This is a genomic window from Clostridium saccharobutylicum DSM 13864 (genome assembly GCF_000473995.1).
Classification (GTDB): Bacteria; Bacillota; Clostridia; order Clostridiales; family Clostridiaceae; genus Clostridium; species Clostridium saccharobutylicum.
In genome coordinates this window covers 2,092,501-2,207,843 of the sequence record NC_022571.1, presented here as the reverse complement: position 1 = coordinate 2,207,843, position 115,343 = coordinate 2,092,501, and the positions used below count along the sequence as shown (strand labels likewise).

Below are 115,343 nucleotides of genomic sequence, written 5' to 3'. Positions count from 1 at the left end.
TTGTACTGTAACTTAGCACTACATTGTAATGCAACTTAGTAGCTATATTGTATTGCAAGTATGTTGCTTTGTCAAGTACCGAAAAATACAAATACTTTTTTATTGTGTACAAATCCTTATTTACAGAATTTATTATCAAATTTCTTCTTAATACAAAATAAGAAGGAGAATCTTCACCATCTGGACTTGGTTCTCCTCCATTACTTAGGTACATTATTAAGTTATAATTTTCTTTATATCAAAAAAACAGTGAACCCAATACATCTCTAAACTCATTGCATTTACTCATCTGTAGATACTGAGACTTGTTATTTTCTTCAATATGCCTAATATCTAAAAAATAAGTTATAATAAATATTAAGAATACATTTTGCCTTAAATATTTGTAATTTAAAATGGAGGTTGTCTATGAATAAAAATGATAAAATTAAATTAACCAAGGAACAACGTGAAGATATGATTTCTGAAATTAAAGAATATTTTTATAATGAAAGAGATGAAGAATTAGGTGATTTAGCTTCAAGCAAAATTTTAGACTTCATTATAGATAAGCTATCACTAGAATTTTACAACCAAGGAGTTTATGATTCTTATCAATATATGACTAGAAGTATTGATGATTTATTATCAATTCAAAAGTTCTAACTTTATTATTTAACAATTAAATAATAAAGTATCATCATCATAAATTTTTTTCTCAGTAAAAGTTGTTTTATTTTTGCTTGTCCTCAGTTTTACCTGATGAGCATACAGAAATGGAACAACTTTTATTGGATAAAAATCCGTAGAACAATTATAAATAAACAAACTATGAACTAGATTCAAACTTTGAAATATATCCTACACTAGAAAGAAGCTGTATTCTTTTTCAGAGTGTTGCATTGATAATTTGAATGTAGGTATTTCTTCAGTAGAAGTTGTCCCATTCTTGCTTGTACTCAACTTGTTTGAGGAGCATGCAAGAATTGGTACAACTTGTGCTGTTAGAAATCCACATTCCAATTATCTAGCAACCGAGAAAAAGAATACAGCTTCTTTCGGTAAATTATATCATAACTCTAAATTCTAAGTTGTTTATCTATAAAAATAATTTTATAATGTGACACCTTTTTTTAAAATTGCAAGTTCTTTAAATTTATTAATTTCATTATTAACAAACTTTCCACCTGCAACATCAATTATAAAATTCATTAAATCTTCTGTTACATCTTCTAAAACTCTGTCTTCAACTAAACACCCTGCATTAAAGTCCATCCAATGTGGTTTTAACTTATAAAGTGCTGAGTTAGTTGAAATCTTAATTGTAGGAACAAAGGTTCCAAATGGAGTTCCTCTGCCTGTTGTAAATAGTACAATATGACATCCCGCTGCTGCAAGTGCTGATGCTGCAACTAAATCATTACCAGGTCCACTCAATAAGTTAAGTCCATTAGTTTTTAGCGTTTCCCCATATTTAAGTACATCAGCTACAGTTGATTTCCCTGATTTTTGTGTACATCCTAATGACTTATCTTCAAGAGTAGTTATTCCACCTGCTTTATTACCTGGAGATGGATTTTCATATATTGGTTGATTATATGACATGAAATATTCCTTGAAATCATTAATTAAATGTACAGTCTTATCGAAAGTCTCCACATCTTTTGCTCTATTCATAAGAGTAGTTTCTGCTCCAAACATCTCTGGAACTTCAGTAAGTATTGTTGTTCCGCCTTGAGATACTAAGAAATCTGAAAAATCACCTACTAATGGATTTGCAGTTATTCCTGATAAACCATCAGACCCACCGCATTTTAATCCAACCTTCAACTTAGATATTGAAATAGATACTCTCTTATCCTTCTTCATATTCTCATAAAGATCTTTTAAAATTTTAACGCCTTCTTCAATTTCATCAGAAACTTCTTGAGATACTAAAAATTTAATTCTCTTTTCATTATAATTTCCAAGTGACTTTATAAACTCTGACATTGTATTATTTTCGCATCCAAGGCCAAGTACTAAAACTCCACCTGCATTAGGATGTTTTGCTAAGTTTCCAAGCATAGTTCTTGTAGCAGCATGATCTTCACCAAGTTGAGAACATCCATAATTATGCTTAAATGCTTCTATTCCATCAATGCCTTCTGGTTTTACTTCTTCTTTAAATCTTTCAATTATTCTATCTGCAATTCCATTAACACAACCAACAGTTGGCACTATCCATAGTTCATTTCTTATACCAACATTACCATCTTCTCTCTCATATCCTTCAAAAGTAAGATTTCTTTTTTCCATTGAAATTTCAGATAATTGTTGATTAAACGTATATTCTTTTACTCCATCTAAGTTTGTTTTAATATTATGAGTATGCACCCATTCACCAATTCCAATATTTTTTATAGCATGCCCAATAGGATATCCATATTTAACTACATTTTCTGAATTCAGAATTTTTTTAATAGCAATTTTATGTCCTCTTTTAACATCTTCCTTAAGTTCAATTTTATCACTATCTATTTCAATAATTTCACCCTTAAATAAATCTTTAAGTGCTACTACTACATTATCTTGTTCGTTTATCTTAAAATAACTTTTCATCCAATCTCATTCCTTCCTTTAAGGTATGCAATTAAAGAACTTCTTTAATTGATTTCTTCATTCCTTTGATTTCAATTAAACTTAGATATCTTGTTACTTCAGAAGTTAAATTTGGAATTTTATTTAAGTTTCTACCCCAATTTTTTTCGTATCCTAGAACTGTTTTAACAATGTTTTCAAGTCCTGCTTGTGTTCCATCATAATTTTCCCATAATCCTTTATATAGCTCTAAGATATCTGCATCATCTGCAAGTTTAATATCTTCATTTCCTCTTTTACCTTTGTAAAATTCAATTAATGATGCTAATGAAAATACTAATTTCTTAGGAAGTTCTCCTTTTCTATTTATAAATTCAGTTAAACTTGGTAAATCTCTTGTTTTGTATTTAGACATTGAATTCAATGCAATACTCATTAAATAATGTTTAACATATGGATTTTGGAATCTTTCTATAATGTTATCTGCAAATTCAACTAATTCTTCATGAGGTAAATCTAATGTTGGTATAATTTCGTCATAAATTAATTCATGAACATATTTACCTATAACTTCGTGGTCTACAGATTCTCCTACTGTTTCCAATCCATAAAGGTAAGCTACTGGAACCATTGCTGTGTGAGGTCCATTTAAAATTCTAACTTTTCTTGTTCTATATGGAGTCATATCATTAACTACTTTTACATTTAACCCTGCTTTTTGAAATGGCAATTCATTTTTAACAAATTGTGGCCCTTCAATAACCCATAAGTGAAATATTTCTCCAACATCAACTAAATTATCATCATATCCAAGTTCTGCTCTTACTTCATTAATTGTATCTCTTGGATATCCTGGAACTATTCTATCTACCAAGCTACAGCAAAATGTATTATCTTTATTAATCCAATTTACGAAGTCTTGTCCTAAATTCCACATATCGGCATATCTTAGCACAATTTCTTTAAGCTTTTCACCATTTCTATCAATAAGTTCACAAGGTATAATTATAAATCCTTTATCCTCTGCTCCACCAAAAATTTTAAATCTTTCATATAAAAGAGCAGTTAATTTTCCTGGATAACTCTTTTGACATACTTCATCTAACTTATCATTTTCATCAAAAGCTATTCCAGCCTCAGTAGTATTTGAAATTATAAATCTCATTTCAGGATTTTGTGCTAATTTTAAATATTCTTCATAATCTCTGTATGGGTTAATCCCTCTGCTTACACTATTTATAATTTTATGTTTTTTTTCTGCCTTTCCATTTTGAACACCTTGAAGATAAAGTGTATATAATCCATCTTGATCATTTAACATATCTATAAGTCCATTTTCTAATGGTTGGACAATAACAACACTTCCATTAAAGTCTGCTATTTCATTCATTTTATCTATTTGCCAATCAACAAATGCTCTTAGGAAATTTCCTTCTCCAAATTGTATTACTCTTTCTGTATAAGTCTTAAATTTTTTATATGATCCCTTATTTAACTTCATTTTTTTATTCCTCCAAATCAGTATTTAATTTTATCTAATCACATGAAAATAAGTAATAATTTCAATATACAATTCACAATGCGTATACTAACAAAGTTATATATTATGCACCGTCAAGTATTCACCAATACAATGCACACGTTAACAAAATTGAAGATAGTTAAGAATCTGTCTATAAACAAATTAATATTTAAATTTATTGGAGATAGAATATACTTAAATTTTGTTTCAAGACCTCTTGTGTCCTATCTTCATATTTATTTTATAATTAACATGCGCTAACAATTAATTTATATATTTCGTTACAATCCAATATATTTATATTTCAATTCAATTTATCTTTCTATTCCTTGTTTCTTTCCTATAAACTCCATTAATTGATCATAATGTGGATATCCTTCCATGTCTCCTTGAACTAATGTTGCCATGGCTCCAACACCATTTGCATACTCTCCAATTTCTTTTAGTGATAAATTTTCTAAATATCCAGATAAAAATCCTGCTGCAAAGCCATCGCCTGCTCCTGCAGTATCTTGAATAATATCAGATACATTATATCCAGGTATCACTATTCCTTCTTCTCTAGTCTTTATATAACATCCGTCTGCACCTAATTTAATAGCTACAATTTTAGCTTCCTTTGATAAGAAATAATCTGCAACTTCATCTTTATCTTTTAATCCTAATAAAAGTTCCGCTTCATCAAGACCTGGCATTACAATATCCGCTCTATTTGCTATATCTATTAAAACTTCTTTTGCTTCTTCAAGTGTCCATAATTTTAATCTTATATTAGGATCAAAAGATACCAACACTCCATTTTTCTTAGCAATATCAATTGCTTTGTAAACTGCTTCTCTGCAACTTTGCGATAATGCAGGTGTTATTCCTGTTAAATGAAGAATCTTTGCATTTTTTATATATTCTTCATCTATATCTTCTGGCGAAAGGCTGCTAGCTGCAGAATTTTTTCTATAATAATACACATTAGGATTGCTTCTTTGATAATGTTCTTTAAAAAGTAATCCAGTAGTTCTTTCTTTATCAACTAAAACTTTTGATGTATCTACACCTTCTGCTCTTATTGAATTAACAACAAATTTACCGAATTCATCATCTGATACTTTTGAAAACCAACCAACAGTATGATTTAATTTAGCAATTGCAGTAGCAACATTTGATTCTGCTCCACCAAGAGATTTAGCAAAGTTATGAATATATCTTAATGGTCCAGTTACATCGCCATTAAATACAACCATTGATTCTCCAAATGTTACAACGTCCATACTATTTGATCCCCTTTGCTTCTCTGTATGCATCCATAAATCTTCTAGCTTCTTTTTCTACTGCATCATAGTCTCCAGTTTTAGCTCCTTTAGTTAAGCTTCCACCAGTACCTACAACTACAGCTCCAGCATTTATCCATTCATGTAAGTTTTCAACTGTTACTCCACCAGTTGGCATAAAATCTCCTTGTGGAAGAGGTCCCTTAAATGATGAAATTACGGATGGTCCATATAAATTAGCTGGGAATATTTTAACTACATCAACTCCATATTCAAAAGCAGTAATTGCATCTTTAACTGTCATTACCCCTGGCATAACTAGAACTTTGTATTTATTGCAAAGTTTTAAAGTTTCAACATCTAAACTTGGACTTACTATGAATTGTGCACCTGCTAAAATACAAGCTCTTGCTGTTTCAGTATCTAAAACTGTTCCAGCTCCAACAATTACGTCTGTCCCATTATACTTTTCTGCAACTTCTTTTATTAGTTCTACTGGATTTGGAACTGTCATTGTAAGTTCCATAATTTTAATTCCCCCCTTTGAAACTGCATCGACAATTTTTAAGCCTTGTTCTTTTGAATCGCCTCTAACTACAGCCACAACACCTGCATCTATAATACTTTTTAATACTTCTTCTCTTCTCATTTTGCACCTCATAATCATTTTAATTTTTCTATTTATCAAGTAAAACTTGATTCAGGTTTAGCTTGATCCTCATCTGAATCTTAGTAGTGATAATACATTGCTTGTCTACTATGTACTATCACAATATAAATTAATTACATATTAAAGTAATTCTTAGCATTGTTATAACTAATATCAGATACTATTTGTCCTAAACCTTCAATATCATTTGGTAACTCACCATTTTCAACCCATTCTCCAATTACATTGCAAAGAATTCTTCTGAAATATTCATGTCTTGTATAAGATAAGAAACTTCTTGAATCTGTAAGCATTCCTACAAATGTACTTAACATTCCTAAATTGGCTAATGATTTAATTTGTGCTTCCATTCCTAATTTGTGATCATTAAACCACCAGGCTGAACCAAATTGAATTTTTCCTTTAATTCCATCTCCTTGGAAACATCCAAGCAAAGTTCCAATTGTTGCATTATCATTTGCATTTAAGCTGTAAATTATAGTTTTAGGAAGAGCATCTTCACAGTTTAATGAATCTAATAATCTTGAAAGTGGAATTGCAACTTCTGTATCGTTAAGAGAATCAAATCCAGTATCAGGACCTAGTTTTTCAAACATCTTAGTATTATTATCTCTTACACAATTCATATGTAGTTGCATTACCCAGCCTAAATCATGATATAATTTTCCAAAATATTTTAAGACAAATGCTCTAAATTTATTTTCATCTTCAAATGATACTTGTTCACCTTTTAATACCTTATCAAATATTTTGCTTACTTCTTCCTTTGAAGCATTTCCAACTGGAACAAAATCTAAAGCATTATCCGAAACCCTGCACCCAACTTCATGGAAAAATTCAACCCTATTTTTTAATGCTGCTAAATAATCATCAAAGTTTTTTATTTTGCAATTATCAGCTTGTTCCAATTTTCTAAACCATTCTTTAAAAGTATCTTTGTTTATTCCTAACGCTTTATCAGGTCTAAATGCTGGTAATACTTTTACATCGAACTCCTTGTCCTCTTTAAGTGCTAAATGATATTCAAGAGAATCTACTGGATCATCCGTTGTACAAATAACTTTAACATTAGATTTTTTTATTAACTCTCTTACAGTAAATTCATCAGAATTAAGCTTTGCATTTACTTTATCCCAAATAGCTGAAGCTGTTTTTTCATTTAAAACTTCATCAATTTCAAAAAATCTTTTAAGTTCTAAGTGTGTCCAATGATAAAGTGGATTTCCTATAGCAGCTGATATTGTTTTTGCCCATGCTAGAAACTTTTCATAATCAGTTCCATCTCCAGTTATATATTTTTCATCTATTCCATAAGTTCTCATGGCTCTCCACTTATAGTGATCACCATAAAGCCATACTTGAGTTATATTTTCAAACTTCCTATTATCTAAAATCTCTTTTGGATTAATGTGACAATGATAATCTATAATTGGCATTTGCTTTGAATACTCATGATATAATTTTTCTGCTGCCTCATTGCTTAATAAAAAACTTTCATCCATAAATTTTTTCATATTAAATCCTTCTTTCTAGTTTTGTTCACGTTAACAATTTATTGTTGTTAACGTGAACAATCTTATATTATTACTACTTTCTGTCATTTATTATAATATTATATTAAAAACAATGCAATACCTTTTGTTAGCGTTAACAATCGTTGAGCATTTAACAATTTAAATCCAAAATATCACAACATTTCATTTACTATAACTTCCTAATATTTTTTTATTCTAAAAATCCATTTTCCCATTTTCCATCTTCTAAATCTTTTGCTATTCTTCTATATTTATCATCTGGTAAATTATATAATAAGCTAACTATTATAGCTGCCATTCCTAATGCTAATGCTGGATATAATGTCATTGCGCCTTTTATTCCTAATAAAGTTTTTTCACTTTGCTCAGCATTTGCTACATATCCTGTTAAACCTAATACTCCTGCACTAACAAGTGCTGCTACTGATTGAGCAATTTTTCTTGAAAAGTTAAATGCAGCATAAGTAATACCTTCTTTTCTTATTCCAGTATGCCATTCACCATAATCTATAGCATCTGAAACGAATGCCCATGTAACTCCATTTGGAATAGCTAAAGCTACATATCCAATAGTAACAAGTATTATAAATGAATAAATATTTGTTGGTAATATAAAGTTCAATCCATTAGCTATAACCCCAACTATGAAACCTATCATTGCAGTTTTCTTTTTACCAAACTTTTTAACCATCTTTGGTATTAAAGATATACCTACAACAGAACAGCCAATCATTATGAAATTTATAATAGGTTGAAATCCAACACTTCCTAAATTATATTGACAAAAGAAAATCATCATTTGATTATTAGTATTCATTGCTGATATTGTAAATACAGTCATAAGAATTAAACATAATAATGGTCTATTAGTAAAGACAACCTTTGCATAATCCTTAGCAGTTGCTTTTTCAGATTTACCTGATCTATTAACTTTTACATGTTCCTTAGTATTTCTAAAACATATATAAAATGAAATTACTCCTATAAGAGCCATAATTCCAGCTGCTATTGGATATCCTATTCTAGGATTTTTAAAACTCATAAGAAGAGGTACGAAAGCTACTCCTGTTATTAATTGTGCACCTAAAGATCCTGCTTGTCTAAATGTTGCTAATTCACTTCTCTCCTCAACGTCTCTTGTCATAACAGATGCTAATGATCCATAAGGAACATTTGTGAACGAATACATAACGCCCCAAATCATATATGTTGCATATGCATATATAATTTTTGTTGTCATTGATACATTAGGCATAGTAAATGTAACAACTGTAAGTATTGCAAGAATTATACTTGAAATCATCATTACTGGTCTAAACTTACCACTGCTACCGATATTCTTTCTACCATCTATTGTTGATCCAGCAAGTGGGTCCATAAATGCATCAAATATTTTTGTAATTGAAAAAATACCAGCAACTGCACCTGCTCCTATTCCACATGCATCAATAAAGAATTTTGTAAGGTATGCTTGTCCCAAATCAAACATAAATCCATTACCAAAATCTCCAAAACCATATGATATTTTTTCTTTCAAACTTAGTTTAACGTCTTCATTTTGTGTAACATTATTGTTTTCAACATTATTATCCTTAATAGTATTAGTTGAATTGCCCATTATAACTTTTCCTCCTTATTTAATTATAATTAATAAATGTTTTTTTTATTTTATAAATTAAATTTTATCCTATTTATTACCTCACTATATCCTTCTTCATTTAGTAATGTTTTTGGCTGTGGCATCATATCAAAAGTTTTTCCCCAAGATGGACCTCCATTATATTTAGGTACTATATGAAAATGTAGATGTTGCATTGTATCTGCAAATGCTCCATAATTTATTTTATCTGGATTAAAGATTTTTTGAATAGCTTTTGCTACTTTTCTAACATCCTTTATGAATGCAGCTGCTTCTTCCTCTGTTAAATCTGTAATTTCACTTTTATGTTCTTTAAAAACTACATTACATCTTCCTTTATAAGTCTGCTCCTTAAATAAGTATACTGTTGATACTTCTAAATCACAAATCTTAATCATTATAGAATTTAGATCTTGATTCTTTGAACAATAAAAACAATTTTCATCAAAGTTCATATTTTTTTCCTCCTCAAATAATTAATTAATTTCATTTAAGATATTATAAAGTATATCTTAAATTGTCATTGTTCACGTTAACATTAAGAATTAATATATATTATTGTCTATTTGTTATAAATATTCTTAACCTCAAAAAATTTTATCAATAAAATTTTTTAATTTTAAACCTTCTTATTTATATTAAGAATTAAAAACATATTATCGTTAACGTGAACAAAAAAGAATTCAACTTTCTTTTGCTTACAATAAAAGTATAATATCGTTTTCAAAATAATGCAATACTTTTTTGTTCACGTTAACAATATCTTTTGTAATAATTAGCAATATCTTCTTACTAATTACTATTTCTATTATTCTTTTAAATGAGCTACAGATTCTCTTACTATAAGTCTTGATTCAATATATACTTTTTCCTTATCAACTTCTTTATTTTTTATTAAATTAAGCAAGCTTATTCCACCATATTCACTCATAGTTAATGAATCTTTTTTCACACTTGTTAAAGTCGGAGTTACATAACTACAAAAATTGCTATCATCAAAACCTATAATTGAAATATCCTTCGGAACATTTAAATTTTGCTCAGCTACAGCCTTCATAGCCCCTACTGCTATATCATCATTAGAACAAAATACAGCTGTTGGTCTATCTTCTAACTTTAATAGCTTTAACATATTAGCATATCCACTTTCTAAATTATATCTACCGCTTACAATATAATTATCATTTATAGAAATATTATTATCTTCTAAAGCCTGTATATAACCTTTTTTTCTATATAAACTAGATTCAAATTCTTTATTACCTTCTATTAATGCTATTTTCTTATGATTGTTCTTAATAAAATAATTAACAGCATCATAAGATCCTTTTGTATCATTTGACATTATATTTATAATATTATCATTTTCTATAGATCTATTAATAACAACAGTAGGTATATTTTTTTCAATTATAGTATTTATAAATTCATCATCATTCTTACTTTGACTCACTACTATTATTCCATCAAAATTCTTGTTATCTATTGGATGAGAACTTTCATAAGTATCAATTCCTCTAATGACAAGATTATATTCTTTATCAATAACTTTACTGATTCCCTTTATTATTTCATGAAAGAATGTATCAGATGTTCCTTCACTAATTGATGAAAAGAAAACTCCTATAACATAAGATTTTAGTAAAACTAAACTTTTGGCATTATAATTTGGAACATAATTAAGTTCTTTTGCTAATGCCTTAATTCTTATCTTTGTTTCCTCATTTATATATGGACTATTATTTAATGCTCTAGATACCGTTGTATGAGAAACATTTGCAAGTTTTGCAATATCTTTTATAGTAACACTCACCTTTTTTACACTCCCTAATCCTTTTTCTTAATTTCTGCCAATTATTAATAATCTGCTTTATCTACTTTAATAGTAATTATACAATAATTTTACGGCTTTTGTATATCTGAAGCCACACATTTTTTATTCATCTGTATCTCTATATATAAACTTAATATTTATGATATAACTTACCAAAAGAAAAATATTTAAACCATATATTTCAGCATTAATAAGTGCCAGAAAAGAAATTGTAATATTAGGGTATATAACTGTTGAAACTCAAACAATACTGGATAAAGATATTGTTGACTCAGAAATTTATACTAAAAAAGCAAATTCAAGCTTCGAATAAATGATTGGATGTTTTAAAAGTTTAAACTCCTACTTAAGAGAAAATCTTTAAAACCTCTTCAATAAAACTACTTAATTTATTAGATAACAACTTCAAATATATTTTTATCTTCTATAAAATATCGGCTATTGTTATATTGTTTGTTTTCATTAAAATTAAATATCAATAGATGTCCATCATTTAAGCCTTCTATTTCAAGATAATTTTTTAATTGGCTTAATCCTTTCTTATGTGCTTTATCTCCATGCCAAATTTTTGTCTCTATAACATATTTACATTTATTATATTGAATAACTATATCTAATCGCCTTTCCTCAGAAATTTGAACTTCCTTATAATCAAAGCCTACTCCATTAATTATTGGTTTAATAAATGCTAAAAACAAAAGCACCCCTTGTCTTTCTAAAAATTCCATATCACGAGAACTATAATTTTCTTTCATAAACTGCTGAAATCTTAATAATACATGTTCCATATCAAGACTATTGTCTTCCTTGATAAAATTATCCTTAAAATTATATTTAGACATTGACATAGTATCTGTTTTAGATATCATGTAATTATAAATAACTTCCTTAAAAATTTGATTTGAAACAGCTATATTATTATTTTCATCTTTCTTTAAATATCCAAACATATGCCCTAAATCTATAATAGGATTATTTATATTGTATGATATTGGCAAGCCACAAATTAATATGTTATACAAACACTCATAAAGTTTTGAATTATTTTCAAGATTTTTGATTAAATCATCAAATAGAGTATTTTTATCTTCTAACAATAATTTTACAGCTTTTTGTATATCTGAAACTGTCCATTCTCTTTTGCCTTCACATAATAAATCCCCATCAACAATTTGACATATCCTTGATATTAAAAATGGATATCCTGAAGTAAATTTATATATCTCTTTGCTAATTGCATCTATATCTAATAATAAATTGTTTTCCTTATTATAATCACTTAGCATAGTGCTTATTTCTTTTTTGCTAAAACTCATATCCACATTAAAATTAACTGCTATATTCCATGGTGAATTATATCTTATCTCAGAATAATATTTAACTTTTATCTTCAAGTTTTTAATATCATATACTCCAGCTAATATAACTGATTTGAAAGTTGTTGAAAGTTCCTGTTCTCTACTTAAATATAAAGATCTAAGCATGCCAAGAAAGCTTAAAAATAATCTATTATTAGAATTCTTATCAACTTCATCTATAATAAGTATAATCTCATTATCTTTTGTCAAATCCATTATTGTATAAGAAAGTTCTGTGAGCGTTGAAACTTTTTTTACATCCATATTTATAAATCTACACATAAAATTTATAAAAGTGTTGCAAAATCTTTCCTCAGATTCAAAGTCTTCTCCAATAAGTTCAAAATCCATTCTTATTACTTTATATTTACAACTTAATCTTTTATATAATTCATTTAATGTTGTTGTCTTTCCAAACTGCCTAGGTCTATTTATAACAAAGTAAAATTCCTCATCTACAAACTTTTCTATCTCATCTATTTTTTTTGATATATCCACCATATAATGTTTTCTTGGTATACATACCCCTGTTGTATTGAATCTTTTTTGCATCATCTCACTCTCCCTTTTCAATCATGTATGCTAATCATACTGTATATTTTTTATGCAACTGTACATCTGTATTTTATAATACTATTGTTTCATCATCTAAAACAAATAATTATGTACTCTATAATTATAATATTTCCTCAATTATAACATAAATTTAAGTACTCCTATGTTTTTAGCAAATTAGCTTCGCTCATGATTCCTGTTTCCTTAAATGAAAAGTGCTATTGTATACTTATTAATCTTGTTACAAAGTTATGAAGTTGCTCCTTTTCCTAATGCTCAATTAAATGATATACTATAATATGAATTTAACTAAGGCACAATCAAATAAATAACAAGTCCATTTGCCATGGATATTTTGGACTTGTTATTTATTTTCATGTGCCTAATAAACATAAGAGGTAATTTAAATGAAAACAATAGTACCACATTACTATAAAGATTTTAAATGCGCTGCTTCAAAATGTACTGATACTTGTTGTGCTGGATGGGAAATTATAATTGATGATGAAACCTATAAGCATTATGACAATGTATGTGGTGAATTTGGTGAAAGATTAAAATCTAACTTAACATTATATGAAGATGGAGAGCCTGGTTTCTTATTACAAAATGATAATTGTCCATTTTTAAATAAGAATAATCTTTGTGACATCTATACTGAACTTGGAGAAAATTATCTTTGCTATACATGTAAGACATACCCAAGGTTAATAGAGGAATACTGTAATTTACGTGAAATAGGAATATCTTTATCTTGTCCTGAAGCTGCAAGATTAATTCTTCTAGATTCTAAGCGCGTTACTTTTGAAGTTTCAGACGATTATGAAATGAAAAGTACATATGATGATATAAATTTTGATATTTCGGTGCATATAATATGCGCTAAGAAAATGGCCTTAGATATATTACAAAATCGTTCTATGAGCTTAAATCATAGAATTGCACTATTGATTAATTTTGCTCACGATATTCAGGAAGAAATAAATGAAAATAATTTGTCTAAGATTACTGATATAATAAATAAATATTCACAGGAGCATTATCAAAAAGAACTTATTAATTCATTTGATAAGTATAGAATGAAACAATCTGATAAGTATGACAACATGCTTAAATGTATGAACATATATAAAAACCTTAATCCTATTAATGATAAATGGCCCAAAATAATAGAGCATGCTATTAACTGTTTTCATAAAACATATGATATTGATTTTTATCAAAAACAGTATGATGATTTTAATGAATATTATAAAAATAAAACCTATCAATATGAACATTTAATGGTATATTTTATATTCCATTATTTTATGAAATCTGTTTTTGATGACGAATTATACTCTAAAGTTACATTAGCTGTAATGAGTTATCTTATTATTAAAGAATTAAATGTTGCACGCTGGATTGATAATAAATATAACTTCGATATAAATGATCAGATAGATATAATGCATATGTATTCTAAAGAAATAGAAAATTCAGAAAAAACCCTTTATGATCTTGAGGAAATGTTTAACATGAACGAAATATTTAATTTAAAACAACTACTTATTTTAATAATGAATTAGAAATAGGCAGTCTACAAGATTGGATACCCTAAAATTGAAATATATTCTATTAACTTTGTTTAAAAGGCAGTAAATTCATTTTTTATAAATTTACTGCCTTTTATGCATAAGTTTTGTTACTTTTAAAAGTTACATTACGATTTACATTAGTTATTTATCTGTAATATATAACGTCTTCCGCTTTGCCTTCATTTTTTATTAAAACATATTATGCTACTTTTTATAATGCTATTAAAATGATACCTTGAAGCTCTCCTTCCACCTTTCACTATCCTCTTTAATTCCTTACCGAAGCAAATTGACTATTATAAAGTTGCTCATAGAATCCTTTTTCTTTCATTAATTCTTCATGGTTTCCTTGTTCTATAATATTTCCTTCATTTATTACTAATATTAAATCTGCACTACGAATTGTTGAAAGTCTGTGTGCAATTACAAAACTAGTTCTACCCTTCATTACATTCTTCATAGCATTTTGAAGCATCAATTCTAATCTTGTATCTACTGAACTTGTTGCTTCATCTAATATAAGAATTGCAGGATCTTTTATTATAGCTCTAGCTATTGTTAATAATTGCTTTTCTCCTTGTGAAATATTAGACGCTTCTTCATTTAAAAACATATTGTATCCATCTGGAAGAGTTTTTATAAAATGATGTACATTAGCTATTTTAGCTGCCTCTATAATTTCTTCTTTAGACGCTCCAAATCTTCCGTATTCTATGTTGTCGTAAATAGTTCCATTATGTAGCCATGTATCTTGAAGTACCATTCCAAATAATGAACGTAAATCCTCTCTTTTCATATCTCTTGTATCTATTCCATCTATTTTTATTGACCCACCTTGGATTTCATAAAATCTCATTAAAAGATTTATCAATGTAGTCTTACCTGCTCCTGTGGGACCAACTATAGCTACCATTTGTCCACTTTTCACTTCTACACTAAAATCCTCTATTAAAGCTTTTTCCTTAGAATATCCAAATTTAACATTTTCAAAAGTAACTTTTCCCTTTGGATTTTCTAGTTTAATCGAATTATCGTTATCTTGAACTTGTTCCTCTTCATTTAATATTTCAAATACACGTTCAATTGCTGCAAAAGCTGCTTGTATTGTAGATGATAGTTGAGTTACTTGAGAAAGCGGCTGATTTATTTGCCATATATAACGTATAAATGCTTGAAGATTACCTATTGTAATTACTCCACTTATTACATAAATTGCACCTATAATCGCAGTAACTGCAATTCCTAAATATGTTATTAGAGATACAAGTGGTGACATTATACTTGATATAAATTGGGCTTTAAATCCAGTTACGCAGAGTTCTTCGTTTATATTTTTAAAATCTTTTATTGCATCATCTTGTTTTCCATATAATTTTATTTCATTAAATCCAGTATACATTTCTTGGACTTTACCATTCAATTTTCCAAGTGCTTTTTGCTGGCCATAAAATAATCCTTGTGATTTTGAAACTATAAATTTAGATACCAAATAACTTAATGGTATTATGAATATGGCAATTAAAGTCATATTTATATTAATAGTAAACATCATGGCAATTGCTAGTATTAACAATAAAACTCCATTAACTACCTGACTAAAACTTTGTTGAAGTGCATTAGATATACTGTCAATATCATTTGTAATCCTACTTAATATATCTCCGTAACTATTTTGGTCAAAATAACTCACTGGTAGTTTTCTAATTTTATTTTGAACTGCATTTCTTAAATCTCTCATAGTATTTTGAATAGCATTAGTTAATAAAAAACTTGCAGTATATGTTGATCCTGCACTAAGTATATAAATAATAGCCAAAACTATAAGAACTCTTATAATATAGTTAAAATTAACTGCAGCCCCTGGAATTTTGTTCATTATATTAATTGAATCAGTTTTAAGCTGTGTTAATATCAATCCTTCGATTACTGGTGAAATTGACGTAAATACGGCTGCAACTATTACCAATAAAACTCCACCAATAAATGGTGCTTTATATGGTTTTACAAAAGGAGCAATTTTCCTTATATTTTCTGTAAACTTCTTCATTATGCTAATTCCTCCTCTGTAAGTTGAGATGCTGCGATTTCATAGTATATATTACATGATTTTAATAATTCTCTATGAGTTCCTTGTCCTACTATCTCGCCTTCATTTAATACTATAATCTTATCTGCCTCCATAATAGAGCTTATTCTTTGTGCTACTATCAAAACTACAGATTCTTTAGTTTCATTTTTCAATTTACTTCTTAAGCTTGCATCTGTCTTAAAATCTAAAGCTGAAAAACTATCATCAAAAATATAAATCTCAGGTTTTCTGACCACTGCTCGTGCAATTGATAGCCTCTGCTTTTGTCCACCAGATACATTAGTTCCACCTTCACTTATTATTTCATCAAATTTCTTAGGCTTATGTGAAATAAAATTATATGCTTCTGATATTTTAGCTGAATGTTCAACTTCAGTATTATTAGCATTCTTTTTACCAAATCTAATATTACTGCCAATAGTCCCTGTAAATAATAACGTCTTTTGAGGTATGAACCCGATTTTTTTACGTAATGATTTCAAATCATAATCCCGTGCTTCTACTTCATCTATTTTAATGCTGCCTCTTGTAACATCATAAAACCTTGGGATTAAATTAATTAAAGTTGACTTTCCACTACCAGTACTTCCTATAAAAGCAACTGTTTCTCCTTTTTTAGCTTCAAATGAAATATTCTTAAGTACAGGTTCTTCCCCATCTGGATATGTAAAAGTAACATTGTCAAATTCTATTCTTCCCTTGATTTTTGTATCCTTAACACCTTGTTTAGGATTCTTTATAATTGGCTCTTCATCTAACAATTCTTGAATTCTATTAGCTGAAACCTGTGCTTTAGGATACATTATAAATACCATAGAAAATAACATAATAGAAAACATTGCATGAAACAAATAATCTATAAATGCAGCTAACTGGCCAACCTTAAGAGTTCCTACATTTATCATTTCACTTGAAATCCAAAATATTGCTATTATTGCTATGTTTAATAAGAAAAAGAATAATGGCTGAGAAACTGCCATTAGCTTATACAATTTTTTAGATATATTAGTATAACTATTATTTGTTTCTTTAAATCTCTTTCTTTCATGATTATCATTTCCAAATGCCCTAATTACTCGTATTCCAGTTAAATTCTCTCTCGAAATAAGATTTAATTTATCCAAACCTTTTTGCTGAATTTCTGACATTGGTTCAGATAATTTAGCTATTAATATAACACCTCCTATTATAAATGGTATTGTTATAGCTAGTACTAAAGTTAATGATAAGCTTGTTTTAAAAATCATAACTAAACTGATAATAAACATAATTGGTGCAAGCACTGCAGTTCTAAGCAATGTATTCACGAACTGAAGCAATTGGAAAGCATCATTAGTTGTCCTTGTAATCATTGATGACACTCCAAACTTATCATATTCACTATGTGAAAATTTCTGAGTCTTTATAAAAATATCATTTCTTATATCCCTAGTCATGCTTGTAGAAATCTTTGCTGAGCAATATCCTAGCAATATAGTTCCCATGACACCAATTATTGAAATCACTATCATTATAAGTCCCATTTTTCTTATGTATGATATGTCATTATAAGCTATACCATTATCAATAACCTTAGCCATTATTGTTGGAATTCCAAGTTCAACTAAGGCAAATCCAAAAACTGATATTACATTTAAAGTAATAAGCAATTTGTATTTTTTTAGATATTTTAACATTAATCTCATTTTGTCTTTATCTCCTTCTTTAGCTTTTTGCAAGTATATTATAAGTTCAGCCATACTAAAAATAGATGTTTAATATTTATTAAACATGAATATTTTTTATATTGATTTATTATATCTATACTGCTATTATACTATCATAAGGTATACTGTAACCGTATAGTCAAGAGGAGAATTAATTTATATGAATGAAGATTTTAAAAAGTATTTTAATACTGGAGAATTTGCTAAGTTATGTAATGTAAAAAAACAAACTCTTTTTCATTATGATGATATTGGACTTTTTTCACCTGAAATAAAAGATGAAAATGGATATAGATATTATTCTGTGCAGCAATTTGAAGTATTTAACGTAATTCTTATTCTTAAGGAAATTGGAATGCCTTTAAAAGAAATTAAACATTATTTAGATAATAAAACGCCAGAAGCATTAATCGAATTATTTGAGAATAAAATAACCCAAGTAAATAAAGAAATTGAAAATCTTAAAAGAATACGTAAATTCATGAAAAACAAAATTGAGATAACTAAAAAAGCTTGTATCATTGACTATTCTAAAATCACCTTAGAAGTTTTAAAAGAAGAGAAACTAGTATTAAGTAAGTCAATAGAAAATCTTAGTTATAAAGATTTTTTGAAAGTTGTATCAGAACATATGGATTATTGTAATGAACATAAATTAACTTCAGGTTATTCTATAAGTTTAATGATAAACAGGAACAATATTTTTAAAGGTGTTTCTGACAATTATTCTTACATCTATACAAAACTAGAAACTAATAGTAAAATTAAATCTACTTTCACTAGACCAAAAGGCTTGTATGCTGTAGCATATCATCAAGGTAGCTATACTACAATTGATGAAACCTATAAGAAACTTATAGAATATTTAAATGCAAGTAACTTGAAAATTGGCAAATATGCTTATGAAGAATATATTTTAGATGAAACAACAATGAGAGGTTTTGAGAACTATATCACTCAAATTTTAGTGGAAATTGAAGAGGACTTTAGCTGTGACACTCCTACCTCCATTTCTTGTAAAACATGCCATTAAAATATATTTTATCTTTTAAAATTGTTATATTAGCTCCATACTCATTAGTTATTTTTTTAGATTTGCCTCCGTTAACTGGAATTTTATAAAGATTTTCATTGTCTGAATAATTTACATAATAAACATAATCATGATTTGGATTTATAAATGTAGCTTTGTTATTAGATAATTTTGCTTTTCCAGTCCCATCTCCATTTATTTTATATAGTTTGTCATCATCTGACTTATTACTATAGAATACAGTATCTTCGCATACAGTCATAAATAAAGTTTCATCATCACAAATTTTTGTATTCTCACTGCCATCCAATTTCATTCTGTAGATTTTATATCCATCAGATATATTGGTATAATAAATCCATTCATTACTTACAGTCATATCTTCTGTACCTGTAGAATTAAGCTTTATCCTGCAAGTACCATCTAAGGATATCTTGTATATATTATTTAAATCAATTGAATGTGAATTAGTTCTTTTAACATAATATATCCAATTTCCTTTTACAAACATATTACCTGTTGCCTCATTTGCTATACATGTGTTTTCTGTTCCATCTTTTTTAACTTTATTTATACTATGATGAAAAGGATCCTTCCAATTGCTATAATAAATCCAGTCATCTACAAGATTAAGATTGCATACTCTATTTGGAATTACTTGTGTATTATAACTTAAGTCACAAAAATCCTTCCTAGGCGGATCATTTTTCTTTATTTTATATAAATAATCAGGAGCTGCTCCATAAACATCTCCAACTCTGTTTATATAATATATATAATCATCATCTTCTACTGCCATCCCATCGTTTACAATATTACCTGATGAATTTGAAACCTTTGAATCATCATTTTTAGGAGCATTTGAACTGTTATAGGCTATAAAATTAAAATTATATATTTTGTCATAAGCACCATATGAATTTTTCTCTATTCCACTAGATGAAAATTTCTTTACAAAAATCATAACTTTGTAATTACCCTCAGTTAGTGGCTGACTATCTTCTATAATAAACTCATTGTATACAGGCATGGCTTTTGAATATCCATTAGTTAATTCTGTATATCCTTTATCATTATCCTTAGCTATAAACACTCTATACTGCACTGAATCGTAGTTACCATAGTCCGAATAATCCCCGTCATACTTGGAGGTCATATTAATTTTAACAGTGTCACCACTTATAACTGGATAGTGATCAACTCCTGCATATTCAACATATGGATTCTGATTTTCAACTGATAATCCTGAAATAGTACCTAAATCTGTATGTGCAAAATCTGTTCCAGATGTATCAGCTTTTGCACTCGTGTTATATGATATAAGAATTAATGCTGCAATAGTAGTAAGTGAAAAAAAACTATTAATAAACTTTGTTGACCTCATATATATATCCCCTCATTTAATTTATTTAAAGCACATTTTAAAAAATAATATACCAGTATGCGTGCCTATTTTGCATAACATCTTTGGTATGTTATTTTCTTTCATGTGCCTAAAATATTTATTTACAGCTCTAAGTGATGCATCTGCAACTTTTTGACTGTTAATTCTATGCATCATCATCTTTGTATCACCATCATCAGTTTCAACAGTAGTTTCCATAAGCACTGCCGGACACCATGCTGAAGATAAAACTACAAGATTTGGTCTATCCTGAAGTGGATATGTATTAGTTTTTATAGTTCTAGAAACTTCCCTCATAAGTATAGTAGCAAATTCTCTTCCTGGTTTTGGTGCAGTTGAATTATATAGTACCGTAGTCCCTCTAAACATATGAACACATTGCATATTAACATCTAGTGGAAGTGAATTATTATGCACACTAAAAAATAAATCTGCATTTAAAAGATTTGCCGGATCTGTTCTATCCAATAATCCTACATTACTATCATCATCTCTTGTTATATATACACGATATCCAGCTTTTTCAAGATTTTCTTTTACTCTTTTAGATATATCCAAATTTAACTGCTTTTCATAAGTAAAATTAGCTGTTGTTCCAAGCTCTGAACCTCCATGACCAGGATCAACAATTATTATTTTAGAATTATCTTTAACTTTTTCTTTAAACGTAACATCTATAAAAGTTGTAAATTCATATCTATTATCTCCTAAGGACAAATATCTTCTCTTTACTGGATTAATTTTAATATCTATTTTTCCAGAAGTCTCAATATCAACTTTAGCTGTGTTATCATCAAGTTTATCTAGCTTTATGTCTTTTATATACTTATTGTCTTTCAAAATTGAATTAAAATTATCAGCTGAACCAGTAACATTGACTTGTGAAATAGTTATTTCAACCTTATTACCATTAATATATTCAGAATACTTAGGCTCTACTGTATATTTTCTAATATCCCCTGCCTCAGACTCTGCACATGAATATGAAATTGGAATTCCTAAAGCTCCTTTATGCTTAACTTGATAATATTTAAAAGCATTCTGCTGTAAATCATACACTTTACTATTAATATCTTCACTTATAGCAGTAGTTTGTGCATTACAATAAAAAGCAGGTAATATAAAAATACAGCCTAGTAACATTCCAAAGACCATACATATAAATTTTTTCATAAATATTTACCCTCACTACATTTTTCTCTATACTGTAGATAGATTTTAATTCTATTTTTCCATAGATTGCTTTACACTATTCATTTACTATAGCAGCTAATTAAAATTAACAAAATAAAAGACCACGAATATTTCTTACTAATTAATATTCGTGATCTTCCAATATAGTCAAACCATAGATAATTCTATAATATTTAATTTTAAGATAAATTATTATAATAAACTCATATGGAATGAATAGATTTAATTACCACTCTCTGCCTGGATCACTTGCCATTGAATTAACTGTTCCTTTTGGATATAATACAGAATAGTGATCTAATTTAGGATCATCATTACTATCTTTTGGCACTTTAAATACAAATAAAATTTTAAATTCCTGTCCTGCTACATATCCTATTATTTCTTCACCATTAGCTGTAACATCATGAGCAGGAGTTCCGAAATATTTTTTAACCATTGAAAGGGAGATCTTATTTAAACGGCTGTCAAAAGATCTAACTTCAAAAATTCTCCCTCCCTTATTAGATCCAAAAACCACATTGTATTTTGAATAAGTAGAATAATTTCCTTTAGCATCAGTTACCCATTCTGATTTATCTGCTTTTCCTAATTTTCCTTCCGCATCTGATATATTTGAGGACTTGTCTGCAAATTCTGAATTAATGATTTTTCCTTCTTGAGCTAAAGTTTTAATGTCATTTAATAGAGGATCTTCATTATTTTTAGTTTCATTATCATTTACAGTTTTATTATCACTTACAGTTTTATTTTCTTCAGATTGCGATTGAATAGTTGAACTTGATGTTTCACTATTAACCTGTGAACTATTTGTTGGATCATCTGAGGACTTACTCGAATTTGAGCATCCCGCCATAAATGTTAAAGATAAAGTTATTGCGATAATTAATGTTAGCTTTTTATTCATTTAAACCATTCCTTTCATTAATATACAAATTAATAGACTTCTATCCATAATTTTGTATATATAATTATACCGTATTTAATTCCATATTAAAACTTTATTTTATCATTACTCTCTTTTTTCGATTAAGTTCTACATAGCTGCCATTAGCCAAGTTTTTAAGATTTTTTATTTGATTATATGTCGCATTAAAACTTTTATGTGAGTAATACAAAAGTTCCAAAAATTCATAAGCCAAATAGAGAAGATTAAGCTACGTTTTATAATCGTTTATCACTTTCATAGTCATTTCAGTCATAATAATTGCCATATCTTTATATGGTATTTTCAAACCGTCATTTAACCATTGATGTATAACACCAACAGTACCTGATATAATAAAAGTTCTAAAAAAGTAAATTTGAATTTCTGGAATCGATTCATTAAAAGGATTATCTGCTGCCATAATAGTTCTTTTAAATTTCTCCATAAATGAATGAGCACAATTCCTGCTAATCAATATTTTAGATATATCTGAATTATTTTGTATATACTCAAACATAAATGTATAAAAAGAAAGTATACTTCCATATGTATATTTGCCTATTTCTAAGTTAAGTTTGTGGAAAGCTTTAATAAAATCATGAAAAACTTCATTTTCCATCTGTTCTATCATATCAAATATGTCTTTATAATAATTGTAAAAGGTTGATCTATTCACATCAGCCAGTTTAGTAAGTTCGCTTACTGTAATATTGCTAAATTCTTTTTCAGACATAAGTTTTATTAAACAGCTAGTTAAAGCATCTTTTGTTTTACGGACACGTCTGTCAACTTTTTTCATTGTAAATTTCCTCCCATAAATGACTCTCTGTTTAATAATCAACATATATTGATTAATTGTTGATTAATCAATAGTTCAAAGCATATTGACCATTGAATACATATAACATATATATTATAATACATATTTGTAGAAGAAAATACAAATCTTTACTTAATATTACTAAAAAGTAAATAAATATAGCAAATAATATATAAATATACACATATACATGTGCGTATTTATATTTATTTAATTATTTTTAAACTACTTAAAAATAATTAAATAATTTAGAATATTTTATAAGAGTGCATTGCATATTGGATGTCTGCATTTACACAAATTTATATATACAATAAAAAATAAAGAAAGAGGGATTGATTAATGGGATTACTAAAAAATTTAAAGGTGAAAACTAAGTTGCTGGGAGCATTTTTAATTGTTGCATTATTAATTGGAATTGTTGGTACCATAGGAGTAATATCACTCAGAAATATAGGAGAAAATGCGAAGGTAATATATAATCAAAATCTTCGAGTTGTTTATATATTAACAGATATGAAAGAAAATTTATCTGAAATAAAATCTGATATATTACAGATGGTATATGTAAGAGATTCTTCTAGAAAGTCTGAATTCAAAAAAAATATTGAAGAAAATAAAGCTGAAAATAATGATTACATAAGGGAATTTGAAAGTTTTCCTCTTAGCGGTGATGAAAAGAATGTATTTGAAACATTTAATAATAATTTAAATCAATATAAAACTTTAAGAGAAAATATTATTAAATTAGTTGATGATGAGAATTTTGATGAAGCTGAAAAGCAATATGTACAAGCATCTAAAGTTAGAATTGCAATGTTTGATAATTTAAATAAACTGATAGAAATAAATTTAAACGATGCAAAACTTGCAGATAATAATATTAATTCAATATATATAAAAGCAAAATCAATTATGTTATTACTAAGCATTGCTGGACTTATACTCGCAATTATAATAGGTTTAATATTATCCAACGATATAAATAAGCCACTTCAAATAATTAAATTATTTGGAGAAAAACTTGCAAACTATGATTTATCATACGAATTTAAAGTTACAAGAGGCGATGAATTTGGGCAAACAGGAGAATATTTATTCAAAGCACAGAATAATATAAAGAAACTTGTTAAAACGATTATTGAAAATTCTCAAAATATGAGTGCTTCTTCAGAAGAACTTTCCGCAACAGTGGAAGAATTATCATCAAAAGCACTAAGTATAGATGAAGCTGTAAAGAATATTACAAGCAATATGCAAGAATCCAGTGCTGGAACAGAAGAAATAAGCGCATCAATTCAAGAAGTTGATTCAAGTATGAATATACTTTCACAAAAAGCTATGGATGGAAGTAATAGTTCAAATGTATCTAAAGAAAAAGCTACTGAAGTTAAAAATATTAGCCAAAAAGCTATAGAAGAATCAAAAAATATATTTACTGAAAAACAAGAAAAAATGATAAAAGTTATTGAAGATGGTAAAATAGTAGATACTATTAAAGTTATGGCAGATACAATAGCCAGTATAGCAGGACAGACTAATTTACTTGCACTTAATGCCGCTATAGAAGCAGCAAGAGCCGGAGAACAAGGAAAAGGATTTGCTGTTGTAGCTGAAGAGGTTAGAACACTTGCTGAACAATCCGCAGATGCAGTGCAAAGTATTCAAGAAACTATAAGTAAAGTACAAGGAGCATTTAAAAATAGCATTGATACTGGAAATGACATACTAGAGTTTATTAATAAAAATGTACAAGAACAATTTTCAAGTTACCAAAAAACAGGTAACCAATATTATAACGATGCTGATTTCATAAGTAAAGTCACAGAAGACATTGCTGCTATGTCAGAGGAAGTTACAGCTACAGTAGATCAAGTAAGTGATGCTGTACAAGATATGGCACAAACAGCTCAACAATCTAGTGAGGAAGCAGAAATGATAAAGGAAAGTATAAATGAAACAACTCAAGCAATAGAACAAGTTGCATTAACTGCTCAAAGTCAAGCTGAACTTGCTCAGACACTTAATGAAATAATTCAAAAATTTAAGATTTAATCAATGGCTTAGATTTTCATAACATATATTTATAATCACATTTTTTAAAACTTAGAATTTACCTCTTAGTAAATGGTCAAGCTTAGAGGTAAATTCCCACAAGAATAACTGAATGGAAAGTCTAATTACTCATCTAAAAGTATTTTTGTTTCTTTTCCAATTGAATCAGAAAACAGTTCAAAATACTTTTTATTTTCCTTTTTTAAGGATATAATCTTCCCATCTTTATTAATAAAGCAGTGTTTACTTTCTCCAATAGCCTTAACTTGTTCTGTAGCTGCATCTACTATTGTGTAAACTATACTGAATTTTGCATTTGAAAAATGCTCAAGCTTCGTAATTATATAAACATACTCTCCAAACTTTGTTACTGTTTTATAATTACAATTTATAGAGACAACAGGACTAATGTATCCTTCCTGCTCCATTATTGAATAATCTGCACCAATTTGTTCCATGTAATCAACTCTTGCTTCCTCAAACCATCTTATATAATTTGAATGATGCACAATCCCCATTTGATCTGTTTCATAATATTGTACCTTATGCAAATAAGCTTTTAATTCCATATTTAAAAATTCCTTTCATATCCCCTAAGGCACAATCAAGAAAATAATAGACCAGTATGCTTACCTATTTCGCGCCATACTGTGTCATCAAAATCAACTGATAGCTCCACTATGAGCTAATTTCACTTCCTTGTCTCACACGAAATATGCATCACATCTTTGGTCTATTATTTTTTTGATTGAGCTTAAATCTTCTTTATTGTAAATAATATCAGCTCATGTTATTTATTCTAAAATATCTTTATACTCATCTTTATTAGTCATGACTTTATCCACATATGAACATGCTGGAACAATTTTTTTATTTTCCGCTCTTGCATATTCTATTACTTTTTCTACTAATTTCATAGCTATTCCTTGACCTCTTAGTGAATCAGAAACATAAGTATGATTAACAATAAGCTTATTATCATCAGTTGAAATAAATGTTATTTCTGCAATTGGATTTGCACTATTTTCTCCAATATAAAATTTATCTTTATCTTTTTTTATTTCATTCATAGTAACATCTCCTTTTATATCATATATATTTACTATTACCAATAATGTTTTATATTATTTAATTTAGATTTCTCCCACTCTTACCGTCAAACTACTTTTTACCTTTAGGCACATGAAAGAAAATAACAAATCCAAAATGTCATGATTATTTTTCATCAGGCAAGGAAGTAGATTTATCTCATAGTGGGCTATTAGAGGAATCTGCTGATGAGCAGAGAACTCAAATCTATGATTTGGTGTGAATCGCTTACTCAGTGAGCGTATGCGAGTCGAGCTTCCTCTGATGAAAAATAGGCTTGGCAGATGGACTTGTTATTTTTTTGAATTTACCTTATGCCAATTGTAAAAATCTTTTAAATCTGCTTTACGTTCCTGTGGTAACGCTGTTTTCTTACACCTTCCAGTGCTAACAATCTATAAATACACGCAGAAGCATCAATTTCTTGTATTTTCAGCCACGCCTGTTCTGCACCAATATCTTTTAATTCATCATAAGTAAATATACCTACTTTATTCAACTGCCTTTCAATTTCTTTTCCGATATTAGGTAGTTTTGATAATTCTCCCATAATGAAACTTCCTTTCAAATTACTATTTTTCTGCATATTATATAAATAGTCTTCACTTTGCAGTTAAATGCTAGCATGTATTATTTATTAACATATTATATCACAAGTTCATTCATTCACAAGCAAATGCATATAAACACAATAAAACAGACAATCCAATTTTTTGAACTGCCTGCTAATACATAAATTATATGAATGTTCTCTAATATTTTTAACACTTCTTCCTTGTTAAATTTTGAATAGATAGCTTATGTTTTACTTCAATTTATTTACGTTGAAATGGCTAAAAATTCAAACTTTGTAAAGAGATATATTTCTTTTAACAAAATATAACATTATTCTTAATTTTTTCTTGATTGAAAATTATATTATTGATATAATAAGGCACAATCAAAAAATAGCAATTCCATTTGCCATGGATATTTTGACTCATTATTTGTTTTTATGCGCCTAAAGCTAATTCCTTTAAAATAAAACAACTTTACAATAACTCAATATATATGTAAAAAGTCATATTATGAATATATATGAGAAAGATACTTAAAAATAAAACTTTTTGTATATTGAAATATTTTTAACATTATGGAGGTAATAAATGATATATATAACTATTCTTTTGGTTATATTAAAATCTCATCCTGTACTTAGTATTTTAGGATGTATTCTTTTTGGTATTATTAGTCAAATTATTTTCCCAAAAAAAATTAAATTACATTTATTAAAATTTTCTATAGCTTTCTTTGTAATTATTATTGCTAATATTTTTGTAGGACATTTTTTAACAAATATGCTTATTGACAATTTGGGAGAAAAAGGAGAAGCCATCATTGTAGATAATTCACCAACGTCAAACCAATACAATAATCGAACGGTTTATCGATATAATGTTATGATTAAACCTACTAATTATAGCAATGTTATTTCAACTTACTTTTTATCATCGGATTTTAATATTATTCATAATGATTCATTAAATCAATATTATTATCCTTCAACTGGAATTAAGTTTAATGTAAAATATATAAAAACTTATCCAAAAGCTTTTGTTATTATCGCCAATGATGATAGTGATTATGCCAAACAACTTAAGATTAATAAGTATTCAACAGAAAAATCTACAATAGAAAACCAATTGAAAATGGACCCTGAAAACTCCGTTCTTAAGGAAAAGCTTGAGGAATTGGACAATCAAATTCATGCTATTAGTGGTAATAATAGCGCTAATAGTGAGTATACAACACAACTTCAACTTAATGAATATTCAGTTAAAGCATCTAATATAGAAGATCAATTAAAATTAGATCCTGAAAACTCTACTCTTAAAAAAAAGCTTGAAGAATTAAAAATAAAAATTCTTTCTATTAATAACAATAATTTTGCTGGAGAATTAGTAGCAATATTCGGTGGAAAAGGTACGGATTCTGGGAAATTAAATGATGCAAGATATATTACTATAGATTCTGATAATAATGTTTGGATAGGTGATTATATTGATGGACGAATTCAGGAATTTAATAATTCTGGCGAATTCATTAAGGCGATTCAAATAAATGCAGATAAAAATGATTCTAAACTAATTAAGGGACTAGCAGCAGATATGAATGGAAATTTATACGTCTCTTCTGGTAAAACAATTCAAAAATATAAAACAACTGATGGTAGTTTATCAGCAACTTTTAGTGGAGAAGATTATTATGGTCCCTTAGCAGTTGATAAGGATAATAATATATATTTACTAACTTCTTCTGCATTAGAAAATACTTTATTTAAGCTAAGCTCTGACGGAACTATACTTGCTCGTTTTAATAATATTATAAAAAAAGCTAATAATGATGATCCAGGTATGAATACTAATTTATCATTAGATAGTTCTGGTGATATCTACATTTTTAGTGAATACAACAAAAAGATATATGTATATAATTCTAATGGAGAATTCATTAAATATTTAGATTTAAAGTTCAATAATAAAGATATCGACATTGAAACAATTTCTATAGATAATAACGATAATTTATATATAAAAAGTTTTACTGGAAATTATAAATTTGATCTTAATGGTAATTTACTTAATGTTTTACCTACTAAAAATTATTATAGTACTGCTATAGATTCAAGTGGTAATATTTATATGTCGCAAAATGACGATGTATTTGAATATAATCTAAATAATCATACACAGGAATAGAGCATTAGCTGGTAAGAGAGAAATAGCATTATTTATATTTTGCTTTTGTTCATTTAGAATTTTTGCTAGATTTTTATATTCTTTTATCGTAGTAGTTAGTGCTCCTATGTTTAATTTAAAATCGATAATTGTATTCTTCCTACTTCACGATTTATATTTTTTTGAATGTACCTTATTTGATATATATGTTTAAATATGATTTATTCATTGATTTAGTCATACAGTGCCTAGTTTTAATGTATATTTCATATGCTATATATAAACAATTTTACCTTAGTATATATTTAATCATCACTATGATGGTGATGATTATATTTATGGTAATATTAAACATTGTGCTTCAAGCATTCATAGCTTTTATTTCATCTAATAACTTAGAAAACTATTTTAGATCTATAATTTTTCCACTCTCAACTATGTTTTCTTCAATTTCTTTAATGCTAATCTGATGACTAAATGAATTTAGCCTTTCTTTAAAATAATTAGCAAGTGATTTATCTTCACACCATACATAACAACCCTTAAGCCCTCTTGTCATAAGTATTCTATAAGTGTTTTTAATAAGCTCATCACTTATTTTTAAAGCTTTTTCTTTATCTTCTTTATATAATTTTTTAACTCCATTTAAACTCTTATCAGTTCTAGCTCTTTTAAAGAAATCTGTTGTTATTTTTCCATTTTCAAATCTTAAATCCTGTCCAATTATTACTCCAATATAATCAAATTCAAGTCCTTGACATGTATGAATACAGCCACACTCATTAACTGATTCTGCATCAATTGCCCAAGTAGAACTATTACTTAAATTCCATTTCATTTTAAAATCATAATCTGGAAACTCTATATCATACTTATTGTAGTTTTCTTTCTTTTTAGTTATCCATTCATAACAATATCCTGCAACTAATCTTGATTTATTATTTATCTTATTTTTCTCTTCAATAGCTTGTCTCATTTCATTTGGATCATCAAATACTTTGAAATCAAAATCAAATTCAAGCCATCAAAATTACCACTTTCATTTATTTCTAAGATATCATCAAGCCAAGCTACATATCCATCAGAACCATTACATCTAAATTGAGAAGTAAGCTTTAACTTTCTAGTTTTAACATCTAATACTTTTGCATGATTTTCAATTTCTTCAATGCTTCCGATATCATCCATAGTCACTCTTTGATTATTATCAACGAAGAATATAGACACTTTGGCAGTATTTATAATTTCTTTAATTTGATTTTCCCCTATATTCTTAAACATACCTGATTTAGCATTAAGTCTATGAGCTTCATCTACAACTAAAACATCAATTTCATTTTGTGTAGTATCAGTATACACACCTGATCCCTTGAATAAGTTATTAATATATTTTTGAGTATAGTTTCCCTTAAGCTTTTGACAATATACATTTCTAGGAGCAGCATTTTTAGTTACATATTGGCAATTAAGATTCATATTGCAAATCTTAACAAGAAGATTAACAGCAAGAACAGACTTACCTGTCCCTGGCACTCCCTCAATAATTATTGTCTTCTTCTTTTCATTTTTAATACAATCACGGACAGTTCTCATAATACTTTCAAATGCAACCTTTTGATCATCAATCATAACGAACTCTTCATTACCATCAATCATAACCTTAAGAGCATCTTGAAGAGACTTTGAAGGTGTTATTTTACCACCTTCAATATAATAAATACCTTTCCCCTGATCAGGCTTTTTAACATATTTGCAAATAAATTCTCTAAGTTTAATAACGTCACCTTTAGCATATGCAGGAGATTTATGTATCCAATTTTTATAAACTTCACTCTCAAGAGGATCATTTTTCTCTTTCCTAATGTAATTATGTAAATAAGCACAAGGATGTAACTTAATACTTTTCTTTTCAACAGAATCATTATAATCCTCAATTAAACTAGCATATGACCAAGCCTGATAAGATGGATGTGCTGTTTTTATCTTACTCCTGTTTAAAACAGTCTTTACAATACCATCCTCATCTTCTACTTCCTCTAATTCATTCCACTGCTTAAGTTCAACAATTATAACATTTTCCTTATCATCTTCATCAAGTCCAGTCAAAATAAAATCAACCCTCTTAGAAGTTGCAGGAATCCTATACTCAATAGCAACTCCACATTCATCTGGTATTTCATCTGTACTTAAAGCTTTAAACATATAAAGCATAGAATTATCCCATGCTCTAAATTCATTCTCTCTAGATTTTCCTATTTTATTTTTATATTCCCTATCAATTAAAATACTGATTTCATCATTTGTTACATGCTTCATAAAATCTTTTTTACTAGCTTGATATACAATCACTTTTTAAGTTCTTCTCTTTCTAATATTTTCCAGCTTTTATGTTTATTATAGCATAAATTAATATAATATGATTAAAGCTGAGATTTTCAAAATATAGAAAATCTCAGCTTAATTATTAACTAATTAGATACTTTTGGTCTATTGACAATTCTAAATTTCTTAACTTCATCTACTGTTAATATTAATTTTAATTATATAGTTTCATAGTACAAAGTGTTCAACAATTTTTTTGCTATCTCAATCCTATCTTGTTTTATTAATTCTTCTTCATTTTTTAATTTCTTTTTCAGTTTCTTTCATAGCTTTTTGCTTAATTTCTTCTATCATAAATGCATTGTTAGCTATCATATTTTCCACGCCTTCTTTATCAGCTTCTAATATAATAATTTATCTTTTTTATAATTATTATAACTCTTTGTAGTAAATTGCAACTTTCTAAAACTCTCTATTGTTAATAGCCCGAATAAGAACTTCATTTTATGTAAATATAAATATTTATATTTTAAAATCTTTTAATATATTATTTATCTTTTCATCTGGAATCTTATGTGTTTTTAATACTTTTTCTAATTTTGTAATTACATCTTCCTTTAATTCTATTTCAGAAATTAAATCATCTATTTTATTAATAATTGATAATTTATTCATAGACGTAGTAATATTTTTGTTTAATTTATCAGTTTGGCTATTTTTTTGAATATCATTTCTTTTTTTAGAAGCTAATCTTATCTCATTACTTATTTTCTCACCTATCAAGCTTAATTTTTTTATCAAAAATAAGTAATCATCATTTTTTTCAAAATCATCTCTTCTAGCATTTGGAATTATACCTTTATCTAATATTATTATTTCACCTATTACCCAACCGTTAAATCTATCCTCTTTAAAAAGTCTATTTGCAGAAAATCTATCGCCTATTAATAATCCTGATTTTCTAAATCTTAATCCTTTTAAATTCTCTTCTGTTATTGTTCCAAGCAAATTGCTTTTACCATACCATACAAGTGCAACTAATTTATCATCTTTAATGTCATTTTTAATCACTTCAACATATACATCTTCAATTTTATCTAATATCTTTTTTTTCAAATCAACTACAAGCCTTGACCTATATGGCTTATAAACTTTTGTAGATACATCCTCACTACATAAAAATATATTATATTCATCTATCTTTATACTTAAATCATTTAATTTTTGATTTATATCTTTTCCAAATTCAAAACTTTCAATATTATATGGAACTGGAGCAATTTCTTGAAGATATTCAAGTACTTTTTCAAAATCTAATAATCTTAATTTTTGATTAACATTTATTAATCTAACTTTAAAATAATGCATTTCCTTTTTTTCTTCTGCAAAATTTATATTACTAGATTGAACTATTACATCTTCTAATTCTAAGTTTTCATATTTTCCCGGTGATAATCGTTCTTGTAATTTAACGCCATCAAACACAATTGATGATTTAATATTTTCTCCAGTAGTTGATGTTTCAAAAATTATTTTATCACAATAACCTAGTCCACTTAGTCTTCCAATTCCTCTAAATCCTTTATTGTAATCAGATTTCTTTTCTGAATTTCCTATATCCATTAATACATGGTATACTTTATCTTTACTTATCCCTACACCATTATCTATGATTTCAATTTCACACTTGTCTTTTAGTATGTTAACTGTTATTTTACTATCTTCTTTGTTGATAATTTTAGTCTTAATGGCTTTATCTATAGAATCAGCGGCATTTTGTATATACTCACGATATAATACATATGGATCTACATACATACCTGTAGTTAATGACTCTAACGTATATTTCCCTATTGTAATTTTTCCCATTTTATCCTCCATATTATATTGAGAAACCTAATTGAAGCGCAGTATCTTCTTTTATTTCATCAATAACTTTTGTCGCTTCATCCTTACTATAATATTTCTTAAGATAATCAAAAATTCGATTTAACAATGATTCAAATAATTCTATATTATCAAATTTTCCAGAGCATAGATTATTTACTATAATATCACATTCCTCTTTTTCTATTATATTTGTTGAATTCCCCCATCGTAATATGTACATAAATTGTCTTGGTGTAGCATATACCTGTGAGAAATAACTCATAAAATCTATATTTGAGTTACATTGCTGTTCTAACCATGTATATAATAAATCTTTTCCCCCTTCTTCTTTAAAAATATATTTAAACATTTGAAGTTTAGGTATCATTTTGTTATTATTAACCATATATCTTAATAAATCTATATATTTATAATTGAAATCTTCTTTAATATATTTAACTATAATATCTAAATCTGAAACTCTATTATCAAGATATAATTTTTCTAATATATTAATCAAACCTGGGTCTGTTAAATAATGAATAAATAATTTTTTTTCATTATTTCCTGTCAATTGTTGAAACGCAAAATAATCAAATTTGTTTTTTCCAATAACCTCAATAAATTTATCTTTTCTTTTTTCATCTATAGAATTATATAATGCTTCCCACGCTGTCCTCTTCTTGTTAAATTCATTATAAGTATTAATCTTTAATTCCAGCTCATTCCCACTAATATTTTTAATCTTACTTGGGTCACCTCTTGAAACTATGTACGATTCTGGCATTAAAATTGTTTGCATGAATTCCTCTACTGTTTCACCAAATGCTGCTTCAAAAAACGATTTTCCACTTACACCTTTACCTTGAGTAGGAATTAATATACTTTGCACCGCTCTAAGAAATTTTTTATTCCATTTGGAGCCAACATAACCTCTATGTTCATCATCTAATGGTATATATCTCATTGGGAAAGAAAAAATAGACACTTTTTCACCATTAATTTTCTTATTTAGACCTTCTTGTAAATCTACATTTAGCCTTAGCCTATTATATAAATCTTCTGGTGCATCTGCCTTATATTGTTTTCCCTTTCCAGAAAAACTTTCAGCATTATATAACAAATAATTTGATAAATATCTTACACCATTTGTTGCAGCCATTGTAATCGCCTTTGCATAAACATCTTTATCTTCTATATGATCAAATGCGATTCTTGCTGGTTTTATCGCAATCATTCCTAACAACTTAGCTTTTTGCTCTGTAATTAAAAACGCATCTAATCCTTGATTAAAATCAACAAATCTTTTTTTCACTTTTCCTGTCTTTGGATTTATATATGTAGCATCTTTTGAGAATCCTAATTCTATTATTTCACATATTATTTTATCAATATCTTTCGATTTCAAAACATTATTATCCATTAACAATAGGTCTTTCTTTTGTCCATAGAGTTCATTAACTTTGTTAATTTGATCTTTTATAGATATGAATGATTTATACTCTGGTTCTAATGTTTTTACTGCGCAAAAACCGCAGTTCATACCGCAGCCTCTTGTTGTATAGGCGTAATAAGCATCCTCATTTTCATAAGAATATTCTGTATTATCTAAAATGCTATAATCAGGAGTCAAAATATCTATATTAACCTTATCATCATATCCAATTGCTATTGTATCAGTTAATTGTCCTGTATTTACTGTTACACCTGTATCTTTTCTTAATTGTTCTGACATTAGTGTCGCAAGAATCCCCCCAGTATATACATTTTCTTTTCCTACCAAACTTTTAGCATAATCTATTGCTTTAATTGTTTCTTCATATTCAAATGTAAATAAAGTTGAAACATAAACTCTATCCCATTTATTATTTTTTATAATATCATTAATATTATCTATATAATTATAAAGATTTTCCTTAAATTTTTTTTTATAATATTTACTATTTTCAAGTTGTTTAATCACTTCTTTAGATAAAAATTTTGGAAGTTCACCTTTTGAAAACCAAACTGTATCATTTCTAATCTCTTTATGATAATATGCAAATTTCATTAAGCCTAGAGGAGGATATTTACATTTGTAATTTGGTTCTATCAATAATATATTTGCCATATATATTTCCCTTCTAATTTTATTAATTATATTATAACAAAATTATTCTTTTTTGTCGATCAAAAGAGGTTACATTAAAATTCACCTCTTTTTAATAATAATAAAAGATATATATTTTTATATGCTATTGTCTCTATTTGCTACTATATCTTTTAATATATAACTCAATCAATAATCTATTTGCCTTCCACCCATTTTGTAACGTAACTGGTTGTACACATAGCAAACTATCTGAATGTATCCAACCATTTAACAAATCTATAAAATTTTCTTTATTTATGCTTGTAAGAAGTGCCTTATGTTGCTTATCTTCTAATATTTTTTATTTCTTAGCATATTCACACATTTGCCGAAATATGTAGCTAATTGATTTCCATTAAACTCTTCCGAAAATTCACCCATCCATAACTTAGCAGTATATTCCATAATCGACCTACACAATCCTGCTGCTGCTTGTGGATAACAATTATAATTTAGACTCTCTAATTCCGCTAAAATCTGTTTTCCTTTTTCACCTAGACACAAATATTCTTGCTCCGTATACTCTCTGCTCAATCTTAATGCAACGTTAGCATTTTTTGAGTGAGGTGTTATTTTTTTTGGTGCACTAGGTTCTTCTGCACTACCCCCATCTAAATCTTTTTCATTTTTAACATCATCCTTATCTTCTATATTAGCTTTGGAAGATTGTGAGCTATCATTTTCAGGTTTATCTCCCGTACTATATACACAATCGTCCTTTAAGTTTGAATCATCGCTATCATTTGACTCCTCGGATTCATTACTATCTTGTTTAGCAATGCCATCTTTGTTAACTTGTGATTTGTATTCATCAGGCAATTTTTCAATATATTCATTAAAATCTTCTTTAAGCCTAAAGTTATTTGTTGCAACATTATCAATAATATCAGAAATCAGCTTAGATAACATTTTAAAAGTTTGTTCACAATCATCCAAATATTGTATATCATTATTTTCATTAAACGTAATATTATATATTGTTTTGAACTTTGCAAATCCGATTACTCTCTCTAATTTAGAAGACCATCTATTACTATTCATTTTATTTAACAGCTCTTCACTAATGAGCGAATTATTCTTTACAAATTCTATTATAGAAAATGTCCTATCTTTATTTCCTTCTCTTGCATTTGCTCGCCTTTTAACTTGTGCATCCCATCTAATTCTTCCTATTCCATCATTTGAATCTTGATGAATTTTAGATAAAACTTTTTTTGCTTCTTCAAGATTTTCATACACTATGCATTCTATTTTTTGAGACATATCTATATTAGGTTTTATATTGTATATTTTTCCAACATCGGGTACATTTGTACTGATTTTTTCATTATTTTTATATTGTAGCATTAATTTAATGCATGTAATCCTTCTATTTCCATCAATTACAATATATTTTTGTATTTCTTCATCATACCAAACAATTGGAAATTCAAAAGGATTTAATCCATCCCTAGATATATCATAAGCGAGATTCATCATTTCCTTCATTTGTTTATCATATTTCTTATTAGGTATTTTGTTGAACATTGCTATAATAGCTTCTATTTCATTATCTAAAGACTCTATATATCTATAATTATCTGGATTTATATACAGTTCATCAATTGCAAGTTTTTGTCTTGTTGTCTTATTCATATTGTTACCATCCCTTTGTAATACTATTATATATAATTAACTAAACCATACGTATTATATTGCAAATTTACTTATAAAATGGATATATTCCACAATATATAATATTTTTTATTGTCAAAAAGCAAACTTTGAATTACCTTTTATTTTTATGGACAAAATCATATATCTTTTCTTCTATCGTATCATATTTTTCAGCTTCAATCTCTTTTTCTAATATTTTAAGTATTCCTCTTACAGTTTTTTGTATATCCCTACTAATTCCTTTTAGTGGATTTTGATTATTTCCTTTAAAATCATCATCTTGTAATTTCTTAGTTAAATCCTTAACTTTACCTTGAGTTTCACTAGTTTTTTTTTCAATTTCTAAATTATTGACTATAGTTTTTCTACCTAATTCATTTAGCCTTTGTGAAGCATTCTCTTTTATTTTTTTATTTTCCTCAAGTTTATTGTTTATATCCTCCACTTCTTTTTCTAATACTTCCTTTTCTTCTTGAGTTAAACGTTTCTTTTCTAATTTTATCTTAATTTCATCTAATTTTTTTTCTGCTTTTTCTATTTTATCATCAGCATTATTTCTATCTGACATTTTTCTTGCAACCAAGATTAATTCCTTAGTTATTTTAGTCATTTCTTCTTTAACAATGCTATAATAATAACTATCTTCAAAATCATCTCTTCTAGCATTTGGAATAATATTTTTTTCTAAAATATATATTTCACCAATATAATATTTATTAAATCTTTTTTGACTTTCAGAATCTCCAAATAATTTTGATACAGTATCAGCATTTCCTATCATTATATTGTTTTTTCTGAATCTTATTCCTGCAATATCATCATCATTAATTCTACCTTTTCCTATTCTTCTTTCACCATACCATAAAAAAGCTAGCTTATTATCATTTTCATCTTTAATAATCATTTTTCTAACAGCTACAATATGGTCATTATCTTTTCCTTTAATAACAGTAGAATATAGTTTTGTTATTCTTCGTCTATTTATTTGAATTGGATATTCCTCAATTGGTATTTCATTTTCATTCATATACTTTTTAATTCCATCTTTTAAATCTGAATAATAGTAGAACTTTCTTGAATCAATTTCTATTGGTGCAACTTGTGCCAAATACATTTTCACCCTATATTCGTCTAATAAATTATTTTTATCATCTATACCTTCTAGCTTAACTTCAAAATAATGCTTTTCAATATCTTCACTTACTTCCTCTACACTTACACAAGCATCTATTACTTGTACCAAATCTAGTTCATTATTTAAATTTGGCTTCAATAATTCTTTTAATTTTTCACAATCCCAAGTTACTATACTACATTTATCTTCATTTCTGGTTGATGTTATAAAGCTTAATTTTTTACAATATGCTGTTCCTGCTAATCTTCCAATCCCCCTAAAACCACGATTAACTGAATAATCCTTTGATGAATTTCCAATATCTTTCAATGTAGAACTTACATTTTGATTAGATATACCAACTCCATTATCTCTTATTTTAATAATTTTATTATCCTTATCAATTGTAATATCAATTTGTGATTCTTCTAGAGAAGCAATCCAACCTAATTCTACTGCCCTATCTATTGCATCCGTTGAATTTTGAATATACTCTCTATATACCACCATTTCATTTTCATACATTCCAATAGTTAATGAATCTAAAGCAAATTTGCCTACAACTGCATTAGAATTATTCATCTTCTTCACACTCTCTTTCAATTATGTCAGCATTTTGCTTATATGATGGATAAGGAAATGAAATTTTTAATGGAGTTCCAAAAATAGAATGTTGTAAAATTAATTCGCCTTTTCCTAACCTAGTCATCATATTTGAATATACTTTTGGTATATACCTATAATCAGATTTACATACCTCTATTGCATTAGTTCTACCATATACATGGGTAGAACAATTTCATTTTATTCTATCATGAATATCACTTTTAAATTGCTCAGCTGAAAATAATATAATTCCCTCTGATCTACCTCTCTCAGTTATCTCCAAAAGATATCTCAATATTGGCGAATTTTTGGGAGTACTTGATCCAGCATATTTATTTAATTCATCAACAAATATTATTATTTGTTTAGGAATACTTTCCTCTTCTCTATCTGTCTCTCCTAACTTTAATTCATAAACACTTTTAAGAACATCACCAAATACTAAATATTGCAATTGTTCTTCTAACTTTGCAATATCAACTACTAATACTTCATTGGAATTAATTTGTTTAATTTCATCACTAAGATAGCACTGATTTTTATCTTGATTAGTTGATTTTGCTTCTTGAAAAATTTGATTATTTACTGATTTATTAAGTAATCTTTTAAATTTGCGCCAGGATTGTACTGTAATATCATTTCCCTTACGATTTTTTTCTCCTGCTTTACAATAATCTCCCAGCTTTTCTTTAAAATCACTCCATGTTAAATTAGAAAATTCACTACTTTCTACGATAAAATTCATTATTGACTCCATTGTATATGTTGGGTCATCTACATTACTAAATAATAAATCTAAATCTGATTTATGTTTTGTATATGTATATATAAAATTTTTAATGATCTTTTCGTCTCTTTGCCTTTCCAATGATTCTTTTTCCAAGGATGTGTTAGCATAATAAGATTCTAGATTACTCCTATACGGATAATAATATTTCACATTATCAAATGGCTTACATTCTAATCCAGACTTTTCCCAAGAATCAATTTGTTGTTGTGTTAATTTTATATTATCTTGATCTAATCGTAGTAAATCTGCACCTTTAACATTAAGCACTATTATTGCTGTATCATCTGTTTTTTGCTGTATGGCTTGCATTAAAAACATAGCATAAGATGTCTTTGTTGCTAACCCTGAAATCCCAGAAATATTTAAATGTGCTCCTTCCGGTCCTATTAAAAATTCTTTATTTAATGCAATAGGTACCGATATATCATTTGTTCCTTCAATAAATCCAGCTGGAATAGGATTTTTTATTTCACTCAAGCCTAATGCTTCTTTAACCTCATCTTTTTCTGCAAAATATATTGGAGTATTATCCTTTAGAGGCATATATACATCTTTAGTATTACTGATTACAGAAGCAGTTGCATAAGTAACACCTATACGTTTTGTCATAGGTTCGCACTCTAGATCTCCAAAATCTGAAGAAATATAGTTACTTAAATGTCCTGCACTATCTGTTAAATGGTATATATCTTTTACTATAGCATAAGAAATTGACTTCTTTTTTCCAATATTATTTTCAGCTTTTATTATATCAAACGGCTTAACTTCTGCTTGGTCATCTAACCAGAATATGAATTCGTCATTACTTGTTGGATTTTTCTCTGTTGCAGATACTCTTCCTATCTTATTTAACATAATAAGTCTCCCCCTATATAATATTTAAAAATATCTTTTCATTTAAAAAACTTTCTTTTAACATCTTTTCAGTTAAGTATATTGGATATAAATGATTGCACCATCTTGAATCTCTTCCATGACATGTAGAATTTCTTTCACACAGTAACGCTTGTGAAATTGTATTTATCATATCTGTATCAAACCCTAATTCTCTTTCTTCCTCATTAACTGCAATTTTTTCAACCTTTATAATTCCATCTAATGGATTTCTAACCAAACGCTCAGGCCTTATCCTCAAATACCATGTGCCTATAACTCTATTGCACCCCTTAATTTCATGTTTCAACACAGGTGTTCTTTGCCCATATTTTAATTGTGTTAATGCAGAAGCAATATGAATCTCTTTAGCGTTAAACATCCCTCTTTGATTAGGATTAAAAGATTTAGATATTCCTATTACAAATGTAAATAATTCATCATTTATATTATCCTCTAAGAATTGCAATGAACCATCCAATATTAACATTCTATCACTTCCAAGTTTTCTGTTAGTGACCATTTCTTCTAATGCCGCAATTTCCATATCATGCATTTGACTTAATATTTTAGCTATTGCTGCGTTTTCTGGTCTTTCTTTACTCTTAGCAGTTGAAATATTATACTTTATTGGATAAAATCCGACATTATTTATACTACAACTTTCTATAATTTTCTTTATATCTATGTAGTCTTCTTCATTAATATGACTATATAAAGCTATTAGATTTTTTCTTTTCAAAAGTTCTTTTTTCATTTTTCCTGTTTCTGCATTTCTTGAGCAAATAGCAGTACCAATTTGCCCTGCTATAATAGGCATATATTCGCCATCTGCTGTTTGCATGTCAGCAATTTTATACGTATATCTCGATCCATCTAAAAAGTATTTAAAAAGACTATAATATCCTCTTTGCGGTATATTAATAAAAAATTCTTTATTTTTATTATTACTCTCATGCGGTCTAATTATATTATAAATACCAGTATCATCTTGATAGGGCTCCATTAATTCATTGTCAAGATTAAATCTATCTGTTTTATAGCATTTAATATTTAATGATTGCAATTTATTTATAATTCCTAAACTTTTCCCCATATAATCACCTATTTTATATTATTACTACTATTTAATAAACTTTCATAGTTTATTATAGCATCTTATGAAATTAATTCCATATAGATATTTTAATCACCCTACTTATTAAACCCAAAATTCCTCTCCTCATAATACCTCTCACTCTTATACCCAATAGCATCCCTCATATGCCAAGCAAACTCCTCATCCTCAATAATCCCCTTCATCTCATCACACAAACTCATCACAACATTCTCGTCATTGTCAAAAAATTCTCCATGAGTCTTAATCAAAAACTTAACTGGATTATCCTTAGCCAACTTCACCCACTTCTTCTTATCCCACTCTTCAAAATCCGCTGTTCCCTTATCTCTAAGCATATCCACCTTATTACTTCCCTTATTATAAAATTCATAAAAGCTCCTATAAACATCTTCTTCATTAATTTCCATTTTCATATTTCCCCAATTATAAAATGCAAGGAAAATAGGAATCTTATAACTTTTACTCATCTTTGTTGTTTCAATCATTTTAATAAATTGATGTCCAATACTATTAAATAAAGCTTCTTCACTTCCATATAATTCTTCATTTTCTTTTAAGTAGCCTAAGTAATTATTGAAAGGATTTAAAGAACTTTTTGTTTTCTTTATTGCTGAATAAACTTCATCATCAATGTTATTGAAAAATTCAACTCTGCTTGGTCTATGACCTAGAATCCCTTTTACTCTTAGGAATTCTTCTGTTATACGTTCTTTAATATTCATTTCTTTTTCTGCTAATTTCTTAAATACATCTATAATTCTAAAATCAAAATCTACTCTACACTCTTCTGGATATTCTTCTTCATTAAAAATACCTTTTTTTGCTTCAATTCTAGAATAAGTTTTTCCACTCAATAAGAATGGTAAAAAATCAGCTTTTTTATAATTTCCTATGAAATCTAGAACATTTAGATACTTTTTATCTTTATATTTTCTAAGTCCTCTTCCTAACTGCTGCAAAAATACCGTTGGTGACTGCGTTGGTCTTAGAAACATTACCATATCTATTGAAGGTATGTCTAAGCCTTCATTAAACATATCTACTGAAAATATTACTTTTACTTCTCCCTTGGTTAATTTATTTAATGCTTCTGTTCTATTTTCAGAGTATTTTCCATTTTCTCCACTATATACAGCTACAGCATTTACTCCATTTTCACAAAAATATTTTGCCATATATTCAGCATGCTTCTTTGAGGTACAGAAACCTAAAGCTCTGTTAGAATTATACTTTTTATAATGATTTAAAATTAGTTCTCCTCTTTTATTAAACATTAAAGCATCTTCTAATTCTTTATCATTATATTTACCATTTTTAAATTCAACATTGTCATAATCTACAGTTTCATCATAAACTCCATAATATCTAAATGGAACAAGATAACCTTTATTTATAGCATCGCTAAGCCTTATTTCATAAACTGTATTGTACTCACAAAGAGAAAATACATCCTTTGAGTCAAGTCTTTCAGGTGTTGCAGTTAATCCAAGCATAAACTTTGGTGTAAAATAATCTATAATTTTTCTATAATTACTTGATACTGCATGATGAAATTCATCTATTACTATGTAGTCAAAGTAATCCCTTTTAAAATATTCTTCATTTAAATACTCATCCTTGCCTAAGGTTTGTACCAATGCAAAAATCATTGATTTATCATTATCCTTATTACTGTTATAAAAGAATCCAATATCGTCAGACTTTCTGACATTTTTAAAACTTATAGCAGCCTGCTTAATTATTTCTTCTCTATGGGCAACAAATAAAACTCTTTCTGCCTTCATAGAATCAAAAGCTGCCAAATATGTTTTTCCTACTCCTGTTGCAGCAACTACTAACCCTTTGTCAAATCCTTCTTCTCTTGAATTCTCTAATTCATATAAAGCTTCTATTTGTGCTCCCTTTGGTTCAAATAGATCTATGACCTTATTTTCTTCAATCTCTTTTGGTAAAATTTCATCTTCATCTATGTCATTTTCTTTAGCTTTTTCAATATCCTTATAAACTTGTGGTCTTTTCCAGTTCTTTGAATACTCTTTCATTGCAGCATCATCTATAATTTCAGAATAATTATTAAATAAATTTTCAAATTCACCATAAAAAGCATTAAAATCTTCAGTATTTTGTGAACGTAAAAATCTATAATTCCACTCAATGGAATTTGTCAAAGCTCCTTTTGAAAGATTTGATGAACCTATATAAATTTCACTATCATTTTCATTATGGAAAATATAAGACTTTGGATGGAATGACTTGTTATGAACATTATAAAATCTTAAATCTATTTTATCTTTAAGTTCCCTCTTAAGCATATAAAGGGCTGTTGGAGATGTGATATTTAGATAACTTCCTGTTAAAATTCTTATACTTACATTTCTATCTATGGCTTCTTTAAGGTCATTTAAAATCATCTTAACTCCAGAATCCATAAGAAAAGAAACTATTATATCGATAGCCTTTGCATTCTTAATGCTTTCCTTAAGTTTAGCATATAAAGGATTTCCCCCTCCAGTGCTTACATTTCTGAATTCATTTAGATTTATATATTCATGAGTAAAAACTGCTTCTTTTTCACTTACATTTAATTTTTCATCTTCAAGTTTTTTAAGGTTACTCATAAATTTCTCCTTATTTATCAAATAATATTAATATATCTGATATTTTACCATAATATCTATATTTTTTCTAATAATTCATATTATTTATTGTCTATTCTTAAATCTAAACATAATAAATAACCCAGCACCGTTTATCACTCATTTTGCAATAAACAGCACTAGGTATAAATAGAAATATTTCCTTTTCTTATTTAACAGATTCAAGTACAATTCCGTTCTTAAATCCACCTCGTTCTTCATTTTTCTTATCTCTAGCCTTTAAAAGTTCCTCTTCACTATAACTTAGAGAATCTGCAAGTCCAAACAACACTTCCATAACATCGGCTAATTCTTCTAAGTTTTTGTCCTGTAGAAATTCACTAACCTCTTCCTGTAATTTTAATTCTAAAAACTCATACTTTTCCTCTTTAGATACAATTTTAATATCACATTCTTTTCCAGATCTTTTTATTATCTCTGGAATTTTATCTCTTACTAATTTGTTATATATTTTCATTAACATACATCCTTTTTATATAAACTCTGAATATTATTATCTAAAAATATCTCTTTAAATTCTCAATAGATTTCATATCAAAAATCTCTGTAGATATTAAATTCTATATTTTCCTCTGCTAAAAATTCAAATTTATCTTTGATAAGTATACTATAATACTTTTAATCATATTATACTAATTAATTAACTTAATTTCCACATTAATATATGTTTTGTGAATACATGCAAATCTAAAATGCCTAATCTTTCACTTGTTAAAAGATTAAGCTCTAATATTTTCAACGTCTATAAAAATATCGTGGTTAAAAAATCCATCCATTAGCCTTTGCTAACCCTCTCAAATATGCAATATCATTACTATCTAGTGGGCTATTAGTAAATTTTTTAGCCTGTACAATTCTTCCATTCAGTATTTCTAAAGTAATATGACTTTTATCTAAGTTATCTCTACACCTTATAAAAACTATCAGCATCTCATTATTAGCCATTCCTTCAGCATAACTTAAAACACAATGTCTCTGATTTTCAGCTTCCTTTTCAAAGTCAGAAACAGATTTTGGAATAATCGCAATATACTCTTCTCCATATTGATTGATACCGATATTATCATGTATATCCAATAATTTTCTATTGACTATTTCATCTCTCACCAACTTATATTTAACCATAAGTTTATCATGTCTTTGCTTTAGATTTTTGGAGTATAGTCTAAATTTAATATTTTGAGACATACTCATCCTTATACTATCAGCTAAATAAGTTAGTAGATCTTCTCGATTTAACTTTTCTGTTTTTATTATATTTGCAGCATATCTGTTTAACTTAGTGGCGTTATAACCATGCTTTAAAAGATAAGATATTTTCTCTAAATCATCTAGTGTAAATATACTATCTTCATTTGATATAAGTGCTTTAAAATCATTGTAAGAATTTTCTCTTAAAAAGTTCTGCAATTTACGTATATTAGGGCTGTCTAATTTATTATCCCTTATATAACTAATTACCCTTTTAGGAACACCTAATATTTCTGCACATGTAGTTGCCTTTTTATTTATATTACAATGTTTTTCCAATATAGATGAATTTACTAGAAAATCATATTCAAATAAATATGATAATCCTTCTTTAATGAAATTTTCTATATAATATTCTGACATTGCCTTTTTTAGCACATCCCCAAAATTTGGAGAATTATAATCAGATATCAGCTTTTCTACTATTTGACCATAGTTAGGGTGTATATTATTTTTATCACAGAATTCCTTAAGATTCTCTGAAAGCTCAGTCATCTCTTTTACAGTTATATTCTTAAAGAAAACTCTTCCATTATCATTTATAGTTCTTCCATTCTTATCAATATAAAAGAAAGATTTACTTTCAAAATCTATAAATAAATAATTATTAGATTCTCTTAATTTATTATTTAAAATTCTCGTTTTTGTCAAATTTAACTTTGAGTAAACTTTTTGCTTAACTATGATAAAATACTCTTCTGTCATATAATGATATCCCTCATAAACTAGAAGTTCTTTTATCTCATCATCTATTTGCGTTAGCCAAACTCTCTTTCCACATTTACACTCAAAAGAAGTTCCAAATTCGCCTACGCATAATTCTTGAAGATTAAGCTCATTACCACATTCACATTTACAATTCCCTGAATATATATTGGTAACTAATTCCCCATCCCCTATATTTTCTTTAATAATTGATAACTCCATTTCCTCCTCCTTAGTATGTCCATTTTCTATATCATAAATTAAATAACAACTCTTAAAATCAATATCTCCAGTCCATAATTTTACAAAAAACTTTATTTTATAAAATTAAATTCTTTAATATATAGATATTATCATATTGTTTGCAATAAATTTGTTGAAATTTGAAGAATGCAATATATCTACTTGACTTAAATTAACTTGCTTAAGGAGCATGCATGAATGAGACAAGATCTCATTTAGAAACTTTCAACTAATTTTCATGTACAAGATAAAAAAAATAAGAGCTTACTTTGCATAAACTCTTAAACTCTGAATATTCTTATCTTTATCAAAAACCTATCTCTTAACTTCTATTCCCTTGCTTTTTAAGTGAATTTCTGTATCACTTACATCTAAATATTTAATATATTTTAAATATTTTCACCGCAGTCTTTACTATTTTATATGTAGGCGTTTCTAACTCCCTACACGCATTCTTAAGTTCTTTTCGGATTTCTATATGCTGTGGGCAATGTTTTTCGCATTTACCACATTCAACGCACTGTGAAGCACTGCTCGTATTTTTTCGTAAAGCAGTACACATAAGATATTCTCTCCTGCCATTTTTCTTATTTTCAGCATACATCATATTGTAGGAATGAAAAGTTCCTGGAATGTCTACCCCTTTAGGACATGGCATACAATAAGCACAACCAGTACAGCCTACTTTAATTTTTTTGTTGATTTCATTCTTAACTTGCTCTATTAAATCAAAATCCTCTTTTGTAAATTCACCTTCTGTTACATTCTCTGCAACTTTTACATTCTCGCGAACCATTTCAAGAGAGTTCATTCCAGACAGTACACATGTAACTTCAGGTTGATTCCAAAGCCAGCGGAATGCCCATTCTGCAGCAGTACGCTTCCTTGAATTCTCCTTTATTATATCCTTAGCCTTCTCCGGTAATAAATTAACTAGTCTTCCACCTCTTAATGGCTCCATTATGATTACAGGAAGTCCTTTTTTATTAGCGGCTTCAAGTCCTCTTCTTCCTGCCTGGCTATGTTCATCTAAATAATTATATTGAATCTGACAGAAGTCCCAATTATACGCATCTAAAAGCTGAATAAAAGTTTCTGTATTTCCATGATAAGAAAATCCAACATTACGAATTTGCCCATTCTGAACTTTTTCCTTTAACCATTCATCAACACCTAATGCTTTTAATCGATCCCATGTCATCACATCAGTAAGCATATGCATAAGATAATAATCAATATGATCTGTCTGAAGTCTTCTTAATTGTTCATTAAAATACTTTTCCAAACCCTTTTTTGACTTAACCATGTAATGTGGAAGCTTTGTCGCAATATATATTTTATCCCTGCAATTATTTCTTTTTAAAATCTCACCAAATGTTACCTCACTGCCCGGATAAACATATGCGGTATCAAAATAATTTACTCCACTATTTATTGCTTCCATGACTTCTTTTTCTGCCTTATCAATATCAATATTGCTTCCATTTTTAGTAAAACGCATACAACCATAGCCTAATATAGATAACTCATTTCCCTTTTTGTCTTTTCTATACTTCATTTTTGAAGTTTTTTCTATAGACTCCATTGTTATAACCACCTCATTAATATATATAATATATATGTATTAATGTTATAACAAATTGAACATTTTGCCAACTAAGTATTAAGAAATGAACTATTTACATGATTAATAAGAATTCTTCTGAAAGCTCCTCGAGAGCTTCAATGAAAATTACTTTAGAAAAATTAGCTTAAAAAGTACTTTTTATTATATTGATAATATCATCCTGCTTCATACCATCATTTACTGAAATGGAATATGACATATCATTTGCACTCCAAGTAGCAACTTTAATAAGCTCGTCATCTCCCTTTAATTTAACATCATTGCCATTTATATTAACATTAGTATTAGTTTTATAATTATTATAATCACCACTTATATCCCCGCTTCCTTGTCCCATTCTAAATATGATGTCATTTTGTTTATTTACATAGCATATTTGAAATAAATCTCTTGATATAGTGTTAATATATTTTATATTATATTTACCTAATAATTCTTTTGGCACTGTAATTTTAAATTTCAGTACTTTTTGAGCATCTTCAATTGTATCAAAGTTTTCAATAGGATTTATTATATAATCTGCGCCTTCAGTTTGAGTCGCTAAATTAGATGCAGACTTACCATCCCATTTCCCGTTTTCATCCACTTTATAACCATCAGGAGTTACTGTATTTACAGCCATTTCTCCATTATTTAATAAATAGTACCAATTTCCATTGGTTTGAACCCAGCCTCTTTGCATTATGCCATTGTTATTCATAAAATACCACTTATTATTTATTAACTTCCATCCTGCTGATAGCTCTCCATTAACTGAATAAATCCATTGTCCATCTTTATCTCTTACAAAAAAACTTCCTACTGCTTTTTGATCATTAAATAGAAAATTATAAAAATTAATTGGAACATATACAGTATTATTATCTATTATAGGCTCTGCACCTAATTCATGCATCATCGTTAACCCTATAGCATTACTACTTGAATAATAATAACTATCCTCGCCCACATAAACATTAGTTTTAATTTCATTATTATCTAAACTAACAATTTTATTATCCTTATCCGCATCAACTTTAAAACCAAGACTTTCTGCTGTAGTTTTAAGTGGCACCATAATTTTTCCTTTATATATTAAAACACCATTTCTTCCTATCTCAATATTTTTGCCGCATATTTCCACCTTATTAATATCTATATCCTTAGGTGCATAGTTTGATATCGAAATAGCATCTTCAGTAACATCTGATTTAGATTTTTGAGTTTCTAAATCTGCTGCAAATGCTTGAGCTGACATCCCCATAATTGTTACCGCAGTTAATACACATATCATTAATTTTTTCATAATATTATCTTCTCCTTCTAAGTTAGACACAATAAAAAAATAATAAATTCATGTGCCTTACATCTTAATTTTTCCTTTTATACTAGTAATACAATCCAACTTAGAAAAGTGTTGCAAAAAGATTTGAAATAAGTTTATAAACTTTTGAATTTATGATACAATCAAGTGTAAAATTGCATAAATCACAATCTAAAGAGTTATAAAATTTATCTGATGATTAACTCCCATATTCTATTAAAGTGGGAAATAACACTGGCACAAACCTAGCTAAGTTTAACTTTATTTTAGCTTAGCCATACAAAAATACCTTAATGTACTAACTTAATACTTTTATGAAAGTGTTTTAAAATTGGAGGAATATATGAATAATAAAAATATAGAAATGATGAAAAAATTAATAGAAGAAAAGAAACAAAAAGGAAATAGCACTAAGAATAATGAAAGGCCAAAAAAAGTTATAGGCAGAATGTTATTGCATAGTGGAAGAACAACTCAATAAAGAGAGGTAATAATATGATAAAAATTAATAACTTATCCTACTCACTTCCACAAAAAGATCTCTATAATAATATTTCTTTTACTTTAGAAGAAGATCAGCATTGCGCTTTTATAGGTTCAAGTGGTAGTGGAAAAAGTACACTTATAGATATAATTATGAATCCTGAAGACTATATGTTTGATGGCAGCCTTGAGATAGACCCAAATTGTAAGATTGGATATGTAAGTCAATTTCCTAAACTAGATAAAGCAAAAGAAACTACAGTTTTTGAATATCTATGTGAAGATTTTAATAAGCTGCAAAATGAAATAACTTCTATTTGTGCTGAGATGGAAACATCTTCTGACATGGATGCTTTACTTGAAAAGTACCAAGAAGCTTTAGATGCACTTGATGCAAAATTTGGAGATGATTTCGAAAGTGATCTTAATAAAAAATTAAATCTGGCAAATTTAAATAACCTTAAAGATTCAATGATATCTGAACTTAGTGGTGGAGAGTTTAAGCTTATTCAAGTAATTAAAGAGATGCTTAATAGACCAAACCTAATGATTATGGATGAACCTGATGTATTTTTAGATTTTGAAAATCTTAATTCTCTTAAAAATCTAATTAACTCTTACAAAGGAATAATGCTTGTAATAACCCACAACAGATATTTATTAAATCATTGTTTTAATAAAATCATACACTTAGAAAATCATGTGCTCCAAGAGTTTGATGGAAACTATATTGATTATAACTTCACCTTACTTCAAACTAAAATTGAATTGCAAGAACTATCTATTGCTGATGATGAAGAAATCGAGAGAAACGAACGCATAATCAAGAGACTAAGAGATAGAGCAGAAGTTTCAGGTGAAACTGCTGCTGGAAGATATCTAAAAGGTAAAATGAAATTTCTAGAAAGATTAGAAGCTCGTAGAATAAAAACACCTTTTGTTGAAATTAAGCAGCCTTATATCCGTTTAACTACTAAAAATGCTGTGGAAGAAAAAACAGCTTTAAAAGTTAATAATTATAGTGTTGGGTTTGATGAGATACTTTTAGAAAATGTTAACTTTGAGATTAAATCTAATGATAAAGTAGCTATCATCGGATTAAACGGTACTGGGAAAACTACTTTGCTAAAAGATATCTATAAAAATGATAATCCTGCTATTGAAATAGATTCTGACATTGAAGTAGCTTATTTATCACAGCTTCAAAGCGAGATTTTAAATGAGTCTAATACAATACTTGAAGAATTCCTAGATGCAGGATTTAAAACTTATGATGATGTTGAATGCTATATTTCAAACTATGATTTTGAGCCGGAACTACTTAACCAAAAAATAGAATCTTTATCTGGCGGAGAAAAGAATATACTTCAATTAGCTAAAATTTCTGCTAGTAAAGCTAATATGCTGCTTTTAGATGAACCAACAAGCCATTTAGATACATATTCACAACTAGCCCTTGAAGAAGCCATAAAAAAATATAATGGTGCAATTTTAATGATATCACATGATTACTACTCTATAATAAACTGCGTAGATTATGTTTTACTTATTGAGAATAAAACAATCAGAAAAATGAATATGAAAAAATTCAAAAAGATGATTTATGCGAAATATTTTGATAAAGACTATTTAGAAATTGAACAAAAGAAAAGAGAATTGGAAATGAAAATAGCCATATCTCTCAGAAATACTGATTTTGAACGTGCAAAAGCTTTATCTGAAGAGTTGGAAGCGGTTATTAAATTACTTTAGATTAATATACAAAAAAGAGTAGTTTTGATAAATTTACTTACATTATCAATTAAAATAGATGGCTCAGAGCCATCTATTTTTTTGCCATATATACAACCAGAAATGTTAGCTATAAAGAACTTTAGATTCTCCTTTTCATTTATAATCTAGTTTTTACCCTCCTAAATTTTCATTATTTAAATTTATTATAAATAGGCTGTAAAAGTTTCTATTAATTCTTCATTATTTTTGTTTATGTTACTATCAAAATATAAATCTAATACAGGAACTTTTACTTCTTCTTTATACTTCTCTCTTAACATTTTTAATATTGTAGCTGTATTTTCATACATTGAGCTTACAACAATAATTCCATCAACGTTTTCTGCTGTGAGTAATTTAGCAAACCTGTATCTTCCACTCCCTCCTGCATACTGTGGGAGTTTATCTTTTAATATTTCATTAAGCTTATCAATATCCTTATTAAATGGAGATTTTTCACTCAAAGCTAAATTAACCTTGTTAATAATTATTTTTGCCTCATCTAATAATTTTATATATTGCTTATTAGTTTTATTTCTCTTAATACTAAAATCTTTATAAAGCATATATAACTCTTCCGCCAATGGCTGCTTTACCATATCATAATTTTTATTCAATCTTCTTATGAGGTTATTGTTTAAATATTCCTTATTTACTACTAAGGCTTCTCCTATTATAAGTAATTTCTTTCTTTTTTCTTCATTAGATATGTCATCATTTAACTTTCTCAATTTTTCATCAAAATATATATCTGACATCTCATAATTTTTTATTGCTTTTATTAAATCATCTAAATGCTCTTCTTTTTTATTTTCATGTAGTCTATTTATTAAGTCTCCAATTACCAATGCTTTAAAGAATTCTAATCCAAAATCTTTATTGCCCAAGAAATCTTCTATAAAAGGCGCTTCAAGCTTTAATTTTTTACCACATTCTAAGGCTTTGTATTGTATAAGTTTTCCATACTGACCGAAGGTCTCACTTCCTTCATCTGTTGGAAGGTACAATGTATATTCATTGTTACTATCCTTAATTTTATTTATAACTTCAGCTATTAAGCCAGTTAATGAGAAATATTCTTTTCCTCTTGAAAACTGCTTTCCTATTTCAATTGTACTTTCACTTACAGGTTCTAATATTGTAACCTTTTTATTTTTTCTTTCTAAAAAAGCTTTTAATATATGGCTGAATGGATACATATACGGAATTATCATCTCATTTTCAACTTCTATTTCATCACTGAAATCTTCAATTTTATTAACTAAATTAACTTCATTAGCCATTTCAAGTTCTTTAACTACATTAACTCGATTAAGTACATCAAATTCTTTATCTACATTGGCATCATTGACTACCCAAAGTTCTTTAGTCTTATCAGCCTCATTAACTAAGCCTATTTCCTTTACCAACAGTTCATTACTTTCATAATTTTTAATTGAATTAATAAATGCCTCTACCCTTGTAATTACTCCAACTTTTGAAGAATGTTCATCTACTTCTATATGTAAATAAGGCTTACTTCCCATTTCCTTTTTAAAATAATGAGTTAATATTGTGTCTGGACCACATCCATGATTAGTTATATATATAGGAAATAAATTTTTATGGTTTTTTATAATTTTTGCACCAGTTATTATATGCTGTCCAAAAGGCCAGTACATATTTGAATATTCCTCTCCTATATTCATTTCTGAAGCTTCAAGATGAGTTAAATGAAGCACCTTGTATCCACGCTTCTTTAATTCATTTTCTATACCCATATTTAATGCTGGATCTACTATGTTATATACTCTGCTTATCATTACAAATACTTTTTCATCTTTGTCTACATTCTTTAAAACTTCAGTTCCGAGTGACTCAAGATTCTTTTCATAATTCATAAACTTTTTCATACCAGACATTACTGCGGCAGCTGTTTCTATTTTATTTTTTCCAAGTTCTTTTCCTAATCCTAATAAGGTTTTAATCATATATTGTTTTCCAAAATTAAAGGATAACACAGGTGATATTAATTTAATGTTTTTTTCTTCTAAATTAAATACATTTTCAATTATCTTTGGTGAAGCCTGCATATATACACATGCATAATCTTCTCTTACATCTGACCCGGCATGCTTCATAGTATAAAGGTGTGGAAGAAATATATAATCAACCTTTTTATCTAAAAGCCAAGCCACATGTCCATTTATTAATTTAACTGGGAAGCAAGTTTCTTCAAAAGAATATTCTTCACTTAATCCAATTATCTCTTCATTAGTTGCATCTGAAAGTAAAACATTGTATCCTAACTTTTTAAATATCTCATTAAACATCGGGAACATCTTATTAAGAAATAATACTCTTGGTATCCCTATTGTCTTTTTATTAATATCTTTATTTGTTATATATCCATCTAATAAGTATTTTTCACCTTTATTTGAATAATCTACACTACTATTTTGTTTTTTATATTTCTCATTATTTTTAATGCTTTCCTTTGTTAATACTGCTGTTCCTAAGGCACCTGTAACACTGAAAAATTCTGGAACAATAATTTCTTTGTTAAGTAAAGCTCTAAAAGCATTTACTACCGCTTGATTATGAGCTATTCCACCTTGAAGAAATATTTTATTTCCAATTGGTCTATTAGAGACAACTCTGTTCAAGTAATTTTTTACTATTGAATAAGCAAGGCCTGCTGAAATATTTTCAATGCTTTCACCTTCTCCGATAGCTTTACCTATGTTGCCTTCAATAAAAACAGTACACCTATCTCCTAAGTTGCAAGGACTGTCACCCTCTAAAGCTACCTTTCCAAACTCATCAAGACTTATTCCAAGTTTCTTGATCTGCTCTTCAATAAAAGCTCCCGTTCCAGCCGCACATATTTTATTCATTTCAAAGTCTTTTACAAGTTTATTTTCTATACATATGTATTTTGAATCCTGGCCCCCAATTTCAAATATTGTATCAACATCACTACATACATTTACAGCTCCTTCTGCTTGTGCTGTAATTTCATTTACAACTAAATCTGCATTAATTAATTTTCCAATATACTCTCTACCTGAGCCTGTAGTACCTATACCTTTAAATTTAAAATCTTGGCCTAGTCTTTCCTTTAATATATTTAAATATTCTGTTACAACTTCTTTTGGTCTTCCATTTGTTTTAGTATAGATATAATCAATCACGTTGTTAGCATCATCAATAACAACAAAATTTATGCTTGTTGATCCAACATCAACGCCTAAGTAACCTTCTTTTGCATTATTATTTATACAATTATGCTTATCTAAACTATCCTTTGCTCCAAACCTATCTAACTTTTCATATAAGTTATTTTTTGATTTTTCAATAATCAATTTATCAGAAGAATTAAGTTCATTAATATCTATAATAAGTCCTTTTTCTTCGGCTATCTTAGAAGCCCCAAAGCATGTGAGTAGTTCAAAGTTTTCTTCAATTATAATATCTTCTTCCTCTAGCTTTAATATATCTTTTAAAGCCTTTACTACTCCTTTATTATTTATTACTCCTCCCGAAAGCATAATTGGCTTATTAAGAATATTTTTTTGAAGAACATTAGCTTTATAATTTCGAACAAGTGCATAACATAAGCCTTGTAATATATCCTCTACCTTTACTCCATCCTGCATATGATGTATCATATCAGTTTTCGAGAAAACACTGCATCTTCCAGCTATTCTCGGAATTTCTGTAGCCTTGTCTATATAAGATGATATATCTTTTATCTCAATACTTAATCTCGAAGCCTGTTCCTCTAAAAAGGAACCTGTCCCAGCTGCGCAGCTTGTATTCATAAAGAATTTCATATTTTTATTTTCAATATCTGTTATATATTTTGTTTCCTGAGCACCTAATTCAATAATAGCTTTAGTAGTTTTATTTTTAAATAACGCTCCTTCAATAAGAGAAATGCTATTATTAATACGATATTCTTTGCTCAAATTGATCCTTGATGATAGACTTCCTGTTATTCCAAGGATTATATTTTTTTCTTTATTATTTGCTTTAATTTTCTCAATTAATTCACTATAATATTTATTTATATTTCCTTTATGAAATATGTAATTACTTTCAATTAAATTGTTATTACTATCTAAATAAACGTACTTGAATGTTGAATAACCAATATCTATTCCTAATTTGTTCATAACGCAACTCCTTTGATATTCATTATCATTTGTTTCTTATACGTATTATATTACACCTCTAGTATAAATTCCGTATCATATGATACCCTCAAATCTAAAATTATTGTAAAGATAAATTATGTGAAACTTAAATTGAACTAATACTTTGTATGACTAACTATAAATAAATTTTTCCAAATTACTTTACCTGTCGTAGTAATCGTGTTATACTTTACTACGACAGATGAAGTAATAATTATATAAAGGAGGAATACATTTGATTAGCAGTGATGTTATACGGGGTTATAATGACACTATTATACTCAGTCTCCTTTTACAGAGCGATTCCTATGGATATGAGATTTCAAAAAACATCCGTTCCATTTCAGATGAACAATATATTATAAAAGAAACTACTCTTTATTCTGCTTTTAACAGAATGGAGAAGAATGGATATATTGAATCATACTATGGAGAAGAAACCCAAGGAAAACGACGGACTTATTTTCGAATTACGCCAGCAGGTATCGCATACTATAAGGAAAAATGTGATGAGTGGAGAATAACCAAAAATGTTATCAATAAATTTTTAAAGGAGTTAAATGAAGATGGAAACTATTAAAAATTATCTAGAAAACATGTTTAAAGCATTGCCTAAAACTGAAGAAATCCTTAGATTAAAAAATGAACTTTTATTAAATATGGAAGAGAAGTATAGCGAACTAAAGTCACAAGGAAAAACTGAAAATGAGGCTATTGGAATTGTTATTTCCGAATTTGGGAATATCGACGAATTATTAGATGAAATGGATATTGACCTTACAAATAAATATGAAAATAAAAATCTCAAAGTTGTCACATTAGAGGAAGCTGAAGAGTATGTATCCTTAAAGAAAAAAGCTTCTTTTTTAGTTGGCATTGGCGCATCACTTTGCCTATTAGGTAGCGCATTAATAATTTTATTACAGCAGCTTGCTGATGATAAGATAATCTTTCAAGCTTTTTCAAAAAATACCCAGGAGGATTTACCTGTTATATTTTTCTTCGTATTTTTAGTTGCTGCAATAGCATTATTTATATATTCTACAACTTTATTTGAAAAATATAGATTTATTGATAGTGGTGATTTTCATATTGATGACATGACAAAATCACTATTAACTAAGAAGCGTCAGGAATCTCTAATTGCAAAAAAAATTGCTATGATTATAGGCGTATGCCTTTGTGTATTATCCCCTACAGCTGTTTTAATTGGTGATATGTTTGGTACAACTGGCTCAAACTATGGTGCCTTTGCTTTACTATTAATTATTGCTATAGCAGTATTTCTATTCATTAGGTTTGGTTCTACAGATCGTGCTTATAAAAAATTGTTAATGATAAATAAATATTATACAGAAAACGCACAAAGTAACAAAATAATTAGAGCTACATCTAAGATTGTTTTCTCTCTTGCAACTTGTGTTTTCCTAATATGGGGATTATTATTCCATGGCTGGTCTATTTGTTGGATTGTCTATCCAATTACAGGTATTTTATTTCGTACTTTTGCTAGAACTTATAATTTGTTCAATAAAAACATATCACACTAAGCTCAGATGGAATATAGATATCCAATTTAAGAATCAGACTTATAATTAGAATGTGTTCTCATACTAGAAATTCCATGCATTTTTATGTAATAGGCCTTTGAAAATAAGCTTTTTAGCTTCTAAATGTGAAGTTGCTCCATTTACTGCTTGTCACAAAAGTGAGAATCGAAATTTTATATTTCGTTATTCGAACTTTCTCTGTGAGCTTTTATATTGGGAGCATACAGAAATGGGACAACATCACATTTAGAAATTTTCATAGTCTTATAGAACAAATATGTATCTAATTTCGGCTCGTATTCACCTAAGCTCTATTCTCATTGCGGAACCCTATATAAAACTCCGTCTGAAAAGTTTAATTTTATAAATAACTATTAAGATCTATTTGTCCTTTGAACTCATCTAATCCTACTCTATCTATATAATCTCCTAATCTTTCTCTATTAGTTGCATTTTCACCATATACTTGAATAACTTTTTCAATTAAATCATATATCTTTTCTTCTGATATACAAAGTGCTATTCTATCTGCTATTCTTGGCTTAGCTCCACCTTTTCCGCCAACATAAAACATCCATCCTTTTCCACTTCCTATTAATCCTATATCCTTAAATGCACTATCTGCACAGCTATGTGGACAACCGCTTACTCCCATTTTTAATTTATTAGGTAATTCCTTTCCATGATATAAGCTATCCAATTTTGATCCAACTGCTACTGAATCTTGAAGCCCTCTTTTACAGAAAGTAGTTCCTGGACATACTTTTATGCTTCTTACACATAAACCTACTGCAGCACCTGGATCCATACCTAGATCCTGCCAAACATTATCTAAATCATCTTCTTTTAATCCAACTATTGCAATCCTTTGAGCTCCTGTAACTTTAATTGCAGCTGCATTATATTTTTCAGCTACATCTGCAAGATTTCTTAAAATATCTGGAGTTACAATTCCAGCAGTTAAATGTGGGGCAATTGCATATGTTTCTTTATCCCTTTGTAATATTGCTCCTTTTTCTAATAAATCAGTTTTCATCGCATACCTCTCCTAAATACAATTTTAGTCTATCAATTACTAATATTATTTAATAATTAATATTAATTTATTGTATCATATTTATATCCTTAACTCTACAAAAAATTATTCCAACAGAAGCTTTGGACTTGCTATTTATTTTCATATACCTATAATAACAGCTACAATTAAACTACTTACCTACTGAAGTATGTGGATTTAAGATATAAATGCGGTAGACTAAAAGTCATTGCTCTAAAATATGGTTTAACTCTCCATTCCATAATATAATTTTCCAGTATATATATCTACATACGCAGTCGTATCACTCTCTGTTCTATATTTTGTACCTCCGTTGAAATCCGTAAGTGGGTAAGTAATATGAGTATAAATACGATAATATGTTTTATTATAAATTTTTACTAAGCTAATATCATTATCATTAGGTTTATCTATGTATTTATGATCATTTAAAACCGTTTGTACAGCCTGTTCTTTAGTAATTATTGAATTTGTCCATGCACCGCCACTTCCTAAATAATATCCTTCAATAGCTGTATCATGTGCCATATATCCATTTGAATAAAAATAATACCAATTCCCATCAATTAATTTCCAACCAGTGGAATACGAACTTCCTTCTGTATTCCACCATCCTATAGAATCACTCTTCCACTCTGCATTAACTCCTATTGGATTAATTGCAATTATTGATGCAGCAATTATACCTAAAGCCATAATTTTGTTTAAATGTTTTTTTATCATTATTTTATCCCCCTATTTTTCAATATAAGAACATTCTATATTATATGAATATTTTACACAATCTTCATATAGAATTACATTAATACAAAAGATGGTATAAAAAATAAAGATAGACCAAGTATTTTCACCTAATCTACCTCTTATGGTTATTTGTGCAATTTATCCAAATATATTATATACATTATTATACTATTTATTTATTAATTCATTTTTGACATATTCATTAACAATCTCTTCTTCACCTTCAAATATTTCTGTTAAATGCAATATTACTTCTTTCTCTTCCTCCGGAATATATTTTATTGTATCTATATTTAAATCTCTCATAAAATAAAATCACCGCCTTAATATTGTTTATTTATATTTTTTGATCCCTCCATTATAATTTTATTATCTAGTATAATACCATAAATTTTTGTCAAATTTCTTTCTATTATGTTAACTTTTCCTTAACATATTCTTAAAGATAAATATTCAATGTATATATACGAACAATAATTTATTTTTTGAAGCTTTTTCATATATGCTTCTTTAATTTTCATTTTATTCTTTGTTTTATTCTCCTCTAAAATTCCCACAAAATAAAAATTCTCCCTTTATGATAAATTTTTCCCATAACAATTATATCATATAGAGAGAATTTCAAGAATATTTCTAATTGTTTTATTATATATAGACTAATTTTATACAAAATCATATCATAAGTTTTCTTGAAAAATAGCCGTAAAGTTTATTTTATAATCTAACGCTAGAAATTTTTCTAAATTATATTCATATGAGTTACATTTCCAATACTAGCAAACAATATTAATAGGACTTTTATTAAGAAATGCCTCAACGTTTTCTGCTAAAAGATTTATAAGTCTTTGTCTTGATTCAAAGCATCTCCAGCCTATATGTGGAGTAAGAATAACATTCTTCATATCAAAAAGTGGGTTATTTAATTCTGGCGGTTCTTGTTCTTGAACATCAAGTGCTGCTCCTGCAATTCTTTTATTTTTAAGTGCTTCAATCAAATCCGCTTCATTTATAATTGCGCCTCTTGCGGTATTTATAATACAAGCTTGTGGGTTCATAAGTTCTAATTTAGATTTATTAATAAGATGTTTTGTATCAGGAGTAAGCGGGCAATGCAAAGTAACAAAATCACTCTTTTTAAGAAGTTCTTCAAGGCTGACAAATTTAATATCTGAATCTCCTAAATCCTTTTGCGTTCTACTATATACAATTATATTCATCCCTAGTGCTTTAGCTACTTTCATCACCTGCACACCAATAGCTCCAGCACCAATAACTCCAAGAGTTTTATTTTGTATCTCAAAATGAGGCACTTGAAGATACTTAGTAAAATTATCATAATTTTTATTTTCAATCATCCTTTGCTGCTCTGATAATGATGAAGTTAAATTTAGTATAAATGTAATAACTAACTGAGCCACTGCCTCACTACTATAACCAGGTACATTACATACAGATATATTTTTTTCTTTCGCAGCTTCAATATCAATATTATTATAACCTGTACCAGCTTCACAAATTAATTTAACACAAGGCGGAAATTTTTCAATCAAATCTCTACCAATTGTCATTTCCTTTGTAATTACTATTTCTTGATCTTTAACTCTCTCTAGAATTTCTTCATTATTACTATCTTCATATTTAGTAACTTTACCCAACTTATCTAGCGATGAAAAATCCAGTTTATTATCAAAATTTATTTTACTTGAATTAAGAAATATAATATTACTCATTCTTTTCTCCCTCAGCTTTCCTTGTAATCTATTTTATTTATATAAGGCACATGAAAATAAATAATAAGTCTAATTTACCGACGCAGCATGGCGGAAAATAGGCTGACAAATGGACTTGTTATTTATTTGAATATGCCTAACTACTAACCTAATTTAATAATACAATCTTTCATATAAAAAGCAATTTCATAGTATATTATAACCCATATTATACTTACTTGAGTAACATGAATGAATGGCGCACTGCCTCATTTATGAACTTCTAACTCTTCTTCATAGTCCTGTGAAACAAAAATGTATTTGATTTCAGTAAGCTATCACTCCTACAATATGTTACAACACCAGAAAGAAATGATACTCTGTTGTGAAGTGTTAATTGAGAAAAGAACTGTAGGATTTCTTCAGTAGAAGTTGTTTCATTTAAACATGTCCTCAACTTGCTTGGGGAACATGCTGGAATGTGTACAACTTCTACTTTTAGAAATCCACAGTCCTTTTATCTAATAACCGGAACAACAGATCATCGTTTCTTTCGGTTAATCACAACATAACTCTAAATTTTAAGAATATGTGTAACACTAGAAATAAGGGTAATTCTTTTGCGTAGTATTGCATTGATAATATGACTGTAGGATTTCTTCAGTAGAAGTTGTCCCATTTCAACATGTCCTTAACTTGTTTAAGGAGCACGTTGGAATGGGCACAACTTCTACTGTTAGAAATCCACAGTCATATTATCTAGCAATCGAGCAAATGAACTACCCTTAGGCACAATCAAAAAATAACAATTCCATCTGCCAGCATATTTTCCATCATGCTGCGTCAGCAAAATGTCATCATAGACCCGCTATGATGGCACTTTACTTCCTTGCCTGATGAAAAATATTCATGGCAGTTTTGGACTTGTTATTTATTTTCATGTGCCTTATTTCGGTTATACACCACATACCTCTAAATCAGAAGCAATTTCTGTACTATTTAACACCCATCCAGCCTGAAAGTACCATCATTTGAACTTCTGATGTTCCTTCATAGATTTCTGTTATTTTTGCATCACGCATCATTCTTTCAATTGGATAATCACTTGTATATCCATAACCACCAAATAACTGTAGACAACGTCTTGTTACATCGCTGGCATTTCTAGCAGAAACTAATTTTGCCATAGCAGCTAAATGTGTAAATCTTTGATGGTCATCCTTTGCACATGCAGCTTGATATACTAAAAGTTTTGCTGCTTCTGTATTTGCACGCATTTGTGCAAGTTCAAATTGTGTATTTTGGAATTTTGAAATAGGACGTCCAAATTGAACACGTTCCTTAACATATTTTACAGTCTCTTCTATTGCACCTTCTGCAATACCAAGAGCTTGTGCTGCAATACCAACACGACCTCCATCAAGAGTTGCCATTGCAATGCTAAATCCTTTGCCTTCTTCTCCTAAAAGATTTTCCTTTGGAACTATACAATTATCAAAGAATAATTCACATGTAGAAGATGCACGGATTCCCATCTTTAATTCATGACTTCCAACAGAGAAACCTGGGAAATCTTTTTCAACTATAAATCCTGAAATACCCTTTGTTCCTTTGCTCTTATCTGTCATAGCAAAAATAATATATATGTCTGCATATCCTGCATTAGTAATAAAGATCTTGCTACCATTTAATACATAATGATCTCCTTCTAATACTGCTGTTGTTTTTTGCATAGAGGCATCAGTTCCAGCAACAGGTTCTGTTAATCCAAAGGCACCTAACTTTTCACCTGAAGCAAGTGGTTTTAAATATTTATCTTTTTGTTCATCTGTACCATATGTGTAAATTGGTGTTGCACAAAGACTTGTATGTGCTGAAACAATAACACCTGTTGTTCCACAACATTTAGATAATTCTTCTACACATTGTATATAACTTAATGTGTCCATTCCAGCTCCGCCGTATTCTTCAGGGAATGGGATTCCAAGCAAGCCCATTTCAGCCATTTTTGCTACATTTTCTTCTGGGAAACGCATACTTTCATCAATTTCTTTTGCGATTGGTTTTACTTCATTTTCTGCAAACTCACGATACATTTCTTGTAATTGCTCATGATTTTCATCTTGTTTAAAATCCATATTAATTTCCTGCCTTTCATTTCCTTATATATTTATTTTCTATAATTTATAATTATATTAAAGACTATTTTATATAACTCATCTTTAAATAAAATAGTCATATGATGTTTAATTTATATATGATTGCACCTTATTAATTAGTACCATCTAATGGAAAACATACTTTACCTGGATTCATAATAGAATTTGGATCAAATACTTTTTTGATGCCTTTCATTAAGCTCATATTTAATTCTCCAACACTGTCTGCTAAATAGCTCATCTTTCCACTACCAATTCCATGTTCTCCTGAAACAAGGCCACCACATTTTGTTGCTTCTTCATAAATAATCTTGAAGAATTTATCAACTCTTGTTTTAAATTCTGATTCTTCTAAGTCATTGCTACATTGATATATATGAAGATTTCCATCTCCTGCATGTCCAAAGCTCTTAATAGTAAGTCCACATTCCTCACCAGATTTGTTCACAAATGCAAGATAAGAAGGAATCTTATTTACAGGAACTACAACATCACATTCATCTAATAATTTTGTTTCTGCCATGATTGCTTCTAAGAAACTAGAACGAGCTGCCCATGCATCTTTTATCTTTGCAGGTGTATCAGCTACAAGAACATCAATTGCTCCTGCTTCCAATACTATTTCACTAGCTTGCTCAATAAGATCATTTAACTCATCATCATTACTTGCGTCTAAAGTAACAAGTAAATAAGCATTTGCAGTTACTCCATCAATTACTTGTGGGAATACACTCTTTCCAATATATCTTTCACTAGAAAGAACAATTTCTCTTTCCATAAATTCTATTGCTTGTGGATTCATGTGTTCCATCTTAAATTTAGGAACAGTAGAAATACAATCATCTAAATTTTCAAAAGGAATAATTAAACTAGCAACTACTTTTGGTGCTGGCATGATTTTCAAAGTAAGTTCTGTGATAATTCCAAGTGTACCTTCTGAACCAATCATCAAATTTAAAAGGCTGTAACCTGAACTTGTTTTTGATACTGTAGCTCCAAGCTTAGTAATTTCTCCTGTTGGAAGAACAACTGTCATTGCACGTACATAATCACGTGTTGCACCATATTTAACAGCTCTCATTCCACCAGCATTTGTTGAAACATTTCCACCTAAACAAGCAAACTTTTCACCAGGATCTGGAGCATATAATAATCCTTGTTTTGCACAATCCTCTGCAAGATCATTTAATAAAACACCAGCTTCTACATGAACAACAAAGTTTTCTAAATCATAAGAAAGTATCTTATTCATCTTTGTAATATCAATCAAAACACCACCTAAAACTGGAACTGCTCCACCTGCAAGTCCTGTTCCTGCTCCTCTTGGAGTTACTGGTATCTTATTTTCATTACATATTTTAACTACTGCAGCAATTTCTTCTGTAGAATGTGCCATAAGTACGACTTGTGGCGCCTTTTTACCATAAATGGGCATTTCATCATGTGAATAATCTTCATTTATATCCTCACCTGTTAAAATATGTCCAGGCGCTGCCTCCTGTAATTTTGAGATTAACTCTTCTGTTAATTGATTATACTCAGCCATCAATAATCATCCTTTCTAACTTTTTTCTTAATCACAATCAAAAAACAATAACCAAAATATACCAGCCTATTATTTTTTAATTGTGTCTTAATCTACAATGTTCCTAAAAAGCATATGATGCCAGCAATAACTACATAGCATACAAAATATTTAAATGCACTTCTTAAAATTTTACTTTCTGAACCTGATTTATTAATTGCACTTGCACCAATTGCAATACTTTGAGGACAAATCATCTTTCCAATACCAGCTCCAAAAACATTTGCAGCTGCCATCCATGCTCCAGAAAGTCCAAGCTTCTCTGCTGTTTGTACTTGTAATCCTCCGAATAAAACACTTGTTGATGTACCAGAGCCTGTAACAAATGCTCCAATAGCTCCAATTAATGGAGAAATTAATGGATATGCTCCTCCTGTTACTACAACTAAAAGACTTGCAATATCTGAAATCATTCCACTATAACTCATTACCTTTGCTGTTGACATAACTGCACAAATTGTAACAATTGTTTTCCAGTTTGCTTTTAATGTGTCAAGTAATACATCAAACATAAGTGATATTTTGGCACCTTGAATAAGGCCTCCAATGATTGCAGCAACAAAAATAATAATACCTGGTGTATTAATCCAGCTAAAAGTCAATATATTTCCACCTTGACCAGCATATACACATACACTAGTTTTAAATCCTGAAATTAAATTATGGATTGGTGGGCACAATGTCGATGTAAACATTAACATAAAGAATATTAAAATAAATGGACACCATGCTTGTACTGCTTTGCCAAATGATAAAGTTTCTTCTTGTTTATGCTTAACTTCAATGCAATACTCTGGTTGAGGTTTTTTATTAAAAATTTTTGCTCCAATAATTGTACATATCATACAACAAATAGAACCTACTATATCAGGTAATTCTCCTCCAAGTACCATTGCTGTAATATAAGCAGGTACTGTAAATGATAATGCTGAAATTAATGTAACAGCAAATGCTCCCTTTAAAGCCTTGATTCCACCACCTATAATGCATACCATAATAAATGGACTGATAAAACAAAGAATTCCTTCAATTATTACTGTATTTACTGCTAATGTGTTAGCTCCAATTCCAGTTACTGCTGAAAGAGTTACTATAGGTATTCCAACTGATCCAAATGCAGTTGGTGTAGTATTAGCAACCAAACATGCTAATACTGCTGCAAATGGATTTAATCCAACACCCGCTAGCATGGATGCTGGAATAGCAACTGCCGTACCAAATCCCGCCATCCCTTCCATGAAACTACCGAATCCCCATCCAATAATTAATATTAAAACTCTTTTATCACTAGAGACTCCAGCCAACATTTTTTTTATGGAATCCATTGCTCCTGTACGTAAAATCAAATTATACGTAAACAAAGCTGCAATAATAACTAAACAAATCGGCCACAATGCGTTAAGTATTCCTTCCAATATCCCCGTCACAGTATAAACCACATTTAATTTCCAGAAAAAAATAGCTAAAACCATTGTAAGAATAAGTGCAATGGAACAGGCTTTATAACCCGACATTTTTAATCCACTGAGTGCAATTATAAGCCAAAGAATTGGTAATATAGCCATTAAAAATTTAAGAAAAAGCATTCCTTTGTCCCCCTTATTTAATTTTTAGAATGACATCACTTTTCCAACTATTGGTAATGCTATTTATACTGTGATTATATAACTTTCATTTTGTTAATTAAATACTGCTTTTATGCATTTCATTATAATGCACTTTTTACAAAATATGTTTCTTAGTAACTTATTTTGTTTCAATAGTTCTCCAAGCATAAAATTTTATGATTAATTTCATTATTTTATGAATTGAGATTTACTTTTTTAATGTGGCTTAAGTTGTCGCACTAGTTTTTAGTGCAACAGCCACTTTGATATATTAGAAGCACCTATACAAATTTTATTCTGCTTTTGCTTTCTTCATTTCTTCTATCATAGCTGGAAGGATATCACTTACATTTCCAACAATGCCTACATTGGCAATTTCAAAAATTGGAGCATCTTCATCTTTATTAATTGCCACAATATAATTGGAACCTGACATTCCAGATGTATGTTGTGTTGCTCCAGAAATACCACATGCGATATAAAGCTTTGGTGCTACAACCTTTCCTGATTGTCCAACTTGGTGTGCACGAGAAATCCATCCCTCTTCAATAGCAGGTCTTGTCCCACCAACTACACCACCAAGCACATCTGCTAATTCTTCAACAAGTTTGAAATTTTCTGCATTTCCCATTCCACGTCCACCAGAAACAATTACTTGTGCTTCTTCTAAATTAACAGATTCAGAAATTTCTTTTACTGTATCAATAATTTTTGCTTTAATAACCTCTTCTGGAATTTCTATTTTTTTCTCTGTAACGCTTGCATTTGAAGCAGATTCTGGCTTTGGAAAACTTCCATTTCTAATTGTAACTACTGCTGTGCCTTCTACTTCAATGTGTTCTAAAACTGTACCGCCATAAGCTGGTCTAGTATACATAACTTTACCATCAGTTTTAGTAACTCCTATTACGTCACTTACACATCCTAAAGACATACGTCCTGCAATACGTGGTGCAAGATTTTTAGATAATACTGTATTTGCTAATAAAACGATATCTGGATTTTCTTCTTTAACAGTTTGTGATAATACTTCTGTCAAAGTATCACAGTCTGTAGCTGCATCTGTAAAAATAACTGGTATTCCTAAAGCTGCTACTGTATCTGCAGCAGTCCTGTTACCTACTATAAGAGCTGTTCCTTCTGCATCTAATGATTTTAGTGCACTAATAAGTTCAAGACTTCCGCCTAATACTTTTTCTTTATCTGTTTCAATAAACAATAATGCTTTCATACTTTCGTTTTCCCCCTTAATTAGATTGCTTTATCTTTTTTCATTTGCTCCATAGCAGCACTTACTGCTAAAGTAGCATCTTTTTCTTTAATCTTGATACCAGCCTCTTTCTTAGGAGGTTCAACATATTCAACTAAGCGTACTTTTGCTTGTTTTACCTCTCCAATTTCTGCTGCAGAATAAGTTGGAATTACTGCCTTACGGCTTTTCATCTTACTTTTAATGGTAGGATAACGTGGATCATAATCTGGTTTACTTACTGTTACTACAGCTGGGGATTTTATAGAAACTACATTATATCCTTCATCAGTTTCTTGATGAACTTCCATAACATCATCTTTTAAATCGATTTCAATTGCACTGCTGACATAGCCTGTACCTAATTTTTCAGCAAGCATAGCTCCTACTTGACCAGTAATTTCATCTGTAGATTCCTTTCCACAAAGAATTAAATCAAATTTTTCACCTTTATCTGTTTCAATTTTATGAATAGCGTCGACCAAAACATGTGCTGTTCCAATAGCGTCTAAATCTGCATATAAATCATCTTTTACAAAAAATGCTTCGTTAGCTCCTACAGCAAGACAATTTTTTAATGTATTTAAAGACTCATCTGCTCCAACCGTTAATACACTGACATTTCCTCCATGAGCTTCCATGAAACGAACTGCTAACTCCAATGCATATGTATCAAATGCATTTGCTACCAAACTGACTCCATTTAAATTAGGTTTTTTCTCCTTGTCCAAATGTATTTCAATAGAATCATCTGGAACCTGTTTTACACATAACAGAATCTGCATAATCTCCCTCTCCTTTACCTTTACGTTATTATTATATATATTATTAAATTATTTTAGGGATAGACCCATTGTGTATATTAATAGTTAAAAAATAATATTTCATAACTATTATTTTGATTTAGTTTCTACACAAAGTACATTTATTGGTCTTACCAATTTACAAGTTAAATTTTAACATATAATTCAAAATATTTCAACAATTCAAATAAATTTTTTTAATTGCATATATTTTAAGTTGTGATTATATTCTTTTATAAAAAACAAATTGCGATTTAAAATTATATGGTGCTTAACCGAAATTAAGGGATAATTATTTATAAAATTCTAATTCACAAACTCTATTATTCGATGATTACATAATTTTCAATAACTACATACAAATCTAAATCAGAAAATCTATTGAAAAAATTATTTGTAATAAAAAAGAAGAAAGTAGTAAAAAAATTAGAAAGATGATTTATACTACAAATACATTTGAAGGTTTTAATAGACAGCTAAGAAAATTCACTAAGATTAGAACTGTATTTCTAACTGATGATTCATTACAACAATCATTGTATTTAGCAACAGATGAGGTTAAAAAAAGATAAAAATATAACTGGAAATAAAATTTCCAGTTATATAACATATCAAATATTCAATTTACACAAGTTCTTCTACATTCTCTGGTTTCGTAATGGTGTATAGGTTAAATTTCCCATAATACTACAATTATAACAAAATTTATTGTCATAGCGTCTTAATTAAAATTTAATTTTAGTTTGATTAAGTTTCAGAATTTAACATACAACCATAATCTCCATGTTTGTAATCTCCATATATTCCATATGATATACACTTAGCTCCCCCATTACAAGTGTCCAAGAAACTGCATTTTTCACAGCCTATTGGTACCTCTTTGTAATTTCTTAAATCATTGAAAACTTTTGAATTAAAATATATATCACTCAAGGAAGAATCTAATATATTTCCTGCTACAATTGGCAATCTTCTACACGGCATTACATTACCATTTTCAAGAAGTACTATTAATCCATCTCCAACACTACATCTATAACTATTGCTTACTCCATTTAAAAACTGAAGACTTCTTTCTCCTGATATTTTTGTTTTGTAAAACTTATTCAAAAAATTTTTCTGCTCAATTCGTATCATATCTATATAATTAATTACCGATTCTTTATTTAATGTCTTAATATCTCCGTTACTTTTAGCACCAACTGGAACCATCCTATCTGTCCATACCTTGTATGATTTGTATTTTTTAGCTGTTCTTACTACAGATCTAAATTCTCTATAATTTTCATTATTAGCAGTAAACGAAACTAATGATTTAATTTTATATTTTTTAAGCAATTTTAATGAATTAATCACCTCATCATATGAGTTTTTTCCTCGTATTATGTCATGAGTTTTTTTGTTTCCATCTAGGCTTACTTGTATCATTTTAGGGTTATATGATTTTAATTTTTTAACATTTTCGTCATTTAATAATGATCCATTAGTAAGAATTCCAAAGTCAAAATATTTATTGTTTTGTTTAAAAAAATCTAGTAACTGCCAAATATCCTCTCTTATAAATGGCTCTCCACCAGTTATGTTTATTTGACCTTTTAAATTTTGATTATTAAATTTATTATATTCAAGTAGCAACTTTATATATTGATTACCAAATTCAATCAATTCATTTATAGAAAATTCTGTTCCATTATAATTTTCCTGATAACAATGTCTGCATCTTTTATTACATCTATTAGTAATGTGCCACTGTAAAATTAATTTCTTCAAAATTAGTCTCCACCTCCACATCCACCACAAGATGAGCAGGATGAACATGATGAGCAAGAAGAACATGAAGAACAAGATGAGCAGGAGCTTCCAGAATCATTGTTATCATTGTTATCATTGTTATTATTGTTATTAATATTATGTTTATTTGTACTTACCTTCCAATTACTCAATCCTAAGAAATATATCCAGGAACTTCCGATCAAAAAATCCTGAATAGTACTTTGCTTACACTCACCGTTTTCCATCAAATTGCTCGTTCCACATACTTTACATTTGTTTTCATTTTCATATAAATCCTTTGAGATAACACCTTTATTAGTAAGTCTTTTCATATACTTAATAAACAGATATATTGTAACAGCAAATAATATGAGAATTTCAATTATTAAGGATTCTACTGGTCTTCCATTCTCTATTCCTCCAAAAAGTCTCAAAATTCCTGGTATAAATATCACAAACATCATTATAATTAAAATTAAAAAGTTTTTGATTTTATCCTTGATATTTCTTATAAATCTCTGTTCTAGTAACTCATTATAATTACTATTATAAAAATCCTTAAATACAATTTCATCAACCATTTTTCTTTTAAACTTTTTTGGCGAAAATTTTTTCAAATATACACAATACACTTGACTTTCAATATTAGTTAATCTCATTGTAACATTTTCATTCGATGAGAACATCCTTTGTTTTCCATTCCTTAATAAAATCCCTTTAACATATAATTTATAGGTTATATAATAAAACATGTTTTTGAGATTATACTTATTAGTTAAAACATAATACTCATCATCTGAAAGTCTTTTGCCTGCATATTTTTCTGTGTCACTACCACTTAATATTTTAGTAACTTTAAAAATTATTATCCCTGAATATAATATATATAATATTAAAAAATATTTACCATTTATAAATGGCAGAAACCCCTTACTCAATAATAAATTCATTTATACTCTCCTAATAACTTATACTCATGATTAATAAACTTTTCTAAAACCTCGTACACTATCTGTGAAGCCACTATTTTCATAAAATTTGTGTGCATTTTTTCTATAATCAGATGATACAAGAATTGCATAAGCACATTCTTTTGTTTTAGCAAACTCATCAAGTGATTCCATTAACTTTCGCCCTATGCCTTTTCCTCTTAATCCTTCTTTAACAACTACATCTTCAATTACTAAAAAAGATACTGCCAAGCATTTGCAGCATATACCGATTGCACAACCAATAACCTCGTTATCTTCTTTAACAACTACTAAATAATAATTTTCATTTGTCAACATTTCTTTATATGTTTCAAGTGATTTATCAACTGAAATTTCAAAGGGAATAAGAGTACTATGTAGTTCTAATACCTGTGAGAGATCCTCTATCTTTAATTTTTCTATAATCATAATTTTAAAATCTCCTATCTATCTCATTAATCAAAATAATTATTTTTCAAATAATATCTAAAGCCAAATTTTTATGTATTATATTAGTAATACTTATAATAATATCCTACTATTAAAAAATCTCCATCTTTTAAATTTTCTTCACTAATGAGAAAAACTCAATTATAACGTATATATATCTGAAAATTCAATTTTTATTTTTTCTATATAATTATTCAACCTGTTATCAAATAATTCAATATTTTCTTCATGGTCATTATCGTGTATTAGTTTTACAGGAAGCTTTATGCAAAACTTCGTTCCAACTCCACATTTACTTTGTACTGAGATTTTACCACCTTGCATTTCTACCAATGCTTTTACAATTGATAATCCTATTCCACTGCCTTCACAATTCCTCGTAAAAGATTTATCTACCTGCCTAAACTTATCAAATATTACATCCACCTTATCCTCTGATATTCCTATACCGTTATCTTCAACTGAAATAATAATAAATTCTTCACCATCAAATATATTTCCCTGACTACCTGTAAACTTTACCGCATTCGAAAAAATATTAAGCATTATTCTTTCAATTTTATCTAAATCGCAAGCTATAATCTTCTCTTCTATTTCAGTATCAAAAGTAAAATTTAATTTTTTACTATTTAAATAGTTAGAAACTGACAAAGTGATTTCCTCTATTATATTAATAATATTATAATTAACCATATTAAGTTCCAGCTCTCCTGAATCTAACTTAGTGGCATCAATAAGATTATTAATTAACCTTAGTAATCTAAAGCAATTGTTTCTCTCTATATTAATATTATTATTAATTTTTACTCTATCAATATTTTCTTCTTGAACATTAATGTCAATAATTTTATTTGTACCTAATATTATGTTTAATGGAGTTTTTAGTTCATGAGAGATATTAGCAAAAAACTGTGTTTTTAATTTTTCTAATTCAAGAGCTTCATTATACAATCTTAATTCATTTTGTTTTCTTTCTGTAATATCACGTGCAACTGATATAATTCTTTTCTCCCCATCTATATTTATAATTCTAACATTACCTTCAACCCAACATTCCTTACCGTTTTTTGTTATAAAAACCCCTTCTAAAATAAGTGGATTTAATTTTTCAATCTTCTTCAATGTATTTTCTTTATTAAAATTAAAATCATATGAATTTTGGGGAATTATATCATCCGCATTCATATTTACCAATTCATTTCGACAATATCCAAGCATGGAAATAGTGGCTTTATTTACATCTAATATATTTCCATAAATATCATAAATTAATATAGCATCATTTACTGAATTTAAAATTGTATCCAAATAATTTTGACTTTTTTCAAGTTTTTTTTGAGAGTTTTTACATTCTAATTGTCTTAGTCCACTTTCAACCAGCATCATAATAATACCTTTATAATATTCTATTATATGCTTAACTTTACATTTAGATAAAATGGGTACTCTGCTTCGTGCATCCAAATATCCTTTTTCATCAAAACCAAATTCCAATGCTTGTGCCTTAAAACATTCTATATCGATTACAAGTGGTTTGATTCATCCTATGATAATTAGTGCATATATCTCTGTCCCCAACAATAATTTGAACAGTTCCCTCTGCGTCAGCAATTGCCATATGTACTCCTGCAATTTCATAAATATTTTCAGCAATTTTTTTCAAAGAATCAACATTAATTAGTTCTTTAAAACTAAACATTTTTATAAATCTCCCCCCAAAATACAAGCTTATAAATTCACTTTAATATATTATGTATTTTGCCAACTCTTGCATATTATATAAAAAGATTATTACCTTATTGATAGTTTACATTTCTTGTTCAACTAAATTTATATAAATTATAACATAATGGTAACTATTATACTAATATATAATATTTTACTAAATTGGTATCAAATTTTTAAAGATTAGTTTTTTGTTATTTGAAAAATATACTTATTGAAATTAAAGAACTGTTATTTGGAGCTTTAATTCTATTTGTTTATATTAATAAATACCTATTAAAAGAATAAAAAATAATAGTATTTTATTCTTTTAATAGGTATTTATAGGTTGTTTATTTTTACCATAAAATGCAAAACTGATTTTTATTACAAACCTGCTTATTATTCATTTTTTCACTCCTGACATGTTATATACCTAAGACAATACTAAATTTAATAATGAATGAACAAAATACTTTTGATCTTTTTAATTGCTTTTACTTCTAGAATTACAAAAATCATATATTAATTCATCCTGCTATCTTTATTTTTTCAATGTGTTTTATTGCATCTTTTGCAAATACTCTTTCTTCCATTCCTTCACATCTAGTTTGTAATTTGCAAAGTGCAATTACAAATCCTATCATAAAAATAATTATTATTGAAGCTATTAAAACAATACCAAATTTTAACATTTTATCATCATCTCCTCGTTAATTTAATTTTAAGTTAAAATCTAAGTTATGCTACTCTTTCACAATTTACTCATATCCTTAACAATTTTTATTATAACTTCCTCTACTTAACATCAGCTAAATAGTTAAAAAATAAAAGCAGACTAAGTATTTCTACTTATAAAATATTCTTAAATATAAGCAAAATAAAAAGTATCCACAAATTCATTGCAGATACTCTTTGTTATAATACATTATCTACACCTGGTGCACCATATGATCCGCCACAAACTGCTTGGCATATTACAAAGTACATAAGAATGTAAGTTGTAATATCAAATACTGAACTTGTTGGTCCTATCCATCTCATAAAACTTCCAATTGAAGATGCATCCCATTTACGTGATTTTTTAATTTAATTACCGATTTTTTAATATATCTTAGTTAGTTGTAACATTTGTAGAATGAGTAATTGTCCATGGATTTGAAGTTTTCTTATCAAAAGTCACATTTTTAAATGAACTATTACTCATATAATCTATACTAGCACCTAAAGTACCTGTAAATGCTATATTCGAAAAATGTATATCACTATGAATTCCATCAGATAATCCAGCCACTAATATTCCATTACTCTTTGATCCATTAACACTGCAATTATTAACAAAAATATGCTTAAATACAGGTGAATCTGGAGCTGCTGTAAATGAACCTACTGAACCCGAATCACTATATGCGGATGTAAATATAAACGGTTGTCCTTGTCCATCAGTGATATTTTTAAGAGCAGAATCACGGAAAGTTATATCTTGTGCTCCACCACCTACTCCTTTAGCTGATTTACAACGAAGACCAGAACCTGTACCATTTAAAACATTATCTTCTGCTAATATATCGTCTATTCCTGCTGCTGTATAACTTCCAGCAACTACAGCACCATGACCATGTGCAAAGTAGTTGTTAAATATCCATATGTTTTTTACTTCTGAACGATTCTTTTCATCTGCTAAGCCTCTTCCTGCTGCAAAGTTTATATCATCATCTCCAGTATCAAAAACACTGTTCATAACAATTAATCCTTGAGAACTAAAATTTAATCCATCTGCATTATTACAATCAAAAGTTCTAACTAAAGCACCATTTATAACTACATTACTGCCATTACCTGTTCCTATAGTATGGAATGAAGGATTTTGCAGCGAAAGCCCATCCCCTATATATACATTATTAACTTTATTTAATGAAATTAAATTAGATCTTGTAGCATAAGCTGCTGTACTGCTAAGACCAGCCTGTACACCAGCCTTGTATTCATTTGCTGCAAGAATTCCATTTTGTGTAACTGTTGATATAGAACTCTTTGCTGAAATTGGAAGTCCATTTTGTGAAGAACTTTGCTTCCATCCATTTCCATCTATTGTACCTGTTCCAACTATCTTTAAACTTTGAACTGAGCTAGTACCAGTTGCATTAATAAGAGCATTATTCTTACTACCACTTGCCACTGGATGTTCAGCACTTGAATAGTCTTTTGCGTTTTCTGAACCAAGTATTTCTCCATCTACCCTTAAAATCATATTATCCCTTAACCAAATAGCACCAGTTTTAAAAATCTTGCCAGCTGGTATCAATACTTCTCCACCTGTAGTACATGCATCTATAGCAGCTTGAATTGCTTTTGTATCAATAGTAGTTCCATCTCCAACTGCACCATATTTAGTTACATCAAAAACTTTTGGATCTGCATCTGTACTTTGGGTTATTCCATCACTTTGCGTTAGCACATTACCTTTACTATCTACACCTTTAATTACAAAGCTATAACTAGTATTAGAAGTAAGTCCTGTTGCCACATAATTATGCATATTTATTTTTACAGCAGAGCTATTGCTAGAATCCTTATAGAAATTATCTATAAACTTCTTCGCTTGAGAATTGTTATTATCATTGGCACTACCTATAAGACTTCCATTCATATATACTTTATAATCTGTAATATTACTATAATTTGCTGGTTTCTGCCATGCTAATGAAATAGTATTGTTATCGTGTGCAATCACTGATACTTGAAGCGTATTAGATGTTGTAGTAGAATCTGCTACTGCCGATGCAGCTATTGAGGAAATTGTTGATGAACTTGTAGAAGCTGCATTTGCATCATATGTATTTAAATTATATGTGCACATTAATACAGTTGCAGCAGCTATAAGCACTTTTGTTTTTTCTTTAAATTTAATCACTTTTATCACCCATTCTTCTAAAATTTTGATTAATCAGAATTATTTGATAGATTTTTAATTTACATAAATATTAGCATAACATTTAAATTTTTTAAATATTTTTATATCTAAATATACAAAATTCGGTATTAAAAGCATTTACATTATCAGTACAAACAACATCTGACCAGCATATAATACCAAAAGGATTTTATCCCTACATAACAAATCCTCCTTATACAAAGAGTATACTTAGTTTTTTAGGAATACCTTTGCACCTATAATTGTAGTAACCTAGTCCATTCTATTATAGCTAACCTTATAATAGATAGTACTAGGCTTTAATATTTATATTTTATACATTTTAATAATTTGTTAATATTTTCTCATTTAATTCTTTAATAACTTCAAGCACTTCCAATAAATCATCAATACACTCAATTTTCTTTTCAAATGTTTCCTTGCCAAGGATCTTTTTACGCTTAATTAAACAATTAGCATGCTGTTCTTTTTTCTTTGGTGCAATTGTTAGTATTACAGGATCTCTTTCTTCTAATTTAAAAGTTATTTTTTCATCTGTTCCATTTCTTTTATAAATTTTGAATTCAACTGCTTTTTCATTGCAAAATCTTATTAGTTCTTCATTTATTTTATGTATTGCATTTTGGCAAAACTCACTATAGTTTTTAAATAACTCCGTTTTTTCAAATTCTTTTGGTTCATAACATTGTAGTGTTTTATCTTTTTTCATTACGATCTACCCCTCATTATCTTTTATTTTTATATACAAAATTTACTTCATATTTTTAAACTCAAATTTCATATATTTTAGGTGTATTTTTTATTAATTTAATAAACCACTAAAATAATTGTTCAGTTTTAAGTATCCAATATGATATTTTAATAAATACTTATATTTTATTTTGCAATTCATTTTTTACTATACGCAAAGCCTACCAGTTTCACTAATTATACCATATGGCGTAAATGATGATGATTATTTTATTCGCATTCCCCCAAAGTTGATCTATTAGGAAATCAGACCGTAGATAAATTCTTAGTCAGACTCAAATCTACAGTCTTGTGCAAGTATCTTAACACTTATCTTGTTTACCGTTTAGTGGACTGATTTATTTAATCAACTATTATCAAATTATAAATAGTGCTTATTTACACAATATTTAAACGCTTTTCGCTCTCCTTTTTCACGTATAGCTCAATTCCTAATAATAATTACTTCAACATTGTTGAAATAGAAACAAAAATTCAATATAATATTGTTAATGTACTAACGAATTGGAGGAAAAGCCATGAATAAAGAAGAACAAGTAATTATGAGTTTGAGGGAGTTATTTAACAAAATGGCTTGGCTTAATAAGCCTAAGATGGAAGACAGTCTTAAGGGATATAAATCTTCTGAAGTACATTACATTGAATGCATTGGAAGAAATGTAGATTCCAACGTGACAAAACTTGCAGAGTCCCTTTATATGACCAGAGGCGCCATAAGCAAAATCGCAAAGAAACTTATAGAAAAGGGGATAATTGAAAGCTATCAGAAGCCAGATAATAAGAAAGAAATTTATTTTCGCCTTACTGAACAAGGTCAAAAAATTTATAATGTTCATGAAGAACTACACAAAAAGTTTCAGGAACGGGACAAAGTCGTATTTGAACAGATAACTGATGAACAATTTGATAGTATGCTTAGCTTTGTGGAAAAATATATTAAGCATTTGGATGAAGAAATAAAAAAGCAAGGTATAGATAAGTCAGAATAAATTTGAATAATAAAAATGAAACTACAGGCAGCTAAACTCTATTGAGAACAGGCTGCATTTTTTATCCTCTTTATTTTGTTGACAAGGAAACAAAACGATGATACGATAACTATGTTTCCAGGGAAACAAAATATAAATTTTAGGAGGAGAATTCAAATGTGTAAATTTGAATCACATAATAAACAAAACACAGACCAAACCGTGGATAAAAAGGCTTTAATATTTGGTCTTATATCTGTATTTCTTTGCGGATTAGGCTTCACTATAATAGCACCTGTCATTCCATTCTTAGTTCAACCTTATATAAGCAATCCGGCAGATCAAGCTATAGTTGTTACGATGCTTACCTCAATTTATGCAGTCTGCGTGTTTTTTGCAGCCCCTGTACTTGGAGCTTTAAGCGACAAATATGGTCGTCGTCCATTGCTCTTAGTATGCCTTTTGGGTTCCACAATCGGATACATAGTTTTCGGAATAGGAGGAGCTCTATGGGTACTATTTGCTGGGCGCATAATAGATGGTATAACAGGCGGAGACATAAGCACTATCTTCGCATATTTTGCAGACATCATTCCTCCAGAGCAGAGAACCAAATACTTTGGATGGATGAGTGCAGTTGTAGGTTTAGGAACCATCATTGGCCCAACTCTAGGCGGATTACTTGCTAAGTTTGGTTATTCTGTGCCAATGTATTTTGGAGCAATAATAACTTTATTGAATGTTGTTTATGGATTCTTTTTTATGCCTGAGAGCCTTGATAAGAATAATAGACTAAAAGAGATTACCTTTATAAGACTAAATCCATTTATACAGCTTGCAAACATACTTTCTATGAAAAACTTAAAACTGCTGCTTATCTCAGCATTCTTACTTTGGATACCTAACGGATCTTTACAAGCAGTTTTTTCACAATTTACAATGGACACTTTTAATTGGAAACCTGCACTAATCGGACTTATGTTTTCAATTATGGGCTTTCAAGACATCATTTCACAAGGTTTCATAATGCCAAAGCTTTTGATAAGACTTAGTGATAAACAGATTGCAATTCTTGGAATGATTTCAGAAATTATAGGATACAGCCTTATTGCAGCATCAGCTTTGCTCTCATTCTATCCTCTTTTTATTGTTGGAATGTTTATATTTGGTTTTGGTGATTCAATCTTTGGGCCTTCATTTAATGGGATGCTCTCCAAGTCTGTAGATTCTAGTGAACAAGGAAGGATTCAAGGAGGCAGCCAATCTATTCAATCTTTAGCAAGAATGATTGGGCCTATCATTGGAGGCCAAATGTATGTATCACTTGGTCATGCTGCACCTGCTTTTATGGGGATAATCCTTATAGCAGCAGCAATACCAGTTTTGTATAAGAAAACACATTAACACTTCCTTATATATTTTTAGGTGCTGTTTGAAAGCTGCAATAATCGGTGTCTTCCAAAATAATCAACAAACTATTTCTTAAAATTAAAATAGGTATATAGTTATAATTAGTTGATATAAAAAAATTAATTTATAAAATTGAGGGGTGACAAGTTTTGGATATTAATAACTTTACAAACATAATTGAATTTAATATATATCTTTGTGCATTTGGATTTATGCTTTTATCTGAGTTTATAATATTTATATTTGCTACACGCAAAAATGGTAAAGATAGAAAAAAGTCTGACAAATGTTCAATTTGGTTGATAATTTTAGCATATTGGTTAAGTATTTATTTAAGTTATCAGTGCAAACAACCTCTGACCAGCATTTAATACAAAAAGGATTTTATCTCTATATAAGAAATCCTGCTTATACGGGGAGCATACTTATAAAATGTCAATCTTTTATTTAATATCACTTAACTTAATTGTATTCTTTCTTTAACTTCCGTTATTATTACTTGTTCTTCTTTGTTTAAACTTGACATGTACTTATTAAATTCAACATACCATTCTTTTTCATATTCATCTTCAAAACTTATATCTGATACATATTTTGATAAAAGAATAATTTCCATCTGTGATAAACTCTTAAAGTACATAATATATTCATATTCAAATAAGCATTCAGCACCTAATATATCTACTAAGTCCTCCAGGCTCTTGATATTATTTTTTATTAAATCCACTTTTTCCTCTATTGTAGAACATTCTCTAATTTTTTCACTTAATTTTCTAAATGCAAAATTGCTTAACTTTTTACCATCTGTGTATTCAATAACTTTATTGTCACTATTTTCATCAAATGATATGAATACCTTTTCCAATCTGTTTAATTCAATACTTGTATTGATCAATGAAGTTATTTTAGGTATAGATTTTCTAATATAATTTACTAGTGCTTTATTTTTAATATTTAAAATTTCACAACATCTATTTGCATATTGTAGCAATGCTGCTTGTAATTCTTCTAACGATAATTTATTTAACTTATTTTTTATATGCTCTCTATCTATATTATTAATAGTAAGATTATTTAAAGATTTACCACATATAATTAAACCTAATGAATTGATAAGTACCAATTCAAATATGTTTATGACAAGTACTTCGCACTTTTTATCATATCCTTTTAATAACTTATTTATTTTGTTGATATCAAAGTTATAACAAAACTCATTTTCTAAATTTAATGTTTCTAAATAGTTTTTTATATATTCAATTCCACTATAGTTGATATTATCCACATAAAGTTGATAGTCTGCTGGACCATGGATTTTATTCGGTACAAAAAAGTCATCATATTCTTTAAAAAATACTAAGTAACCATAATCTATAGTATCGTTATATGCATAATTATCTACTTTAAGCTTATTTTTCTGAATTTTATCCAAAAGTTTTTTACTCTCCGCTGTTTTTTTCTTGATTAAATCATGCCCCTTCTGCAACATCTCAAATAGACTTGTATTCTTTAATTCATTTACTATTAATTCTATGTTGTCAAATGTTTTCAAATAAATTCCTATTGTATAATCGATGCCCTCCATCAAACTTTCTGCTACCTCTACCATGATTGAACTACTCTCATCTTTTGTATAATATTTCAATTGTACTTTTAAATTCTCCAATCTCTCATATGATATTCTTTTTAAAAGCTTATCATCTAACAGCTCTTTCTCATAACAAGTCATCAAAATATCCTTAAAAAAATATTCCTCACTAAAATTATTTTCTATATAAAAACCATATTTTTGAATATCTTCACCATTACTCATATTTTATCAATCCTTTTCACTATCAATATTTGTATAATCCTTCACACCATTTCTTATATTGTCAGCTATTTTATACAACACTTTACCCTCTAAAAGTTCCAAGGATCCCTGACAATAATTATCGAAATACTCCTTCATAATTTCTATTAATTCATCATCACTTATATAATCTAAAGTTTCATTCTTATAATTATAAAAAATTTCTACAAGTTCGTTGATTGTATCACTATAATTATATTGTGATATATATGTTGAATCACAAAATCTTCTAATAATTTTGTTCATGATTTGACCATTAAATTCTATTCTTCCGCTTTTTTCAAGTGCTACATTTCTTGTTTTAAGAATTTCTTTTACATCTTCTTCATGGAGAGTTAATCCATATTCGATTGTAAATTCATTACACTTAACTATATCATTAAAGACTTGCTTCTCTAAGGCGTTACTTCCAAATAAATTAATAATTTCATTCAATTTTAAAACTTCCTCTCAAAAAGTTATTGACACGCTCTTTAAAATGTGTTATACTGAAGTTATACTTATTATTGATTATAATAACATTGACTTTTTATGTTGTCAATGTATTTTAGCATGAAAAGAGTATCTTCAAAATTGAAGATACTCTTTTTTATGTCACAAAAAATTAATATAAAATTGTTGATTCCACTGAACAGTTGGAACATGCTAAAGTGGATGTAAACATCTATTTAGAACCCTTCAGTCACATTTTCATATTCTACGCAACAAAAATATTTTTGATTTCAGTTATTCACCACATAAGTTGATTTGTAGTTGAGATGTCTATATTTTTGAGCCTAAATTTATATTAACTTTTCTTTTGTTTGATCTATACGAATATTTAAATTTCTCAATTCTTTTATTATTAAGAATAAGGTTACTCCAAAGGATAAGAGATCAGATACAACAAATGAATCAAACACTCCTGATATCCCCAAAAACATTGGTAATATAATTGCAAATGGTATTAATAAAATAAACTGCCTTAAAGCTGATAAGAAAACGGATTGTTTCACTTTGCCAACGTATTGAAAGTAGCTAGCACCAATTATTTGAAATCCAATCATAGAAATAGTTAAACCTACTATTCGCATCCCATTTGATGTCATTTCTGCAAGCATTTGATCTTTCGCTCCACCAAACAAAAGAACTATTGGATCTGTGAATAACTCAATAACTATGAACATAAAAATTGCAAATATTGTTGCATATTTAATTGCTTTTAACATAGTTTCTTTTACTCGCTTATTTAATTCAGCGCCATAATTTATTCCTATTATTGATTGAATGCCCTGACCTAGTCCCATAATCGGCATATATATTATCATTAACAAGGTATATATGATTCCATAAGCTGCCTGTCCTATAGCACCACCATATTTATTTGTGACATGATTAAATACCATAGATATTACACTTACTGTAATTTGCATAACTAATGCAGATAAACCAACAGTTAATATTCTCTTTACTGTTATCTTTTCTAACTTAAAACATGATACATGCAATCTTGCAACGCATTTATCACTTATTAAAAACTTGGCAGCTAAAATACAAGAAACTAAATACCCTATTGCACTTGCAACTGCCACTGCTCTTATTCCCATGTGAAATATAAATAAGAAAATTGTATTTAAAACAGCATGAGTTATTATGCTTGATACAAAATTAATAGTTGATTTTTTAGAATATCCCATTCCACGGATGATGTTATTTAGTACTTGACTAGCTGTAAAAAAAATTGTACTAAATATCATAATAAAGGTATAAGGTAAAGCATAATTCATGCTTTCTGCAGTTGCTCCATACAGTATAAGAATTGGTTTAATAAAAATACATCCAACTATTGTAATAATAATACTGATTATAATTCCAAGCATAAATGCATTTCCAATCATACGTTCTGCACCAATTTTATTATTTTTACCAAGCTCTATTGCAATAGAGGAAGATGCTCCAGATGCAATTAATTGAGAAAAAGCTTGAATCAACATTTGAATTCCAAGTGCAATAGATATAGCTGCCAAAGCTATTGTACCAACAGCCTTAGCAAGAAATATTCTATCAAGTGTCATATTTAGTGTGCTTATTATAAATGCAAAAATCGCGGGACCAGATAGACTTACTATCAAACGATTAATAGGAAAATTTTTTAATTGTTCAGTTTTATTCATGTTTATTTACAACTCCTTTTTAAATATGAGCAATTGCTCATGTTGCTTTGAATTATAGACCCACATGAAATATTTGTCAATATTAAAATGAGTAAAAGCTCATATTATATTGACAAGTTTATAAAAAATTATTAAAATATGGTTATCCATATTAAGAAGATTCATATAAGAAAGCAGGAATTCATATGAAAACTCATGAAACAACTACTAACTCTTGTAAGCAAAGTGAAAAGAATACAAAAACTGATTTAATAAGGCAACCAAGGCAGACACGAAGCATAGAAACAAAAAAAATATATTAAAAACAGCTTTAAAGCTTTTTTGTGAAAATGGTTTTTATAAAACTACAACTAATGAAATAGCTAAACAAGCTTCTGTTCCTATTGGTTCTCTTTATTCATATTTTAAAAATAAAGATATGATATTACTCGAAATATTAGCTGATTATGACCAATCTTTTTTAGATAAAATTGATAAAGCCATTCAAGGAAATATGAACTTTTCTAAAAACGATAAAAAACTATGGATAAAAATAATAATTGAAACGCTAATTGAATTACATAATGAAAGTAAAGAATTTATTCTAGAATTACAGGCACTTAATCATTCAATGCCTGAGGTTGCAAAAATTCATGATATACATGATTTAAAGATTAAAGAAAAGATTATCGAATCATTAGAATATTTCAAAGATGAGGTAAAGATTACAGACCTTGAAGCGTCTGCTGTAATTATAAGTGACATTATTTCTTCAGTAGTAGATCGTATTGTATTTAATAATAATGAAATTAGTCATAATCGTATTATTAATGAGGGAGTAAACGTAATTTATAAATATCTATTCTGTTAATTTAGGCTCAATCAACAAATAAAAACTCGTATATATTAGTGCATATTTTTTAATATATTCGAACTTTTATTTTAGTGTTTACTAAATAAGAATAGTTCAATATCAATTGTATTAAATATACAATAAAGACCTCATTAAAATCCATATCTAGATTTCAATGAGGTCTATGAGACAATTTCTTCTTGGCTTCTATTTTCCTAGTCTAATCCAGTAAATGCAGGATAAGCACTTTCACCATGTTCAGCTATATCAAGTCCATCAGCTTCTTCTGAACTATCAACTCTAATATCCATAAACATTTTCATAACTTTTATAATTAAGAATGTCATACCACCTGCAAATATTATTGTTATTACAATGCTCATTATTTGTGCAATGAAAAGTTTAATATCTCCATAGAAAAGACCATTCCATTGTGCTACAGGATTAATTGCAGTTTGACCAAAAATTCCAGTTGCAATGCCTCCCCAAATTCCACCGACTCCATGACATCCAAAAGCATCAAGTGCATCATCATATCCAAATTTAGCTTTTACTTTTTCCACAAAGAAGAAACAAATTGGCGATACTACTATACCCATTACAATTGATGACCAAAGTGGAACAAAGCCAGCTCCTGGTGTAATTGCAACTAATCCTACTACTGCTCCTGTTGCAGCTCCAAGTACTGTTGGTTTACCATGTTTTACTTTTTCAATGAACATCCATGAAAGCATAGCTGCTGCTGCTGCAGTATTAGTTGTCATGAATGCATGTACAGCAAGTGGACCAGCATTTAATGCACTACCTGCATTAAATCCAAACCATCCAAACCAAAGTAATGCGGCTCCAAGAACTACAAATGGAATATTATGAGGTCTATATGACATCATTCCATGGCCACGCCTCTTACCTAGCATAATACAAGCTACAAGGCCTGAAATACCTGAACTTATATGAACTACATTTCCTCCAGCAAAATCAACAGCTCCTAAAGAACCAATTACTCCACCAGCACCCCATACCATATGAGCCATTGGATAATATACAAAAAGTGACCATACTGCTACAAATATGAATAATGCTGAAAATTTCATTCTTCCTATTAATGATCCAGTTATAAGCGCTGGAGTAATTACTGCAAACATCATTTGATATGCTGCAAAAAGTTCTTGAGGTATAGTAGGTGCGTATGCTGAAGGATCTGCTCCTACTCCATTAAAACCCAGAAAATTAAGTCCACCTATTATTCCATGAAAATCATTACCAAAAGACAATGAATAACCTACTAAAACCCACATTATTGATGCTAATCCGCAAACAAAAAATGAAGACATTAATGTATTTAAAACATTTTTTCTACGAACCATCCCACCATAAAAAAACGCAAGTCCTGGTGTCATTAAAAGTACAAGTGCTGAACAAATCAATATAAAACTGCAATCGCCTAAATTAATTTCCATAAAAAATCCTCCTTAAATATATTTAAATCTTAAAAAATTCTAGTTTATTTACTTATAGTTTCCCTAATTTTTGAAATAATATTAATCTAAAAGTAACTACGCATCACCTAAAAATGAATTCAAAAATTATTTTTCTTAAGCTTCTTGTAAGTCACAATTAAATAAATACCAAGTCAATTGGACTGGCTATTTATTATCATGTACCTAACATGATAATTTTTTTACATAAAAAAGACGATGCTCGTCACATATACTTTTTTAAGTATATTTGTCGAACATCGTCGTTCATATTTCATAGTATATTATTCTCATTGAATTTTGTCAATATTTTTTACATTATAAAACACAAATGATCATTTTATTCTCATAAAGATAGCTATTCATAAGAAAACATATATGCAATTACTAAAATAATCCTGCTGAAAAGTACCCCTTTATCCAAAATCTATAGTGGTATACATTCATTCCATTTAAATCCATATTCTTATCTATCTAAGCTCAATTTTTCTCTTCCATTTTCCTTCCAAAAACACTAAAAGCCCTTGAAATCAAGAGTTTTCTATTGTATAAAATTTATATCCTATGATATTACAAATTTATATATTTCTCCTACGATATATTGTTTTTCTATATTAATCCTTATATAATTTCCATTTTTATTATATTAACAAAAAAGTATTGACAAAAAAATATACACAGTTTAAAATTAAATTCAACAAAGACAAAAACAATGATGGAGAGAAGTAAAAAGAATATTCACCCTTAGTGAGCTGGGGATAGTGCGAACCCAGTGGCAGAGTTTTTTTGAATAACACTCCGGAGTTGCAAACTGAAATATTTGTAAACTGTAATTTAAACTAAATGTTTTATTTAGGTTCAAATAAACTAGGTGCGCCGTATTTCATGCGTTATTTGAATACCAGTAGTAGCTGGAAAAAAAGAGACCAACATGGTAATTTAGGTGGCACCGCGGATAAGCGTCAATTCGTCCTATTAATAGAACGAATTGACGCTATTTTTATATATCTGAGGGGGTTATTTTAATATGTGTACAATTATGTGTTATACAGGTACAGACATGAAACATGAAAAATTTGCAGGATCATTACAAAGAACTGAGTCAAGAGGACCAGATATGACTGAAATTCTTACTTTACCATCTGGTATTTTAGGATTTCAAAGACTTGCTATTATGGATTTAAGTTATAGTGGAATGCAGCCATTCACAAGAAAAAAGGATGCATCTATCTGTAACGGTGAAATTTACGGATTCCGTAAATTAAAAGACGAACTAATGGAAAAAGGACATAAATTTATTTCTGATAGTGATTGTGAAGTATTACTTCCTATGTATTATGAATATGGATTAGATATGTTTGCAAAACTAGATGCAGAATTCGCAACTGTTATCTACGATGGTGAAAATGATACTTTCATTGCAGCAAGAGACCCATTTGGAATTCGTCCACTATTCTACGGTTATTCTGAAAGTGGTAAAATAATGTTTGCAAGTGAAGCAAAAAATTTAGTTGGTCTTACAGACAAGATAATTGCATTTCCACCAGGCCATTATTATGCTGACGGTAAATTCACATGCTATTGTGATATAGCAGCAACTGAAGGTGAATATTGCAAAGATGATTTAGAAGTTATTTGTAAAAACATTCATGATAAATTAGTAACTGCTATAGAAAAACGTATGGATGCTGATGCTCCTGTAGGTTTCTTATTAAGCGGTGGTTTAGATAGTTCATTAGTATGTTCAGTTGCTCAAAAATTATATCCTGAAAAGAAAATTAAAACATTCTGCATAGGTATGACTGAAGATGCAATTGATTTAAAATACGCAAAAGAAGCTGCAGATTATATTGGTAGTGATCATACTGCTGTTTATATGACAAAAGAAGAAGTTATTGATTCACTTGATGAAGTTATTAAGCTTCTTGGAACTTTCGATATTACAACAATAAGAGCAAGTATGGGAATGTATTTACTTTGTAAGAAAATCCATGAAATTTCTGATGTAAAAGTTCTTCTAACAGGTGAAATTTCTGATGAATTATTCGGATATAAATATACTGATTTTGCTCCAAATGCAGGTGAGTTCCAAAAAGAATCTCAAAAGAGGGTTAGAGAGCTTTATATGTATGATGTGCTTCGTGCAGACCGTTGTATAAGTTCAAATTCTTTAGAAGCAAGAGTTCCATTTGGAGATTTAGATTTTGTAAAATATGTTATGTCAATAGATCCTGAAAAGAAATTAAATACCTACAACATGGGTAAATACCTTTTAAGACATGCATTTGAAGGTGATTATCTACCAAACAGCATTTTATATCGTGATAAAGCTGCATTCAGCGATGCTGTAGGTCATTCTATGGTAGATTATTTGAAAGAATATGCAGATAAATGTTACTCTGATGACGAATTTGAAAAACTATGTGAAAAATATGCATATCATGCTAAACCATTCACAAAAGAATCATTATTATATAGAGAAATTTTTGAAAAGTATTATCCAAAACAAGCTGAAATGATAGTAGATTATTGGATGCCAAACAAAGAATGGGAAGGCTGTAACGTAAATGACCCTAGTGCTAGAGTATTATCAAACTATGGTGATAGTGGTAAATAAGTTACAACTCAAAACATTTGCAGCACTTTTGAAATTATTATTTATTTTAACATGCTTAATAAAAAAATTAAGTTAATTCAATTTATTTTCAACAAGCATTAGTAAAATATATACAAAATTATAAACTAAGGGAACTTATATGCATAGTTATAAGTTCCCTTTATTTTTTAATTATAATATATATTATATTTTAAATTTATCAATTATTTCATTAAGCTTTTGAGCAAGCTCTGCTTGGTTTTGTGCTGTTATTGCTACTTGTTCTATAGCTTTCGTAGTTTCATTCATACTCTCTCTTATTATTTCTGCTTCTTCACTTGATTTTTGTGACGATAGTGCCATTTCTTGAATAGCGTCATTTACTTGTCCAACCGTAGATGTTATTTCTTCAGACATATCAGCAATTTCATAAGACATTTTACTAACAAAATCTGAATCGCTATAATACTGATCTCCTAATTCACCATATTTATCAAATTGATCATATACCTGCGTATTTATAAATTTCAATATATCGCTACCAGTATCTATACTACTCTTAAATGCCTTCTGAACTTTAACTATTGTATCTTGAATATTTATTACCGCTTCTGATGATTGCTCTGCAAGTGTTCTAACCTCTTCAGCTACTACCGCAAAACCTTTTCCATGTTCACCTGCCCTTGCAGCTTCTATTGCAGCATTTAATGCAAGTAAATTGATTTGCTCTGCTATGCCTCCAATGGTATCTGCCATAACTTTTATACTATCTACTACCTTTCCATCTTTAATGGCTTTTTCCATTTTTTCTTGTTTTTCATCTGATATTTTTTTAGTTTCCTCAATGGCTTTTTGACTGTTATCCTTAACTTCTGAAGATCTTTCTTTAGATTTATTTGCATTATTACTTCCTTTAATAGCTTTAGAAGAAAGTATATTAATATTTGAATCTACCTCTTCAATTGATGCACCTATTTCTTCTGTTGCAGCATTAGAGTTTTGCATACCATCCACAATGCTGTTTACTGACTGATCTATAACATCAACTTTAGATGATAATTCTTCAACTGTTGCTGAAAGTTCTTCTGATGATGCACCTATGTCTTGAGAATTCCCCATAATTACTTTAATTAATTCTCTTACATTTTCTTGTGCAATATTTAAAGCTGTATCCGTTTGTCCAAATTCATCATTACTTGTGACTTCAATTGGAGTTCTAAAGTCATAGTTTGATAATCTTTGTGCTAACTCTTTTGTCGTATTTAGAGATTTTATTATATTTCTACTTAATATGTATGCAATAGAAATGCCAATTAAAAACGCTATAAATGTAAAAATAATTATTTGATATTTAACTTTTTTAAATTCAGCCTTATTATCTAAATTAGCTTGATCTGCTAATTTTTCATTTGCTGCAATACATTTTTCTAAATTGTCATATGATTGACTATTTAATTTATCACCGTCTACCTGATAGACTTTGAATGCCTCATCACTTTTTCCTTCTTTAACAAGTTCAATTATTTTAACTTGAAGCTCTTCATATTTTGTCAAAGCACTTTTAAAATCTTGATAATATTGCTTTTCTTCAGATGTTTGTATTAAAGTTTCATATTCAGTTTCTAACTCTTTATTACTATTCATTACTGTTTTGATATCATTAGCTCTTTTATCTATGCTAGATTTATCTTCATCAAAAATTATTTTAAGTACTTTAACATTAGTGTACTGAAGATTCTCTTCAATTGTCTTCAAATTTTTAGTAGATATTAAATAATCGCTATACATATCCTCCGCATTTTTATCCATTCTCCAAGAAATATATTGACCTTCTGCTCCTATAAAAACTATAATAGCACAGATTAATAAAAATGCTGAAATAATCTTTTTCTTAATGCTTAAATTAACAAAAAATTTCATTTAAAATTCTCCTTCAATTTGTAATAATTTATTTTCAATAATCTATAATATTTACTAACTATTGTTACTTTAAATTCATTGTTATTTACTAATGATTATTATTCTAACATCTTCCAATGATTTTTTCAACGCTTTTTATATATGATAAAATTGTAACTAAATTTATACTCTAGCTATATTAGATTTCTATTTTTTAATATATTTACTCATATCAACAAAACACTTAGAAAACAAATGCAATAAAAAAAGACTAAGTTTTACCTTAATCTTTTCATGTCAATATCCTTGCCCTTCTTCCATGTCTATCTGACAACCTTCCTCCAATAGATCAAAATGATAGGATTATGAAATTGAAATCTTATCATAATTCCTACTATAGATTGTCTTTATATCCAAGAGCATTCATAATAATAAGTGCTGTTTCTTCAATTGCAATTTTGCTTACATCAATAACTCTACAATTTAGCTTTCTCATTACTTTATCTGAAAACTCCAATTCTTCAAGTATTCTAGCATCATTATAGTACTGAATATTATTATAAACTGCTGTATATCCATCGATCCTTTTCTTTCGAATATCAATTAATCGAAGTGGATCAACTGTCAATCCAAATATCTTTTTCGGTGATATATTAAATAGTTCTTTAGGAACTTCAACCTCAGGAGCTAATGGTATATTTACAGCTTTAATTCCTTTGTTTGCCAGATACATACATAGTGGGGTTTTTGATGTTCTAGATAATCCTACAATTACCACATCTGCTTTTTCAATTCCGCTATAATCCCTTGCATCATCATACTTTATAGCAAATTCCATTGCCTCAATCCTCTTAAAATAAATACTATCCAATACCCTCAATGCTCCTGGCTTATAATCTTGATGCACATTCATCATAGATTCTACAGATTTTATTATTGGCTCAAGCAGATTAATAAGTGTAATATTCTTTTCATAACACCTTTTAGTAAGACTCTCCATAATATCTAATGAAACTATTGTTGAAGTAACAATGCATGGTATTGATTTTTCAAATATCTGAACTGCATCCTCAACATCCTTCAAAGATTTCACAAATGGTATTATTTTTATCTCTACATTATTCTTAAAATGTATTGCAACAGCTTTTGCAAGCATTTCTGCAGTTTCCCCTACAGAATCTGAAACAGCAAAAATTGTTATCATGTATATCTCCCCCATTTTTTATTTTTCCGTTTCTACGAATTACTTGCTGAGTAATTAAACTTAGATTTTTAAACTCTAAATAAAGATTTAGTTAATTCCACTTCTATTGCCATCTCCAAAATATATTTATCTTCCTATTATAAAAAACCATGTAGCCGTGGATTTAAAAATCTTATTGCAAAAATTCAGCATTTCTTTTCCTTAGTAATAGTCCTAACAATTTCACAAACATCTGTCTAGTATAACATAATTATACTTTGTTCAACAACAATTATTGTATAGGTATATCTTCTTTTCGCACAGCCATCGATATATCTTATATATTTATTTTTTGAAACATCCTATATTGTCTATTAGAAAATGTTAATTTTATTACTTGCCCTATTTCTTTTATAATTATATAATTTAAAGCAGTTATTAAACTTAGGCACATTCACAAAATACAAACTTGTTATTTTCTTTCATGTGCCTAATGTAAAATTTAAAGTTAGAGGAAAGCTACAATGGATAAACAATATTATGAAAAATTATTGAATATTAAAACCTCAGGGGAACAAAAAGTATTTAATGAATCAATGCACTATAATAGATATGAACCAACTGCCTACTCTGCATTAGAAATATTATCTAAGAAATATAAATTTGCAGCAGAAGATAACATAGTTGACTTTGGATGCGGCAAAGGAAGACTAAACTTTTACATAAATTACTTTTTTAACTCCACTATTACAGGTATAGAAATGAACACTTTTTTCTATAAAGAAGCTATTGATAATAAAAGAGATTATTTAAAGAAACTTAAAAAGAAAACAAATAATGTTAATTTCTTAAATTGCTTTGCAGAAGAATATAATATAAATCCATCAGATAATAAATTCTACTTCTTTAACCCTTTTTCTATACAAATATTTATAAAGGTAATACGAAATATTTTAATTTCTATGGAAAAATATGAAAGAACAGTAGATATTATATTGTATTATCCATCAGATGATTATATATACTTTCTAGAAAACAATACTGCTTTTGTACTTTGTGATGAAATAAAATTACCTTATTTATATGATAATGATCCTCGTCAAAGTTTTTTAATATATAGACTAGACTATAGCAAAAATGGATACACGAAATTATAAAGTTATAAACTCTTCCATAAAAATAGTAAATAAGACCTAACGTATTATGAAAAAAAACTTATTCATGCAAGTTGAATTCAGCCTTAATAGACTAATTAAAATAGATTTTACTACTGTGATAAAGTAAGTTCTATTTTATTTAGTCTATTTTTCAATAATACTAATTATATTTATGTTATGCTAAACTTCAATGCTTCTTTATTTCCTAATGTCATCGTTTTTTATATGTTCAAGGTGTATTAACTTGTTATTTTTTTGAATATGCCTAATTTATTTTTTAAAATTTTCTTTTTCAATAACACCATAACCTATAGATCCAGACTTAGTATTTCCATAATACTTTTGAATTCCCAATCTTTCAAATTCGTCACTACCAGCTCTTTCTTTAATAACAACACGTTTTTTACAAACACGTAGTGCCTCTATAAGATTTTCTTTTTTTAATCCTCCTTGCTGTGCAAATGGCCTAAAAGAATTTATTGTTTCTGATTTTTTATTTGGTCTCTTAAACATAGGGTCAAAATAAACTACATCAAAACTATTATCTGGTTGGCTTAAAATGTATTCTTCATAAGATGAATTAATAACATCTATCCTCTCCATAGATATTTTAGTTTGCTCATCTACATCTTTATAATCATTTAATCCATTTTTAGTTATACAAGCAATATACTTGTTAACTTCCGTTCCAATAACCTTACCCTTTTCACCAACAATATATGCAAATACTATAGCATCTGTAGCTAGTCCTAAGGTACAATCTAATACCCTATCCCCTGCCTTTAAATTCATAGCTTCTACCATTGGTGTATTAAAACCTTCTTTTATTGCATTCAACTTAAGCCCTGATGTACTTGGATGCCAAAAAAATGTATTATCGTCTCCCTTTAAAACAATCTTATCTTTCTCCACAAAGAGAAAATATTCCATTTCATTCACTCGACTAATTTTCTCTATGCTATAATTACCTCTTTTTACATATGGTATATCTAATTCTTTAGCTATACCATATGCTTTATTTATTAAACTTTCATCTGGGTTTCTTGTAGTTGTAATTGCAATCTTCATATTATTTACCATCCTATCTTTTGTTTTTCCTGATTATACTCCTTTTCTGTACTATACACTAGTTGACTATTTTTGCATTTTTAGAATCTTATTCTTGATTTGCATTTCTATTTTATACTATGAGCTATTATCACCTTTTTATTTTAATTATAACTTACCATATAATTTCTTAAAATAAAAATTTCATTTTGAATATTTTACTATAAAAAGTTAAAGATCACGTTGAATATTACTTCAACGTGATCTTCAAACACATTTATTCTATAAAAATAATAATGATTAATATTTAAACAAATTAACGTTTTTTTGTAATTCTACTGATAAATCATTCAGCACAGTTGCCAAACTTGCCATATCTGTTATACCTGAAACCTGTTCCTCTACAGAGGCAGATACTTCTTCTGCAGAAGTTGATGATTCTTCTGTTATAGCTGAAACATTTTGTAAAGATACATTTAAATGCTCTACTTGTTCAATTACCTTATTTATTTTACTGCTGGTTGATTCAATTTTAGATACCATATCATTTATTTGCTCATTAATTTTGGTGAAAGAATCCTGTGTTTGTCTTGTAGCCTCCTCTTGCTTGTGAATAGTAATTTCACTTTCTTTCATTTGGGCTACAGTTTGTCCGACAGCTGCCTGAATTTCTGAAATTGTAGTAAATACCTCTCCAGTTGATTTAAGAGAAAGCTCAGCCAATTTTCTTACTTCCTCAGCAACTACCGTAAATCCTTTTCCATGTTCACCAGCCCTGGCAGCCTCAATAGCAGCATTCAAAGCTAACAAATTAGTTTGCTCAGCAATACCGTTTATGGTTTCTGCAATTTTATTTATTGAATCTGTTTTCAAGACTAATCCTTCAACAGCATTTTTAACTTCTTTAGATATCTCCACTGTTTGGTTCATATGAGTAGTTTGGTTTTTGATTATATTTTGCCCTTCATATACAATCTTTTCAACTAACTTTCCATTCTCAACCAAATTATTTAACTCAACAGAAGTATCTTGGGACATTTTGTTTATATTATCAGCCATATTACTTACAGAATATACTTCTTTAGCAATTTCCTGATTACCAATAGCCATTTCTTCAACTGTAGCTGCCATTTGATCAGAAGATTTACTTATTTCTTCAGCGTTAGACGATAACGTTGAGGCTCTCTCACTTAATATGTTGGAATTTTGAGCTACTTTCGAAATAGTTTTTCTAGTCTTTTCTAACATCAAATTAAATTTTTGTGCCATTAAACCAAGCTCATCTTTGTTTGATAGCTCTACTGTTTGTGTTAAATCTCCCTCTGCCTCAGCTATATTCGATAACTTTAAAGTCAACATTCCAATGGCCTTAATAATATTTCTCGAAATTATTAACGCTAAAAATATAGCAAGGATTAAAGTAATTACTCCCCCACCAATTATAACAATTCTTGTATTTCTTTCAGTTATCTTTAGACTTGCAGTACGTTGATCTAATAAACTGCTCTCTTCCTGCTTAATATCACTAATCAATTTTCTCATATCATCCATTGACTTCTTGCCATTTTGAGACATTTCAAAATTTATAACATCTGTTATATTTCCTTGATTCGAGTTAACCTTTTGACGAGTAGTTATCAAAGAAGAACCTTCCATTTTTGACCAATCTCGATAATCCTTGGACAAATCATCTATCCTTTGTTGTTGTTTAGAATTATCGGAAGTTAGTTCCTTTATCTTCTCAATATGTTTTTGAAAATCGATCTCGCCCTGATTATATGGCTGCAAGAACGTGTCTTGACCTGTAATAGCATATCCTCTTAAACCTGTTTCCATGTTAATTAGGCTTTCCAAAATATTATCTGCCTCACCAATAACCTGATATGTATGAATGTTCCAATCAACAACCTGAGACTCCTCATTAAAATTACTGTAAGAAAAAGATAAAACTAAAATCATAATTAAAGTGATAATTCCAAATCCTAAGTATAACTTAGTACCTATTTTAAATTTATTCAACATTTATAACACATCCTTTTCTCTTTTAAATTTTGCTTGTGTTTTTTTATACTAATTATATATTTTCCAATAAATAAACTACATATATTAGCTACTGTATATTAATTTGATGTAGCAAATTAATTAGAACTCATATATTAAGTCGTGATATTTCAATATTTAAAAAGTACTTGAATATTAAGCAAAAGTAAAAGCTTATCATTAGTTTTCCATTTACATACTCAGATTCCTTTAAATTAGCAGCAACAGATTCAATAATTCCCTGAGGAATTCTTAAAATCTAATTATCTATACCAACCTAAAATCCTAGAATATTTTTATTATTTTCCCTGATTAAATTTCTTCTCTATTTTTAACGCCTATGTTTTTGCATTTTGTTCTTTCAAACAGTATACCCCAATATGATAACCTCCCTTATTATTAAACCTATTTATATATACTTATTCATAATAAGTATAACAAAATAAGACTACTTTACAATGCATTTTGTTAATTTCCTTAAATTACACATTACACCTCAATTTACAATAAAATCAGTAAACTTATCTAAATATATTAAAAAACCGTACTGGATTTCTCCAATACGATTATTATACATCGTGAGCTTTAATGTTGAAGGTGAAACGTGACCTTTTAAATACACGATTGAAAATAAAAGTAATCATCTATAATTTTATAAATCAGAAGTTCTTTTAACATTAAGATCAGATACCATCTTACTTGCAAACTTATCCATGTTTATAAAATACATTACAATTAATCCAACTATGGTAAATACAATCCCTGAATATATAAATGAAACATTAATTGCCTTTATTGCTGCTCCTGTCTGTACAGCAGCTGTTCCATTATATTTTCCCCAGTCAAGAATCCATCCGAGAATTGCAGTACCAAGACCACCGCCTAATTTCATTCCAAAACTTACACAGCTGTTAATTAATCCATCTGCACGTATACCAGTTTTCCATTCTCCATAATCTACAGCATCTGCAACAATTGCGAAAATTCCAACTATTAGAGGCGCCATACCAAAACCTTTTATAATACTTCCTCCCATAACAAGCTCATAAGAAGCAGGATTAATTGCCATAATAATAACCCCTATTAATTTCACTAGAAAACCAAACATCATAACTTTCCATTTACCAAATTTACTTATAAACTTAGGTAAAAGTGCAAATCCAACTATCATAGGTGCATAAAGTGCTAAAGTAAGCATTCCCATTAAGTTAGCATTATTTAATACATAGGTTGTATAATAAAGAGTAGCCCCTGAAAATAATCCCATATCTGTATAAATAATAATAAACATAATCGCTATAAGTAAAAAGTATTTATTTTTCATCAAAGAACCAATTCCTACTTTTAAATTAAATTTTTCTCCCTTTTCATCCTGATTTCTTTCTTTAGTAAATGCAAATGTTATGAATAGAAATACACATGAAATTATTCCATAAATAACTGAAAGTTTTGACCATCCATACTTTTCAACCAATGGATTTGTAATCATTGATAATATAATAGTAAATGAAATAACGAAAACAAATCGAATTGAACTCAAAACTGAACGTTCCTGTATATTACTTGATATTCTTGAAAGTAATGTACAATATGACAAATTTGATGCTGTGTATACAATTGACACTAAAAATATATAAGTAATATATGCATAAATCAGCTTTCCACCATTGCTGAGTCCCATAGGAACATTAAACAACAATACCAAACCAATCCCCATAAATGGTGCGCTCCATAAAATCCAGGGTCTTGTTTTCCCCCATCTTGTATTAGTTTTATCAATAAGTGCTCCAATTGATAAATCTGTTACACCATCTAAAAGTCTAGCAATCAGCATTAGTGTCCCAACTGCTGCTACTCCAAGCCCAACACTATTAGTATAATATATCATCAAAAAAGAAGTAATTGGCACATATACAAAGTTACATCCTACATCACCTATTGAATAAGAAAGCTTTTCTCTTAAATTAATTTTTTCTTTCATAAAAATATTCATTCCTTTCATCGTACTCAACATATAGAATAATTAAACGATTACTTTAAGGATATATATGTTCTAATTAATAATGCACATTTGTCAATAAATAATGAATGCTGAAATCTTTTTAACCTTTTGAAATAATACTTATACTAAAAGCGATGAATTTTAATTAAAACTTATATATTTCAAAAATATAGCAGAGTAAAGTAATTATATTTTTATGTACAGTTAATATTAACTAATCAACCACTAATATTAACTGTAATTAAACTAATACTCTTTACTCTGTCATTTCATTTGTATTTAAAACAATTACAATGTAACTTTTCCCATACATAGATCTGAATCTGCACTACTGCTTCCTATATACACCTCATATTCCATTTGTTCTAATTCCATTTGTTCTGTTTTAGTATTGTACCAGCAAAGTTCTTCTTTAGGACAAGTTATTGTCACTTCTTTGCTTTCTCCTGGCTGTAAACTTACACGAGCAAAACCTCTTAACAATTTTACAGGCCTCTCCACAGAAGAATTTTTGAATCCAACATACATTTGTACGACTTCATCCCCTGCTATTTTCCCTATGTTTTTAACAGTACATTTAGCGATAACACTATCATCAGATACATCAAACTTTGCATCACTAAAATCAAACTTAGTATAAGATAGTCCAAAACCATATGGAACAGATGGTTTTATGCCCTCCTTTTCTAGCTTTGTATATCCATGATAGTACTCATACCATTGAGATGTTGTATCCCAATTTACTTGTGGAAGATCACTTTCTTTAAATGGAATTACATATGGTAATTTCCCACTTGGATTAACATCTCCAAATACAATCTCTCCTATTGCAGTTCCACCTTCCATGCCTGGATAATATGCCATCATTATAGCTCCAACACTTTCTTTCCATTCTTCCATCATTATCATATTTCCACCAATTAACACAGCTATTGAATTAGTGTTAACAGGACCTACTTCCTGTATTAATTTAATTTCATTTTCATGAAGACCTAAGGAGTTTTTTCTATCTCCTCCTGCTGCTCCTGTATAAGATTCAAATTCATCTTCTGATATATATTCACCTTCATCATCATAGTTATATCCAACTACAAATATAACTCCATCTGCATCTTTAGCTAATTCTTTTGCATGGTCCAAATTTTCACCATTATAATATACAACCTGTGCTTTAGGTGCTGCATTAGCAATTCCCTGTAATGGTGTTATAACATAAGCAGGTCTCACTTGACTTGAACCATGATCTCCAATTACTTCCTTATCACCTAATTTTCCTAACACAACAATTTTTTTTATTTTATCTTTGCTTAATGGTAATAAATTATTTTCATTCTTAATTAATGTAATTCCCTCTCTTGCTGCCTGAAGTGCAAGTTTAATGTGATCTTCACATCCAATTACGCTCTCATCATATTCATTTGAATAAGCATCTTTAAATGCTAGCAATGTACGCACAATACGTAATGCAGACTCATCAATTTTGCTTTCTTTTACTTGTCCATTTTTTACAGCCTCTACTAATTTATCTCCAAAGAACTGAGTACAACACATTTCCATATCTTGTCCGCCATTAGCTGCTTCAACTGTCTCTCTAACTCCCCAAATAAAGTCACTCATAACAAATCCATCAAAATCCCATTCCTTTTTCAATACCTGATTTAATAAATAATCATGATGTCCACAATGAGTTCCTTTATATAAGTTGTAAGAACTCATAATAGCTGCTGCACCTGCATCAACACATTTCTTGAAATGAGGAAGAAATACTTCTCTTTCAGTACGTTTATCACATTCAACATTTACTTTAAATCTGGAAATTTCCATTTGGTTAAAAGCAAAATGTTTTACACATGCTATTACATTTTCATTTTGTACACCTTTAACTAATGCTCGTCCCATTTCCCCTAAGTGAAAAGATTCTTCACCATAAGTTTCTTGACTTCTTCCCCAGCCTGGATTATATGGAAGGTTAATACATACTCCTGCAAATAGGTTACCTTTATAACCATGAACTTCTTTACCTATAGCATTACCTATTTTTTCTTCTAATGATGTATCAAATGTTGCACCTCTAAGCATTGATACTGGAAAACATGTGCTTTTTCCAGCACTACAAACTACCCCTCTTGGGCCATCGCAGAAAAGCATAGGAGGTACATTATCCTTCTCTATTCCTCCTGCTGGATAAGGATAACTATTATAATGTTTTCGCTCATCAGCATCTCTTAAATCTGAAAGCATATCATTAAGAGTAACATTCCCACCCATTAAGGAAACCTTTTCTTCTAAAGTTAAAGAATTAACTATTTCCTTTGCCTTTTTTGTATAAGATAATCTTTTTGATTTATTACATTTCATTTTTACATATCTCCTTTACAATATTTTTCTAATAAATTAATAGATTCTTTAAAATTAAACCGTAAATAACCTTGTATATTATGATCCGCATTTAAACTTGCTCCACTTTTTCGGTACTCAGCAGGCGTCACACCCATTTCTTTTTTAAAAGTTCTGTAAAAAGTACTTTCAGAATAAAAGCCGCAATCATTTGCTATAAAGCTAATTGATTTATTTGAAAACTTAAGCATATATTTAGAAGCTTCTATTTTTCTACTAAGTACTAAATCCTTAGGTGATAAGCCAATATTTGCTTTTAAAAAACGATAAACTGATTTCTCGCATAAGCCTATAAACTTATATAATTCTTCTAACACCGTATCCTTTTTATAATTTTTTTGAATAAAATTTATTACCTGCATGAGTAATTCTGTATTCTCTGTTTCTTTTAAATTTACAGCTTTTTGATGAATATCATATAATGTGAATTCAAATAAATCTGCTATTAACATATAAACTAAAGATTTTACCCGGCAATTATTAAATATTTCATCTCCCTGACTTTCAAGTCCAATTTTCGCAGCAGTAGCAACATATGCACTATATCCGTTTTTAGGCTTTTTATCGCTAAGTTTGCTATTTAAATAAAAATAATATGATTTATTATCATCTTTTGAATTCTTAAATAAATTCTCGTTCATCTGAATAAATAAACATACATTATCTTCCTTAGTACGTTGTAATTCATGTACTGCTTTTGAATTTAACAAAACAATATTTCCTGCCTCCAACACCGTTATCTTGGGGCTCGCATTTACTATTAAAGATCCTTTTAAAATTAAAATTAATTCATAATCATAATGCCAATGAAAACTAGAATGTTCAATTGATGTTACAAACACTTTTGCTGGATATTTCTCTTCATGCTCAATTGTTTCAAAAATATATGAACTCATATTTCCTCCATTTCATGATACACTATAATCACCTTGTAAATATTTACATTGTAATTATAAGTTATATCAAAATATATTTGTTATCATTTTTGTACAAATTTTATTTCATTTTCAGACTACTCATATTATAACTAAATCATATAACATAAACTAATTAGATTTTGCTTAGCAAAACATTTCAACGTGAAATAGCACAGCCAGCAACAAAAACAAAAATCCTCGACAACACTATTGTCGAGGATATATATAATACCAAGTCTTGGTCCACTATAGTTTAAATTTTAAACTTAGAAATTTCGATTTTCAAGTTATCAGCACTTTCCTTTGCTTTATGTGCTTGTTCTAATACATCATTTGATTTACTTCCAATTTCTGATATTCTCATTGATATATTTACTATTTCTGATGTTCCTTCATTTGCTGCCTGTGCTACACAATCTATGCATCTTGATACCTCACTATTTGATGCAAAAAGTTCCTCTGATGTAGAACTAAACTCTTCTACCAAATTATTTACAAATTTAGCATCATCACTATATTTATTGGCTACTGCAAGCATTGTCTTATAATCTTTATGAACATCTTTTTCTATGTACTTTAGAAGGTTATTAGCTCTTTCTGATAGATTATTAACTGCTCCCAAAACTTTAACTGTTACATTTTGTATTTCGCCTATTGTACTATTTGATTGATCTGCAAGGACTCTAATCTCATCGGCTACTACTGAAAATCCTTTTCCTGCTTCACCTGCTCTTGCAGCTTCTATTGCTGCATTTAAAGCTAAAAGGTTTGTTTGATCTGTTATTTGCATAATAGCTTCTGAAAGAATATTTATCTGCTCTACTACACTTGACTCTTTAATAGCATCTTTAAGCCCTTCTTTTGTATTTATAAATATTTCATTTGCTTTTTTCTGAGATGCTTGTACATTGTCCTTAGTTTCTTCAGCTCTTTGATTTATTTCCCCAGATTTCAATGCTCCATCCTGTGATTTTTCAGCTATGGATTTAACAGCTATTTCTATTCCTTGTGACATAGATGACATTTCTTCCGCAGATGCTGTTGTTTCTTCCATTCCTGCTGATAGTTCCTCTGCTGTTTGTGATACTTCCTGTACATTTTCATTTAACTCAGATACGTCACATCTCACAACATTCACAATATTTTCAATAGCAAATGCTTCTTCTTGCACATCCTTTATCAATTGTGCAATGGAATTCTCCATTACAATAGCAGCATTAGCTAATTGTCCTATTTCATCTTTTCTTTCTAACAAATAATCACAACTACTATCATGAGTTAAATCCAAATTAGAAGTTTTCTTTAATAGCTTTGTTAAAGATAATATTGGTTTCCCTATCTTTCCGCCAAAATATATAGAAACTACTATTGAAAATATTAACGATGCAGCTATTGTTAATATAAAACCTAATATTAATGGTTGAAGTGGTTTTTCTAATTCCGCTTTACTTACTGCTATACCAATTCTCCAATTACAACAATCAATTTTAGATGTTGTAAAATACTTTTCTTGACCATCATAATCCTTTAATAAACTTATATTGTTTTCACTTACTTTAGCTAAACTTCCATTCATAACATTATTAATGCTTTTAGCATCATCTTCTGTAGGTTGAAAATCTTCATTAGGGTGTACTATAAAATTATTGTTATCATCTAATAAAAATACATAACTATTGTTTATAGGTTTAGCATCTTCTAACATATTTGTGATTGTATCTAGTTTTATATCAACACCTACTACCCCTACTATCTGATTATCTTTTACGATAGGCTTTGATATAGATACTACCATTTTCTTTGATTGTGCATCTACATATGGTTCAGAATAAACTAATCCCTTCTTATCAACTGCATTTTTATACCAGTCTCTTTGTGTACATACAAAATCTTCATCAGGTATCCACCCAGATCCATCTAGATATTTTTTATCTGTAAAACCTGCATACACTGCTAATGCAAATGTATTAGATTTTGTTTTTTGTGTCAGATAATCTAAAACTCTTTGTTCATCGGAGATATCTATTTGCTGTATTCCATCTCCAATTTCATTAAGTATTTTCCCCTGTGCATCAACCCATCCATTAGTAATTGCTGCATACTTACCTGTTTCGGATACAATTCTATCCTTTGATTGCTTCATAACAGCATGATTGGATATAAAGTAGCTAACCGCAGATGATACTAATAAACTTAAAATACATGTAAATGAAATAACTAATATTATTTTTTGTTTAATACTCTTCATATAAATAAATATTCCCCTTCTTATAAAGTATTTATTATACATGTACTGTATAATATAAAGCGATTCTTAGGCTCGTGTTGGTTTTTCTATAGGAAACAATAGCTTCACCTGAACCTTAAACACGCGAAAAAACTAATAGACACGCATACTGCGCTATTAGTTTTTAATTGTGACTATTCGCACTAATAAAAATATAAAATAATAATCATTCCCTAATTCCACAGAATAATAATGAGTAAGCATTGTTACTTATATGACATTTTTATACTTTTATTCTCAATTATCTTATTATACACCAACATATACTTTATTAATACTTTTTTTTATTTTTTTCTACTACTTGTATTAATTTAAATAACTGTCTATATTTGTTATAAATGAATTCTAAAATATATTACTGTCTACGTCATTTGTGACAGAGTTCATCTTTATTGATCCTAAAATATTTTTACATTATTACTTTTAATAGTTTTTTCATATTGATTATGAATTGAAAATATTTCTCTAAATTCTTATAAACTAAAAGGACCCACGAAAATATAAATTGATTTTCATGAGTCTCACATTAAAGACAAGAATGATTTTTCCACACTGTAACTTAGAGATACTATTTTTGAATTACAATAACGTTCCACACTTCCGGTAACAAGTATCTATAGAGTTAAAAGTTTTATACAATTATTTCACACGCGTTGCTTAAATTCTTACTAAATGCATTTAAACTACATAATGCACTTTCCACCATATCTGATACTGCATGATCAGTGAAGAATGCATAATGTTGAGTTAAAATAACATTAGGAAATTGTTTTAAATAAAACATTTCACGATGACCAACCATTGAAACATTATGGTTGAAATGGCAAATACCTTCTTCATCTTCATATGTATCAATTCCTGCTGCTCCAATCTTTCCTGTTTCTAATCCAACAATAAGATCTTGTGTATTAACCAGACCACCTCTTGCAGTATTAATGATTATTACTCCATCTTTCATTCTACTTATCGTATCATTATTAATTATATGGTAATTGCCATCTGTTAGTGACATATGTAAAGTAATAATGTCACTTTCTCTGTATATACTTTCTAAATCAACATATTCAACAATTCCTTTTAAATTTTCATTTGGATGCCTTGCATATGCAATTGTTCTACATCCAAATCCACTAAGATTTTTTACTACTGTACTTCCAATCTTACCTGTACCTATTACTCCAATTGTTAAATCTTTCATTTCTCTTCCTTGCAAATCATTTAATGAAAAATCATTAACATTGGATCTACCCATTGATATTTTAACTTTTCTAATAAGCATTAACATAAGCATCACAGCAAAATCTGCTACATTGTTTGGTGAATATGTTCCATGACTTAATCTAATCCCTAATTCTTTTGCTGCGTTAACATCCATATGATTATATCCTACACATCGTGATGCTACATATTTCACACCATTTTCTTTTAACTTTTGAAATAAAACTTTATCTATTTGACTTAATCCATTTATTGTTATGTATTCATATCCTTTTGTTAATGATACAGTTTCTAATGTTAACAAATCACTAACAATTGTAATATCTATATTTAATTCTTCTGAATATCTTTTTAAATATTCTACTTCATGTTTTTCTACTTCATATGCTAAAGCCTTCATCCCTATCCCCTTGCCTTTATGTAATAATAAATTATAGTAAAATTTATATACTAAAAATTCATAATACAAAATAGTTTAAATATTTATATATGCTAAAAATTGAAATCTACATTAAAAACTAGTACTACGTCACTAAGTTATGAATAAATAATATTGCAATTAAATATAATAATAGATTATATTTAATTTGACTTCATTCCACTAAACTATTTAATTTTATCTATATAAGCTAAGCACCATAAAATCCAAGATATATATGCTTCCTCTCTAAATACAGCTCCTTGCATAACAATATAATTACAAGATTCTGATGTTAACTCATAATCTAATCTTTGGATTTTGTCCATTTCACTTTTAATACTGCTTAACTTCATCTTATGTTTTCTTAACTGGTTATTGAAATTCTCCTTAACTTCCTCGATAGATAAAGCTTCTGAAAAATAAACCTTAAGTTTAAACATATCCTTTGGAATTAAATCATTCTCTTCCTTAAGAAGCCAGTTTACTAAATCTTTTTTTCCTTTTTCAGTTATAGAATATAATTTCTTTTGAAGTTTCTCGCCTTGAACTGTTATTTCAAAGCTTACAAGTTCTTCTTTCAATAAGCGTCGAAGTTCTGGATAAATCTGACTATGATCAGCATACCAAAAATCAACCCATTCCTTTTCAAATTCCTTTGTAATGTCATAACCCGTCATAGGATTTCTATTAATCATTCCTAAGACTAAATATTTTATCGTTCTCATTAAAACCTCTTTTTACTCATTGCCAAATTGCAATTTCAAATTTTATTTTAAAAGATTATATATTAACCATATTATAAACATGTTATTAATAACATGTTTATAATATATTTTTTTCTTTATTTTGTCAATATTCATAAATAATTAGGAATTTTAAGTTATGTGCTAGCTAACTGAAGCAATGAGAATTCTTTAACTATCCTATACTTTTAATATTATTGGACTTTTTTGATAATATTGACAATAAATTTTATTTTGACTATTATAGATATGAAAACATGTTTAAAAATACATGTTTATATTCATATAGATAAATGAATTTGTAATTAAAATAGCTATATATTATTGCCGAACTTAAGTGTATATCGATATCAAAAATGTATTTAATTTCGGTAAACTACCATGTGACTTCAAATTATTTATCTATATAATTAATGCATTTTTAAAGGAGGTACATTTTGAATATATTAAATAATATCAAAAAATTTCCTGGGGGGTTATTGATTATCCCCATGTTTATTGCTATGTTAATAAACAGTATTAGTCCAAGCATACTGCAACTTGGTGATCCTTTTACATCAATTTTCACAAGCAAAGGTACTATGTGCTATATTGGGATGATGCTTTTTATTACTGGTAGTCAGTTTGAATTGTCTAAGTTGAAGTTAGCTTTGAAAAGAGGCGGTATATTAATACTTAGCAAACTATTAATATCTATTATATTTTGCATATTAATTGTGCACTTCTTTGGATTGAATGGTTTCTTTGGACTTTCGACTCTTGCATTGGTAACTTGTATTTCTAGTTGTAATCCAAGCATATATATTGCTTTAATGAATGATTATGGTGATGATTTAGATCTTGCTACTTTTGGAATGTTAAATCTTATAGCAGTTCCTACTCTTCCTGTTTGTATTTTAAATATTGCAAATGGTGGTGGAATGGATATAAATACAATCCTTGCAACTGCTATACCTTTTGTCTTAGGAATAATTTTAGGTAATCTCGATCGTAATATATATGAAATGTTGAAGCCTGGTAATAGCATTATTATTCCTTTCCTAGGATTTTCACTTGGCTCTAATATTAACATTTTTGATGCTTTTCATGCTGGTATATGTGGACTTTTATTATTGATTATATTTTATATAGTAAATACCATTCCAATGATCACTGTTGACAAAGTATTTCTAAATCAGCCTGGCTATTCAGCTTCAGCTATCTGCTGCATTGCTGGTGTGTCAATTGCTACACCACAGCTTGCTGCTCAAGTAAATAGCATATATGCACCTTATGTCAATTCTTCTGTTTGTCAAATAGCCTTTACTGTAATTTTCAGTACTTTTATCACTCCACTTATAACATCATTTTTTGCCACAAGTAACCGTAGCACTATAGATAAGCAGATTATTATTTAGAGTTATGTGGTAACTTACTAAAAGAAGCTGTATTCTTTTTCTCTGTTTCTATATAATTTTGCTATAGATTTTTACCATTAGAAATTATCCCATTCCTGCATGTTCCTGAAACAATTTGAGAACAAGCAAGAATAGAACAACTTCTACTAAAGAAATACTTACAGCAAAATTATAAGTGTAACACTCTAAAAAGGAATACAGCTTCTTTCTAGTTGAGATGCACAAATCTAATTCATTGTCTGTTTATCTATATATATTTAATGACTCTTCTAAAACTTTCTAGCATCCAACATTTATTCCAAACCTTCAAAAAAGCGAGCTGTTACAGAATAATTTGAAAAATCCTTCTGTAACAGCTCTTACTATATTATTTATGTTTTTTATATTCTTTCATTTATCAATTCTTTATTGTATTATCTCATGTTTAATTATTCATTGGTTAAATTTCTTTTCACAACTTCTGAATCGTTATTTTTTGATTTAAGTATCTTGTAAATAATCCCTAAAACTATAAACCATACTGGTGTTACAAATAGAGCTACACGAGTTTCCTTGTTAAACGCCAATACAACTATAACAAATGCAAAAAATGCTAGGATTATATAGTTTATTATTGGATAAAGTGGCATTTTAAATTTGCTCTTAGCTGCAAGTTCTGGATTAGTTTTGCGATATCTCATATGGCAGATTACTATAATTGACCAAATATAGATAAAGCAAAATGTTGATATACTTGTAATTAATACAAATACTCCTTCTGGCATAACAAAGTTTAAAATAACTGAAATCAAGATAACAATTGCTGAGAACATTGTAGCATTAGAAGGCACTTGACTTACAGTTAATTTTTTCATTGATTCCGGTGCATTATTTTCTTTAGCAAGGGAGTAAACCATACGACTTGTACTAAATATAGAACTGTTACAAGCAGATGCAGCTGATGTTAGTACAACGAAATTTACAATACCTGCTGCTGCTGCAATTCCAACTGCAGCGAATACCTGCACAAATGGGCTTTTATCCGGATTAATTGAATTCCATGGATATATACTCATAATAACAATAAGTGCTCCGATATAGAAAATAATAATTCTAATTGGAATATTGTTAATAGCCTTTGGAATAACGTGCTCTGGATTTTCAGTTTCACCAGCTGTAAGTCCTACTAATTCAATTCCAGCAAAAGCAAATACAACCATTTGGAATGAAAGAATAAAGCCACTTACGCCATTTGGGAACAAGCCTCCATATCTCCAAAGGTTTGCAAAGCTTGACACACCAGCATCTGTAGCAAATCCTTTAATAATCATAAATGTACCAATTATGATTAATGCTAAAATTGCAACAACTTTAATTAAAGCAAACCAAAATTCCATTTCACCAAATAGCTTTACTGCCATAAGATTCATAATTAACAAAATTATAAGAACAATAAGACTCGGACCCCATTGAGGTATATTCGGGAACCAGTATTGTATATAAAGTCCAGCAGCAGTTAAGTCAGCCATTCCAACTGAAATCCAACAAAACCAATATGTCCATCCAGTAATAAATGCAGCTCCATTTCCTAAATAATCATGTACAAAGTCTACAAAGGAATGGTAATTTAAATTCGAAAGTAATAATTCTCCAAGGGCACGCATAATAAAAAAACAAATTATTCCTGTTATTATGTACGCAAATAAAATAGATGGACCAGCCAAGTGAATTGATCTTCCTGAACCAAGGAATAATCCAGTACCAATTGCACCGCCTATAGCAAGTAATTGAACATGCCTGTTTTTTAGTCCTCTTGATAAGTTTTGATTTTCTGATGTTAATTGATCCATTTTATCCCTCCATCTTAGTCAAAAAACATGTACTTAAAAATACCTTTTCTTACAAGTATTTTGTAATTGGGTGAATTTCTATAGCAATTATTTTTTCGCTATTTTTATTTAAAATTTTAATTTTTACTGTTAAATACTAATACATATTTAATAATTTTGCAACTTTTTCTTTATATTTATATTAGTTTTATATAAATATAAAAGTTATTTTGTCGTAATATTCTTCATAAATTCATTTTTAGAGTCAAAAAAACACTCATGCGATTGTAGAATATTTTTTTAAATATATAAACTATATTAATATCAAGCTAATAAACACGATATATATTAAAGATTTCATTACCTTAGAGTTAAATAATTCTAAACATACCAAAAATAAGTGACCACATCACATTCCCTTAGGTATTGTTTTTCTAGTTTTATGCTTTTCCATTCTTATGCACCAACATTCCTAAAACTATATACAATCAGGCTTTCAGTGCTCGAAAATTCTATAATTTGCTGTACAAAAATAAGAGCTTATCTTATATAAGCTCTTACTAAATTACATTTTTTCACCTTTTGATTATATAATCATAGTCTTAAATTTATAAATAGCATTTTTATCACATAGCTTTTATCACACAATATTTTCTGAAGATTCTTCTGGTACTATACTAGCTACATCTTGTTTCTTTAGTGTTAACATAATTATTCCTGAAACTACTAATGAGAAAGCTAAATATAGATAAGCCCCTGTATATGAACCAGTACTTGTTTGAATAAATCCAACTAAATAAGGGCCAACCCATCCTCCTAAATTTCCTGAAGAGTTAATTAAACCAGTAGCACCAGCAGCTGCTGGACCAGTTAAAAATGTTGTAGGTACAGACCACCAAACTCCCATTCCTATATATACACCTGCACAAGTAATACAAGTGCACACAAAGCTTAATATAGGATTATTTACAACAGTTCCAACTGCCATACCAATAGCACCAATAAATACTGGAATAGCTATATGATATCTCACTTCTCCTGTCTTAGAAGAAGAATTACCATTAATTATAAAGCCAATCAACGCTACACTCATTGGAATTATAACTAATAAGCTAACACTAGAATTACTTAATCCAGACAATAACTTCAATGCTGTTGGCAACCAGAATCCAAATCCCCAAAAACCAGTAACCCACATGAAATAAATAAAACTTAATTTAAGAACCGTTTTATCTCCTAGTGCCTGCCATAAGGTATACTTTTTCACCGAATTTTTTGCGGCAATTTCTTGTTCATATTCTTCTGTTATAGCCTTCTTTTCTTCAGGAGTTAACCAATTAACATCCTTAGGTGAATCCTTAAGCCAGAAAATTAAAATAATTCCAAAAATAAATGCAATAATTCCTTCTATAAGAAATAGCATCTGCCATCCCTTTAATCCAAGTACTGTAATATCTAGCATTACTCCTGCTAAAGGTGAACCAACGATACTGGAAACCAGCATAGAAGTCAACATTATCGATAGTACCTTTGGTCTTTCCTTATGATTAAACCAACGTGGAATAATCGAAGAATAGCAAACAGGATAAAAACTCGCTTCTGCAGCTCCTACCAAAAAACGAACAATATAGAACTGAGTCTGTGTATGTATAAATGCCATAAGAGCACTAGCCATCCCCCACGTAATCATAATCCTAACAATCCATTTACTAGGACTTCGTTTTTCAGCAAACACAGTTCCTGGTACTTCAAATGCGATGTAACCAAAAAATAAAATACCTGCACCCATTCCAAAAACCTGTGAGCTAAATCCTAGATCACTATTCATTGTCAGCGCAGCATAAGATATGTTGAGCCTGTCAAGATAAGCCAACATTGATCCTATGAAAAGAGGTAAAATAACATTAAAATATTTTCTCTTAGTGAGACTACCGTTAATAGTCATGATCAATAATCCTCCTAATAATATAATAATAAATCCATAATATTAACCAAGATAGCTTGGCCAATATATTCTATAAATTAATTTTTACAGAATTACAATGTATAATTAACCATAATATGGTACCATTTTATTGTTATTTTGTCAATTTTATTATGGATTCATTATCTGTTTAATCACCTTCTAATAATATTTATTGATAATTTAATAATTGAACTATTTATATTATTAAATACAATTCTAATTCTTCACTCTTCAGGTATATCACTGTAGAAAACATACTTTTCATAAAATGAAAATTTAAAAATTAATATATTTATACAATAAAAAGTCTTACCCCATATGCTATGGAATAAGACTTCAGTTCCTAATTTAAATTTAATATTTTTACTTTCACAAAACTAGATAGATATTATATGCTTCTGATTCTTAATTTTCAATTTTATTGTAATTATTTATTTTTACATCGTAGTCATTATTACTACATCAATATTTCTTTCTAATTTGCTATCATATCCAATATATCATATAATTTATTTTATTATCGCTGCTAAAATTTCACTTATAATATATGTTATTAAAGAAAATATTAGCGCTACTAAAAGAAAACCTGTCAATACTACATTGTATTTAATTATTGCAGATATTGATATGTAATTTGTTAATCCAAACATATTTAATATTATTATTACAATAAATATTACGCCTAAACCCTTTGAAGCTCCATCTATATCTGCTTTGCTTAAAGATATATGTGAAGATATACATATAGATAAGAATAAGAATAAGAAGAAAGAAGGATTTTTAAAATTTGAAGAAGTAAATATAGTTTTTATTAACTCATAATACGAATTTAATATTTCTTTTATAATATCCATGTTTAAATTAGTAATATTACGATTTGTGATTGATATTTTTACAAATTCAGAATATGAATATGGCAAAAAAATCTTCATTAATAATAATAATGATATTACTCCGCCTATGATTGGACCTATGCCAATAAAGAAATTTCCTATCTGTTGATAAATACTATTTGGGTTAAATGAATGTCTCACATATCCCAAAGTTCCATTTTCATCTGGCATTTGAAGTAATTTAATATCATTTATAGAGTGTCGAAACAATAATGCAAATATGGCATGACTACATTCATGTATTGGAACTCCAATAAAACCAGTTATCATTATAGAATTAAATCCAAAACTTCTTCTAAAGTTACTTAGAGAATTATCCCTTAATATTCCTAAAAGTAATCCTATTAAAATAATCATTCCGGTTAAATAAATGGTTTCTATTAATGGTTTTAATAATAATGTTTGTAAAATTTCTATAAGATCATCTCCTCAGTTAAAATTTCATCTTATTTATTTAATTTTTACGATAATATAATCCTTCTATCATAATTAATATTATCATAAATCTTTAATAATTTTGTAACAACTAATTTAACTTTTCCTTAAAATATTATTACGAAAAGCTAAACACGCATAATCAACAAAACTAGTCTCCTTAATCTTAAATATTTATAGCATTTTTCATATTTTCTGCAATAGTATGTACAACTGATTTTATATCACTTATTTTGAAACTAGATAAAATAAGACTTTCATTGCTTAAAACCTTAAAAATCCTATAATTTTCTGTACAAAAAATAAGTTCTAGCTTAAACTAGAACTTACTTTTTACTTGGTGACTCCTAGGGGAATCGAACCCCTGTTACCACCGTGAAAGGGTGGTGTCTTAACCGCTTGACCAAGGAGCCATATTAAGTTTTATGTTTTATTTAAATGGAGCTGGCAATAGGAATCGAACCTACAACCTGCTGATTACAAGTCAGCTGCTCTACCGTTGAGCCATGCCAGCATATTTAAATTGGCGACTCAGAAGGGGCTCGAACCCTCGACCTCCGGCGTGACAGGCCGGCACTCTAACCAACTGAGCTACTGAGCCAATATGGTGGCTCGAACTGGAATCGAACCAGTGACACGAGGATTTTCAGTCCTCTGCTCTACCGACTGAGCTATCGAGCCATATTACCTCGCGACGTCCTACTCTTCCACACAGTCTCCCATGCAGTACCATCGGCGCTATAGACCTTAACTGTCCTGTTCGGAATGGAAAGGAGTGTTACCTCTATGCCATCATCACGAGATGCTAGTTCATTAATCAAATGAACTTCTTTGTAAAAGTGGCTCCGCGAAGAGGACTCGAACCTCCAACCTATCGGTTAACAGCCGAGTGCTCCACCATTGAGCTATCGCGGAACGTCTTCTTTGAAAAAACAAATCATGTTCTTTCAAAATTGCACACAGTTCTTAATGTATTACAACTTGATTATATTGGTCAAGCCCTCGACCTATTAGTATCAGTCAGCTAAATACGTTGCCGCACTTACACCTCTGACCTATCAACCTTGTAGTCTTCAAGGGGTCTTACTAGCTTATGCTATGGGAAATCTCATCTTGAGGTGGGCTTCACACTTAGATGCTTTCAGCGTTTATCCCTTCCCGACTTAGCTACCCAGCTATGCTTCTGGCGAAACAACTGGTACACCATAGGTCAGTCCATCCCGGTCCTCTCGTACTAAGGACAGCTCCTCTCAAATTTCCTACGCCCGCGACGGATAGGGACCGAACTGTCTCACGACGTTCTGAACCCAGCTCGCGTGCCGCTTTAATGGGCGAACAGCCCAACCCTTGGGACCTACTTCAGCCCCAGGATGCGACGAGCCGACATCGAGGTGCCAAACCTCCCCGTCGATGTGAACTCTTGGGGGAGATCAGCCTGTTATCCCCGAGGTAGCTTTTATCCGTTGAGCGATGGCCCTCCCACGAGGTACCACCGGATCACTAAGCCCGACTTTCGTCCCTGCTCCACTTGTAGGTGTCGCAGTCAGGCTCCCTTCTGCCTTTGCACTCTTCGAACGATTTCCGACCGTTCTGAGGGAACCTTTGGGCGCCTCCGTTACATTTTAGGAGGCGACCGCCCCAGTCAAACTGCCCACCTAACAATGTCCTGTCACCAGTTTCATGGCATCCAGTTAGAATTTCAATACTATCAGGGTGGTATCCCAACAACGACTCCACTAAGGCTGACGCCCTAGTTTCCCAGTCTCCCACCTATCCTGTACAGACAATACCGAAATTCAATGCTAAGCTACAGTAAAGCTCTACGGGGTCTTTCCGTCCAATCGCGGGTAGCGAGCATCTTCACTCGCACTACAACTTCGCCGGATTTGCAGTTGAGACAGTGCACAAGTCATTACGCCATTCGTGCGGGTCAGAACTTACCTGACAAGGAATTTCGCTACCTTAGGACCGTTATAGTTACGGCCGCCGTTTACTGGGGCTTAAGTTCACACCTTCGCTTGCACTAAGTGTTCCCCTTAACCTTCCAGCACCGGGCAGGCGTCAGCCCCTATACATCAGCTTTCGCTTTAGCAGAGACCTGTGTTTTTGTTAAACAGTTGCTTGTGCCTATTCTCTGCGGCCTGCCGTAAAGCAGGCACCCCTTCTCCCGAAGTTATGGGGTCAATTTGCCTAGTTCCTTAACTGCAATTCTTCCGTCGGCCTTAGGATTCTCTCCTCATCTACCTGTGTCGGTTTGCGGTACGGGCACTACTTCTCTCTCTAGATGCTTTTCTTGGAAGCATGGAATCAGATACTTCGGTTCCGTAGAACCTTCCCCATCACGCCTCAGAATTGTTAGAACGGATTTGCCTATCCTAACTCCCTAAACGCTTAGACTAACATCCAATAGTTAGCACATCCTATCCTTCTCCGTCACACCATCGATAATAACGATTATAGTGGTATTGGAATATCAACCAATTGTCCATCGACTACGCCTTTCGGCCTCGCCTTAGGTCCCGACTAACCCTGAGAAGACAAACTTTACTCAGGAAACCTTAGATATTCGGCCTGTAGGATTCTCACCTACATCTCGCTACTAATGCCAACATTCTCACTCGTAATCAGTCCACCGCTCCTTTCGGTACGACTTCAGCCCGATTACGACGCTCCTCTACCGCTCACAATAAATTGTGAACCCGTAGCTTCGGTGGTAAGTTTGAGCCCCGGACATTTTCGGCGCAGGATCTCTTGACTAGTGAGCTATTACGCACTCTTTTAATGAGTGGCTGCTTCTAAGCCAACATCCTAGTTGTCTTAGAAATCCCACATCCTTTTCCACTTAACTTACACTTTGGGACCTTAGCTGACGATCTGGGCTGTTTCCCTTTTGACCATGGAACTTATCTTTCATAGTCTGACTGCCGGACTGATAGTATATGGCATT

82 protein-coding genes, 5 tRNA genes, 2 rRNA genes, 3 pseudogenes and 1 other annotated feature (1 of these 93 running past the window's edge) are annotated in these 115,343 nt (G+C 28.9%); of the genes and pseudogenes, 17 read left to right on the top strand and 75 right to left on the bottom strand.

Annotation, left to right across the window (positions count from 1 at the left end; genetic code table 11):
* Positions 1–408 precede the first annotated feature (408 nt).
* Entirely contained in the window at positions 409–645 is a 237-nt protein-coding gene (locus CLSA_RS09480) for a DUF2164 domain-containing protein (RefSeq protein WP_022745906.1), read from the top strand.
* 447 nt (positions 646–1,092) lie between these two features.
* Here the strand turns inward: CLSA_RS09480 and CLSA_RS09475 are convergent, their stop codons facing one another.
* The 9 genes from CLSA_RS09475 to CLSA_RS09435 form a co-directional block, all read right to left on the bottom strand.
* Positions 1,093–2,580 (bottom strand): UxaA family hydrolase, encoded by a 1,488-nt coding sequence (locus CLSA_RS09475; RefSeq protein ID WP_022745903.1) that lies wholly within the window; start codon positions 2,578–2,580, stop codon positions 1,093–1,095.
* 31 nt (positions 2,581–2,611) lie between these two features.
* Positions 2,612–4,060, bottom strand: a complete 1,449-nt coding sequence (locus CLSA_RS09470; protein WP_022745900.1) for a tagaturonate reductase — start codon at positions 4,058–4,060, stop codon at positions 2,612–2,614.
* 335 nt (positions 4,061–4,395) lie between these two features.
* Positions 4,396–5,346, bottom strand: a complete 951-nt coding sequence (locus CLSA_RS09465; protein ID WP_022745896.1) for a sugar kinase — start codon at positions 5,344–5,346, stop codon at positions 4,396–4,398.
* Between the two features lies 1 nt (position 5,347).
* Positions 5,348–5,995 carry a bifunctional 4-hydroxy-2-oxoglutarate aldolase/2-dehydro-3-deoxy-phosphogluconate aldolase gene (locus CLSA_RS09460; protein ID WP_022745893.1) on the bottom strand — a complete coding sequence of 216 codons (648 nt, stop codon included), beginning with the start codon at positions 5,993–5,995 and terminating at the stop codon, positions 5,348–5,350.
* Positions 5,996–6,129: 134 nt separating this feature from the next.
* A complete protein-coding gene (gene uxaC / locus CLSA_RS09455) occupies positions 6,130–7,530 on the bottom strand; it encodes a glucuronate isomerase (RefSeq protein ID WP_022745890.1) in 1,401 nt (466 codons plus the stop codon).
* Positions 7,531–7,741: 211 nt separating this feature from the next.
* Complete coding sequence (locus CLSA_RS09450) at positions 7,742–9,169, bottom strand: glycoside-pentoside-hexuronide (GPH):cation symporter (protein ID WP_022745886.1); 1,428 nt, start codon at positions 9,167–9,169, stop codon at positions 7,742–7,744.
* 50 nt (positions 9,170–9,219) lie between these two features.
* Positions 9,220–9,645 (bottom strand): HIT family protein, encoded by a 426-nt coding sequence (locus CLSA_RS09445; protein WP_022745882.1) that lies wholly within the window; start codon positions 9,643–9,645, stop codon positions 9,220–9,222.
* 353 nt (positions 9,646–9,998) lie between these two features.
* Positions 9,999–11,003, bottom strand: coding sequence for a LacI family DNA-binding transcriptional regulator (locus CLSA_RS09440; protein ID WP_022745879.1), 1,005 nt, complete (start codon positions 11,001–11,003; stop codon positions 9,999–10,001).
* 413 nt (positions 11,004–11,416) lie between these two features.
* Positions 11,417–12,937 (bottom strand): GxxExxY protein, encoded by a 1,521-nt coding sequence (locus CLSA_RS09435; RefSeq protein ID WP_022745876.1) that lies wholly within the window; start codon positions 12,935–12,937, stop codon positions 11,417–11,419.
* 407 nt (positions 12,938–13,344) lie between these two features.
* On the opposite strand from CLSA_RS09435, the gene fliB reads away from it, so the two are divergent.
* Positions 13,345–14,505 (top strand): flagellin lysine-N-methylase, encoded by a 1,161-nt coding sequence (fliB, locus tag CLSA_RS09430; protein ID WP_022745873.1) that lies wholly within the window; start codon positions 13,345–13,347, stop codon positions 14,503–14,505.
* A 277-nt stretch (positions 14,506–14,782) separates the two neighbouring features.
* Here the strand turns inward: fliB and CLSA_RS09425 are convergent, their stop codons facing one another.
* Together CLSA_RS09425 and CLSA_RS09420 are read right to left on the bottom strand one after the other, a co-directional pair.
* Complete coding sequence (locus tag CLSA_RS09425; protein ID WP_022745870.1) at positions 14,783–16,561, bottom strand: ABC transporter ATP-binding protein; 1,779 nt, start codon at positions 16,559–16,561, stop codon at positions 14,783–14,785.
* The gene (locus CLSA_RS09420) at positions 16,561–18,288 is read right to left on the bottom strand and encodes an ABC transporter ATP-binding protein (RefSeq protein ID WP_041716220.1); all 1,728 of its coding nucleotides are present in this window, start codon (positions 18,286–18,288) and stop codon (positions 16,561–16,563) included. The genes CLSA_RS09425 and CLSA_RS09420 overlap by 1 nt, the downstream gene beginning before the upstream one ends.
* Before the next feature lie 181 nt (positions 18,289–18,469).
* On the opposite strand from CLSA_RS09420, the gene CLSA_RS09415 reads away from it, so the two are divergent.
* Entirely contained in the window at positions 18,470–19,342 is an 873-nt protein-coding gene (locus tag CLSA_RS09415) for a MerR family transcriptional regulator (protein WP_022745864.1), read from the top strand.
* Here the strand turns inward: CLSA_RS09415 and CLSA_RS09410 are convergent.
* The 4 genes from CLSA_RS09410 to CLSA_RS09395 all read right to left on the bottom strand — a co-directional run bounded on the left by CLSA_RS09410 (position 19,311) and on the right by CLSA_RS09395 (position 23,668).
* Positions 19,311–20,726 carry a DUF5050 domain-containing protein gene (locus CLSA_RS09410; protein WP_022745861.1) on the bottom strand — a complete coding sequence of 472 codons (1,416 nt, stop codon included), beginning with the start codon at positions 20,724–20,726 and terminating at the stop codon, positions 19,311–19,313. The genes CLSA_RS09415 and CLSA_RS09410 overlap by 32 nt on opposite strands.
* Before the next feature lie 21 nt (positions 20,727–20,747).
* On the bottom strand, positions 20,748–21,920 hold the full coding sequence (locus tag CLSA_RS09405; RefSeq protein WP_022745858.1) for an N-acetylmuramoyl-L-alanine amidase family protein: 1,173 nt from the start codon (positions 21,918–21,920) through the stop codon (positions 20,748–20,750).
* Between the two features lie 247 nt (positions 21,921–22,167).
* Complete coding sequence (locus CLSA_RS09400) at positions 22,168–22,848, bottom strand: YjgB family protein (RefSeq protein WP_022745855.1); 681 nt, start codon at positions 22,846–22,848, stop codon at positions 22,168–22,170.
* A 250-nt stretch (positions 22,849–23,098) separates the two neighbouring features.
* Positions 23,099–23,668 (bottom strand): TetR/AcrR family transcriptional regulator, encoded by a 570-nt coding sequence (locus CLSA_RS09395; protein WP_022745852.1) that lies wholly within the window; start codon positions 23,666–23,668, stop codon positions 23,099–23,101.
* A 363-nt stretch (positions 23,669–24,031) separates the two neighbouring features.
* Here CLSA_RS09395 and CLSA_RS09390 point away from each other — a divergent pair, with 363 nt between their 5' ends.
* The gene (locus CLSA_RS09390; protein WP_022745849.1) at positions 24,032–25,744 is read left to right on the top strand and encodes a methyl-accepting chemotaxis protein; all 1,713 of its coding nucleotides are present in this window, start codon (positions 24,032–24,034) and stop codon (positions 25,742–25,744) included.
* 125 nt (positions 25,745–25,869) lie between these two features.
* On the opposite strand, the gene CLSA_RS09385 is transcribed toward CLSA_RS09390, so the two are convergent.
* The 3 genes and pseudogenes from CLSA_RS09385 to CLSA_RS09375 all read right to left on the bottom strand — a co-directional run bounded on the left by CLSA_RS09385 (position 25,870) and on the right by CLSA_RS09375 (position 27,383).
* Positions 25,870–26,313, bottom strand: a complete 444-nt coding sequence (locus CLSA_RS09385; protein ID WP_022745846.1) for an acyl-CoA thioesterase — start codon at positions 26,311–26,313, stop codon at positions 25,870–25,872.
* Positions 26,314–26,538: 225 nt separating this feature from the next.
* Entirely contained in the window at positions 26,539–26,814 is a 276-nt protein-coding gene (locus CLSA_RS09380; RefSeq protein WP_022745844.1) for a GNAT family N-acetyltransferase, read from the bottom strand.
* A gap of 312 nt (positions 26,815–27,126) precedes the next feature.
* Positions 27,127–27,383: pseudogene (locus CLSA_RS09375) on the bottom strand (TfoX/Sxy family protein).
* 595 nt (positions 27,384–27,978) lie between these two features.
* Between CLSA_RS09375 and CLSA_RS09370 the strand changes: the two are divergent.
* Entirely contained in the window at positions 27,979–29,571 is a 1,593-nt protein-coding gene (locus CLSA_RS09370; RefSeq protein ID WP_022745837.1) for an NHL repeat-containing protein, read from the top strand.
* A gap of 382 nt (positions 29,572–29,953) precedes the next feature.
* Here the strand turns inward: CLSA_RS09370 and CLSA_RS24280 are convergent, their stop codons facing one another.
* From CLSA_RS24280 to CLSA_RS09310, 14 genes are all read right to left on the bottom strand, one after another.
* A complete protein-coding gene (locus CLSA_RS24280; protein WP_250638016.1) occupies positions 29,954–30,526 on the bottom strand; it encodes a DNA/RNA helicase domain-containing protein in 573 nt (190 codons plus the stop codon).
* Complete coding sequence (locus CLSA_RS24275; protein ID WP_250638015.1) at positions 30,523–31,899, bottom strand: DNA/RNA helicase domain-containing protein; 1,377 nt, start codon at positions 31,897–31,899, stop codon at positions 30,523–30,525. Before CLSA_RS24275 ends, CLSA_RS24280 begins: the two co-directional genes overlap by 4 nt.
* 495 nt (positions 31,900–32,394) lie before the next feature.
* Positions 32,395–33,741, bottom strand: a complete 1,347-nt coding sequence (locus CLSA_RS09360; protein WP_022745831.1) for an ATP-binding protein — start codon at positions 33,739–33,741, stop codon at positions 32,395–32,397.
* Positions 33,742–33,754: 13 nt separating this feature from the next.
* Positions 33,755–35,851 (bottom strand): radical SAM protein, encoded by a 2,097-nt coding sequence (locus tag CLSA_RS22010; RefSeq protein WP_022745827.1) that lies wholly within the window; start codon positions 35,849–35,851, stop codon positions 33,755–33,757.
* Between the two features lie 312 nt (positions 35,852–36,163).
* A complete protein-coding gene (locus tag CLSA_RS09350; RefSeq protein WP_022745825.1) occupies positions 36,164–37,507 on the bottom strand; it encodes a hypothetical protein in 1,344 nt (447 codons plus the stop codon).
* A gap of 133 nt (positions 37,508–37,640) precedes the next feature.
* A complete protein-coding gene (locus CLSA_RS09345; protein WP_022745822.1) occupies positions 37,641–39,224 on the bottom strand; it encodes an ATP-binding protein in 1,584 nt (527 codons plus the stop codon).
* A complete protein-coding gene (locus CLSA_RS23100; protein WP_022745819.1) occupies positions 39,217–39,354 on the bottom strand; it encodes a hypothetical protein in 138 nt (45 codons plus the stop codon). Before CLSA_RS23100 ends, CLSA_RS09345 begins: the two co-directional genes overlap by 8 nt.
* An 87-nt stretch (positions 39,355–39,441) precedes the next feature.
* Entirely contained in the window at positions 39,442–40,893 is a 1,452-nt protein-coding gene (locus CLSA_RS09340; protein ID WP_022745818.1) for an ATP-binding protein, read from the bottom strand.
* A gap of 13 nt (positions 40,894–40,906) precedes the next feature.
* Entirely contained in the window at positions 40,907–42,007 is a 1,101-nt protein-coding gene (locus CLSA_RS09335) for a hypothetical protein (RefSeq protein WP_022745816.1), read from the bottom strand.
* Between the two features lie 98 nt (positions 42,008–42,105).
* Entirely contained in the window at positions 42,106–44,649 is a 2,544-nt protein-coding gene (locus tag CLSA_RS09330; protein ID WP_022745814.1) for a DEAD/DEAH box helicase family protein, read from the bottom strand.
* Positions 44,650–44,836: 187 nt separating this feature from the next.
* Positions 44,837–45,145, bottom strand: coding sequence for a nucleoside triphosphate pyrophosphohydrolase (locus CLSA_RS09325; protein WP_022745813.1), 309 nt, complete (start codon positions 45,143–45,145; stop codon positions 44,837–44,839).
* A 302-nt stretch (positions 45,146–45,447) separates the two neighbouring features.
* Positions 45,448–46,866 carry a PcfJ domain-containing protein gene (locus CLSA_RS09320; RefSeq protein WP_022745810.1) on the bottom strand — a complete coding sequence of 473 codons (1,419 nt, stop codon included), beginning with the start codon at positions 46,864–46,866 and terminating at the stop codon, positions 45,448–45,450.
* A gap of 400 nt (positions 46,867–47,266) precedes the next feature.
* Positions 47,267–48,472 (bottom strand): aldo/keto reductase, encoded by a 1,206-nt coding sequence (locus CLSA_RS09315; RefSeq protein WP_022745809.1) that lies wholly within the window; start codon positions 48,470–48,472, stop codon positions 47,267–47,269.
* 166 nt (positions 48,473–48,638) lie between these two features.
* Entirely contained in the window at positions 48,639–49,799 is a 1,161-nt protein-coding gene (locus CLSA_RS09310) for a stalk domain-containing protein (protein WP_022745808.1), read from the bottom strand.
* A gap of 361 nt (positions 49,800–50,160) precedes the next feature.
* Here CLSA_RS09310 and CLSA_RS23425 point away from each other — a divergent pair, with 361 nt between their 5' ends.
* Together CLSA_RS23425 and CLSA_RS09305 are read left to right on the top strand one after the other, a co-directional pair.
* On the top strand, positions 50,161–50,298 hold the full coding sequence (locus CLSA_RS23425; RefSeq protein WP_169729027.1) for a hypothetical protein: 138 nt from the start codon (positions 50,161–50,163) through the stop codon (positions 50,296–50,298).
* Positions 50,299–50,312: 14 nt separating this feature from the next.
* The gene (locus tag CLSA_RS09305) at positions 50,313–52,052 is read left to right on the top strand and encodes an ABC-F family ATP-binding cassette domain-containing protein (RefSeq protein WP_022745806.1); all 1,740 of its coding nucleotides are present in this window, start codon (positions 50,313–50,315) and stop codon (positions 52,050–52,052) included.
* A 185-nt stretch (positions 52,053–52,237) separates the two neighbouring features.
* Here CLSA_RS09305 and CLSA_RS09300 read toward each other — a convergent pair whose 3' ends face one another.
* Positions 52,238–56,230 (bottom strand): acyl-CoA dehydratase activase, encoded by a 3,993-nt coding sequence (locus tag CLSA_RS09300; protein ID WP_022745805.1) that lies wholly within the window; start codon positions 56,228–56,230, stop codon positions 52,238–52,240.
* 256 nt (positions 56,231–56,486) lie between these two features.
* Here CLSA_RS09300 and CLSA_RS09295 point away from each other — a divergent pair, with 256 nt between their 5' ends.
* Both CLSA_RS09295 and CLSA_RS09290 read left to right on the top strand, forming a co-directional pair.
* Positions 56,487–56,831: a PadR family transcriptional regulator gene (locus tag CLSA_RS09295; RefSeq protein WP_022745804.1), complete on the top strand. Its 345-nt coding sequence runs from the start codon at positions 56,487–56,489 to the stop codon at positions 56,829–56,831.
* A complete protein-coding gene (locus CLSA_RS09290; RefSeq protein WP_041716219.1) occupies positions 56,818–57,801 on the top strand; it encodes a permease prefix domain 1-containing protein in 984 nt (327 codons plus the stop codon). The genes CLSA_RS09295 and CLSA_RS09290 overlap by 14 nt, the downstream gene beginning before the upstream one ends.
* Positions 57,802–58,162: 361 nt before the next feature.
* On the opposite strand, the gene CLSA_RS09285 is transcribed toward CLSA_RS09290, so the two are convergent.
* From CLSA_RS09285 to CLSA_RS09250, 9 genes are all read right to left on the bottom strand, one after another.
* The gene (locus CLSA_RS09285) at positions 58,163–58,837 is read right to left on the bottom strand and encodes a nitrite/sulfite reductase domain-containing protein (protein WP_022745795.1); all 675 of its coding nucleotides are present in this window, start codon (positions 58,835–58,837) and stop codon (positions 58,163–58,165) included.
* Positions 58,838–59,083: 246 nt separating this feature from the next.
* Positions 59,084–59,581, bottom strand: coding sequence for a transglutaminase domain-containing protein (locus CLSA_RS22005; protein ID WP_022745792.1), 498 nt, complete (start codon positions 59,579–59,581; stop codon positions 59,084–59,086).
* A 189-nt stretch (positions 59,582–59,770) separates the two neighbouring features.
* Positions 59,771–59,908: a hypothetical protein gene (locus tag CLSA_RS23420; protein WP_022745790.1), complete on the bottom strand. Its 138-nt coding sequence runs from the start codon at positions 59,906–59,908 to the stop codon at positions 59,771–59,773.
* Between the two features lie 467 nt (positions 59,909–60,375).
* Positions 60,376–61,332, bottom strand: a complete 957-nt coding sequence (locus CLSA_RS09275) for an NAD(P)-dependent oxidoreductase (protein WP_022745784.1) — start codon at positions 61,330–61,332, stop codon at positions 60,376–60,378.
* Positions 61,333–62,306: 974 nt separating this feature from the next.
* Positions 62,307–63,449: an acyl-CoA dehydrogenase gene (locus tag CLSA_RS09270; protein ID WP_022745781.1), complete on the bottom strand. Its 1,143-nt coding sequence runs from the start codon at positions 63,447–63,449 to the stop codon at positions 62,307–62,309.
* Positions 63,450–63,582: 133 nt separating this feature from the next.
* Positions 63,583–65,016, bottom strand: coding sequence for an FAD-binding oxidoreductase (locus CLSA_RS09265; protein ID WP_022745777.1), 1,434 nt, complete (start codon positions 65,014–65,016; stop codon positions 63,583–63,585).
* 92 nt (positions 65,017–65,108) lie between these two features.
* Positions 65,109–66,641, bottom strand: a complete 1,533-nt coding sequence (locus tag CLSA_RS09260; protein WP_022745774.1) for an L-lactate permease — start codon at positions 66,639–66,641, stop codon at positions 65,109–65,111.
* A 313-nt stretch (positions 66,642–66,954) separates the two neighbouring features.
* Positions 66,955–67,893: an electron transfer flavoprotein subunit alpha/FixB family protein gene (locus CLSA_RS09255; protein WP_022745770.1), complete on the bottom strand. Its 939-nt coding sequence runs from the start codon at positions 67,891–67,893 to the stop codon at positions 66,955–66,957.
* A gap of 20 nt (positions 67,894–67,913) precedes the next feature.
* Entirely contained in the window at positions 67,914–68,696 is a 783-nt protein-coding gene (locus CLSA_RS09250) for an electron transfer flavoprotein subunit beta/FixA family protein (protein ID WP_022745766.1), read from the bottom strand.
* A 434-nt stretch (positions 68,697–69,130) separates the two neighbouring features.
* Between CLSA_RS09250 and CLSA_RS22825 the strand changes: the two are divergent.
* Positions 69,131–69,283: pseudogene (locus CLSA_RS22825) on the top strand (transposase); the annotation flags it as partial.
* 178 nt (positions 69,284–69,461) lie between these two features.
* Here the strand turns inward: CLSA_RS22825 and CLSA_RS09245 are convergent.
* From CLSA_RS09245 to CLSA_RS09215, 9 genes are all read right to left on the bottom strand, one after another.
* Positions 69,462–70,484, bottom strand: a complete 1,023-nt coding sequence (locus CLSA_RS09245) for a radical SAM/SPASM domain-containing protein (RefSeq protein WP_022745759.1) — start codon at positions 70,482–70,484, stop codon at positions 69,462–69,464.
* A 2-nt stretch (positions 70,485–70,486) separates the two neighbouring features.
* Positions 70,487–71,437, bottom strand: coding sequence for a hypothetical protein (locus CLSA_RS09240; protein WP_022745756.1), 951 nt, complete (start codon positions 71,435–71,437; stop codon positions 70,487–70,489).
* Between the two features lie 30 nt (positions 71,438–71,467).
* On the bottom strand, positions 71,468–71,887 hold the full coding sequence (locus CLSA_RS09235; RefSeq protein ID WP_022745752.1) for a GNAT family N-acetyltransferase: 420 nt from the start codon (positions 71,885–71,887) through the stop codon (positions 71,468–71,470).
* Between the two features lie 162 nt (positions 71,888–72,049).
* A complete protein-coding gene (locus CLSA_RS09230) occupies positions 72,050–73,402 on the bottom strand; it encodes an ATP-binding protein (RefSeq protein WP_022745748.1) in 1,353 nt (450 codons plus the stop codon).
* Positions 73,403–73,412: 10 nt separating this feature from the next.
* Positions 73,413–73,607, bottom strand: coding sequence for a PocR ligand-binding domain-containing protein (locus CLSA_RS23865; RefSeq protein ID WP_022745744.1), 195 nt, complete (start codon positions 73,605–73,607; stop codon positions 73,413–73,415).
* Between the two features lie 535 nt (positions 73,608–74,142).
* On the bottom strand, positions 74,143–74,307 hold the full coding sequence (locus CLSA_RS23095) for a hypothetical protein (RefSeq protein ID WP_022745739.1): 165 nt from the start codon (positions 74,305–74,307) through the stop codon (positions 74,143–74,145).
* Between the two features lie 223 nt (positions 74,308–74,530).
* A complete protein-coding gene (locus CLSA_RS24270; RefSeq protein WP_022745735.1) occupies positions 74,531–74,656 on the bottom strand; it encodes a hypothetical protein in 126 nt (41 codons plus the stop codon).
* Positions 74,657–74,726: 70 nt separating this feature from the next.
* Positions 74,727–76,526 (bottom strand): glycosyl hydrolase family 28 protein, encoded by a 1,800-nt coding sequence (locus CLSA_RS09220; RefSeq protein WP_022745732.1) that lies wholly within the window; start codon positions 76,524–76,526, stop codon positions 74,727–74,729.
* A gap of 343 nt (positions 76,527–76,869) precedes the next feature.
* Complete coding sequence (locus CLSA_RS09215; RefSeq protein WP_022745727.1) at positions 76,870–77,256, bottom strand: hypothetical protein; 387 nt, start codon at positions 77,254–77,256, stop codon at positions 76,870–76,872.
* A 559-nt stretch (positions 77,257–77,815) separates the two neighbouring features.
* Here CLSA_RS09215 and CLSA_RS09210 point away from each other — a divergent pair.
* Together CLSA_RS09210 and CLSA_RS09205 are read left to right on the top strand one after the other, a co-directional pair.
* A complete protein-coding gene (locus CLSA_RS09210) occupies positions 77,816–78,286 on the top strand; it encodes a MarR family transcriptional regulator (protein WP_022745725.1) in 471 nt (156 codons plus the stop codon).
* A gap of 156 nt (positions 78,287–78,442) precedes the next feature.
* A complete protein-coding gene (locus tag CLSA_RS09205) occupies positions 78,443–79,669 on the top strand; it encodes an MFS transporter (protein WP_022745722.1) in 1,227 nt (408 codons plus the stop codon).
* Between the two features lie 463 nt (positions 79,670–80,132).
* Here the strand turns inward: CLSA_RS09205 and CLSA_RS09200 are convergent, their stop codons facing one another.
* The 3 genes from CLSA_RS09200 to CLSA_RS09190 all read right to left on the bottom strand — a co-directional run bounded on the left by CLSA_RS09200 (position 80,133) and on the right by CLSA_RS09190 (position 83,680).
* On the bottom strand, positions 80,133–81,488 hold the full coding sequence (locus tag CLSA_RS09200) for a DUF6179 domain-containing protein (RefSeq protein WP_022745718.1): 1,356 nt from the start codon (positions 81,486–81,488) through the stop codon (positions 80,133–80,135).
* Between the two features lie 6 nt (positions 81,489–81,494).
* The gene (locus tag CLSA_RS09195; RefSeq protein ID WP_022745715.1) at positions 81,495–81,962 is read right to left on the bottom strand and encodes a DUF6323 family protein; all 468 of its coding nucleotides are present in this window, start codon (positions 81,960–81,962) and stop codon (positions 81,495–81,497) included.
* A gap of 347 nt (positions 81,963–82,309) precedes the next feature.
* Complete coding sequence (locus CLSA_RS09190; protein WP_022745712.1) at positions 82,310–83,680, bottom strand: MATE family efflux transporter; 1,371 nt, start codon at positions 83,678–83,680, stop codon at positions 82,310–82,312.
* Between the two features lie 295 nt (positions 83,681–83,975).
* On the opposite strand from CLSA_RS09190, the pseudogene CLSA_RS24550 reads away from it, so the two are divergent.
* Together CLSA_RS24550 and CLSA_RS09185 are read left to right on the top strand one after the other, a co-directional pair.
* A pseudogene (locus tag CLSA_RS24550) lies at positions 83,976–84,056 on the top strand (TetR family transcriptional regulator); the annotation flags it as partial.
* 42 nt (positions 84,057–84,098) lie between these two features.
* Complete coding sequence (locus CLSA_RS09185) at positions 84,099–84,530, top strand: hypothetical protein (RefSeq protein ID WP_022745705.1); 432 nt, start codon at positions 84,099–84,101, stop codon at positions 84,528–84,530.
* Positions 84,531–84,727: 197 nt separating this feature from the next.
* On the opposite strand, the gene CLSA_RS09180 is transcribed toward CLSA_RS09185, so the two are convergent.
* Complete coding sequence (locus CLSA_RS09180; RefSeq protein WP_022745701.1) at positions 84,728–85,972, bottom strand: ammonium transporter; 1,245 nt, start codon at positions 85,970–85,972, stop codon at positions 84,728–84,730.
* A 721-nt stretch (positions 85,973–86,693) separates the two neighbouring features.
* Positions 86,694–86,968: a binding site (T-box leader), on the top strand.
* Between the two features lie 49 nt (positions 86,969–87,017).
* Between CLSA_RS09180 and asnB the strand changes: the two genes are divergently transcribed.
* Positions 87,018–88,607, top strand: a complete 1,590-nt coding sequence (asnB, locus tag CLSA_RS09175; RefSeq protein ID WP_022745699.1) for an asparagine synthase B — start codon at positions 87,018–87,020, stop codon at positions 88,605–88,607.
* 183 nt (positions 88,608–88,790) lie between these two features.
* Here asnB and CLSA_RS09170 read toward each other — a convergent pair whose 3' ends face one another.
* Positions 88,791–90,506, bottom strand: a complete 1,716-nt coding sequence (locus CLSA_RS09170; protein WP_022745697.1) for a methyl-accepting chemotaxis protein — start codon at positions 90,504–90,506, stop codon at positions 88,791–88,793.
* A 373-nt stretch (positions 90,507–90,879) separates the two neighbouring features.
* The gene (locus CLSA_RS09165) at positions 90,880–91,689 is read right to left on the bottom strand and encodes a pyruvate, water dikinase regulatory protein (RefSeq protein ID WP_022745696.1); all 810 of its coding nucleotides are present in this window, start codon (positions 91,687–91,689) and stop codon (positions 90,880–90,882) included.
* 503 nt (positions 91,690–92,192) lie between these two features.
* Between CLSA_RS09165 and CLSA_RS09160 the strand changes: the two genes are divergently transcribed.
* Entirely contained in the window at positions 92,193–92,825 is a 633-nt protein-coding gene (locus CLSA_RS09160) for a class I SAM-dependent methyltransferase (RefSeq protein ID WP_022745694.1), read from the top strand.
* A 270-nt stretch (positions 92,826–93,095) separates the two neighbouring features.
* Here CLSA_RS09160 and CLSA_RS09155 read toward each other — a convergent pair whose 3' ends face one another.
* The 8 genes from CLSA_RS09155 to CLSA_RS09120 all read right to left on the bottom strand — a co-directional run bounded on the left by CLSA_RS09155 (position 93,096) and on the right by CLSA_RS09120 (position 105,879).
* A complete protein-coding gene (locus tag CLSA_RS09155) occupies positions 93,096–93,893 on the bottom strand; it encodes a class I SAM-dependent methyltransferase (protein WP_022745691.1) in 798 nt (265 codons plus the stop codon).
* Between the two features lie 279 nt (positions 93,894–94,172).
* Positions 94,173–95,894 carry a methyl-accepting chemotaxis protein gene (locus CLSA_RS09150; protein ID WP_022745688.1) on the bottom strand — a complete coding sequence of 574 codons (1,722 nt, stop codon included), beginning with the start codon at positions 95,892–95,894 and terminating at the stop codon, positions 94,173–94,175.
* Positions 95,895–96,564: 670 nt separating this feature from the next.
* Complete coding sequence (locus CLSA_RS09145; RefSeq protein ID WP_022745685.1) at positions 96,565–97,893, bottom strand: MFS transporter; 1,329 nt, start codon at positions 97,891–97,893, stop codon at positions 96,565–96,567.
* Positions 97,894–98,202: 309 nt separating this feature from the next.
* The gene (locus CLSA_RS09140) at positions 98,203–100,272 is read right to left on the bottom strand and encodes a beta-glucosidase family protein (protein WP_022745683.1); all 2,070 of its coding nucleotides are present in this window, start codon (positions 100,270–100,272) and stop codon (positions 98,203–98,205) included.
* A gap of 2 nt (positions 100,273–100,274) precedes the next feature.
* Positions 100,275–101,207: an AraC family transcriptional regulator gene (locus CLSA_RS09135; protein ID WP_022745681.1), complete on the bottom strand. Its 933-nt coding sequence runs from the start codon at positions 101,205–101,207 to the stop codon at positions 100,275–100,277.
* Positions 101,208–101,481: 274 nt separating this feature from the next.
* On the bottom strand, positions 101,482–103,476 hold the full coding sequence (locus CLSA_RS09130) for a methyl-accepting chemotaxis protein (RefSeq protein WP_022745678.1): 1,995 nt from the start codon (positions 103,474–103,476) through the stop codon (positions 101,482–101,484).
* 670 nt (positions 103,477–104,146) lie between these two features.
* Positions 104,147–105,133, bottom strand: coding sequence for a D-isomer specific 2-hydroxyacid dehydrogenase family protein (locus CLSA_RS09125; RefSeq protein WP_022745677.1), 987 nt, complete (start codon positions 105,131–105,133; stop codon positions 104,147–104,149).
* Between the two features lie 206 nt (positions 105,134–105,339).
* Positions 105,340–105,879 carry a PadR family transcriptional regulator gene (locus tag CLSA_RS09120; RefSeq protein ID WP_022745674.1) on the bottom strand — a complete coding sequence of 180 codons (540 nt, stop codon included), beginning with the start codon at positions 105,877–105,879 and terminating at the stop codon, positions 105,340–105,342.
* A gap of 455 nt (positions 105,880–106,334) precedes the next feature.
* On the opposite strand from CLSA_RS09120, the gene CLSA_RS09115 reads away from it, so the two are divergent.
* A complete protein-coding gene (locus CLSA_RS09115; RefSeq protein WP_022745673.1) occupies positions 106,335–107,294 on the top strand; it encodes a 2-keto-3-deoxygluconate permease in 960 nt (319 codons plus the stop codon).
* 428 nt (positions 107,295–107,722) lie between these two features.
* Here CLSA_RS09115 and CLSA_RS09110 read toward each other — a convergent pair whose 3' ends face one another.
* From CLSA_RS09110 to CLSA_RS09065, 10 genes are all read right to left on the bottom strand, one after another.
* A complete protein-coding gene (locus CLSA_RS09110; protein WP_022745672.1) occupies positions 107,723–109,123 on the bottom strand; it encodes an amino acid permease in 1,401 nt (466 codons plus the stop codon).
* Between the two features lie 619 nt (positions 109,124–109,742).
* Positions 109,743–111,047 (bottom strand): MFS transporter, encoded by a 1,305-nt coding sequence (locus tag CLSA_RS09105; protein WP_022745671.1) that lies wholly within the window; start codon positions 111,045–111,047, stop codon positions 109,743–109,745.
* 530 nt (positions 111,048–111,577) lie between these two features.
* The gene (locus CLSA_RS09100; protein WP_041716217.1) at positions 111,578–112,378 is read right to left on the bottom strand and encodes a hypothetical protein; all 801 of its coding nucleotides are present in this window, start codon (positions 112,376–112,378) and stop codon (positions 111,578–111,580) included.
* Between the two features lie 356 nt (positions 112,379–112,734).
* Positions 112,735–112,809: transfer RNA gene (locus tag CLSA_RS09095), tRNA-Glu, on the bottom strand.
* A gap of 26 nt (positions 112,810–112,835) precedes the next feature.
* A tRNA-Thr gene (locus CLSA_RS09090) sits at positions 112,836–112,910 on the bottom strand.
* Between the two features lie 10 nt (positions 112,911–112,920).
* Positions 112,921–112,997 (bottom strand) — tRNA-Asp (locus tag CLSA_RS09085).
* 4 nt (positions 112,998–113,001) lie between these two features.
* Positions 113,002–113,077 (bottom strand) — tRNA-Phe (locus CLSA_RS09080).
* Between the two features lie 5 nt (positions 113,078–113,082).
* Positions 113,083–113,199, bottom strand: a 5S ribosomal RNA gene (gene rrf, locus CLSA_RS09075).
* Positions 113,200–113,236: 37 nt separating this feature from the next.
* Positions 113,237–113,311, bottom strand: a tRNA-Asn gene (locus tag CLSA_RS09070).
* Positions 113,312–113,386: 75 nt separating this feature from the next.
* Positions 113,387–115,343 (bottom strand): 23S ribosomal RNA (locus CLSA_RS09065) (it continues 953 nt past the right edge of the window).

Bases quoted from the DNA above. Each gene is read 5' to 3' on its own strand.
- CLSA_RS09480 (WP_022745906.1), top strand. From the start codon at position 409: ATGAATAAAAATGATAAAATTAAATTAACCAAGGAACAACGTGAAGAT.
- CLSA_RS09475 (WP_022745903.1), bottom strand. From the start codon at position 2,580: ATGAAAAGTTATTTTAAGATAAACGAACAAGATAATGTAGTAGTAGCA.
- CLSA_RS09470 (WP_022745900.1), bottom strand. From the start codon at position 4,060: ATGAAGTTAAATAAGGGATCATATAAAAAATTTAAGACTTATACAGAA.
- CLSA_RS09465 (WP_022745896.1), bottom strand. From the start codon at position 5,346: ATGGACGTTGTAACATTTGGAGAATCAATGGTTGTATTTAATGGCGAT.
- CLSA_RS09460 (WP_022745893.1), bottom strand. From the start codon at position 5,995: ATGAGAAGAGAAGAAGTATTAAAAAGTATTATAGATGCAGGTGTTGTG.
- uxaC (WP_022745890.1), bottom strand. From the start codon at position 7,530: ATGAAAAAATTTATGGATGAAAGTTTTTTATTAAGCAATGAGGCAGCA.
- CLSA_RS09450 (WP_022745886.1), bottom strand. From the start codon at position 9,169: ATGGGCAATTCAACTAATACTATTAAGGATAATAATGTTGAAAACAAT.
- CLSA_RS09445 (WP_022745882.1), bottom strand. From the start codon at position 9,645: ATGAACTTTGATGAAAATTGTTTTTATTGTTCAAAGAATCAAGATCTA.
- CLSA_RS09435 (WP_022745876.1), bottom strand. From the start codon at position 12,937: ATGATGCAAAAAAGATTCAATACAACAGGGGTATGTATACCAAGAAAA.
- fliB (WP_022745873.1), top strand. From the start codon at position 13,345: ATGAAAACAATAGTACCACATTACTATAAAGATTTTAAATGCGCTGCT.
- CLSA_RS09425 (WP_022745870.1), bottom strand. From the start codon at position 16,561: ATGAAGAAGTTTACAGAAAATATAAGGAAAATTGCTCCTTTTGTAAAA.
- CLSA_RS09420 (WP_041716220.1), bottom strand. From the start codon at position 18,288: ATGAGATTAATGTTAAAATATCTAAAAAAATACAAATTGCTTATTACT.
- CLSA_RS09415 (WP_022745864.1), top strand. From the start codon at position 18,470: ATGAATGAAGATTTTAAAAAGTATTTTAATACTGGAGAATTTGCTAAG.
- CLSA_RS09410 (WP_022745861.1), bottom strand. From the start codon at position 20,726: ATGAGGTCAACAAAGTTTATTAATAGTTTTTTTTCACTTACTACTATT.
- CLSA_RS09405 (WP_022745858.1), bottom strand. From the start codon at position 21,920: ATGAAAAAATTTATATGTATGGTCTTTGGAATGTTACTAGGCTGTATT.
- CLSA_RS09400 (WP_022745855.1), bottom strand. From the start codon at position 22,848: ATGAATAAAAAGCTAACATTAATTATCGCAATAACTTTATCTTTAACA.
- CLSA_RS09395 (WP_022745852.1), bottom strand. From the start codon at position 23,668: ATGAAAAAAGTTGACAGACGTGTCCGTAAAACAAAAGATGCTTTAACT.
- CLSA_RS09390 (WP_022745849.1), top strand. From the start codon at position 24,032: ATGGGATTACTAAAAAATTTAAAGGTGAAAACTAAGTTGCTGGGAGCA.
- CLSA_RS09385 (WP_022745846.1), bottom strand. From the start codon at position 26,313: ATGGAATTAAAAGCTTATTTGCATAAGGTACAATATTATGAAACAGAT.
- CLSA_RS09380 (WP_022745844.1), bottom strand. From the start codon at position 26,814: ATGAATGAAATAAAAAAAGATAAAGATAAATTTTATATTGGAGAAAAT.
- CLSA_RS09370 (WP_022745837.1), top strand. From the start codon at position 27,979: ATGATATATATAACTATTCTTTTGGTTATATTAAAATCTCATCCTGTA.
- CLSA_RS24280 (WP_250638016.1), bottom strand. From the start codon at position 30,526: ATGAGACAAGCTATTGAAGAGAAAAATAAGATAAATAATAAATCAAGA.
- CLSA_RS09360 (WP_022745831.1), bottom strand. From the start codon at position 33,741: ATGGGAAAAATTACAATAGGGAAATATACGTTAGAGTCATTAACTACA.
- CLSA_RS22010 (WP_022745827.1), bottom strand. From the start codon at position 35,851: ATGGCAAATATATTATTGATAGAACCAAATTACAAATGTAAATATCCT.
- CLSA_RS09350 (WP_022745825.1), bottom strand. From the start codon at position 37,507: ATGAATAAGACAACAAGACAAAAACTTGCAATTGATGAACTGTATATA.
- CLSA_RS09345 (WP_022745822.1), bottom strand. From the start codon at position 39,224: ATGAATAATTCTAATGCAGTTGTAGGCAAATTTGCTTTAGATTCATTA.
- CLSA_RS23100 (WP_022745819.1), bottom strand. From the start codon at position 39,354: ATGATGACTAGGTTAGGAAAAGGCGAATTAATTTTACAACATTCTATT.
- CLSA_RS09340 (WP_022745818.1), bottom strand. From the start codon at position 40,893: ATGTTAAATAAGATAGGAAGAGTATCTGCAACAGAGAAAAATCCAACA.
- CLSA_RS09335 (WP_022745816.1), bottom strand. From the start codon at position 42,007: ATGGGGAAAAGTTTAGGAATTATAAATAAATTGCAATCATTAAATATT.
- CLSA_RS09330 (WP_022745814.1), bottom strand. From the start codon at position 44,649: ATGAGTAACCTTAAAAAACTTGAAGATGAAAAATTAAATGTAAGTGAA.
- CLSA_RS09325 (WP_022745813.1), bottom strand. From the start codon at position 45,145: ATGAAAATATATAACAAATTAGTAAGAGATAAAATTCCAGAGATAATA.
- CLSA_RS09320 (WP_022745810.1), bottom strand. From the start codon at position 46,866: ATGGAGTTATCAATTATTAAAGAAAATATAGGGGATGGGGAATTAGTT.
- CLSA_RS09315 (WP_022745809.1), bottom strand. From the start codon at position 48,472: ATGGAGTCTATAGAAAAAACTTCAAAAATGAAGTATAGAAAAGACAAA.
- CLSA_RS09310 (WP_022745808.1), bottom strand. From the start codon at position 49,799: ATGAAAAAATTAATGATATGTGTATTAACTGCGGTAACAATTATGGGG.
- CLSA_RS23425 (WP_169729027.1), top strand. From the start codon at position 50,161: ATGAATAATAAAAATATAGAAATGATGAAAAAATTAATAGAAGAAAAG.
- CLSA_RS09305 (WP_022745806.1), top strand. From the start codon at position 50,313: ATGATAAAAATTAATAACTTATCCTACTCACTTCCACAAAAAGATCTC.
- CLSA_RS09300 (WP_022745805.1), bottom strand. From the start codon at position 56,230: ATGAACAAATTAGGAATAGATATTGGTTATTCAACATTCAAGTACGTT.
- CLSA_RS09290 (WP_041716219.1), top strand. From the start codon at position 56,818: ATGGAAACTATTAAAAATTATCTAGAAAACATGTTTAAAGCATTGCCT.
- CLSA_RS09285 (WP_022745795.1), bottom strand. From the start codon at position 58,837: ATGAAAACTGATTTATTAGAAAAAGGAGCAATATTACAAAGGGATAAA.
- CLSA_RS22005 (WP_022745792.1), bottom strand. From the start codon at position 59,581: ATGATAAAAAAACATTTAAACAAAATTATGGCTTTAGGTATAATTGCT.
- CLSA_RS23420 (WP_022745790.1), bottom strand. From the start codon at position 59,908: ATGAGAGATTTAAATATAGATACAATAAAATATATTCCGGAGGAAGAG.
- CLSA_RS09275 (WP_022745784.1), bottom strand. From the start codon at position 61,332: ATGAGTAATATTATATTTCTTAATTCAAGTAAAATAAATTTTGATAAT.
- CLSA_RS09270 (WP_022745781.1), bottom strand. From the start codon at position 63,449: ATGGATTTTAAACAAGATGAAAATCATGAGCAATTACAAGAAATGTAT.
- CLSA_RS09265 (WP_022745777.1), bottom strand. From the start codon at position 65,016: ATGGCTGAGTATAATCAATTAACAGAAGAGTTAATCTCAAAATTACAG.
- CLSA_RS09260 (WP_022745774.1), bottom strand. From the start codon at position 66,641: ATGCTTTTTCTTAAATTTTTAATGGCTATATTACCAATTCTTTGGCTT.
- CLSA_RS09255 (WP_022745770.1), bottom strand. From the start codon at position 67,893: ATGAAAGCATTATTGTTTATTGAAACAGATAAAGAAAAAGTATTAGGC.
- CLSA_RS09250 (WP_022745766.1), bottom strand. From the start codon at position 68,696: ATGCAGATTCTGTTATGTGTAAAACAGGTTCCAGATGATTCTATTGAA.
- CLSA_RS09240 (WP_022745756.1), bottom strand. From the start codon at position 71,437: ATGAATTTATTATTGAGTAAGGGGTTTCTGCCATTTATAAATGGTAAA.
- CLSA_RS09235 (WP_022745752.1), bottom strand. From the start codon at position 71,887: ATGATTATAGAAAAATTAAAGATAGAGGATCTCTCACAGGTATTAGAA.
- CLSA_RS23865 (WP_022745744.1), bottom strand. From the start codon at position 73,607: ATGTTTAGTTTTAAAGAACTAATTAATGTTGATTCTTTGAAAAAAATT.
- CLSA_RS23095 (WP_022745739.1), bottom strand. From the start codon at position 74,307: ATGTTAAAATTTGGTATTGTTTTAATAGCTTCAATAATAATTATTTTT.
- CLSA_RS24270 (WP_022745735.1), bottom strand. From the start codon at position 74,656: ATGAGATGGATAGGACCAACAAGTTCAGTATTTGATATTACAACTTAC.
- CLSA_RS09215 (WP_022745727.1), bottom strand. From the start codon at position 77,256: ATGAAAAAAGATAAAACACTACAATGTTATGAACCAAAAGAATTTGAA.
- CLSA_RS09210 (WP_022745725.1), top strand. From the start codon at position 77,816: ATGAATAAAGAAGAACAAGTAATTATGAGTTTGAGGGAGTTATTTAAC.
- CLSA_RS09205 (WP_022745722.1), top strand. From the start codon at position 78,443: ATGTGTAAATTTGAATCACATAATAAACAAAACACAGACCAAACCGTG.
- CLSA_RS09200 (WP_022745718.1), bottom strand. From the start codon at position 81,488: ATGAGTAATGGTGAAGATATTCAAAAATATGGTTTTTATATAGAAAAT.
- CLSA_RS09190 (WP_022745712.1), bottom strand. From the start codon at position 83,680: ATGAATAAAACTGAACAATTAAAAAATTTTCCTATTAATCGTTTGATA.
- CLSA_RS09185 (WP_022745705.1), top strand. From the start codon at position 84,099: ATGATATTACTCGAAATATTAGCTGATTATGACCAATCTTTTTTAGAT.
- CLSA_RS09180 (WP_022745701.1), bottom strand. From the start codon at position 85,972: ATGGAAATTAATTTAGGCGATTGCAGTTTTATATTGATTTGTTCAGCA.
- asnB (WP_022745699.1), top strand. From the start codon at position 87,018: ATGTGTACAATTATGTGTTATACAGGTACAGACATGAAACATGAAAAA.
- CLSA_RS09170 (WP_022745697.1), bottom strand. From the start codon at position 90,506: ATGAAATTTTTTGTTAATTTAAGCATTAAGAAAAAGATTATTTCAGCA.
- CLSA_RS09165 (WP_022745696.1), bottom strand. From the start codon at position 91,689: ATGATAACAATTTTTGCTGTTTCAGATTCTGTAGGGGAAACTGCAGAA.
- CLSA_RS09160 (WP_022745694.1), top strand. From the start codon at position 92,193: ATGGATAAACAATATTATGAAAAATTATTGAATATTAAAACCTCAGGG.
- CLSA_RS09155 (WP_022745691.1), bottom strand. From the start codon at position 93,893: ATGAAGATTGCAATTACAACTACAAGAAACCCAGATGAAAGTTTAATA.
- CLSA_RS09150 (WP_022745688.1), bottom strand. From the start codon at position 95,894: ATGTTGAATAAATTTAAAATAGGTACTAAGTTATACTTAGGATTTGGA.
- CLSA_RS09145 (WP_022745685.1), bottom strand. From the start codon at position 97,893: ATGAAAGAAAAAATTAATTTAAGAGAAAAGCTTTCTTATTCAATAGGT.
- CLSA_RS09140 (WP_022745683.1), bottom strand. From the start codon at position 100,272: ATGAAATGTAATAAATCAAAAAGATTATCTTATACAAAAAAGGCAAAG.
- CLSA_RS09135 (WP_022745681.1), bottom strand. From the start codon at position 101,207: ATGAGTTCATATATTTTTGAAACAATTGAGCATGAAGAGAAATATCCA.
- CLSA_RS09130 (WP_022745678.1), bottom strand. From the start codon at position 103,476: ATGAAGAGTATTAAACAAAAAATAATATTAGTTATTTCATTTACATGT.
- CLSA_RS09125 (WP_022745677.1), bottom strand. From the start codon at position 105,133: ATGAAGGCTTTAGCATATGAAGTAGAAAAACATGAAGTAGAATATTTA.
- CLSA_RS09120 (WP_022745674.1), bottom strand. From the start codon at position 105,879: ATGAGAACGATAAAATATTTAGTCTTAGGAATGATTAATAGAAATCCT.
- CLSA_RS09110 (WP_022745672.1), bottom strand. From the start codon at position 109,123: ATGGATCAATTAACATCAGAAAATCAAAACTTATCAAGAGGACTAAAA.
- CLSA_RS09105 (WP_022745671.1), bottom strand. From the start codon at position 111,047: ATGACTATTAACGGTAGTCTCACTAAGAGAAAATATTTTAATGTTATT.